This window comes from Nocardioides bruguierae (assembly GCF_023554635.1).
Classification (GTDB): domain Bacteria; phylum Actinomycetota; class Actinomycetes; order Propionibacteriales; family Nocardioidaceae; genus Nocardioides; species Nocardioides bruguierae.
This window is the reverse complement of the sequence record NZ_JAMJPH010000027.1, coordinates 1-89,041: the sequence shown is the minus strand read 5'-3', so window position 1 is coordinate 89,041 and position 89,041 is coordinate 1. Positions and strand designations below refer to the sequence as shown.

Annotated in this window: 82 protein-coding genes, 1 tRNA gene and 1 riboswitch; of the genes, 38 read left to right on the top strand and 45 right to left on the bottom strand. The window is 74.1% G+C overall.

The window, feature by feature from the left end; translation table 11 throughout:
• Positions 1-200 precede the first annotated feature (200 nt).
• The 3 genes from M8316_RS15545 to M8316_RS15535 are packed head-to-tail and all read right to left on the bottom strand — an operon-like array spanning position 201 to position 3,050.
• The gene (locus M8316_RS15545; RefSeq protein ID WP_250056029.1) at positions 201-1,268 is read right to left on the bottom strand and encodes a WD40 repeat domain-containing protein; all 1,068 of its coding nucleotides are present in this window, start codon (positions 1,266-1,268) and stop codon (positions 201-203) included.
• Between the two features lie 43 nt (positions 1,269-1,311).
• Positions 1,312-2,541: a hypothetical protein gene (locus tag M8316_RS15540; protein ID WP_250056028.1), complete on the bottom strand. Its 1,230-nt coding sequence runs from the start codon at positions 2,539-2,541 to the stop codon at positions 1,312-1,314.
• Entirely contained in the window at positions 2,538-3,050 is a 513-nt protein-coding gene (locus M8316_RS15535; protein ID WP_250056027.1) for a SigE family RNA polymerase sigma factor, read from the bottom strand. The genes M8316_RS15540 and M8316_RS15535 overlap by 4 nt, the downstream gene beginning before the upstream one ends.
• 207 nt (positions 3,051-3,257) lie before the next feature.
• Between M8316_RS15535 and M8316_RS15530 the strand changes: the two genes are divergently transcribed.
• Positions 3,258-3,635 (top strand): Crp/Fnr family transcriptional regulator, encoded by a 378-nt coding sequence (locus M8316_RS15530; RefSeq protein ID WP_250056026.1) that lies wholly within the window; start codon positions 3,258-3,260, stop codon positions 3,633-3,635.
• Positions 3,622-4,812, top strand: a complete 1,191-nt coding sequence (locus M8316_RS15525) for an adenylate/guanylate cyclase domain-containing protein (RefSeq protein WP_250056025.1) — start codon at positions 3,622-3,624, stop codon at positions 4,810-4,812. The genes M8316_RS15530 and M8316_RS15525 overlap by 14 nt, the downstream gene beginning before the upstream one ends.
• A gap of 95 nt (positions 4,813-4,907) precedes the next feature.
• Here M8316_RS15525 and M8316_RS15520 read toward each other — a convergent pair whose 3' ends face one another.
• The 3 genes from M8316_RS15520 to M8316_RS15510 form a co-directional block, all read right to left on the bottom strand.
• The gene (locus tag M8316_RS15520) at positions 4,908-5,876 is read right to left on the bottom strand and encodes a DUF5926 family protein (RefSeq protein ID WP_250056024.1); all 969 of its coding nucleotides are present in this window, start codon (positions 5,874-5,876) and stop codon (positions 4,908-4,910) included.
• A gap of 51 nt (positions 5,877-5,927) precedes the next feature.
• On the bottom strand, positions 5,928-6,716 hold the full coding sequence (locus M8316_RS15515) for a glycerophosphodiester phosphodiesterase (protein WP_250056022.1): 789 nt from the start codon (positions 6,714-6,716) through the stop codon (positions 5,928-5,930).
• Between the two features lie 61 nt (positions 6,717-6,777).
• Positions 6,778-8,025, bottom strand: a complete 1,248-nt coding sequence (locus M8316_RS15510; RefSeq protein ID WP_250056020.1) for an ATP-binding protein — start codon at positions 8,023-8,025, stop codon at positions 6,778-6,780.
• Positions 8,026-8,288: 263 nt separating this feature from the next.
• On the opposite strand from M8316_RS15510, the gene hpxO reads away from it, so the two are divergent.
• Positions 8,289-9,446 (top strand): FAD-dependent urate hydroxylase HpxO, encoded by a 1,158-nt coding sequence (gene hpxO, locus M8316_RS15505; protein WP_250056018.1) that lies wholly within the window; start codon positions 8,289-8,291, stop codon positions 9,444-9,446.
• Positions 9,447-9,511: 65 nt separating this feature from the next.
• On the opposite strand, the gene M8316_RS15500 is transcribed toward hpxO, so the two are convergent.
• Both M8316_RS15500 and M8316_RS15495 read right to left on the bottom strand, forming a co-directional pair.
• A complete protein-coding gene (locus M8316_RS15500) occupies positions 9,512-10,189 on the bottom strand; it encodes a helix-turn-helix domain-containing protein (RefSeq protein ID WP_250056016.1) in 678 nt (225 codons plus the stop codon).
• Positions 10,186-11,694 carry an APC family permease gene (locus tag M8316_RS15495; protein ID WP_250056014.1) on the bottom strand — a complete coding sequence of 503 codons (1,509 nt, stop codon included), beginning with the start codon at positions 11,692-11,694 and terminating at the stop codon, positions 10,186-10,188. Before M8316_RS15495 ends, M8316_RS15500 begins: the two co-directional genes overlap by 4 nt.
• 250 nt (positions 11,695-11,944) lie before the next feature.
• On the opposite strand from M8316_RS15495, the gene M8316_RS15490 reads away from it, so the two are divergent.
• The 5 genes from M8316_RS15490 to M8316_RS15470 all read left to right on the top strand — a co-directional run bounded on the left by M8316_RS15490 (position 11,945) and on the right by M8316_RS15470 (position 17,316).
• Positions 11,945-13,432: an APC family permease gene (locus tag M8316_RS15490; protein WP_250056012.1), complete on the top strand. Its 1,488-nt coding sequence runs from the start codon at positions 11,945-11,947 to the stop codon at positions 13,430-13,432.
• Positions 13,429-15,387 carry a primary-amine oxidase gene (locus M8316_RS15485; protein WP_250056010.1) on the top strand — a complete coding sequence of 653 codons (1,959 nt, stop codon included), beginning with the start codon at positions 13,429-13,431 and terminating at the stop codon, positions 15,385-15,387. Before M8316_RS15490 ends, M8316_RS15485 begins: the two co-directional genes overlap by 4 nt.
• Positions 15,384-15,842, top strand: coding sequence for a hypothetical protein (locus M8316_RS15480; RefSeq protein ID WP_250056008.1), 459 nt, complete (start codon positions 15,384-15,386; stop codon positions 15,840-15,842). The genes M8316_RS15485 and M8316_RS15480 overlap by 4 nt, the downstream gene beginning before the upstream one ends.
• Positions 15,843-16,032: 190 nt before the next feature.
• Positions 16,033-16,899: an Fpg/Nei family DNA glycosylase gene (locus tag M8316_RS15475; RefSeq protein ID WP_250056006.1), complete on the top strand. Its 867-nt coding sequence runs from the start codon at positions 16,033-16,035 to the stop codon at positions 16,897-16,899.
• Between the two features lie 87 nt (positions 16,900-16,986).
• Positions 16,987-17,316, top strand: coding sequence for a rhodanese-like domain-containing protein (locus tag M8316_RS15470; RefSeq protein ID WP_250056004.1), 330 nt, complete (start codon positions 16,987-16,989; stop codon positions 17,314-17,316).
• A 33-nt stretch (positions 17,317-17,349) separates the two neighbouring features.
• Here the strand turns inward: M8316_RS15470 and M8316_RS15465 are convergent, their stop codons facing one another.
• Both M8316_RS15465 and aat read right to left on the bottom strand, forming a co-directional pair.
• Positions 17,350-17,739: a hypothetical protein gene (locus M8316_RS15465; protein WP_250056003.1), complete on the bottom strand. Its 390-nt coding sequence runs from the start codon at positions 17,737-17,739 to the stop codon at positions 17,350-17,352.
• A gap of 57 nt (positions 17,740-17,796) precedes the next feature.
• Positions 17,797-18,480, bottom strand: coding sequence for a leucyl/phenylalanyl-tRNA--protein transferase (gene aat / locus M8316_RS15460; RefSeq protein ID WP_250056001.1), 684 nt, complete (start codon positions 18,478-18,480; stop codon positions 17,797-17,799).
• A 65-nt stretch (positions 18,481-18,545) separates the two neighbouring features.
• Between aat and M8316_RS15455 the strand changes: the two genes are divergently transcribed.
• Positions 18,546-19,238 carry an EcsC family protein gene (locus M8316_RS15455; RefSeq protein ID WP_250055999.1) on the top strand — a complete coding sequence of 231 codons (693 nt, stop codon included), beginning with the start codon at positions 18,546-18,548 and terminating at the stop codon, positions 19,236-19,238.
• A 22-nt stretch (positions 19,239-19,260) separates the two neighbouring features.
• On the opposite strand, the gene M8316_RS15450 is transcribed toward M8316_RS15455, so the two are convergent.
• The 7 genes from M8316_RS15450 to M8316_RS15420 all read right to left on the bottom strand — a co-directional run bounded on the left by M8316_RS15450 (position 19,261) and on the right by M8316_RS15420 (position 28,929).
• Positions 19,261-20,469, bottom strand: a complete 1,209-nt coding sequence (locus M8316_RS15450) for a hypothetical protein (protein ID WP_250055997.1) — start codon at positions 20,467-20,469, stop codon at positions 19,261-19,263.
• Positions 20,466-21,710: a hypothetical protein gene (locus tag M8316_RS15445; protein WP_250055995.1), complete on the bottom strand. Its 1,245-nt coding sequence runs from the start codon at positions 21,708-21,710 to the stop codon at positions 20,466-20,468. Before M8316_RS15445 ends, M8316_RS15450 begins: the two co-directional genes overlap by 4 nt.
• On the bottom strand, positions 21,707-22,819 hold the full coding sequence (locus M8316_RS15440; RefSeq protein WP_250055993.1) for a hypothetical protein: 1,113 nt from the start codon (positions 22,817-22,819) through the stop codon (positions 21,707-21,709). The genes M8316_RS15445 and M8316_RS15440 overlap by 4 nt, the downstream gene beginning before the upstream one ends.
• 46 nt (positions 22,820-22,865) lie before the next feature.
• Complete coding sequence (locus tag M8316_RS15435; RefSeq protein ID WP_250055991.1) at positions 22,866-23,861, bottom strand: hydroxymethylglutaryl-CoA lyase; 996 nt, start codon at positions 23,859-23,861, stop codon at positions 22,866-22,868.
• On the bottom strand, positions 23,858-25,978 hold the full coding sequence (locus M8316_RS15430; protein ID WP_250055989.1) for an ATP-binding protein: 2,121 nt from the start codon (positions 25,976-25,978) through the stop codon (positions 23,858-23,860). The genes M8316_RS15435 and M8316_RS15430 overlap by 4 nt, the downstream gene beginning before the upstream one ends.
• 5 nt (positions 25,979-25,983) lie before the next feature.
• Positions 25,984-27,573 carry an acyl-CoA carboxylase subunit beta gene (locus M8316_RS15425; protein WP_250056042.1) on the bottom strand — a complete coding sequence of 530 codons (1,590 nt, stop codon included), beginning with the start codon at positions 27,571-27,573 and terminating at the stop codon, positions 25,984-25,986.
• A 90-nt stretch (positions 27,574-27,663) separates the two neighbouring features.
• Positions 27,664-28,929 (bottom strand): glycosyl hydrolase, encoded by a 1,266-nt coding sequence (locus tag M8316_RS15420; protein WP_250055987.1) that lies wholly within the window; start codon positions 28,927-28,929, stop codon positions 27,664-27,666.
• A gap of 169 nt (positions 28,930-29,098) precedes the next feature.
• Between M8316_RS15420 and M8316_RS15415 the strand changes: the two genes are divergently transcribed.
• Positions 29,099-29,674: a TetR/AcrR family transcriptional regulator gene (locus M8316_RS15415; RefSeq protein WP_250055985.1), complete on the top strand. Its 576-nt coding sequence runs from the start codon at positions 29,099-29,101 to the stop codon at positions 29,672-29,674.
• Positions 29,675-29,771: 97 nt separating this feature from the next.
• Positions 29,772-31,079, top strand: a complete 1,308-nt coding sequence (locus M8316_RS15410) for an HNH endonuclease signature motif containing protein (RefSeq protein WP_250055983.1) — start codon at positions 29,772-29,774, stop codon at positions 31,077-31,079.
• Positions 31,080-31,121: 42 nt separating this feature from the next.
• Here M8316_RS15410 and M8316_RS21190 read toward each other — a convergent pair whose 3' ends face one another.
• Together M8316_RS21190 and M8316_RS15400 are read right to left on the bottom strand one after the other, a co-directional pair.
• On the bottom strand, positions 31,122-31,850 hold the full coding sequence (locus tag M8316_RS21190; protein WP_250055981.1) for an SWIM zinc finger family protein: 729 nt from the start codon (positions 31,848-31,850) through the stop codon (positions 31,122-31,124).
• A 14-nt stretch (positions 31,851-31,864) separates the two neighbouring features.
• Complete coding sequence (locus tag M8316_RS15400) at positions 31,865-34,936, bottom strand: DEAD/DEAH box helicase (protein WP_250055979.1); 3,072 nt, start codon at positions 34,934-34,936, stop codon at positions 31,865-31,867.
• A gap of 81 nt (positions 34,937-35,017) precedes the next feature.
• Here M8316_RS15400 and M8316_RS15395 point away from each other — a divergent pair, with 81 nt between their 5' ends.
• Positions 35,018-35,503: a glutathione peroxidase gene (locus tag M8316_RS15395; RefSeq protein WP_250055977.1), complete on the top strand. Its 486-nt coding sequence runs from the start codon at positions 35,018-35,020 to the stop codon at positions 35,501-35,503.
• Positions 35,504-35,613: 110 nt separating this feature from the next.
• Complete coding sequence (locus M8316_RS15390; RefSeq protein WP_250055975.1) at positions 35,614-38,298, top strand: SdrD B-like domain-containing protein; 2,685 nt, start codon at positions 35,614-35,616, stop codon at positions 38,296-38,298.
• A 28-nt stretch (positions 38,299-38,326) separates the two neighbouring features.
• Here M8316_RS15390 and M8316_RS15385 read toward each other — a convergent pair whose 3' ends face one another.
• On the bottom strand, positions 38,327-40,399 hold the full coding sequence (locus M8316_RS15385; RefSeq protein ID WP_250056039.1) for a RecQ family ATP-dependent DNA helicase: 2,073 nt from the start codon (positions 40,397-40,399) through the stop codon (positions 38,327-38,329).
• 402 nt (positions 40,400-40,801) lie between these two features.
• On the opposite strand from M8316_RS15385, the gene M8316_RS15380 reads away from it, so the two are divergent.
• Positions 40,802-41,206 (top strand): hypothetical protein, encoded by a 405-nt coding sequence (locus tag M8316_RS15380; RefSeq protein ID WP_250055973.1) that lies wholly within the window; start codon positions 40,802-40,804, stop codon positions 41,204-41,206.
• A 33-nt stretch (positions 41,207-41,239) separates the two neighbouring features.
• On the opposite strand, the gene M8316_RS15375 is transcribed toward M8316_RS15380, so the two are convergent.
• The 5 genes from M8316_RS15375 to M8316_RS15355 all read right to left on the bottom strand — a co-directional run bounded on the left by M8316_RS15375 (position 41,240) and on the right by M8316_RS15355 (position 46,982).
• The gene (locus tag M8316_RS15375; protein WP_250055971.1) at positions 41,240-42,469 is read right to left on the bottom strand and encodes a sensor histidine kinase; all 1,230 of its coding nucleotides are present in this window, start codon (positions 42,467-42,469) and stop codon (positions 41,240-41,242) included.
• Entirely contained in the window at positions 42,466-43,164 is a 699-nt protein-coding gene (locus M8316_RS15370; RefSeq protein WP_250055969.1) for a response regulator transcription factor, read from the bottom strand. Before M8316_RS15370 ends, M8316_RS15375 begins: the two co-directional genes overlap by 4 nt.
• Before the next feature lie 267 nt (positions 43,165-43,431).
• A complete protein-coding gene (locus tag M8316_RS15365; RefSeq protein ID WP_250056036.1) occupies positions 43,432-44,286 on the bottom strand; it encodes a 2-phosphosulfolactate phosphatase in 855 nt (284 codons plus the stop codon).
• A gap of 5 nt (positions 44,287-44,291) precedes the next feature.
• Positions 44,292-46,247, bottom strand: a complete 1,956-nt coding sequence (locus M8316_RS15360) for a M13 family metallopeptidase (RefSeq protein ID WP_308196038.1) — start codon at positions 46,245-46,247, stop codon at positions 44,292-44,294.
• Between the two features lie 360 nt (positions 46,248-46,607).
• On the bottom strand, positions 46,608-46,982 hold the full coding sequence (locus M8316_RS15355; protein WP_250055967.1) for a hypothetical protein: 375 nt from the start codon (positions 46,980-46,982) through the stop codon (positions 46,608-46,610).
• Between the two features lie 54 nt (positions 46,983-47,036).
• Here M8316_RS15355 and M8316_RS15350 point away from each other — a divergent pair, with 54 nt between their 5' ends.
• Positions 47,037-47,447, top strand: coding sequence for a thiol-disulfide oxidoreductase DCC family protein (locus M8316_RS15350; protein ID WP_250055965.1), 411 nt, complete (start codon positions 47,037-47,039; stop codon positions 47,445-47,447).
• A 67-nt stretch (positions 47,448-47,514) separates the two neighbouring features.
• Here M8316_RS15350 and M8316_RS15345 read toward each other — a convergent pair whose 3' ends face one another.
• Positions 47,515-48,834: a M15 family metallopeptidase gene (locus tag M8316_RS15345; protein ID WP_250055962.1), complete on the bottom strand. Its 1,320-nt coding sequence runs from the start codon at positions 48,832-48,834 to the stop codon at positions 47,515-47,517.
• 98 nt (positions 48,835-48,932) lie between these two features.
• On the opposite strand from M8316_RS15345, the gene M8316_RS15340 reads away from it, so the two are divergent.
• Positions 48,933-49,790, top strand: coding sequence for a GTP-binding protein LepA (locus M8316_RS15340; RefSeq protein ID WP_250055960.1), 858 nt, complete (start codon positions 48,933-48,935; stop codon positions 49,788-49,790).
• 23 nt (positions 49,791-49,813) lie between these two features.
• On the opposite strand, the gene M8316_RS15335 is transcribed toward M8316_RS15340, so the two are convergent.
• A complete protein-coding gene (locus tag M8316_RS15335; protein WP_250055958.1) occupies positions 49,814-50,197 on the bottom strand; it encodes a hypothetical protein in 384 nt (127 codons plus the stop codon).
• Between the two features lie 103 nt (positions 50,198-50,300).
• Here M8316_RS15335 and ppgK point away from each other — a divergent pair, with 103 nt between their 5' ends.
• Positions 50,301-51,044 (top strand): polyphosphate--glucose phosphotransferase, encoded by a 744-nt coding sequence (gene ppgK / locus M8316_RS15330; RefSeq protein WP_250055956.1) that lies wholly within the window; start codon positions 50,301-50,303, stop codon positions 51,042-51,044.
• Between the two features lie 70 nt (positions 51,045-51,114).
• Here ppgK and M8316_RS15325 read toward each other — a convergent pair whose 3' ends face one another.
• The 5 genes from M8316_RS15325 to M8316_RS15305 all read right to left on the bottom strand — a co-directional run bounded on the left by M8316_RS15325 (position 51,115) and on the right by M8316_RS15305 (position 55,415).
• Positions 51,115-52,464, bottom strand: coding sequence for an NAD-dependent malic enzyme (locus M8316_RS15325; RefSeq protein ID WP_250056033.1), 1,350 nt, complete (start codon positions 52,462-52,464; stop codon positions 51,115-51,117).
• A gap of 143 nt (positions 52,465-52,607) precedes the next feature.
• A complete protein-coding gene (locus tag M8316_RS15320; protein WP_250055955.1) occupies positions 52,608-53,081 on the bottom strand; it encodes an SRPBCC family protein in 474 nt (157 codons plus the stop codon).
• On the bottom strand, positions 53,078-53,578 hold the full coding sequence (locus tag M8316_RS15315; protein ID WP_250055953.1) for a glutathione peroxidase: 501 nt from the start codon (positions 53,576-53,578) through the stop codon (positions 53,078-53,080). The genes M8316_RS15320 and M8316_RS15315 overlap by 4 nt, the downstream gene beginning before the upstream one ends.
• A gap of 47 nt (positions 53,579-53,625) precedes the next feature.
• Positions 53,626-54,315: a hypothetical protein gene (locus M8316_RS15310; protein WP_250055951.1), complete on the bottom strand. Its 690-nt coding sequence runs from the start codon at positions 54,313-54,315 to the stop codon at positions 53,626-53,628.
• 29 nt (positions 54,316-54,344) lie between these two features.
• Positions 54,345-55,415, bottom strand: a complete 1,071-nt coding sequence (locus M8316_RS15305) for an SDR family NAD(P)-dependent oxidoreductase (RefSeq protein ID WP_250055949.1) — start codon at positions 55,413-55,415, stop codon at positions 54,345-54,347.
• A 500-nt stretch (positions 55,416-55,915) separates the two neighbouring features.
• Here M8316_RS15305 and M8316_RS15300 point away from each other — a divergent pair, with 500 nt between their 5' ends.
• A complete protein-coding gene (locus tag M8316_RS15300) occupies positions 55,916-57,973 on the top strand; it encodes a glycoside hydrolase family 5 protein (RefSeq protein WP_250055947.1) in 2,058 nt (685 codons plus the stop codon).
• A 130-nt stretch (positions 57,974-58,103) separates the two neighbouring features.
• The gene (locus M8316_RS15295; protein WP_250055945.1) at positions 58,104-58,979 is read left to right on the top strand and encodes an LLM class flavin-dependent oxidoreductase; all 876 of its coding nucleotides are present in this window, start codon (positions 58,104-58,106) and stop codon (positions 58,977-58,979) included.
• A 33-nt stretch (positions 58,980-59,012) separates the two neighbouring features.
• On the opposite strand, the gene M8316_RS15290 is transcribed toward M8316_RS15295, so the two are convergent.
• Entirely contained in the window at positions 59,013-60,080 is a 1,068-nt protein-coding gene (locus M8316_RS15290) for a Gfo/Idh/MocA family protein (protein WP_250055944.1), read from the bottom strand.
• A gap of 171 nt (positions 60,081-60,251) precedes the next feature.
• Between M8316_RS15290 and M8316_RS15285 the strand changes: the two genes are divergently transcribed.
• The 4 genes from M8316_RS15285 (at position 60,252) to M8316_RS15270 (ending at position 62,640) form a co-directional block, all read left to right on the top strand.
• Entirely contained in the window at positions 60,252-60,668 is a 417-nt protein-coding gene (locus M8316_RS15285; protein WP_250055943.1) for a universal stress protein, read from the top strand.
• 122 nt (positions 60,669-60,790) lie between these two features.
• Positions 60,791-61,222: a universal stress protein gene (locus M8316_RS15280; RefSeq protein ID WP_250055942.1), complete on the top strand. Its 432-nt coding sequence runs from the start codon at positions 60,791-60,793 to the stop codon at positions 61,220-61,222.
• 192 nt (positions 61,223-61,414) lie between these two features.
• Complete coding sequence (locus tag M8316_RS15275; protein WP_250055941.1) at positions 61,415-61,948, top strand: hypothetical protein; 534 nt, start codon at positions 61,415-61,417, stop codon at positions 61,946-61,948.
• Complete coding sequence (locus M8316_RS15270) at positions 61,945-62,640, top strand: gamma-glutamylcyclotransferase family protein (protein ID WP_250055940.1); 696 nt, start codon at positions 61,945-61,947, stop codon at positions 62,638-62,640. The genes M8316_RS15275 and M8316_RS15270 overlap by 4 nt, the downstream gene beginning before the upstream one ends.
• Positions 62,641-62,649: 9 nt before the next feature.
• On the opposite strand, the gene M8316_RS15265 is transcribed toward M8316_RS15270, so the two are convergent.
• Together M8316_RS15265 and M8316_RS15260 are read right to left on the bottom strand one after the other, a co-directional pair.
• Complete coding sequence (locus M8316_RS15265) at positions 62,650-63,531, bottom strand: aldo/keto reductase (RefSeq protein ID WP_250055939.1); 882 nt, start codon at positions 63,529-63,531, stop codon at positions 62,650-62,652.
• A 69-nt stretch (positions 63,532-63,600) separates the two neighbouring features.
• The gene (locus tag M8316_RS15260; RefSeq protein WP_250055938.1) at positions 63,601-64,434 is read right to left on the bottom strand and encodes an alpha/beta fold hydrolase; all 834 of its coding nucleotides are present in this window, start codon (positions 64,432-64,434) and stop codon (positions 63,601-63,603) included.
• 115 nt (positions 64,435-64,549) lie between these two features.
• On the opposite strand from M8316_RS15260, the gene M8316_RS15255 reads away from it, so the two are divergent.
• A complete protein-coding gene (locus M8316_RS15255) occupies positions 64,550-64,822 on the top strand; it encodes a hypothetical protein (protein WP_250055936.1) in 273 nt (90 codons plus the stop codon).
• Positions 64,823-64,825: 3 nt separating this feature from the next.
• Here M8316_RS15255 and M8316_RS15250 read toward each other — a convergent pair whose 3' ends face one another.
• Positions 64,826-65,725, bottom strand: a complete 900-nt coding sequence (locus tag M8316_RS15250) for an NAD-dependent epimerase/dehydratase family protein (RefSeq protein ID WP_250055934.1) — start codon at positions 65,723-65,725, stop codon at positions 64,826-64,828.
• 98 nt (positions 65,726-65,823) lie between these two features.
• Here M8316_RS15250 and M8316_RS15245 point away from each other — a divergent pair, with 98 nt between their 5' ends.
• From M8316_RS15245 to M8316_RS15235, 3 genes are all read left to right on the top strand, one after another.
• A complete protein-coding gene (locus M8316_RS15245) occupies positions 65,824-66,378 on the top strand; it encodes a TetR/AcrR family transcriptional regulator (RefSeq protein ID WP_250055931.1) in 555 nt (184 codons plus the stop codon).
• 196 nt (positions 66,379-66,574) lie between these two features.
• Positions 66,575-67,165 carry a hypothetical protein gene (locus tag M8316_RS15240; RefSeq protein WP_250055930.1) on the top strand — a complete coding sequence of 197 codons (591 nt, stop codon included), beginning with the start codon at positions 66,575-66,577 and terminating at the stop codon, positions 67,163-67,165.
• A gap of 93 nt (positions 67,166-67,258) precedes the next feature.
• Positions 67,259-68,242, top strand: coding sequence for an NHL repeat-containing protein (locus tag M8316_RS15235; RefSeq protein WP_250055928.1), 984 nt, complete (start codon positions 67,259-67,261; stop codon positions 68,240-68,242).
• 224 nt (positions 68,243-68,466) lie between these two features.
• On the opposite strand, the gene M8316_RS15230 is transcribed toward M8316_RS15235, so the two are convergent.
• The 4 genes from M8316_RS15230 to M8316_RS15215 all read right to left on the bottom strand — a co-directional run bounded on the left by M8316_RS15230 (position 68,467) and on the right by M8316_RS15215 (position 72,178).
• The gene (locus M8316_RS15230) at positions 68,467-70,164 is read right to left on the bottom strand and encodes a ribonucleotide reductase barrel domain-containing protein (protein ID WP_250055926.1); all 1,698 of its coding nucleotides are present in this window, start codon (positions 70,162-70,164) and stop codon (positions 68,467-68,469) included.
• Positions 70,164-71,162, bottom strand: a complete 999-nt coding sequence (locus M8316_RS15225) for a ribonucleotide-diphosphate reductase subunit beta (RefSeq protein WP_250055925.1) — start codon at positions 71,160-71,162, stop codon at positions 70,164-70,166. The genes M8316_RS15230 and M8316_RS15225 overlap by 1 nt, the downstream gene beginning before the upstream one ends.
• Before the next feature lie 176 nt (positions 71,163-71,338).
• A riboswitch (cobalamin riboswitch) is annotated at positions 71,339-71,573 on the bottom strand.
• Positions 71,574-71,637: 64 nt separating this feature from the next.
• Positions 71,638-71,979 (bottom strand): immunity protein Imm33 domain-containing protein, encoded by a 342-nt coding sequence (locus M8316_RS15220; RefSeq protein WP_250055924.1) that lies wholly within the window; start codon positions 71,977-71,979, stop codon positions 71,638-71,640.
• Positions 71,980-72,094: 115 nt separating this feature from the next.
• Positions 72,095-72,178: transfer RNA gene (locus M8316_RS15215), tRNA-Leu, on the bottom strand.
• 344 nt (positions 72,179-72,522) lie between these two features.
• On the opposite strand from M8316_RS15215, the gene M8316_RS15210 reads away from it, so the two are divergent.
• From M8316_RS15210 to pknB, 7 genes are read left to right on the top strand one after another with little or no spacing between them, the layout of a single operon-like run.
• Positions 72,523-73,239 (top strand): FHA domain-containing protein, encoded by a 717-nt coding sequence (locus tag M8316_RS15210; protein WP_250055923.1) that lies wholly within the window; start codon positions 72,523-72,525, stop codon positions 73,237-73,239.
• Positions 73,232-73,708, top strand: coding sequence for an FHA domain-containing protein FhaB/FipA (locus M8316_RS15205; RefSeq protein WP_250055922.1), 477 nt, complete (start codon positions 73,232-73,234; stop codon positions 73,706-73,708). The genes M8316_RS15210 and M8316_RS15205 overlap by 8 nt, the downstream gene beginning before the upstream one ends.
• Positions 73,705-75,090: a PP2C family protein-serine/threonine phosphatase gene (locus tag M8316_RS15200; protein WP_250055921.1), complete on the top strand. Its 1,386-nt coding sequence runs from the start codon at positions 73,705-73,707 to the stop codon at positions 75,088-75,090. Before M8316_RS15205 ends, M8316_RS15200 begins: the two co-directional genes overlap by 4 nt.
• Positions 75,087-76,511, top strand: coding sequence for an FtsW/RodA/SpoVE family cell cycle protein (locus tag M8316_RS15195; RefSeq protein ID WP_250055920.1), 1,425 nt, complete (start codon positions 75,087-75,089; stop codon positions 76,509-76,511). The genes M8316_RS15200 and M8316_RS15195 overlap by 4 nt, the downstream gene beginning before the upstream one ends.
• Positions 76,508-78,007, top strand: a complete 1,500-nt coding sequence (locus M8316_RS15190; protein WP_250055919.1) for a peptidoglycan D,D-transpeptidase FtsI family protein — start codon at positions 76,508-76,510, stop codon at positions 78,005-78,007. The genes M8316_RS15195 and M8316_RS15190 overlap by 4 nt, the downstream gene beginning before the upstream one ends.
• Positions 78,004-79,719 carry a serine/threonine protein kinase gene (locus tag M8316_RS20775; RefSeq protein ID WP_308196037.1) on the top strand — a complete coding sequence of 572 codons (1,716 nt, stop codon included), beginning with the start codon at positions 78,004-78,006 and terminating at the stop codon, positions 79,717-79,719. The genes M8316_RS15190 and M8316_RS20775 overlap by 4 nt, the downstream gene beginning before the upstream one ends.
• Entirely contained in the window at positions 79,719-81,518 is a 1,800-nt protein-coding gene (pknB, locus tag M8316_RS15175; protein ID WP_250055918.1) for a Stk1 family PASTA domain-containing Ser/Thr kinase, read from the top strand. The genes M8316_RS20775 and pknB overlap by 1 nt, the downstream gene beginning before the upstream one ends.
• Positions 81,519-81,552: 34 nt before the next feature.
• Here the strand turns inward: pknB and M8316_RS15170 are convergent, their stop codons facing one another.
• On the bottom strand, positions 81,553-82,251 hold the full coding sequence (locus tag M8316_RS15170; RefSeq protein WP_250055916.1) for a DUF881 domain-containing protein: 699 nt from the start codon (positions 82,249-82,251) through the stop codon (positions 81,553-81,555).
• A gap of 135 nt (positions 82,252-82,386) precedes the next feature.
• Here M8316_RS15170 and M8316_RS15165 point away from each other — a divergent pair, with 135 nt between their 5' ends.
• Positions 82,387-82,821, top strand: a complete 435-nt coding sequence (locus M8316_RS15165; protein ID WP_250055914.1) for a cell division protein CrgA — start codon at positions 82,387-82,389, stop codon at positions 82,819-82,821.
• Positions 82,822-83,187: 366 nt separating this feature from the next.
• On the opposite strand, the gene M8316_RS15160 is transcribed toward M8316_RS15165, so the two are convergent.
• Positions 83,188-84,144 carry a rhomboid family intramembrane serine protease gene (locus tag M8316_RS15160; protein WP_250055913.1) on the bottom strand — a complete coding sequence of 319 codons (957 nt, stop codon included), beginning with the start codon at positions 84,142-84,144 and terminating at the stop codon, positions 83,188-83,190.
• 31 nt (positions 84,145-84,175) lie between these two features.
• Positions 84,176-84,688, bottom strand: coding sequence for a peptidylprolyl isomerase (locus tag M8316_RS15155; protein WP_250055912.1), 513 nt, complete (start codon positions 84,686-84,688; stop codon positions 84,176-84,178).
• A gap of 222 nt (positions 84,689-84,910) precedes the next feature.
• Here M8316_RS15155 and M8316_RS15150 point away from each other — a divergent pair, with 222 nt between their 5' ends.
• Entirely contained in the window at positions 84,911-85,771 is an 861-nt protein-coding gene (locus M8316_RS15150) for a DUF5324 family protein (protein ID WP_250055911.1), read from the top strand.
• Between the two features lie 103 nt (positions 85,772-85,874).
• On the opposite strand, the gene M8316_RS15145 is transcribed toward M8316_RS15150, so the two are convergent.
• Positions 85,875-86,264, bottom strand: coding sequence for a DUF3817 domain-containing protein (locus M8316_RS15145; protein WP_250055910.1), 390 nt, complete (start codon positions 86,262-86,264; stop codon positions 85,875-85,877).
• Positions 86,261-87,199, bottom strand: a complete 939-nt coding sequence (locus M8316_RS15140) for an SURF1 family protein (protein WP_250055909.1) — start codon at positions 87,197-87,199, stop codon at positions 86,261-86,263. Before M8316_RS15140 ends, M8316_RS15145 begins: the two co-directional genes overlap by 4 nt.
• A gap of 206 nt (positions 87,200-87,405) precedes the next feature.
• On the opposite strand from M8316_RS15140, the gene M8316_RS15135 reads away from it, so the two are divergent.
• Positions 87,406-87,951 carry a PAS domain-containing protein gene (locus M8316_RS15135; protein ID WP_250055908.1) on the top strand — a complete coding sequence of 182 codons (546 nt, stop codon included), beginning with the start codon at positions 87,406-87,408 and terminating at the stop codon, positions 87,949-87,951.
• A gap of 1 nt (position 87,952) precedes the next feature.
• Positions 87,953-88,909, top strand: a complete 957-nt coding sequence (locus M8316_RS15130; protein ID WP_250055907.1) for a methyl-accepting chemotaxis protein — start codon at positions 87,953-87,955, stop codon at positions 88,907-88,909.
• Positions 88,910-89,041 lie beyond the last annotated feature (132 nt).

Genomic DNA, 89,041 nt, shown 5'->3' with positions numbered 1-89,041 from the left:
CAGATCGCCGCCGAGCTCAACGCCCGTCCTCGCAAGACACTGAAGTGGCGCACCCCCGCGGAGGAACTCGACGCACTACTGTCGGGCGAGTCAGATCCACCTGTTGCGACGACAGGCTGAATCCACCCGGCGTGTCGGCTGCAGAACGTCACGGACTACCGGGGAGGCGCTACCGGGGAGGCGCAGTCGGGGAAGCGCGGTCACCAGGACGTCGTCGGGCCACCCGGCAGGACGACGCGGACGGCGGGCAGGGCAACGGGCACACAGCTGAGCGCGTCGAGGTCGCAGCGCTGGGCGCGCGGGCGTGCCGTGCCGGTGGCGTTGTCGGTGGCGACCAGCACCGTGGCCTCGTCGGGCAGGGCAGCGACCCGCCAGGCGGGCCCCGCGGGCAGGTCGAGCCGCGACCAGGCGCCTCCGTCGGCCGGCTGCACCTCGACCCGGCCGCCGCGGGCACGCAGCACGCGGCCGCCGTCCGGGCTGAAGGCGAGGAGACCGACCCCGGCGTCGACGGCCCGGGCGTCGGTGCCCTCGCCGGTCCCGGTCAGCCCGGCGAGGTGCAGCGCCCCGTCGCCGTCGGTCCAGGTCACGCCACCGGGCCAGGTGGGGTGCTGCAGCCCGGAGGTCGCCTCGGGACGCAGACGTAGCTGCTGCAGGGTGCCGTCGGGCAGCATCCGCAGGCTGGCTCCGCCCACGAACGAGACGAGGGCGGCCCCGTCGTCCGAGACGCCTGCCAGCGTCGCCGAGCCGCCGGCGTCGCAGCAGGTGATCCTGCTGGTGAGCGGGAGGCTGCGGGTGCGCTCGCCGCTGTCGAGGTCCTGCACGACGACCCGCACGGTCCGCCGCAGCGACCCGTCGGCCAGGGTGGTCTCGCGCACGGTGCGCAGCCACGCGGCGTGGCCGCCGCGCGGTGCGAGCCGTAGCCCCGCGCCCTCCTCGGGGCCGAGCCGCAACGCCTCCTCCTCCGGCCCGGTCAGCACCTGGACGCCCTCGTCGGAGCGCACGGCCAGCACCCCGTCCGCCCAGCTCAGCGCCGTGGGCCTGGGCATCGCGACGAGGTCGCCACTCCACACCAGGCCACGCTGGTCGACGGCGCCGCCGCGCCAGTAGGGCACGGACGGCGCCATGCCCGTCGCCGGTTCCTCCGCCCGGACCGGCGTGCTCCTGGGCTCGCTCCCGCGCAGCACCAGCACACCCGTCACCGCCGCGGCCAGCAGCAGGGCCAGCCCCACCACGACCACGGTCACCTGTCGTCCTCCGGTGTTCTCCATGCCCGTGGGACGACGGTCAGCGACGGAAGGTTGTGCCCGGCCGTCAGTCCGGCAGCTGCACCGTCGCCCGGGGGAAGTCCTCCTCGACCTCCTCGCAGACGCCGGTGGAGACGTCGCAGCGCTGCTCGGAGAAGATGCGGGTCTCTTCCCGCCACCAGTCCTTCACGTCCAGGACGAGGAGCTCGGACTCGCTCGCCCAGGCGACCGGCACCCAGTCGCCCCGTGCCTCGGGGAGCGTCGGTGCCGCGTCCTCACCGGTCCTCAGGTCGGAGACGAGCAGCCCCTCGTCGTCGTTGCTCCAGACCCGGGCGTACCAGCCACCCCCGGGCGACAGCGCGCCCCAGGGCAGGCTGGTCTGCGGCAGCACCATCGACCCGCCCACGGTGCCGTTCGGGCGCAGGGACGCCAGCGCGGCTGCTCCGTCCGTCTCGATCTCGACCAGCGGCTCGCCGAGGGAGACACCCGAGCGCCCCGTGACCGGGTCCCCGCCCGACGTCACCTCCTGGAGGCGCCCACCCGGGCGCCAGACCCGCAGCGGGGTGCCGGTGATGACGACGGTCCCGTCGTCCCACGCGGCCTGGACCCGCCCGCCGGAGATTCCTTCCCCGGGGTAGTCCAGCACCGCGGTGCGCTGGACCTCGCCGGTGTCCAGGTCCATCCGGGCCACCTGCACGGTCACGTCCTCGCCGGCGGTGGTGTCGTCGAACGCCAGCTGCTCGATCCAGGCCACGGTCCCGCCGTCGGGTGAGACCTCCACCCCGCTCACGTACAGCGGGGAGCCTGCGTCGTCGGTCGCCACGGGCAGCGGCTGCGGCTCGGAGCCGTCGCGGGTCCACACCGGCACCACGTCCGCGTTGCCGCCGTGGAGGACGACGGTGCTCCGCGCCCAGGTGAGCCCGAGGTAGGGGTCGTAGAGCCGCAGTTCCTGGCCGCCGACGTAGAGGCGGCCCTGCCACACGTAGGGCACGACGTCGCTGTGATCCGCGTCGTCGGTGGCGGAGTCGGCGTCGGTGGCGCCCTCGCTCGCGGTGGGTCCGGCTGCCGGCGGCACCGACCCGTCCCGGTCGGGCAGCGCGACCAGGGCCGCGACGGCCACCACGGCGGCCACCACGGCGGCCGCGGCGCCCAGCACGTAGCGGCCGCGCCGGCTGGAGGCGTCCTGCCGTGCCTGTCGCACGATGCCGAGGGTGTCGACCCTCGGCTCGCCGACCTGCTCGGCCACACCGCCGAGCTCGGCCTCGAGGAGCCGCTCCAGGTCCGTCTCGGTGCTCATCGCTCCCCCTCCTGCTGCTCCAGGGCGCTGCGCAGGTTGCGCAGAGCCGCGCTCGACGTGGACTTCACGGTGCCGCGCGCCATGCCCAGCGCCTCGGCGATCTCGGCCTCGGTCAGCTGCCCGTAGAAGCGCAGGACGACGACGGCGCGCTGCCGCTCGGGCAGCGCCAGCACGGCGGGCCAGAGCGTGAGCCGGTCGTCCGCGCTCGTGCCCGTGGGCGCCGGCAGGTCCGGCGGCGACTCGACCAGTCGCTCCCGCCGGACGCCGGGCCTCCGGCGTCCCGAGAGGAACGCGTTCATCATGACCCGACGCGCGTACGCGTCCGGGCTGTCGGCCCGCGCCACCTTCCGCCACGCGCCCCACAGCTTCTCCAGCGTCGTCTGGACGAGGTCCTCGGCATCGCCGGCGTGCCCCGTGAGCAGGTACGCGGTGCGGTAGAGCGCAGCGGACCGAGCGGCCACCAGCTCCTCGAAGGAGCCGGGCCTCCCGTCGCTGCCCCTGTCTGTCATCAGTGCCTCCACGCCCTCCCTGACGCAGCTCCGACGCGAGCGGTTCAGTCATGCCCGGCCGGACGTCAGGATGTCCGGTCCCCCTCCCCCCTCCGGTGGCGTGACCCCGACGCCCTCGAGGCGTTGTGACGCTTGACACGTCAGCAGCGGACCCCGGAGGCTCAGCGCCGGGGGAGCTCGGAGCCCACCATCAGAGAGAGGACGGCGATGGCCGACTCGTTCTTCAGTGCCTTCTCGCCCCAGGAGATCGCCCAGATCAGCGCCCGCGGCACCAAGGTGAGCCTGCCCGCCGGGTGGGCGCCCATCTCCGAGCGCACCGGCGCGGACAAGGCGTACGTGATCCTCGAGGGCCAGGTCTCGGTCCGCTCGCACGGCGAGGAGGTCGCGGTGCTCGGGCCCGGCGACATCGTCGGGGAGGCCGCGATCATGAACCAGTCGCTGCGCACCGCGAGCATCGTGGCGCTCACCCGGCTCGAGCTCATCCACTTCACCCCGGAGGCCCTGCGCGGGCTGGCCGACGAGATGCCGTCCTTCGCCCAGGCGCTGGAGCACACGGCCCGGGAGCGGTTCGGTGGGCAGGCGTGAGCGGTCCGCCGCGCCCGAGACGGTCGCGGACGCCGCGGACCAGCACGGGGACGAGCACGCGGGCCAGGACCCGGGCCAGCACCCGGACCTGACCGACGAGCCGACCGTCGACCTCGTCCTGGCGCCGCCCGACGACCGCGCCGAGACCACCCGCGGGCTGGTCGCCGCGCTGGGCAACGTCGAGGAGCTGCTGCTGGGCGGGCCCCCGCACCTGACCCGCGTCGAGGTCGCGGCCCGCGCCGGCGTCCCCATGGACGTGGCGGAGTCGCTGTGGCGCTCCCTGGGGTTCGCCCACGCCGACGACGACCAGGTCGCCTTCACCGACGCCGACGTCACCGCCCTGCGGATCACCGCCGAGCTCGAGGCCCTCGGCGTGCTCGACCCCGGCAGCCGCACCGCGCTCGTGCGCACCTGGGGCCGCTCCTTCGCCCGGCTGGCCGAGTGGCAGACCTCCCTGCTCGCCCGCGTCGCGGTCAGCCAGATGGACGAGGTGCAGGGCGACCCGGCCCTGCTGCTCCAGGCCCTGGCCGACGAGGTGCTCCCCCGGGTCGAGCGGCTCCAGTCCTACGCCTGGCGCCGGCACCTGGCCGCGTCCGCCACCCGACGGCTGGCCTCCGGGGAGGAGGTGCCGGAGGACCCGGCCTCCGACCCGATCCTCAGCCTGGCCGTCTGCTTCTGCGACATCGTCGGCTTCACCAGCACCGCGCGCGGCCTGCGCGAGCCCGAGCTGGTCGACTTCATCGAGACCTTCGAGGACGCCTGCGCGGAGGCGGCCGTGGACCACGGCGGGCGCATCGTGAAGAGCATCGGGGACGAGGTGCTGCTGGTCGCCGACACCGTGGAGGAGGCCCTGCGGATCGCCTGCGACCTCACCGCCCGCGGCGAGGACGAGGACGACCCGTTCCCCCGCGTCCGCGTCGGCATCGCCTACGGCGAGGTCGTGGCCCGGCTCGGCGACGTGCTCGGCCCGGTGGTCAACGTGGCGGCCCGCCTGACCTCGATCGCCCGCCCCGGCGCGATCCTCGTGGACGACGGCGCGGCCGAGGTGCTCGCCGACGCCCCCGACGTCCGCCTGAAGCGGCTGCACCGCACGACCGTCAAGGGCTACCGCAAGCTCCAGCCGTGGCTGGTGCGACCGCCCGAGCCCCCGCCGCCGGCGGAGGAGTCTCCGGAATGAAGGCACCCGACCGCTGCTGACGGGGGACACAGCAACGGCCGGGTGCGGGGGTCACGCTACGGCTCCGGAGCGGTGCCGCCAAACCCCCTGGCGGGTCAGCGGATGGTGACCTGGCGGCCCGCGTAGCCGTCGCGGGCGGAGCGCTCCTCGGAGGTGAGCTCGCGACCGCCCTCCAGCTCGGCGAGCACGGCGGTGAGCTTCTTCTCGAACGCCTCCGCCGGCTCCTCCAGCGCCTCGGCGCCGGTGCCGAGCGGGAGGTCCCAGACGGGGGTGAGCAGGCCGTGGGCACGGAACATGCCGACGAACCGGGCGCCCTCGACGAGCACGTCGTCACCGGTGCGGTGCAGGATCGCCAGCGCGGAGAGGAGCACGTCCTCGGCCTCGGGGCGGGTCCAGCGCAGGAACTCGCGGTCGCCCATGTGCGTCCAGTAGGCGCTGGTCACGCCGGTGAGGCGGGCGGTCGGGGCCGCGGCGCCGTTGGCCTGGTCGAGGGCGGCCGCGAGGGCGTCGCGGTCCTCGGCGGCGGCGTCGGCGATCCAGTAGTCGAAGCCGTCGTGCACGGTGACGGTGAGCGCGGTGTCGGTGACCATGTCCTGCAGGCGCGGGGCGTCGAGGCCCGGCGCGGAGGTGAGGCCGACGATGCCGCTCTCGCCGGCCTCGGCCTTGGCGATCGCTGCGGTGAGCACGGCGCCCAGGTCGCGCGACGGGTCGCCGTAGGCGTGCTGGACCTGCAGGCCGAGCCAGATGTCGCCGTTCTCGCGGACCAGCGCGGGGGCCGCTCCGGGGAGCAGCGTGCAGAGCAGGACCTCGCGGTCGCCGGCGTCCGTGACCGTCAGCGGCGCGGTGCCGGCGGGCACCAGCTCGCGCAGCGCGACGACGTCGGTCTCCGAGGCCATGCCCTCGAACGGACGGGAGACGAAGACCGGGGCGGGGCCACCGGCGGCGCCGTGGCAGGCCTTGTAGCGACGGCCCGAGCCGCACGGGCAGGGCTGCCGGGGGCTGATGCCGTCGGAGGAGCCGGCGGCGGGGGCTGCGACGCGGTTCTTGCGGGACTTCTTCGCCATGGGCGCGAACCTACCGCGAGCCCCGGCCGGGAGCCGCCTCCGCGGGCGCCGCTACTCCGGCAGGGCGTCCACGAGGCTGCGCAGGTGGGCGGGACGGTCGGAGATGACGGCGGTGACCCCGAGGTCGAGGCAGAGCCGGAGGTCCTCCTCGGTGTTGACCGTCCACACGTGCAGCTCGTGGCGGCCGTCGCCCAGCCGCTTCGCCAGCCGGGGGTGCTCGCGCAGCAGCTCGATGCCGGGGCCGAGGATGCGGTCGCCCGGCACCACCTGGCGCAGCATCGGCCACATGGCCTGGCGCTCGATCAGCTGCACCAGCGGCAGCCCGGGCGCCATCCGCTCGACCCGCTGGAGCGCGGTGTAGCTGAACGACATGACCCGGACGGGGCTGTCGGGGCCGTCCCACCCGAACTCGCGCAGCAGCTCGACGACCTTCTTCTCCACCAGGCCGCCGTAGCGGGTGGGGTGCTTGGTCTCGATCGCGAGCCGCACGGGGCGGTCCTGCGCCGCCACGACCTCGAGCAGGCGCCGCAGGGTCAGCACCCGGCCGCGCTCGGGGTCCAGGTCGGGGCGCTCGTCGTCCATCTCGGCCCACGGGTGCTTCCAGGACGCGAAGTCCAGCTCGGAGAGCGTGGCCAGGTCCATCGTGGAGACGACGCCGCGGAACCCGGTGGTGCGGCGGGTGCTGCGGTCGTGGACGCAGACCAGGTGCAGGTCCGCGGTCAGGCGGACGTCGCACTCCAGGCCGTCCGCGCCCTGGGCGAGCGCCGCCTCGTAGGCCCCGAGCGTGTGCTCGGCGTGGTCGTGGCTCGCACCTCGATGGGCCAGCACCTGCGGACGCATGCCGGCCATTGTGTCGTGCCGGTCGGGGACGCCGGGGCAGGACCCGCCCCGGGAGCCCAGGTCAGTCCTGGCCGCGCAGGTACCGGCCGAAGTGCGGCACCGTGAAGGAGATGCGGCCCCGCTCGCCGGAGTAGATCAGCCCCTTCTTCATCAGGGCGTCGCGCGCCGGCGAGAGCGACTGGGGCTTCTTGCCCAGCACGGCCGCCACGTCGGACGTGGCCACGGACTCGACCGTCTCCACGGCCGGTCGGGCACCGGTGTCGGGCTGGTCGCTCGCCGGCTCGGCCAGCGGAGCCAGCTGCGCCGCCGCGTCCGCCATGGCGCGCAGGTAGTCCCGCTCGGCGGGCGTCGCCCGCTCGTAGCGGGAGCCGAAGAACCCGACCGCGAGCTCGGCCTCGGCCTCGGGGGCGGCGACCTCGACGTCCTCGGCGGTGATGGGGCTGCGCGGGGCGAGGTCCCACACCGTCTTGCCGTAGGCCTGGATGAAGTAGGGGTAGCCGCCGGTGGCGCGGTACATCGCGGCCAGGCCGTCGGGGGTGAACTCGGCGTCCTCCTCGGCGGCCGGCGCGGCGAGCGCACGGTTGGCGGCCTCGGTGGTGAGCCGGTCGATGCGTGCGTAGCGGAAGAGCCGCTCGGAGTAGGACTTGGACGCGCTCAGCACGGCCGGGAGGTGCGGGAGCCCGGCCCCCACGACGATGACGGGCAGGCCCTGCTGACCGATCTCGTGGACGGCGGCGCACAGGGCCGAGACGTCGGCCGGGCCGAGGTCCTGCATCTCGTCGATGAACACGGCCACGCCCTTGCCCACGTCGGCGGCCAGGCCACCGACGTCGGTGAGCAGCTCGACGAGGTCGATCTCGATGTCGCCGGAGTCGGCCCGCCCGCGTGCGGCCGGCACCTCGATCCCGGGGCTCCACCGGTCGCGCAGCTTCGCGTCCGCGCCCGCCTCGCGCTCGACGAAGGCGCGCAGCACGCCGAGCACCTGGTCGGACTCCTCCGCCGACGGGTGCCCCAGCTCGCGCACCGCCTGGTGCAGGGCGCCGGCGAGCGGCCGTCGCAGCGTCTGGTCGGGCCGGGCCTCGAGCTTGCCGGTCCCCCACCCGCGGCGCACCGCCGCTCCGCGCAGGGCGTTGAGCAGCACCGTCTTGCCCACGCCCCGCAGGCCGGTGAGCACCATCGACCGCTCGGGCCGGCCCCGCGCCACCCGCTCGAGCACCACGTCGAACGTGCTCAGCTCGGTGTCGCGCCCCGCCAGCTCGGGCGGGCGCTGGCCGGCGCCGGGGGCGTAGGGGTTGCGAATCGGGTCCACGATGGGACCGTATCCGGCTCTCTAGGCGATCCGGCAGATTTCACTAGCGGGTCTGATCGAGCTCTCGTCCGGCAGGAGCCCGACAGAACGGGGCCCCCAGTCGCCGCGCCGGCGGGGGCCTTCCCGCATTGGTCGAACGTTCGACGAACCTGACGGCCCTTGATCGATCGTTCGACGATCCCCGGCCCGGGCCCTCCCACGCCGAATCAGCCTGAAACTGCCGTTTCACATTGCCGCAACACGAGTTCCCTACGGTCGTCGTCATGAAGATCCTCGTCGTCGGCGCCGGCATCGGCGGAACCTCGATCGCGCTCGGGCTGCAGCGGCACGGCATTGAGGTGGAGATCGTCGAGCAGGTCCGGGAGAACAAGCCCGTCGGTGCCGCCATCTCGCTGTGGTCCAACGGCATCAAGTGCCTCAACTACCTCGGCGTCGGCGAGCAGGTCGCCGCGCTCGGCGGGCGGATGGACCACCTCTCCTACGCCGACGCCCTCACCGGCGAGACGCTCTGCGACTTCCCGCTCGCGCCCGTCCACGAGGGCACGGGCCAGCGGTCCTACCCCGTCGCGCGCGCCGACCTCCAGGCGATGCTGATGGAGGCCGTGGGCGTCGAGAACATCCGTTTCGGCGCGAAGGTCGTCGACATCACCCAGGACGACGACGGCGTCACCGCGACCTTCGCCGACGGCTCCACCACCACCGCGGACCTGCTGATCGCCGCCGACGGAGCCCGCTCCCGCACCCGCGCCCACGTGCTGGGCCACGACGTCGAGCGCAGCTACACCGGCTACACCAACGTCAACGGGCTGGTGCCGGCCGACCCGGCCATCACCGGCACCACCCACTGGACCACCTGGGTCGGGGAGAACCGCCGCTGCGCCGTCATGCCCGTGGCCGGCGACCGCTTCTACTTCTGGTTCGACCACGTCACCCCCGCCGGCGCCGACGTGCCGCGCGAGAAGGTCGTCGACGAGCTGCGCTCGGTGTTCGGCCACTGGGCGCCGCCGGTGCAGAAGCTCATCGACGCCATCGAGCCCGGCACCGCCAACCGCGTGGAGATCTGGGACCTCGACCCCATCCACACCTGGGTCCGTGGACGCGTCGCCCTGCTCGGCGACGCCGCGCACTCCACCGCCCCCGACATCGGCCAGGGCGGCTGCTCCGCGCTGGAGGACTCGGTCGTGCTCTCCGGCCTCCTCGCCGCCCACCGCGACGACCCGCTCGCCGCGCTCACCCGGTACCAGGCCGCCCGCACCGAGCGCGCCGCCGAGCTGGTGCTGAAGGCCCGCAAGCGCTCCGCCGTCACCCACGGGCACGACCCCGAGGCCACCCAGGCCTGGTACCGCGAGCTCGCCACCGAGGACGGCACCGGCGTGATGGCCGGGATCGTCGGCAACATCGTGGGCGGACCCTTCGCCTGACGGCCCCCGGTGGTCGAGGTGCGAGGAGCGCCGGCGACGAGCCTCGAGACCGCCGGCGCACGGTCTCAGCGCAGGAGCGGGTCCAGCCCCTGGACGAGCGGCAGCAGGTCCTCGACGGCCGCGACGGCCACGTCGACGCCCCCGGGCGCGCCGACGAGCCAGACCGCGGCGTGCACGTGACCGGTCTCGTCGGTGACGGCCACGGCGAGGGAGGCGCAGCCGGGCGCCACGTCCTCGCGGCGGTGGACGTAGGCGGCGCCGCCGGCGCGCAGCTCGCCGAGCGCGCAGGAGTCGAGCACCTGGTTCAGCTGGGCCTCGCCCACGGGCGGCGGGAAGTCCTGGTCGACGTCGCGGAACCGCACCAGCTCGCCGTGGTAGGTCACCAGGTGGATGCCGACCCGCACCCGCAGCCGCAGGCCGGCGAGCACGTCCCGGGCGGCCTTCACCAGCACGGGTGACTCACCGGCGCCCGCCGCGTCCACGAAGACCCCCATCCGCACCCCCAGCGCGAAGCCCTGGAGCCCGGGCAGCCGCACGAGGTACTCCTCGGCGACCAGGATGTTCACCAGCCGGTAGACGGTGGCCGGGGCCATGCCGAGGCGCTGGGCGATCTGCTTGGCGGTGACCCCGTCGCCCTCGACGGCCACGGCCTCCAGCACCCGCAGCGCGCTCTGGACGGCCCGGGGCTGGCGTCCGCCGATGATGCCGCCGTCCCCCGCGGGCGGCCCGGCCGGGGCGTTCACGGGCGGGTCCCCGGAGAACGATGAGCACCAGGAGCACCGGGAGAACGGCGAGCACCGGGGGCGTCGGGCCGCAGGACGTCGGCGCGGGTCGGCTCGTCGTAGAGGCCCAGCGCGAGCCCCCGGCGACGGGCGCGCCGACGCCACAGCGCCAGCGCGGCCCCCACGACCAGCCCGTAGGCCACGAACCCGCCGACGGCCCAGGCGCCGCCGGTCGCCGCGCCCCACAGCACGATCACGACCAGGACGCCGGCCACCACCCGTGGCACCACGGCACCGAGCCGGGTGCGCTCCTCCAGCCGACCCAGCAGCGCGGGCGCGGCGAGGCAGACCAGCACGTAGCCGAGCAGGTAGCCGAACGCCGACATGGTCATCACCAGCACGAACAGAGCCGGCACGGAGAACCCGACGAGCAGCAGCACCGCCGGCACGACGGCGAGGTGCGCGCCGACCAGCACGATCGCCGCGGACGGGGTGCCGCTGGCGGCGCTCACCCGCCCCAGCACCGGCGGCAGCAGCCCCTCGCGGGCCATGGTGAACACGATCCGGGCCAGGGCGGTCACCGAGCCCAGCGCGCAGGCCACCCAGGAGGCGGTGATGCCGAGGTTGAGCAGCAGCTCCAGGGCGGGGGCGCCGTCGCCGCCGGCCAGGCTCCACGCCAGCCGGTCGGAGGTGCCGCCGGCCGCGAGGTCAGCACCGAAGAGCAGGCTCGCGACGACGTAGAGGCTCGCCGCCACCAGTGGGGTCCACCGCACCGCCCGGGGCACCGTCACCATCGGCTGGCGCGACTCGCTGGCCAGGGTCGTCGAGGACTCGAACCCCACGAACGCCATGGTCGCCAGCAGCAGCGCCACGCCCCACTGGCCGGGGGCCAGCGCGGTGGTGAGGCCGGCGGAGATGGACAGGTCGGAGGCCGCCACGACCACCAGCACCACGAGGACGACGGTGATCGCGACCGTCTCGGTCACCAGCACCGCGCGCGCCGAGGCCCGCACGCCGCGCACCAGCAGCACGACCACGCCCACGGCCGCCAGCACCGCGGCCACCGCGCTCAGCCCCGGTCCGGGGTCGCCCAGGGGTCCGGGTGGTGACCCGAGCAGCCGCGCGCCGTCGTCCAGGGCGGCGAGGCCGAACTGGCCCGCCCCCAGCACCCCCACGCACGCGGCGCCGCCGTAGCCGATCGCCATGGCCGCGCCGGCCACGACGCCCGGGCCCGGCCCGAGGCCGCGCACGGTGAAGCCGTAGAGCCCGCTGACGCCGACCATCCGCCCGGCGAACACGTTGACCGCCGCACCGACGCCCGTCATCAGCACAGCGACGAGCGCGAAGACGAGCGCGCTCCACGCCCCCGCCACGGGGTGGACGACGGCGGGCACGGTCACCATCACCGCCGACGGCGCCACCGCCGCGACCGACTGGGCGAGCACCTCGGGGAAGGCCATGGTCCGCCGCGCCAGCCCGCTGACCGGCGAGCGGCGCAGCAGGGGCGAGGGGGACGGAGCCGGCATGGCGGGCAACCTAGTCGGCCCGACGACGCCCCCCGGCAACACACGTGTGAACGCGCCGCGTCGCCGAATGAGAATCCGCAGGGCCCCCGAGCGAGACGGCCCCGCAACACGATTCCCGACTGAGGTCGCAGGCCTTTCACGCCGACGAGACACAGCCGCAAGGCGGGCTCACCAGGCTGGTGCCGACCGCCGGACGGGCAGCGCAGCCCGGGCCCGGCACCGCACCCGCTCTGACTGCGAGGAGGTCCTCGTGACCACCAGCCCCACCGGAACCGGAGGCCGTCTCACCGGCTCCCTCGGGCCCGGCGCCATCGTCTTCATGGTCGTGGCCGCCGCCGCGCCGCTGACCGTCGTCGCCGGCACCGTGCCGATCGGCATCGCCGCCGGCAACGGCGCGAGCTTCCCGGCGACCTACGTCGTCTGCACGCTCGTGCTGCTGCTCTTCGCGGTCGGCTTCACGGCCATGACCAAGCACGTCCGCTCGGGCGGTGCGTTCTCCACCTACATCGCGCGCGGCCTGGGCCGCCCCGCCGGCGTCGGCGCCGCCCTCCTGGCGGTCGTCTCCTACGCCACGATCCAGCTGGCCGTGTACGGCTTCATCGGCGCGGCCACCGGCGCCCTGGTCACCGGCCACGGCGGCCCGGACCTGCCCTGGCCCGTGTGGTCGCTGCTCGTCCTCGCCGTCGTGGGCGTGCTCGGCTACCGGCACATCGACCTCTCCGGCAAGGTCCTCGGCGTCCTGCTGGTCGCCGAGGTGGCCGTCGTCCTGGTGATGGACGTCGTCATCGTCGCCCGCGGCGGCGGCAGCAGCGAGGGCCTGGCGACGGCGGCGTTCAGCCCGACCTCCTTCACCACCGGGGCCCCCGGCATCGCGCTGATCTTCGCCGTGGCCGGCTACATCGGCTTCGAGGCCACCGCGATCTTCCGCGACGAGGCCCGCGACCCCGACCGCACCGTGCCCCGTGCCACCTACGCCGCGCTGCTGGTCATCGGCGTCTTCTACGCGTTCTCCGCGTGGGCGCTCGTCTCGTGGTGGGGGGACGCCGGCGCCGTGGCCCGTGCGGCCGCGGACCCCGGCACGATGGTCAGCGAGACCGCCACGCTGGTGCTCGGCTCCGCCGTCGGCGACGTCGTCGAGGTGCTGCTGGTGACCAGCGTCTTCGCCGCGATCCTCTCCTTCCACAACGTGCTCTCGCGCTACCTGTTCACGCTCGGCGACCCCGACTCGGAGGTGGCCGTGCTGCCCGCCGGGCTCGCCCGCGCCCACAGCAAGCACGCCTCCCCGCACGTCGCCTCGGTCGCCACCACGGTGATCGGCCTCGTCCTGCTCGCCGGGTGCGCCGTCGCCGGCCTCGACCCGGTCAACGAGATCTTCACCTGGTTCGCCGGCATGGCCGTCGTGGGCCTGCTCGCCCTCATGCTGCTGACCTCGCTGGCCGCGCTGGTCTTCTTCAGCCGCCACCGCGGCCTGGCGCCCGCCTGGTCCGGCCTGGTCGCCCCCACGCTCGCCGTCGTCGGCCTCGGCGTCCTCGTCGTCATGACCCTCGACAACCTCACGCTGCTGGTCGGTGGGTCCTCCACCGTCGCGGCCGTCTTCGAGGTCGTCCTCGCCGGGTCGTTCCTCGTCGGCGCCGTCGTCGCCGGCCTGCCGCCCGTCACCAGCGCCGTCTCCAGCGCCGTCACCAGCACCACCGCACCGCTCGCCACCGACCCGCTCACCCAGGGAGAGTCCGCATGACCGCCACCGCCCACTCCAGCACCGCGTCCACCACGGCTCCGAGCACGGAGCACCCGCTCTCCATGCTGAGCGCGGCCGAGATCGCCGCGACGAAGGCGATCGTCGAGGCCGCCGGCCTGCTCGGCGAGCAGGTCCGCTTCGGCTACATCGGCCTCGATGAGGCCCCCAAGGCCGAGCTGCTCGCCTGGCAGCCCGGCCAGCCGTTCACCCGGTGCGCGACCGCCGTCCTCGTGGACCGCGCGACCGGCGGCGTCACCACCGCCACCGTCGACGTGACCGCGGGCGTGGTCGTCTCCACCCGCGTGGTCGACACCGCGGCCGAGGGCCACGGGCCGATCCTCGACGAGGAGTTCGAGGACATCGAGGCCATCCTGCTCACCTCCGACGCGTGGCTGGCCGCCCTGGGCAAGCGCGGCATCGACCCGATGATGGTCCGCGCCGTGCCGCTCTCGCCCGGCAACTTCGGGTACGAGGACGAGGTGGGCCGCCGCATGTGTCGCGTGCTGGCCTTCCTCCAGCTCGACGACGCCGACCTGCCCTGGGGCCACCCGATCGACGGCGTCTGCGCCTACGTCGACCTCACCAAGGGCGAGGTCTTCCACGTGGACGACAACAAGGTGATGGACGTGCCGACGGAGCGCGCCCAGTGGGACGCCGAGCCGCACGCCTCCCCGACGCGCACCGACCTCAAGCCCATCGAGATCACCCAGCCCGAGGGCCCCTCGTTCACGGTCACCGACAACCTGGTCGAGTGGGCGAACTGGCAGTTCCGGTTCACCTTCGACGCCCGCGAGGGCCTCGTGCTGCACCAGATCGGCTGGAAGGACGACTCGGCGCCCGGCGGCGTCCGGCCGATCATCAACCGCGCCTCCATCCCCGAGATGGTCGTGCCCTACGGCGACCCGCAGCCCTCGCGCTACTGGATCAACTACTTCGACCAGGGCGAGTACGTCTTCGGCCGCTACACCAACGCCCTCGAGCTGGGCTGCGACTGCCTCGGCGACATCACCTACGTCGACGCCGAGATCTCCGACGAGCAGGGCAACCCGCGCACCATGCGCAACGCCATCTGCATGCACGAGGAGGACTACGGCGTGCTGTGGAAGCACACCGACCTCTTCAACGGCATGGCCGAGACCCGCCGCAACCGGCGCATGGTGATCTCGTTCTTCGTCACCATCGGCAACTACGACTACGGCTTCTACTGGTACCTCTACCTCGACGGCACGATCGAGCTCGAGGCCAAGGCCACCGGCATCGTGTTCACCTCGGCCTTCACCGGCCCCGACGGGTTCGCCACCGAGATGGCCCCCGGCCTGGGCGCACCGTTCCACCAGCACCTGTTCTCCGCCCGCCTCGACATGGCGGTGGACGGCCACGTCAACGCCGTGGACGAGGTGGACGCCGTCCGCGTGCCCGTCGGCCCCGAGAACCCGCACGGCAACGCGTTCCGCCAGCAGCACACCCGGCTCAAGACGGAGCAGGACGCGATCCGCGACGCCGACAACCTCAAGTCGCGCACCTGGCTGATCACGAACCCGGAGAAGAACAACCGCCTGGGCCAGCCGGTCGGCTACGCGCTGCACCCCGAGGGCCAGCCCGCCCTGCTCGCGGACCCCTCCTCGGTCATCGCGCAGCGCGGCGCCTTCGCCACCCACCACCTGTGGGTCTCCGCGCACGAGGACGGCCAGCGCTGGCCCGCCGGCGAGATGGTCAACCAGTCCACGGGCAAGGACGGCCTGGACTCGTTCGTCGCCGGTGACCGCGACGTCGACGGCGCCGACCTGGTCGTGTGGCACACCTTCGGCCTCACCCACTTCCCGCGGCCCGAGGACTGGCCCGTCATGCCCGTCGACATGACCGGCTTCAAGCTCAAGCCCGTCGGGTTCTTCGACCGCAACCCCGCGCTCGACGTGCCCTCCGGCACCACCCCGCACTGCCAGGGCCGCGGATGAGCGCGCGCATGGTCCTCGTCGGCCGACTGGCCGTCGTCCTCGCGCTGACCAGCGTCACGCTGCACGTGGTCGCGACGTTCGACCTGCCGCTCGCCCTCGCGCTCGGCATGCTCGTCGCCGCGGCCGCCTGCCTGTCGTGCGTGCCCGCGCTGTGGCGGGGCGGGAGCGTGATGACCTGGTCGATGGCGGCGGGCGTGAACGTCGCCATGCTGGTGGTGCACGGGGTGGCGATGTCGTCGATGACCACCTCGTCGTCCTCGTCGTCGGGGATGGCCGGGATGGCTGACATGAGCGCCCACGACCACGCCGCGGCGCACGCCTCCGGCGCGGGCTGGGACCTCATGCACGTCGCCTCCGTCGTCGCCGGTGCCGAGGTGCTCCTGGCGCTCGGCGCGCTCGCGACCCTGGCCGTCGCCGCCCTGCGTCGCCGTCGGGAGGTCCTCGCCCCCGCCTGATCACCGCCGGTGGTCGAGGTGCGAAGCCGTCCACGGCTGAGCCACGAGACCCCCGCACCCGGCTTCGGCACTCGCCGTCGTCAGGTGCGGGGGGTCTCGTGGTTCCTCGCCAGGACTCGCCAGGGCTCGTCACACCTCGACCACCGCCGGTCGACCACCGCCGGTGGCGTGATCGGCCTAGAGTGAGCCCGTGCCCGAGCTGCCCGAGGTGGAGTCGCTGGCCCACGACCTGGGCCGGCGCCTGGACGGCCGCGCGATCGTGAAGGTCCACGTGCCGCAGTTCTCGGCGCTGAAGACCTTCGACCCACCCGTCTCCGCGCTCGAGGGCACGCTGGTGGACCGCGTGGGCCGGCACGGCAAGTTCCTCGACATCGAGGCCAGCGGCGTCCACCTGGTCCTGCACCTGGCGCGGGCCGGGTGGATCAGGTGGCGCGACGAGGTGCCGGCGCTGCCGCCCAAGCCGAGCACGAAGTCGACGCTGGCGGTGCGCCTCGTCCTGGATGACGGCTCCGGGCTCGACGTCACCGAGGCCGGCACCCGCAAGAGCCTGGCGCTGTACGTGGTGCGCGACGCCCAGGAGGTGCCCGGCGTGGCCAGCCTCGGCCCCGACCCGCTGACCGACGACTTCACCCGCGAGAAGCTGGGCGAGATCCTCGCTGCCGAGGGCCGCAAGCAGCTCAAGGGCGTGCTGCGGCACCAGGGCACCATCGCGGGCATCGGCAACGCCTACTCCGACGAGATCCTGCACGCGGCACGGATGAGCCCGTTCAAGCCCGCCGACAGCCTCACCGACGACGAGCTGACGACCCTCTACGACGCGCTGCGCGGCACGCTCGGCGAGGCCGTGGCGCGCTCCGCCGGCACCGCCGCGTCCGAGCTGAAGAGCGAGAAGAAGACCAACATGGCCGTGCACGGTCGTACCGGGCAGGCGTGCCCGGTGTGCGGTGACACGGTGCGCGAGGTGTCGTTCGCCGACTCCAGCCTCCAGTACTGCGCGACCTGCCAGACCGGAGGCAAGCCGCTGGCCGACCGCAGGATGTCCAGACTGCTGAAGTAGGTGGTGAGGGCAGGGGTGAGGCCTCGACCCCTACAGTGGCCACACCTGCCCGGTCGGGCAGCCCCCTCGAGCCCTGGAGCGCCCGCCATGATCCCCACCGTCAGCATCGACGGGGTCCCCGACCCGCTCCCCGAGGACCTGACCATCCTGGACGTGCGCGAGTACTCCGAGTGGGAGGCCGGGCACGCCCCGGGCGCCCTGCACATCCCCATGGGCGTGCTCCCGGTGCGCCTGCAGGACGTGCCGCAGGACCGGCTCCTCGTCGTCTGCAAGGTCGGCGGCCGGTCGGCCCAGGCGGCGATGTACCTCGTCCAGCAGGGCTACGACGTCATCAACCTCGCCGGCGGCATGGAGGACTGGGCCGCGGCCGGTCGTCCGCTCGTCTCCGAGAACGGCGACACCCCGGCCGTCGTCTGACGACGTGGCTGCCGGTCGAGCCACACGCCGGGCTCAGCCGTCGCTGCTGTCCTCCGCGCACGTGGTGGTGAGGTAGGACAGGAAGGCCGCGAGGTCGGTCGCCTCGTCGTCGTCCACCTCGTCGAGGGCGTCCAGCGCGTTGTCGGCGTCCCCGGACTCCAGCGCCCCCACGATCGCCTCGTAGCCGCGCCGCGCCTGCTTGCCCATCCCGGACGGCGTGCCCGTGTCGAGGATCTGGTCGGTGGCCTCGGTGTCGTCCGCGGCGTCGACGTCCAGCGAGGACCAGGCCGAGCAGAAGGCGCTCGTGCTGGCGTCCTCCGGGCCGGCGGTGTCCTCGGCGTCGCTGCCGCAGCCGGCCAGCAGCACGCCCACGAGCGCCAGCGGGGCGAGCACGGAGGCCAGGGAGCGGGTTCGACGACGCACCGCGCCACCGTAGCCAGGCGGGGGAAGCCTGCGGGACGTCGGCCCCGTCGACGGTCCTCAGCGCCCGTCGTCGAACGCCGCGGGCAGCGGCACGCTCAGGACGGCCGGCAGCCCGTCCAGGTAGTCGCCGCGCGGCACCTCGACGATCCCGAGGCTGCCGAGGTGGTCGGTGCGCCACTGCACGTCGATGAGCCGGTCCCCGGCGTGCTCGTCGCGCAGCAGGTCCACCAGCCCGACCAGCGCCACCTTGGAGGCGTCGGTGACGCGGTGGAACATCGACTCGCCCGCGAACAGCCCGCCGATCGCGACGCCGTAGAGCCCGCCGACCAGCTCACCGTCCTGCCAGGCCTCCACGGAGTGCGCCCAGCCCAGGTCGTGCAGGCAGGAGTAGGCCTCGACGATGTCGTCGTCGATCCAGCCGTGCGGGCGGTCGGGGTCACCGCAGGCGAGGACGACGTCGGTGAAGGCCGTGTCGACCCGGATCTCGAAGCCGCGCAACGAGCGGCGCAGCGAGCGGGAGACCCGCAGCCCCTCGAGCGTCAGCACGCCACGCTGGACCGGGCAGAACCAGTACATCGGGTCGCCGTGCGCACCCGAGGGCATCGGGAACAGGCCGCTGCTGTAGGCCCGCAGCAGGGTGCCGGGCTCCAGGTCGGCGCCGACGCCGACCAGGTCGTCGTCCGCGTCGAAGCGTCGCCGGTCCGGGAAGGACCAGGGCGTGGGGGGCGGCTGGACGGGCACCCCACGACCGTAGTCCCCAGGGGGGTGGGTGGTTGCCCACCCGGACGTTGGGCAGGATCGAGCACATGAGTCGCAGCCGCAGCCTCGTCGGAGCCGTGGGACGACGTGTGGCCCCCAAGGTCACCGGCGTGGCCCCGGGGCTCACCAGCACGTTCGTCCGGCAGGCCCTCGAGCGGGCCATCGCCGGCGTCGGGCCGCTGCCCAGCGCCGCCGCCGCGGCGAGCACGGCGCTGACCGAGCACGGCGGGGACGCGGAGAAGGCCGTCCGCAAGATCACCGAGGACCACACCCGCTACGCCGGGGCCCAGGGGTTCGTCACGAACATCGGCGGGCTCGTCACCAGCACCGTGCTCGTGCCGGCCAACATCTCCGGCCTGGCGCTCGTGCAGTCCCGGATGCTCGCGGTCATCGCCCACCTGCGCGGCTACGACCTGGAGGACCTGCGCACCCGCAACGCGATCCTGGCCCTCCTGCTCGGCGAGGACCGGGTGGACGACCTGGTCAGCGACCGGACCCTGCCCGCGCCGCCCATGGCGCTGGCCACCGCCCCCGCGCACGACCGGACCCTGCACGAGCAGCTGGGCACGCTGGTGGCCACCGAGCTCGTCGAGCGGATGGTCGGCAAGCGCGCCGCGGTCACGATCGGGCGCCGCGTCCCGTTCCTCGGCGGCGTCGTGGGCCTCGGCGCGGACGGCTACAGCACCTGGAAGGTCGGGCGGTACGCCGAGCGGGAGCTGCTCGTACGGCGCAAGGCCTAGCCAGCCAGGCGCAGCGGTCGGGTCAGGAGCGGCGCAGCACCCGGCGGTAGACGCGGTGCAGGCCGCGGCCGGCGCGGGAGCGACGCACGCCCCGCAGCGCCTTCTCCTTGGCCCGGCGCCAGCGGTGGGCCCGGTGCAGCTCGGCCCGCAGGTGCTCGATCTCGCCGTGCAGGCGCGCCTCGTGCTCACGCATGGCCACGCCCTCGACGAGCAGGGCGGTGATGGCGTCCACGGCCGCGTCGGCCACCTGCGACTCCCGCGGGGAGTCGGGGTCGGCCCAGCGGGTCGGCGGGGGCCCGGGGTGCAGGTCCGCGAGGTCACCGACGACGTCGTAGCCGCGGCGGCGCACCTCGTCCGACCACTGCTCGCTCACCTCGACCGCCCACGGGTGGACGTCGGGGGGCAGGGCCAGGCGCGGGCTGCCCGAGCGGGCGGAGAGGGTGCGGTGGGCGAGCAGCTCGCGCACGAGCGGGCGGTAGTCGGCCGGCGGCACGACGCCGGTGGCGGCGGTGTTGATCCGCCGCACCAGGGCCGCCTCGGGCACGCCGAGGGAGGCGTTGGCGCGGTCGGCCTCGAGGTCGAGCTCGATCCCGTCCAGGCCGAAGGCGCTGGAGAACCGCTGCCACAGCAGGTCGCGGTCGGCGCCCGAGGGCGGCACGGTGATCAGGTGCACCCGCTCGGGCGGCAGGTCGCCGACCCAGCGGTCGAGGATGGCGGGAATCTCCTGCGCGGCCCAGAACCAGCTGGAGACGCGGGTCGGCCGGGCGGGGTCGCGCAGGTCGGCCAGGAACTTCTCGTAGGTGAGGGTCGAGCGGTGCTTGACCGTCTCCTGCCACTCGGCGGGGACCTGGCGCACGAGGTCGCGCACGGAGATGAGGACGTGCACCTCGGCGCCGTCGGGGTCACCGGGGGCGTGGCCCAGGTCGGCCAGCGCCTGCGCGGCCTGCGTGCGGGTGGCGGTCGCGAGGATCTCGTGGCTGACGATCGAGGTGCCCTCGAAGGCGCGGACCTGGGCGGCCAGCTGCTCCCAGCGGCCCACCGCCTCGGTCTCCAGGCCGCCCCAGGGCAGGTCCATGAGGTCCAGCGCGGCCAGGAAGTGGGCGTCGAACCGGTCGGCGGGGTACAGCACGCCCGCCCGCTCCAGCGCCGGCCGCGAGCGCCACAGCACGTCCTGCAGGTAGGACGTGCCGGTCTTGGGGGTCCCGACGTGGAGGAGGACCTTCGCGCTCACCGGGTGCCCCCTGTCTCGTCGTCGTGCCTGTGCTGGTCGTGCCTGTGCTGGTCGTGCCCGGGTTCGTCCTGCTCGTGCGCCCGCTCGGTGCCGGTCAGCATCCGCAGCGCCAGGGAGAGGACCCCGACCTCGTCGGGCTCCGCGGCGTCGCGCCCGGCCAGGGAGCGCAGGTCCGCCACGAGCAGGCCGGGGTCGCCGTGCACAGGGTATCCGGCGTCCTCGAGGCCCCGACGCTGCCGTCTCGACTGCCGCTGGACCCATCGGTGCAGCTCCGCCGGCACCCCCAGGGCGGGGCCGGGCAGGCCGTCGACGCGCGCGAGGAACGGCCCGCGCATGAGGTGCCGGCCCCGGGCGCGGGGCACCCGCAGCGCCAGGGTCGCCGAGACCCGCCGGGCCAGCTCGACGGCGTCGGCGGGCACCCGCGGGGGCGGCGGGAGGTCGCGCACCCGCAGCAGGCCGGGCAGGAGCGCGGGGTCGAGGACGATGCGGACCGACTCCGGACCCAGGTCACCGGCGCGTCCCGGCCGCTGCGCGCGACGCTCGGCCCGCACGGCCGCCAGGCCGGCGGGGTCGGCGCCGCGGGGCAGGAGGTCGCGCTCGGGCAGCTGACGCACCCACGCCGGCCAGCCGGTGAGCCGGCCGCGGCCGGAGAAGGCCAGGGCGGTCCAGCTGTCGGTGAGCATCGTGGCGAGGTCGGCGCCCAGCACGACGAGGCCGGCGTCCGGGTGACCCAGGCGCACGCCGCGCGCGTGCACGCTGCGGCGCAGCAGGTCGGCGCGCCAGGGGTCGCCCGAGACGGCCGGACGACGGCGGGCGAACCGCCGCGCGGGCGGGCGCTGCGGCGCCTCCTGACCACGGCCGCCACCGGCGGCGACGAGGTCCTCGGCGAGCAGCGCGGAGGCGAGCCGGACGAGCTCGGGGCGGGGCAGCAGGGTCGGGTCGACCGGGGCGTAGCCCCAGCCGCGGTCGGGCACGACGCCGACGAGGTCCAGCTCGGGCCGCCCGCGGCCGGGCGGCGAGGTCGTGAGCACCCGCTCGACCAGCGCGTCCTGCGGGCGCGCCGCGGGGCCGGCGTCCGCCCGGAGCTGGAGGTTGAGGCGACGCAGCAGCTCCAGCTGCTGGGCGCCCGGGAGGGTGCGCGCGCTGGGCTCGGCCGCCCCGGCCCACGCGGGCCAGGTGGTCGTGCCGCCGTCGCGCAGGTGGGCGAGCCAGCCCCAGGCGCGGGCGGCCCCGTCCGTCACGAGCCGCCGAGGCGCTTGACCAGGCGGCCGGCCTTGGCGGTCGCGCTCTCGTGCGGGTCGGGGCGCTCGCTGGCGGAGAGCAGGGCCACGACCAGCGCGTCGAGCGAGGCCTCCAGGACGTCGGCGGGGTCGGCCTTGTCCGGGTTGGCCCACGCCTCCTGGGCGTCGACCCCCTCGGGCGCGGTGGGCCACACCGGCTTCAGCTCGTCCAGGTCGCCGATGACGTCGACGCCGGCGCCCTCCGCCCACTCGCGGGCCCGCTCGGCCATCTCCTCGACCCACTCGTAGTCGCGCGGGGGCACGGTGATCTTCTGCATGTTCTCGCGCTGGGCGAGGTGCTGGTGAGCGAGGGTCTGGCGCACGAGGCGGCGGTAGTCGTCGTCGAGCAGCTGCCCGCGCAGGCGGCGGTTGAGCTTGCGCAGCAGCGTGGTCTCCGCGGCGCCCATCGACTGGTTGGCGCGCTCGGACTCCTCCGGCCCGGCCGCCGGGTCGACGCCCACGGCGCGGCAGAACCGGTTCCACAGCTCGTCGCGCGGGGCGCCCTTCTGCGGCACCGTCACCAGGTGCACCCGCGAGGGCTCGAGGTTGGCGCCCCAGCGGTTGAGGACGTCGGGCAGCGACTGGACGCGCCAGAACCACATCTCCGACGGCGTCGTGCGGGTCTCGCGCAGCTTGGTGAGGTAGCGGTTGTAGGGCGTCTTGCCGCGGTGCTTGACGTGCTCCTGCCACTCCGCAGGGATCTGTCGGCCCAGGTCACGGGCGGTGTAGACGACGTGGACCTCCATGTCGGAGAGGTCCTTCATCGCCCGCTGCACCTGCTCGGCGGAGGCGCCGGCGAGGATCTCGTGGCTGATCAGGATGTCGTCGTCGCCGCGCAGCGTCCGCTTGACCAGGCCCTCCCACTCGCCACCGGCGCGCTCGAGCAGGCCGCCCCAGGGGCGCTGGATGAGGTCGAGGGCGGGCAGGAACATGTCGGAGCGCACCCCGATCGGGTACCGCACCCCCGCCTTCTGCAGGCTCTCCCGGTTCGTCAGCCACCGGTCCTGGAGGTAGGTGGTGCCGGTCTTCGGGGCTCCGATGTGCAGGAAGACGCGCCTGGTGCTGCTCACGCGCCCGATTCTGCCTCACCCGTCGAGGCGGGGCCCTCCCCCGGTGTCACCCGTCGCCACCCTCGCCCGGGGCCGCCAGGGCGCGGACGACGGCCGAGGGGCTGGGCCGCCCGAGGTGACCGGCCATCCAGGCGCTGGTCGCCACGAGCCGGTCGAGGTCCACGCCGTGCTCGATGCCGAGCCCGGTGAGCATCCAGACCAGGTCCTCGGTGGCGAGGTTGCCGGTGGCCGAGGCCGCGTACGGGCAGCCGCCCAGGCCGCCGGCGCTCGCGTCGAAGGTGGTGACGCCCGCACGCAGCCCGGCCAGCACGTTGGCCAGCCCCTGCCCGTAGGTGTCGTGGAAGTGCAGGGCGAGCCGCTCGGGCCCGACCCCGGCACGCTGGAAGGCACGCACCAGCGCGGACACGTGGCCCGGCGTGCCGACGCCGATGGTGTCGCCCAGGCTCAGCTCGTCGACGCCCAGCTCCAGCAGGCGCAGCCCCGCCGAGACCACCTGGTCGACCGGCACCGGGCCCTCCCACGGGTCGCCGAAGCACATCGACAGGTAGCCGCGCACCGCCACGCCGGCGTCCCGGGCCCGGCCGACCACGGGGGCGAACATGGCCCACTGCTCGGCCAGCCCGCGGTTGAGGTTGCGCCGGGCGAAGGTCTCGGTGGCGGAGCCGAAGACGGCCACGTGGCGCAGGCCGAGGGCCAGCGCGCGGTCGAGCCCCTTCTCGTTGGGCACCAGGACGGGGAGGCCGACCGCCTCCTCCTGGAGCTCGGCCAGCAGGTCGGTCATGAGGGCCTCGGCGTCCGCGAGCTGCGGCACCCAGCGCGGGTGGACGAAGCTGGTCGCCTCGACCACGGGCAGCCCGGCGTCCAGCAGGCGGCTGACGAACGCGGCCTTCACCGGTGTCGGCACCACGGTCGCCTCGTTCTGGAGGCCGTCGCGCGGGCCGACCTCCCAGATCCGCACCGCCCGGGGCAGTCCCGGCTCCCCGACCGGCATCGGCAGCGGCCGCGGCACCGGCTTCGGCACCGGCTTCTGCGCCGCCGTCACTGCACACCTGCTCTCCGAGCGGAGGCTCCCTGGTCACCGCCCTGGTCGCCGTCCACCTGCTCGTCTCGTTGTTCCACGTGGAACAACAGGCTTCCGCGTGACACCTGTGCACCGACCTCCTCGGTCACCGTGACCACGGTTCCCGGCCTCGGGGCCCGCAGCGAGACCTCCATCTTCATCGCCTCCAGCACGCCGAGCACGTCTCCTTCCGCCACCGTTTCTCCCGTGGAGACCAGGACCGCGGTGACGGTGCCCGGCATCGGTGCCGTGACCGCGCCGTCGCTCGCGGCGGCGGCCCCCGCCGCCCGGGCCGGAGCCTCGAGCACGACGCGCTGGCCGCGGTGGGAGGCCTCGGCGCGGGGAGGGCCGCCCGGCTGCGGGCCCGGCTGCACGTTCACGACCACCCGGTGCCGCGTCACGCCGGCGGCGTCCCCGACGTCCACGGTGACCACGTGGTCGGCTGCCTCCAGGACCCGCAGGACCAGGGCCTCGCCGTCCGGCCCGGTGACCGTGGCGCCGTGCGCGTCCGTGGCCGATCCCGAGGCCACGCCCAGGTCCACCAGGACGGGGCGGTCCAGCCGCACCCGCACCGGGGCCCGCGGCCCGGAGGACCGGAAGCCGTCGGCCGCCCAGGCCCCGCTGCCCGAGCCGCTGCCCGACCCCGCTCCTGCCCCACCGCCATGACCCAGCCAGGCAGCTACCCAGGCGGTGACGGCACGCGCGACCCCGGCGTCCGGGGGCGCCGGCAGCGGCTCACGGTCGAGCCAGGCGGTGTCGATCGCGGCCGCGGCGAACGCGTCGGTCGCCACCAGGGCGCGGAGGAACCCGGTGTTCGTGGTGAGGCCGAGCACGGCGGTGTCGTCGAGGGCCGCGAGCAGCCGGAGGCGGGCGCTCTCCCGGTCGGCGCCGGTCGCGACGACCTTGCCGAGCATCGGGTCGAACCCGGTGGAGACCGTGTCGCCGCTGCTCAGGGCGTGGTCGACCCGCACGTCGGGGCCCTGGGGCCAGCGCACCAGGGTGGCGGTGCCGGCCTGCGGCAGGAACCCGCCGAACGCGTCCTCGGCGTAGACCCGGGCCTCGATCGCGTGCCCGGTCACGGCGACGTCGTCCTGACTGAACCCGAGCGGCTCGCCGGCGGCGACCCGCAGCTGCAGGGCGACGAGGTCGGGGTGCTCTCCGCGCACGGTGGTGGTGGCCTCGGTGACCGGGTGCTCGACCTGGAGCCGGGTGTTCATCTCGAGGAAGAAGAACTCCCCCGTGTCGGCGTCGAGCAGCATCTCCACCGTGCCGGCGCCGGTGTAGCCGACCTGCTGAGCCAGGGCCCGGGCTGCGGCGGCGAGGCGGGCGCGGGCCGCGGGGTCCAGCGTGGGGGCGGGGGCCTCCTCCAGCACCTTCTGGTGGCGGCGCTGGGGGGAGCAGTCCCGCTCGCCCAGCGTCACGACGGTGCCGTGCTCGTCGCCCAGGACCTGCACCTCGACGTGCCGGCCGCGCTCGACGTAGCGCTCGACCAGCATGGTGTCGTCGCCGAACGCGGAGGCGGCCTCGCGGCGCGCGGCGGCCAGGGCCTCGGCGTACTGCTCGGGCGAGCGGACCACCCGCATCCCCTTGCCGCCACCACCGGCCGCGGCCTTGACCAGCACCGGGTAGGAGAAGGCGGCCGGGTCCTCGTCAGGACCCCAGGCCGGCACCACGGGGACGCCGGCCCGCTCCGCGATCGCGCGGGCGTGGTCCTTGCGGCCCATCGCGTCCATGACGTCGGCGCGGGGGCCGACCAGCCGCACGCCGGCGTCCGCGAGGGCGCGGGCGAGGGCCGGACGCTCGGAGAGGAAGCCGTAGCCGGGGTGCACCGCGTCGGCCCCGCAGGCCAGCGCCGCGGCGACCACGGCGTCGACGTCGAGGTAGGAGGGCACCTCGAGGGTCGCGTCGGCGGCACGGACGTGGTGCCCGCCGGCGGCGCCGGGCCGGGCGTCGGCGGGCGTGTGCAGCGCGACGGTGCGCAGGCCCAGGTCACGGGCGGTGCGCAGCACGCGCAGGGCGATCTCGCCGCGGTTGGCGACGAGGAGGGTGCGGATCGGGCGGGGCTGGTCTGCCTGGGGTGCCTGGGGGGTGTCGGTCATGGTGCTCACATCCGGAACAGCGGGGTGGACCGCGGGGCCAGCGGCGCGCGGCCGGCCACGGTGAGGGCGAGGCCGAGGACGCGGCGGGTGTCGGCGGGGTCGAGCACGCCGTCGTCCCAGAGCCGGGCCGTGGCGTACCAGGGCGAGCCCTGGGCCTCGTACTGCTCCCGGATGGGCGCCCTGAACGCGTCCTCGGCCTCGGGGCTCCAGGTCTCGCCCCGGGCCTCGAGGCCGTCGCGGCGCACGGTGGCCAGCACGGAGGCGGCCTGCTCGCCGCCCATGACCGAGATGCGGGAGTGCGGCCAGGTCCACAGGAAGCGCGGGTCGTAGGCGCGTCCGCACATGCCGTAGTTGCCGGCACCGAACGAGCCGCCGATCACCACCGTCAGCTTCGGGACGCGCGTGGTGCTGACCGCGCTGACCAGCTTGGCCCCGTCCTTGGCGATGCCGGCGTTCTCGTACTCGCGCCCGACCATGAACCCGGCGATGTTCTGGAGGAACAGCAGCGGGATGCCGCGGGCGTCGCACAGCTCCACGAAGTGGGCGCCCTTGAGCGCGGACTCGGAGAAGAGGATGCCGTTGTTGGCCAGGATGCCGACCGGGTGGCCGTGCAGGTGGGCGAAGGCGCAGACCAGCGTGTCGCCGTAGAGCGGCTTGAACTCGCTGAACCGGCTGCCGTCGACCAGCCGCCGCAGCACCTCGCGCACGTCGTAGGGGGTGCGCGGGTCGGCCGGGACGACGTCGACCAGCGTGGCGGGGTCGAGCAGCGGCTCCTCGACGGGTCGGACCTCCCACGGGGGCGGGGCCGGGGCGGGCAGCGTGTCGACGATGCCGCGGACGATCTCGAGGGCGTGGTCGTCGTCCTCGGCGAGGTGGTCGACGACCCCGGAGGTGCGGGCGTGCACCTCGCCGCCGCCCAGCTCCTCGGCGGTGACGACCTCGCCGGTGGCAGCCTTCACCAGGGGCGGGCCGCCCAGGAAGATCGTGCCCTGGTCGCGCACGATCACGGTCTCGTCGCTCATCGCCGGCACGTAGGCGCCGCCGGCGGTGCAGGAGCCCATGACGGCGCTGACCTGGGCGATCCCGGCGGCGGAGAGCCGGGCCTGGTGGAAGAAGATGCGGCCGAAGTGCTCGCGGTCGGGGAACACCTCGTCCTGCATCGGCAGGTAGGCGCCGCCGGAGTCGACGAGGTAGACGCAGGGCAGGTGGTTCTCCTCGGCCACGCGCTGGGCACGCAGGTGCTTCTTCACCGTCAGCGGGAAGTAGGTGCCGCCCTTGACGGTCGCGTCGTTGGCGACGACCACCACCTCGCGCCCGGCCACGCGGCCGATGCCGGCGACGACACCGGCGCTCGGGACGGCGTCGGGGCGGTCGAGCCCGGGCACGCCCTCGCCCGCACCGTCGCCCTCGTCGTACATGCCGGTGGCGGCCAGGGGCGCGATCTCCAGGAAGGGGCTGCCGGGGTCGAGCAGCCGGTCGACCCGCTCGCGGGCCAGCAGCTTGCCGCGGGCGGTGTGCCGCTCGCGGGAGCGCTCCGGCCCGCCCTGCCGGGCCAGCGCCAGGCGGGAGTGCAGCTCGGTCACCAGGGCCCGCATGTCGTCCACGTCACACAGGTTAGCGAGCGTTAACCGGCGGGGCCAGCGGGCCCGTGACCGGTGTCAGCAGGGGGCTGTCAGCAGGGTCCGTCAGTCGAAGCTGCACACCGCCGTGCAGGTGGTGAACCAGTCGAGCCCGCCGTCCAGCGAGGCGATCTGCTTGCGGCCGGTGCTGTCGTCGAACCAGAACAGCGCGTAGGCGGGCGCGTCCGCCTGGGCGGCCGCGGCGTTGCCGACGGAGACGGGGCTGAACCGGCCGTCGTAGTCGTGCCGGGGGCCGATCTCGGTGAACGCGGCCCGCAGCCCCGTGCCCGAGAGGGCGGAGTAGCCGGTGACCGGCACCGCGTCGACGGCCACCCCGTCGCTGCCGGTGCAGCGGCCGTCGCTGCCGGAGACGTCGCAGTAGGAGTCGATGCCCACGAGGTCGACGCGCGCGGGCAGCGCGGCGGTCACGCTCGACTCGTCGCCGACGGAGACCACGTTCGCCGAGTACGCCCAGGCCAGGTTGTGCACGCCGCGCTCCGCGGCCCGGTCCTGCATGGCCGCGTACAGCTGCGTCAGCGTCGAGGCGTCTGCCCCGCCCCACCAGAACCAGGTGCCGTTGGCCTCGTGCAGGGGTCGGAAGAGGACGGCGGCGCCGCGCTCGCCCAGGGCGGCGAACCGGTCGAGCACGCGGTCGTAGTCGGCCCAGAATGCCTGGCCGGCGGCGCTGCCGGTGTCCAGCAGCTCCGCGACCTGGCCCTGGCCGGTGGTGTCGTCGGAGGAGCCGCCCGTCCACGGGTTCGGGGCGTGCCAGGAGGCGGTGAGCAGCACGCCCTGGTCGGCGAGCGAGGCCAGGTCGCTCGTGCGGTCGGAGCCGTTGTCGAGGGCGTCGACCAGCTCGTCGGCGTCGAAGCCGACCAGGGCCGGCAGCGTGCCGAGGCGGTTCAGCGGTCGCGCCCAGCGGTCGTTGGAGATGTTCACCTGCTGCCCGAGGCCGGTCCGGCCGCTCGCCAGCCAGCCGTCCAGCGTGGCGAGGAGGCAGCCGACCGCCGGGTCCGCCGAGGTGTCGACCGGGGCGGGGTCGGGGGTCGTGGAGCAGGTCCCGCCGGTGCTGCTGGGCTGCGCGGACGGGCTCTCGGTCACGGGCTCCTCGCTCACGGTCACGGTGGCGGTGGCCGTCGGGGACGCGCCGGCGCTGCCGGCGTCCGTGCCCCCGGTGACCTGCTGCACCAGGTCGCCCACCTGGTCCTGCGCCTCGCTGACGGAGACCAGGCCCACCTCGGCACCCGCGTAGGCGATCACCATCGCCAGCACGGCGCCCGTCGTCGCGAGCAGCGCGGCGACGCGGCGGGAGTGACGGGTGGGGCGGGGCACGGGTCCATGGTCGGGCATCGGGCCAGGCGGTGGGTCCGCTTCGCGCGAGCCGGACGTCGGCGCACGCGTGCCTCCCCTCACCTGCTGCGCCCACCGATGCCGTCACCCGGTGCTGCGCGGGGGCGCGTCCCGCCCTGCTCGGCGCCGGGTGCTCGATACGGTGACCGGCGTGAGCCGGCGCGAGCAGATCCTCCAGACCGCCGCGCGGCTGTTCGCGGCCCGCGGCTTCCACGGGGTCTCCGTCTCCGAGATCGGCGCGGCCTGCGGCATCTCCGGGCCGGCCCTCTACAAGCACTTCGGCTCCAAGGACCTGCTGCTGGCGGAGATGCTCGAGCAGATCAGCGTCCGCCTCCGGGACGAGGCACGCCGCCGCGTCGCCGCCGCCGACTCGCCCGCCGCGGCCGTGACCGCGCTGGTGGAGCACCACGTGGCCTTCGCGCTGGAGCAGCCCGCGCTGATCGTCGTGCAGGACCGTGACTGGGCCAGCCTGCCCACCGACGCCCGCGAGCGTGTCCGCGGCCTCCAGCGGGAGTACGTGGCCACGTGGGCCGAGCAGCTGCGGCTGCTCGCCGCCTCCCGGGCCTCCACCTCGCCGGGCGGCGAGCCGCTCTCGGAGGACGAGGCACGGGCGACCGCGCACGTCGTCTTCGGGCTGGTGAACTCGACCCCGCACTCGGCGGTGCTGCCCGCGGACGAGATGCGCGTGCTGCTCACCCGCTCCGCGCTGCGCGTGCTGGGGCTCTGAGGCCGCTCGCCGTCCACAGGCCCGCGCCGTGGCGCCACCGTCCACAGGGACGCCGTCGACCCTGGCCGCGACCCGCCGCCCCTGGTGTCGTGGACCCATGACGAGCGAGGCGACGACGTGGTCGGCACCGGGTGAGCAGCACCCGGTGGCCCGCGTCCTCGCGCGCCTCGACACCGCGGTCGGCGAGGCGCTGGAGGTGCCGCTTCTGGGTCTGGACGAGGCGCGCGCGGCCGAGGCGCTCGCCGCCGTGACGGCGGTGGAGTCGCGGCTGGTCGCGCTGCGTGCGCGGCTGACCTCGCAGGCGGAGGCGGTCGGCGTCGGCGCGGGCACCGGCACCCGGGACGCGGGGGCCTGGCTGGCCCACCGGTCCCGGTTGTCGTCGGCCGAGGCCCGCCGTCGGTCGCGGTTCGCGCAGCGGCTCGTCCGCTGGCAGGCCGTGGCGGCGGCTCTGGCCGAGGGGGAGGTCAACGCCGAGCAGGCCCAGGCGATCACCACGGCCCTCGACGACCTCCCGGACTCGCTCGACCCCGTGCTCCTCGACCGCGCCGAGACCCACCTGCTCGCCGAGGCCCGCGACTTCGGGCCGCGAGAGCTGCGGGTCCTCGGGGAGAGGCTGCTCCACGTCGTCTCCCCCGAGGCGGCCGACGCCCACGACGCCCGGGTGCTCAGCGCGCAGGAGCGCGACGCCTGGGAACGTGCCGACCTGTGGATGAGCGACGACGGCCACGGGGCCACCTGGGGCCGGTTCCGCATCCCGACCGCCTCGGCCGCGGTGCTGCGCACCGCCCTCCACGCGCTGGCCGCGCCCGCGCGAGGAGCGGACCCGGAGGGTTCCGCCGACCCGAGCCCTCCCGGTCGGTCCCGGCCCTACCGCTTCCGCATGGGGCAGGCCTTCTGCGAGCTGCTCGACCGCATCCCGGTCGACGCCCTGCCCGACACCGGCGGCGCCAACGCCACGATCGTGGTCTCGATGACCCTCGACCAGCTGCGCGCCGAGCCGCGTGAGCGGGCAGGCGACCACGGGGCGGGCGCCGTCGCGTCCCTGGACACCGGCGACCGGCTCTCCGTGGCCGACGCACGACGGCGGGCCTGCGAGGCGGGTCTGGTGCCCGCGGTCCTGGGTGGCGCCGGACAGGTCCTCGACCTCGGCCGACGACGCCGGCTGTTCACCCGGTCGCAGCGGCTGGTGCTCCAGAGGCGTGACCGCGAGTGCACCGCGGACGGCTGCGACGCGCCCGCCGGCTTCTGCCACGCCCACCACGACGAGCCCTGGTCACGCGGAGGCCCGACCGACCTGGCCAACGCCCGACTGCTGTGCGGGCACCACCACCGGCGCATCCACGACCCGGCCTACCGGGCGGAGATCACCCCCGACAACCAGGTCCGGTTCCACCGGCGGACGTAGACCGACCGGCGTTCCTGGTGGGCCGCCTGGCCGCCTGGCCGGTCAGGGGAGCAGGTGTGCGGGCGGGTCGTCGTCCGGGTCGTGGTGCTCCTCGAGCCAGGCGAGGAACCGCTGCGCCCGCACGGCCGCGTCGACGGCGAGGTCGAGCTCCGGCTCCTCGCCGCTCCCCTCACCGGCCCCCTCACCGGCCCCCTCGAGGGAGCGCTGGGCGGCGTCGAGCACCGGCCGCGCCTCGCGCACCCGGGCCAGCAGCCGCGCCCGCGGCAGGCCGCGCAGGTGCCACAGGAGCAGCGGGTCCGCCTCGAGCAGCCAGCCGACCTGCACCAGCACCGCCAGGGCGTGCTCGCAGGGGTCCACCCAGTGCCGGCAGGTGCACTCGCAGACGAGCTCACCGCCGTAGGGCAGCAGCTCGACCCCGGCCTCCTCGGCGTGCTCGACCAGGTCGTGCGGGAGGTCGCCGGCGAGCAGGGCGGTGGCTCGGGCGGGCTCGGCCAGCACGACCTCGACGAGGGCGGTGGCGTCCGCCTCGTCCAGCAGCGGGACGCTCACCACGACAGTGGCCAGCGCCTCGTCGGTCCCGACCGCAGCAGTGACCCGGCCCGGCTCCAGCCGGAGCCCGCCCACGCGTCCGGTGCGGGCGTGCCGGCGGCCGGCGGTCAGGTCGGGCTCGCCGTAGGCGGCCTCCTCGGCGGCACGGTCCCAGGCGCGGGCCCACCACTGCCGCAGCCGCGGCGCCTGCCGGCGGGGCGGTGAGGCCGCGTGGACGATCACGTCGCCCGCCTGGCTCACCGCAGGCTCACCAGGTCGCGCAGCTCGTCGTTGCTGAGCTCGGTCAACGCGGCCTCGCCGCCTCCGAGCACCGCGTCGGCGAGGGCGCGCTTGCGGGTGAGGAGCTCGGCGACCTTCTCCTCGACGGTGCCGCGGGTGACCATCCGGTGCACCTGCACGGGCTTGGTTTGGCCGATCCGGTAGGCGCGATCGGTGGCCTGCTCCTCGACGGCGGGGTTCCACCAGCGGTCGACGTGGACGACGTGGTCGGCGCGGGTCAGGTTCAGTCCGGTGCCGCCGGCCTTGAGGCTGAGCAGGAAGACGGGCACGCGGTCGGGTCCGTCGTCCTGGAACCGGCGCACCATCGCCTCGCGCTCCCTCACGGGCGTCCCGCCGTGCAGGAACTGGTGCGGCACCCCGGCGCGGGCCAGGTGCCCCTCGATGATCCGCGCCATGGCCACGTACTGGGTGAAGACCAGCACGGCGCCGTCCTCGGCCAGCACGGTGCCGAGCAGCTCGTCGAGCAGCTCGATCTTGGGCGAGCGGCCGCTGCTGCGCGTGCCGGTGCGCCGCAGGAACTGCGCCGGGTGGTTGCAGATCTGCTTGCAGCCGGTGAGCAGCGCCAGCACGAGGCCGCGGCGGGAGTCCTCGTCCGCCGCCTCGATCCGCTCCATCGTCTCGCGCACGAACGACTCGTAGAGCACCGCCTGCTCGCGGCTGAGGGAGAGCAGGTGGTCGGTCTCGGTCTTGGGTGGCAGCTCGGGGGCGATGCCGGGGTCGGACTTGCGGCGCCGCAGCAGGAAGGGGCGGACGAGGTCGGCGAACTGCGCGGCCTTCGTCGGCTCCTCGCCGGTCTCGATCGGGGCGGCCCACACCCGCCGGAAGGCCTGGCGGCTGCCGAGCAGGCCGGGCACCAGCCAGTCCAGGATCGACCACAGCTCGGTGAGGTCGTTCTCCACCGGCGTGCCGGTCAGCGCCACGCGCGCCTGGGCGCCGAGCGTGCGGAGCCCCCGGGCCGTGGCCGAGCGGGCGTTCTTCACGTGCTGCGCCTCGTCGGCCACCACCAGGCCCCACGGCACGGACCCCAGGGCGCCCCCGGTGGTCGGCTGCTCGGCGCCCGCGCCGACCACGGGCTCCTCAGCCGACTCGGCCGCCGGTTCCGCACCCGCACCCGCCGGGCGTCGGCGGGACGGGACGGTGTCGGTGCGCATGGTCCCGTAGGTGGTGAGCACGAAGCCGGGGTCGGCACCGGAGTCGGCGGCGCCGGAGTCGGCGTCGGAGTCGGCGTCGGGGCCGGCCATGTCGAGCAGGGTCGGCTCGCCCGGCGCCAGGCCGTCGAGCGAGCGCTGCGCACCGTGGAACCGGCGCACCGGCACCCCGGGCGCGAACCGACGGATCTCGGCCTCCCAGTTGCCGAGCAGCGAGGTCGGGCAGACGACGAGGGTCGGCGCGGGTGCGGTGCCGGCGGCCCGGGCCTGCTCGGCACGGTGCAGGTGCAGCGCGATGAGGGTGATGGTCTTGCCGAGGCCCATGTCGTCGGCGAGGCAGGCCCCCAGCCCCATCCCGGTGAGGTGGGAGAGCCACGTGAGCCCGGCGCGCTGGTAGTCGCGGAGGGTGGCCTCCAGCCCGGCCGGCTCCGCGACCGGCGCGGCATCGCCGACGGCGGCCAGCCGCTCGCGCACCTTGAGCAGGCTCGCGCCCAGCACCACGGAGGGGCCGGCGCCCCACTCGTCGTGGCCGGCGGTGCCCGGAGGGCCGGGGTCGCGCGCCTCGGCCTCGAGCTGGGCGGCCACGCCGTCGAGCACCAGCCCGTCCAGCAGGGCGGCGCCACCGGTGAGCGCGGCCGCGATCGCCTCCGGCGGCCGCACGGTGCGCACGAGCCGCTTGCGGGCCTTGCGGGCCACGGACGGGTCGACGACGGTCCACGCGCCCCGCAGGCGGACGACGGGCGAGGCCGCCCGGGCCAGCTCCTCCATCTCCTCCTCGGTCAGCGGGTCCTCGCCGAGCGCGACCTGCCAGGAGAAGGCGAAGACGGCGTCGGGGGTGAGCAGGCCGGTCTGCAGCGGGGCGTCCTTGGCCTCGCGCGGCTGCTTCTTCTCGTCCAGCACCAGCGAGGTGGACAGGTCCCGCCCCAACGACCGCGGCCACAGCACGTCCACGCCGCGCCCCGCCAGGGCGGCCACGCCGCTCTCCAGCAGGTCGGCGAGCTCGTCGGCCTCGAGCAGGATCTCGTCGGGGACCCGCTGGTCCAGCAGGCGCTCCAGCACCGGCCAGGCCTCGGCCGCGCCACGCAGCGCAGCCGCCGCGTGCACCCGCGCCCGGTCACCGAAGCCGTGCTCGGTCGGGTCGTCGACCCAGAGCGCGGCCGCGTCCACGAGGTGCAGGGGCTCGCGCTCCTCGGCCACCTGCGGCACGACGCGCACCGACCCGGCGCTCAGGTCCTCCTCGTCGGCCTCCACGCGCAGCGACAGCGTCACCAGCGTGGGCAGGACGCCGGCGTGGCGGTGTCGCGCGATCCGGTCGGCCAGCCGGCGGCGGAACCGGTCCTCGGCGGGTGGATCGTCGAAGCCCTCGGGCAACGTCGGCTGCCCGGGCTCCGGTGGCTCGGTGAGCAGTCGGCGGCGCGGTCGCGCGGTCGCGGGGCGGGCCGCCCCCCGGGCGCCCTGGCCCGGACGCGGCGCTCCCCGGGGCATCGCGTCGACGACGGCGTCGAGCACGGCCCGGACGACCGTCTCCGCCTCGTCCTCGTCCAGGGCGTCGTGGGCGCGGGCGGCGGCGAGCATGCGGACGCGGTCCTCGTCCGCGTCCTCCAGCGTGCCGACCTGCCAGGACGGCGCCTGGCCCTCCTCCGCCGGAGCCGGCTCGAACGTGCCGGCGGCGACGAGCCGCATGCCGAGCAGCGCCGCCCCGGAGAGTAGCCGGGTCGAGGGGTCCAGGTCGGTGCGGCCGTGGGCCTTGGTGAGGATCGGCAGGGCCGCGCGCATCGGGAGCGCGACCGTGCGTCGCTCGTCGGTGAACTCCACGACTGACTCCCGCGGCGGTCTCGCCGCGTGGAACGTCGCGGTGCCGGTGACGGGGACGAAGCTCACCCGGGCGACGCTATCCGGCGCCCCCGACAGCGGCACCCCCGGCGCAACAGGGGTGTCGATCGGCGGGGCTAGGTTGGGCCCATGACGCTCCTCGACACCCCGATCGCCCGCCTCGACGGCACCCCCGCCACGCTCGGCGACCTGACCGGCGGCAAGCCGGCACTGCTCGTCAACGTGGCCTCCAAGTGCGGCCTGACCCCGCAGTACGCCGGCCTCGAGGCGCTCGCGGAGGAGTACGAGGGCCGCTTCACCGTGGTCGGCCTGCCGTGCAACCAGTTCGGCGGCCAGGAGCCGGGCTCCTCGGAGGAGATCGCCGAGTTCTGCTCCGCCACCTACGGCGTCTCGTTCCCCATGAGCGAGAAGATCGAGGTCAACGGCGACGGCCGGCACGCGCTCTACGAGACGCTCGTGACCACGCCCGACGAGGGCGGCAACGCCGGCGACGTGCAGTGGAACTTCGAGAAGTTCGTGATCTCCGCGGACGGCGGCGTGCTCGCCCGGTTCTCCCCGCGGGTCGAGCCCTCGGACGAGCGGCTGCGCGGCCTCATCGCCGACCAGGTGGGCTGAACCAGCGGCCCGTACCGCCGGGGCCGACCCCAGGGCCTTTGTCCGGACGGGTCCGTGAACATGGGTGCATTCCGCTCCGCGCACGGCCCTGACGGCTGTCCACTGACCGGGTGCTCACGACACCTGCCTCCACGTTCGCCCGCGTCGTCCGCCTCGTCCTCGCGGCGGGGCTCGCCCTGGCGCTGACCCTGGTCGCCGCGCCCGCCTCGGCCGCCTTCAGCAACCAGGCCGCCTGGTGCAACAGCGCGTGGGTCGACACGGCGGTCTGGCTCGGCGGCTGCCCCAGCGGGCACAGCCTGGCGTCCTTCGACGACCCGGACGTGATCGCCTACTACGGCGCCCGGGGGTTCGACCGGAACTTCATGATCTGGGCGCCGAGCAGGTCGTTCAGCTCGACCGACATCGGGGGCCGCGAGTTCGCCGGCTGCGCGGAGGGCGTCGCGCACTCGGGCGGCCTGTGCAACGGCGCTCTCGACTGGGCGACCGTGGCGGAGGCCTGGGGCGGCAGCACTCCGGTGAAGTACTGGGGCAGCAACCCCGACACGATGGCCTTCATCGCGCTGATCTGCGGCAACATGAGCCGCAACGGGGCCGCCGGGCCGATCCCCACCGTCTACGGCTACAAGTACGAGGACGTCAACGGCAACGGCCGGCGTGACACCGGCGAGGGCGCGCTGGCGGGCGTGACGATCAAGCTCTGGTTCAAGGGCGTCGTCGTGGCCACGACCACCACCAACGCGAACGGGCGCTACGGGTTCTCCCTCGACACCCGCACGGTGCTCTCCGGCAGCGTCAAGCGCCTCACGGCGGGCACCTACAAGGTCACCGAGGCCGTGCCGGCCGGGTACCGACAGACCTCCAGCAACCCGGCCTCGTTCTCCGTGCCCTACGGCGCCGCGAACACCGCCTTCCACGGTGGGGACTTCGGGAACCAGAAGGTCGTGGACGTCAGCATCGCCAAGTCGACCAGCACGCCCGTCACGGTCTCCGGCACGGACGCGACGTGGACTCTCGACGTCACCAACGAGGGCGACTGGCCCGTCACCGACGTGACCGTGACCGACGACGTGCCCGCCGAGTTCGCCGCGATCTCGTCGGTGCCCACCGGCTGCGAGGTGACCGGGCTGCGGCTGACCTGCCGCGTGGAGGAGATCGCTCCGGGTCGCGCGGTCTCGTTCCGCTTCACCTCCCGCCTGGGCTCGTCCACCCCGGCCGACCTCTCGCTGGTCAACGCCGCCTGCGTCGAGGTGGCCGAGGTGGACGTCGACGCCGGGGACGACTGCGACACCGCGACCGTGAGCTCACGCACCGAGGCCGACGTCGGCGTCGCCAAGACCTCCGACCTGGAGTACCTCCGCGGCGGCGACCAGGTGACGTGGACCCTGACCGTGACCAACGCCGGCCCCTCCTGGGCCCGCTCCACCGTGGTGACCGACGTCGTGCCCGACGCCTTCGTCGTCGACCGGGTCGACGACCGGTGCGAGGTCGTGGCCGACGGCCGGACGCTCACCTGCGCCGTCGGCGACCTCGCCGACGGGGAGTCCGTCGACCTCGCGGTCACCGCCACCGTGCTCGGGTCGGCCCCCGGGGCGAGCGGCACGGACACCCACGAGCACCAGATGACGGTGGTGAAGAAGGAGGCGTCCTGGGACCTCGACGCCGGGGAGAGCGACACCTTCACCGCCCGCTGCGACGGCAGCGACGACGTCCTCACCGACGTCAGCTGGGGCGTCTCGTCCGTCGACCAGGGCACCGGCACGCCGGCCTCCGTGCGCTCCACCGCCGTCACGACCGCCGGGAGCAGCGGCTCGGTGAGCCTGACGAACGACGCCACGGGCCGCGCCCAGGGGCACCTCTGGCTGGTCTGCGCGAGTGCCGCGCTCGGGTCCACCGACGGTCACACGCACCGGCTCGAGACCGCCCCGGCCGTCACCACCACCGCCGACCTGCAGCCGGGTCGGTCCTCGGTCGTCGTGGACATGCCTCCGAACCACCTGCCTGTGGCCCCCACCTGGGCGCTGCGCTCGGGCTCCGCACGGCAGGTGGCCTCCGAGCTGCTCGGCTCGGCCGTGGCCGGCTACTCCTGGCGCCTGACGTTCGAGGCGTCGGAGGAGTCCTCGGTGACGGTGGGCGCGACGCCGCTGCACCTGCGGACCACCAGCACGCAGGTCGACGGCGTCGAGCACGAGCACACGCTGCGCTGGACGCACCCGACCACGACGGTCAGCGCCGGCCCCGGGTGGACCGAGCAGCAGGTGACCTGCGGCATCGGGGAGAAGGGCATCACCCCGACGTGGACGTCCGACAGCGGCGTGGCCGGCCCCAGCCCCGAGCCGGTGACCCGCCGCTTCCGCGTCTGGAACGACAGCCCCGCCGCCGCGACCGCCGAGGTCGGGGTCGTCTGCCTGGCCGTCGGCCCGGCCGTGCTGCCGCTCGAGCTGGTCACCAACACCGCCACCGCCGCCACGGCGACCACCGACCCCGACCCCAGCGACGACGCCGGGGCACGCACCACGGTGGTCACCCTGGGTCTCGACCTGCCCCAGCCGGCGGGCGCGATCGCCGCGGCCCGTCAGGTCGGGCGGCGGGTCGTCGTCCGTGCCTCCTGCGCGGAGGCCTGCGAGGCCGACGTGGTGGTGCGGGTCGCGGGCTCCGCGAACCTCGTGCGGCACTTCTCCACGGACCAGGCGCGGACCAGGCGCCTGGTCGTGCGGGTCCCGCGCGGGACGCGGGCGCGGCAGGTCGTGCTCAAGGTCGACGGGGACGTGGTGCGGCGGGCGGTCTCGCGGTCCTGACCCCCCCCGGGCCCGGCCGAGAGGCTCGTCAGCCGGAGAGGCCCAACGTCAGCGGGTGCACCGAGACCGCGCCGGCACGCAGGATCGCCCGCGCGGCCAGCGTGGAGGACCAGCCGGTGTCGACCAGGTCGTCCACGAGCAGCACCTTGGTGCCCTGGAGCGCCCCGGGCTCGCGCTCGACCAGGTCGCACCGGCGACCCACGGCGGCCACGCGCTGGGCGGAGTTGGCCCGGCCGGCGCCCGGCGGCACGTCGGGGTCGACGACGGCCCAGCGGCCGAGCACCGGGAAGCCGGACTGCCGGGAGAGGCCCTCGGCCAGGTCGGTGACGAGGGTGGGGCGGGTGACCGACTGCGCCATCACGATCGTGTCGACGTCGGGCCGCCAGTCGCGCAGGACCTCGAGCACGGCCTGCACCAGCGGCACCGGCACCGGGCCGTCCTCGGCGCCCTCGCGGAACAGCGCCCGCAGCGCCTGGCCGTGGCCGAGGTCGGTCAGCCGGGCGACGGCGCGGCCCTCTGCGGCCTGCTCCTTCACCTTGCCGCGGAGGTCGATGCCGATGCGGTCGAGGCCGGTCGGCCACATCTTGCGCGGCGACAGCGGCACGCCCGGCCGGTCGAGCCGCTCGCGGGCCGAGGCTACGGCCTCCTCCGAGACGTCCGTGGACAGCCCGAAGCCACCGCAGTTGTCGCAGCGTCCGCAGTCCCGCGCCTCCGGGTCGTCCAGCTGCGCGCGCAGGTAGCGCATGCGGCACTGGTCGGTGCGCAGGTACTCCAGCATCGCCGCCTGCTCGCGCTCGCGGGCCTCGCGCACCCGGTCGTAGCGGGCGCGGTCGTAGACCCAGTCCTGCCCGGTGGACTCCCAGCCCCCTCGGACGCGGCGCACCGCCCCGTCCACGTCGAGGACCTTCAGCATCGTCTCGAGCCGCGTCCGGTTGAGCTCGACCCGCGTCTCCAGGGCCGCGGTGCTCATCGGGCGGCCCTCCTCGGCCAGCACCTCGAGCGTCTCGCGCACCTGCTCCTCGCGGGGGAAGGCGAGGGAGGCGAAGTAGGCCCAGATGTCGCGGTCCTCCGGCGCGGGCAGCAGGACGACGGTGGCCGACTCGCTCCGCGCGTCCAGCCCGCGGCCGGCACGACCGACCTGCTGGTAGTAGGCGACGGGCGAGCTGGGGGCGCCGAGGTTCACCACGAAGCCGAGGCTGGCGTCGAAGCCCATGCCCAGCGCGCTGGTGGCCACGAGCGCCTTGACCCGCCCGGCGGCCAGGTCGGCCTCGAGCGCCTGGCGCTCGGTGGCCTCGGTCTGGCCCGAGTAGGCGGCCACGTCGTGCCCGCGCGAGCGCAGGTAGTCGGCCACCTCCTGGGTCGCCGACACGGTCAGGCAGTAGACGATGCCGGAGCCGGGCTGCTCGTCGAGGTGGTCGGCCAGCCAGGCCAGCCGCTGGTCGGGGGTCTTCAGGTGCACGACCCCGAGCCGCAGCGACTCCCGGTCCAGGGAGCCGCGCAGCACCAGCACCTCGCCGGCACGCACCGAGCCGAGCTGCTGCTCCACGTCCGCGGTCACGCGCTCGTTGGCGGTGGCGGTGGTGGCGAGGACCGGGATGCCGTCGGGCAGGTCGCCCAGCAGGGTGCGGATGCGGCGGTAGTCGGGGCGGAAGTCGTGGCCCCAGTCGGAGATGCAGTGCGCCTCGTCCACCACCAGGAGGCCGCAGGTCGCGGCCAGGCGCGGGAGCACCTCGTCGCGGAAGCCCGGGTTGTTGAGCCGCTCGGGGCTGACCAGCAGGACGTCGACCTCGCCGCCGCGGATCTGCTCGTGGATCGGTTCCCAGTCCCCCGCGTTGGTGGAGTTGATCGTCACCGCTCGGATGCCGGCCCGCGTGGCCGCCTCGATCTGGTTGCGCATCAGCGCGAGCAGGGGGCTGACGATCACGGTCGGCCCGGCGCCCGCCTCGCGGCGCAGCAGCGTGGCCACGAAGTAGACCGCCGACTTGCCCCACCCGGTGCGCTGGACGACCAAGGCGCGGCGGTGGTCGACGGCGAGCGCCTCGATCGCCGTCCACTGGTCCTCGCGCAGGGTGGCCTCGTCCTTGCCGACGAGGGCGCGCAGGTGCTCCTCGGCGCGGGCGCGGACGGCCGCCCGCTCGGCATCGGGGTGCGCGGAGGCGGGCTCGGGCTGGGCGGAGTCGGGCTGGGCGGAGTCGGGCTGGGCGGAGTCGGGGACGGGAGCATCGGTGGGGACCACGCCCCGATGTCTACCAGCGCACGCCGACGCCGCGGCAGCCGCGGCACCGGGCCTGGGGACGAAGCCGCCGGGACGCGATCCTGTGGACGTCAGGTGGCCTTCACAGCCGACGCTTCGGTGCCCCTCAGCACCTCACCAGCCGGCAGGCGCACCGTCAGGGTCGTGACCGTCCAGCCGTTCTCCCTCCCTCGTCCGCGCTCGACGCGCCGGCTGGTCCACCGAGCCCGAACCTCGCTCACCCCCCTGCTGAGAAGCGGGACGTCCCGGGTGTCGAGGTCGGTGGCCACCGGGCTGGCGCAGCCCGCGGTGCGGCTGGCGGTCGCCCCCCTCGTCCTGGTGCCCTTCGTGCCCTGGCTGGCCGGCCTGCCCGGCCCCACGGCCCTGCTGGACGCCGGGTCCCTGCCCGTCTCCCTGTGGTGGGCCGCCGTCGCGGCCGCCGTGGTGGTCTCGGTGCAGGCGTTCGTCTCCGACCTGCTCGACCTGCGCGCCGACCGCACCCTGGCGGCCCCCGGCGCGACCGGCCGGATGGTCCGCATCGGTCTGCTCACCACGCCCTGGGGCTACCTGGGCGCGCGGGCGCACGCCACCGGCGAGATCGGGCCGGTGGTCCTGGCCAGCGTGGTCGCCCTGGGCGGCACGGTGCTCCTGGGCGCCGCCCTCATGCTGGCCTGAGTGCTGGCCCGACGCCCCAGGCGCGGTCAGGAGTCAGCGCGGCTCCGACGGCACCACGCCGCCGATGGAGGTGCCCTCGCCGGGCGCGCTGGCCACGCCCCACCGGCCGCCGATCGCGACGATGCGGGCCTCCATGCCGGCCAGCCCGCCACCGCTGCGGGTCGCCTCGTCCACGTGGAACCCGACGCCGTCGTCCCGGACGCGGAACGCCGGCCCCGCCTCGTCCCAGACCTCGATGCGGACCTCCGTGGCCCGGGCGTGCTTGGTGGCGTTCTGGAGCGCCTCGAGGACGCAGAAGTACACCGCGGCCTCGACGTTCTCGGGGTAGCGCGGCACGTCGCCGCCGTCGACGCCGCACGGCACCGGCACCTGGAGCGCCGCGGCCCGCAGCGCGGGCACGAGCCCGCGCTCGGTGAGGACGGCGGGGTAGATGCCGCGCGCCAGCTCCCGCAGCTCGCGCACGGCGGCGATGTTCTCCTCGACGGCCTCGTCCAGCGAGCGCAGCACGGCGTCGCAGTCGCCGGCCTCGACGAGCGTGCGCATGCCGCCCAGCCGCAGGCTGAGCCCCACCAGCCGCTGCTGGGCGCCGTCGTGCAGGTCGCGCTCGAGCGTGCGCCGGGCCGCGTCGGCGGCGCGCACCACCTGCTCGCGGGAGGCCCGCAGCTCGGCGGACTGCGCCTCCAGCCGCCGGTAGGTGTCGAGCACGACCCAGGCGATGACCCCGACCACCATCGGCGTGAAGACCACCAGCGAGACCACGGGCCCCACGGACGACGGGACCGGCGAGGCCGCCCGCCGCCACTCGCCCAGCCCGGAGACCACCGCGACCCCGGCGAGCACGACGGCCGTGGTCACCACCAGGAGCCGCCGGTCCAGGAGCGGCATGGTGACCATCAGCGGCACCAGCAGCGCCAGCACCGCCAGCGGCGCCAGGAACGGCGTCACCCAGACCGCGCCGAGGGAGAAGAGCAGGGTCGAGGCGAGCACCGAGGCGCCGGCGGCCCGACCCCCGTGGCGCTGCACCCACGGCGCGCTGCCGAGCAGCACCAGGAGCGCCAGCGACATGACCAGCAGGTCCTGGGCGATCGTCACGAACCGGGCGCCGGCCAGGTAGGCCACGGCCAGCGCCACGGTGGCGCTGGTCAGGGCGAACGCGTTGACCCACCAGTACTGGCGGGCGCGGGCCTCGGCCTCCGGCGACGCCACGGCGGGCAGCGGCGGGCGGACGCCGGATCGCCGGCGGACCGGGTCGAGCAGGCTCACCGGGGGCGACCCGGCGGTGCGGTCTCGCCGATCTCGCTGAGGTAGACGATCGCGGCGGCGACCCGACGGTGGGTCTGGGAGTCCTGCGGCAGCTCCAGCTTGTTGAGCACCGAGCTGACGTGCTTCTCCACGGCCCGGTCGGTCACCACCAGCTGCTCGGCGATGGCCTGGTTGGTGTAGCCGGTGGCCACGAGGCCCAGCACCTCCAGCTCGCGTGGGGTCAGTCGCGCCAGGGGCGAGTCGGGGCGCCGTCGTCCGGCCTCCACGAGCATCTCGACCACGGTCTCGTCGACCACCGAGCCGCCGCGCGCGACGGCGCGCAGGCTGTCGACGAGCTGGCGGGCCCGGCCGACCCGCTCCTTGAGCAGGTAGCCGCGGCCCTGGGAGCCCTCGGCGATGAGGTCCAGCGCGTACTGGGCGTCGGCGTACTGGGTGAGCACCAGGACGCCCAGGCCGGGGCGGGTGCGCCGCAGCTCGCGGGCGGCCCGGATGCCTTCGTCGCCGTGGTCGGGCGGCATCCGCACGTCGGTGAGCACCACGTCGGGGTCGTGCTCCTCCACGGCGCGCAGCAGGCCCGGGAGGTCGGTGGCCACGCCGACCACCTCGACGTCGGGGAAGCCCGAGAGCAGGGTCAGGACGCCGGCCCGGATGAGCTCCCCGTCCTCGGCCAGCACCACGCGCATCACGTCGTCCACGCCGCCGAGGGTAGGGCCCGGCAGGGCCGCGGCACTGGACTGGTCCAGAGGGTCGGGCCACCCGGAACGACGCGCGCGGCGCCCCGGGTGACAGGCGTCGGCAGATTCTTTGCCGCAGGAGTGGTGTCAGCACGACCGACGCCTGCGCGACCCCTCGGCCAGAGTGAGGGCCGAGCCTTGATCACACTCGTGCTCGGCGGCGGGCGTCTTGCGGGCGTCCGCCACAGCTCTTTTTCGGGGCTCCCCCGCGGGTTCGTGAGCCTGCCGTCAGCGGCGGCGGAACCGCCCGGTGGCCCGGTCCAGCACGGGGACGACGGCGTCGCGGTCGACCTGCGCGGCGAGGTCCACGTCGCGACCGAACCCGCGCGCCACCAGCTCCCCGCCGGAGGCACAGCCGTGCAGCAGCGCGGCGGCGTGGCCGGCGTGGTCGGCGCGACCGCCCAGCGCGACCCAGGTGGCGCGGGCCGAGAGAGCCTCCGGCGAGAACCGGCCGGTGCCCAGCTCGGCGGCCACGGCGGCCAGCACCGCGCCCGCGCCCCACAGGTCCTCCTCGGCGGGGCGCAGCGACCCGTCGGGCCACTGCTCGCCCGCGGCCACCAGCGTGACCTCGCGGCCGCCCAGGACCTCGGGCACCAGCGCGTCGGCCACGGCCCGCGCGGTGCGCAGGGACGCCGCCCAGACCTGCACGCCCGCCTCGGCGAGCCGGGTGGCGATCGTGGACCCGTTGGGGCTGGGCAGGAGCAGGCGGGCCGGGAGGTCGCCGGCGGCAGCGGCGTCGGCCACGGACGCCGGGGAGAGGCTGACCCCGCCGGCGGCCGACTCCGAGCGGCCCACGGCCGGCACCGCCTGGTGCTCGCGGGCCAGGTCGGCGGCGCGCTCGTCGCGCCACGGGCACGGCACGACCTCGGTGCCGCCCGCGACCGCGAGCCCCACCGAGGTGGTGAAGGACAGGACGTCGACGACCACCGCGAGGCCGTCGTCCCCGCCCTGCTGCCGGCCCTGCTCCTGCCGGCCCTGCTCCTGCCGGCCCCGGCGTGCGGTGCAGGCCAGCGCACCGGACAGCCCCCAGGCCAGGCGCACCTGCGAGGCCGCCTGGCCGTGGGCGTGCTGCACCGACGTCATCGTGCTCACCAGATCCGGACGCGGTCCTCCGGGTCCAGCCACAGCCCGTCGCCGGGCTGGGTGCCGAACACCTCGTGGAACTCGGCCAGGTTGCGCACGATGTTCGCGCGGAACTCCGGCGGGCTGTGCGGGTCGATGGTGAGGTACTGCTGCTCCTGCTCCGTGCGCCGCTTCGTGCGCCACACGTAGGCCCAGTTGGAGAACAGCGTGCGCCGCTCCTCGAGGCTCGCCTGCCCGCCCGAGGCGATCATGAACGCCCGGTGCGCGATGGTGAGGCCACCCAGGTCGCCGATGTTCTCGCCCACGGTGAGCGAGCCGTTGACGTGCTCGCCGGGCAGGTTGCGCGGCTCGAAGCCGTCGTACTGCGCGACCAGCTTCTTCGACTTCTCCTCGAAGGCGGCCTTGTCGTCGGCGGTCCACCAGTCGTTGAGGTTGCCGGCGCCGTCGTACTGGGCGCCCTGGTCGTCGAAGCCGTGACCGATCTCGTGGCCGATGACCGCGCCGATGCCGCCGTAGTTCTCCGCCATCAGCGCCTCGGGCGAGAAGAACGGCTTCTGCAGGATGCCGGCGGGGAAGCAGATCTCGTTGGTGCCCGGGTTGTAGTAGGCGTTGACGGTCTGCGGGAGCATGAACCACTCGTCGCGGTCGACCGGCGCGCCGATCTTGCCGAGCTGGCGGTCGGTCTCGAACGCCGAGGACGCGGCGGCGTTGCCGATCAGGTCGTCCTTGCGGACGCTGAGCCCCGAGTAGTCGCGGAACGTCTCCGGGTAGCCGATCTTCGGCCGGAAGGTCTCGAGCTTGGCGTAGGCCCGCTGCTTGGTCTCCTCCGTCATCCAGTCCAGCTCGGAGATGGACTGGCGGTAGGCGGCCAGCAGGTTCGCGACCAGGTCGTCCATGAGGGCCTTGGACGTCGGCGGGAAGTGCCGGGAGACGTACTCGCGGCCCACGGCCTCGCCCAGCGCCCGCTCGACCAGCGCGACGCCGCGCTTCCAGCGGGCCCGCAGCTCGGGCGTGCCCGAGAGGGTGCGGCCGTAGAAGTCGAAGTTCGTCTCGACCAGGTCGTCGGTCAGGTACGGCGCGGCGTGCCGGATGACGTGGCTGGCCAGCCAGGCCTGCCAGTCGGCCAGCGGGACCTCGGTCAGCACCGTCGAGAGGTGCTCGAAGAACGACGGCTGGCGCACGCACGCCTCGCCCATCACCTCGGCTGCCGTGCGGTGCGAGCCGGACAGGTTGGTCACGTAGACCTCCCAGTCGAACCCGGGGCACAGCGCCTTCACCTCGTCCAGGGAGCGCAGGTTGTAGGTCTTCTGGACGTCGCGGGTGGCCGCGCGCTCCCAGTGCCCGGCCGCGATGCGGGTGTCGACGGCGAGGACCGTGGCGGCCTTGCCGGCCGCGTCGGGCACGCCGCCCTGCTCGAGCAGGCGGGTCAGGTAGGCGACGTACTTCTCGCGGGTCTCGGCGAACTTGTCGTCGCGGTAGTAGGACTCGTCGGGCAGGCCGAGGCCGCCCTGGCCCAGGTGGAAGAGGTAGCGGTCGGAGTTGCGGTCGTCGGTGTCGATGTAGGAGCCGAAGAGGCCGTGGCCGCCGATCCGCTCGAACTCGCCCAGGAACGCGGCCAGGTCGCGGACGTCGCGCAGGCCGTCGACCGCCGCGAGCAGCGGCTGCACCGGCTCGAGGCCGCGTGCCGCGATCGCGTCGGTGTCCATGAAGGAGGCGAAGAGGTCGCCGATCTTGCGGGCCTCGTCACTCATCGTCGCCGGGTCCGCGGCGGCCAGGTCGGTGATGATCTCCCGGACCTGGGACTCGGCCGCGTCGGCCAGCTGCACGAAGGGGCCCCAGCTGGACCGGTCCGAGGGGATCTCCACCTCGTCCAGCCAGCGGCCGTTGACGTGGCCGAACAGGTCGTCGACCGGTCGGATGGCGAGGTCCATGCCCTCGCGGGCGTCGTCGAGGATGCTCACGCTTGCACAGTACCTATCGTCGCCTCCGGCGACATGTCGCCGGGCTTGTACCCCTGTTCTTCACTCCTCGACTCGGCCCGGGCGCTCGCTGCGCTCACGGCCCGCACGCTCGTCTCGTCCCTGCAGAACAGGCGTCGCCCGACGACGCTTCACGTGTCCGGAGTGCACGATCCCCAGAGGCACAGGGGATGTGCCTCTGGGGACTCGGTCTGCTGGGTCACATGACCCGTTCTCGGGCGCCCTTGATCTGCAGGGAGCATGACGAGGTGCGGGCCGTGAGCCTGCGAACGCCCGTGCCGAGTGCTGCGACCGAAGAGCAAGGGTTACGAGCCCGAGAACATGTCGCCGGAGGCGACCAGATCACACCGCGTCGTCCAGGGCGGCCCGCACGCTCATGACGACGGCCTCGGGGTCGAGGCCGTCGCGGGCGGCGAGCTCGGCGACGAGGCGGCGCACGACGAGCAGCATGCCGCCCATCAGCGGGGAGATGTCGAGCTCGAGCTCCTCGGTCTCCTCGTCCAGCAGCAGCTCGATGGCCTCGATCTCGAGGAGGTGGGAGAAGACGAGGTCCATGGTGTCGGCCTCGTCGCCACCGCCGACGCCGTCGGAGGCGACGACCCCGTCGAGGATGATGTGGCCGGCGCGGCGCACGCGCTCCTCGTCGCTCATCTCGGGCGCGTCGTGCCCGTGGTCACCGTGGTCGTGGTCGTGCCCGTGGTCCTCGTGGTGGCTCATGCGCCCATCCTGCCGGACCTGCCGCCGGCCGGGCCGCTGCGCGAGGATGACGGCGTGCCCACCCCCGCCCCCGTGCTCGTCTACGACGCCGACTGCGCCTTCTGCACCCGGTGCGCGCAGTGGCTGGCGGCGCGGGCGACGTGCCGGGTGGAGCCGTGGCAGTCGCTCGACCTGGCGGCCGTGGGGCTGACGCCCGAGCAGGTGCGGACGGCGGCGTGGTGGCTGCCCGGCGGCACAGGCACCGACACGGGCACCGACGCCGGCGCCCCGCGGGGCGGTGCGCGGGCGGTGGCCGCCTCCCTGCGGGCCTGCCGAGGCACGACCCTCTCCGCGGCCTACCGCGCCGCCGGCGTCCTGGTGGACCTCCCGCCGGTGCGGCCGCTCGCGGCGCTGGTCTACCGCTGGGTGGCGGCGAACCGGTACCGGCTGCCGGGCGGCACGGCCGCCTGCCGGCTGGAGGACTGAGCGCCCTCACCGGGCCTGGTCTCGCGACAGGACCTCGTCCTTCCTCGACCGACGGCCGGGCCGCTGCTCAGCCGGGGTTGACCACCCGGTTCATCTCGAAGTGCATGGGGTCTGTGAAGGCCCAGTCCCCACCCCACGTGAAGCCCCACTTCTCGAAGACGGCGACGACGGTGCGGTCCATCTCGCCGACCGTGCCGCGCTGGTTACCAGGCACGTTGAGGTCCAGCGCGAGGCCGAAGGAGTGGTTGGACAGCGACGTCGTGCCGGCGATGAACCGCGGGTAGTAGCAGCCGGCGTACTCGCCGGGGTGGATCTCGGAGGCCAGCCCCAGGTCGACGATCTCGGTCAGGGCTGCCCGCAGCTGGGGGAAGATCGCGTTGTTGCAGGTCACCGACCCGAGGATCGGCACGGTCTCGGTGCTGATGTGGGCCGCGACCCAGGCCGGGTCGGGGGCGATGCGTCCGCCGCCGAGCACGGTGTAGGTGAACCGGCCGACCGCCTCGCCGACGGTGCCGACGACGACGGCGGTCTGTGCGGCGCCGACGGGCAGGTCGGGGCCGAGGATCTCCACGGCGGCGTCCGACCCGGCGGCCCGGGTCACGGCGCGGCGCACCGACTGCGGGGAGGTGCGCGGCGCGACGGCCACGAGCAGCGCGTTGCCCCGGGTCATCTCGAGGTCGTCGACCCAGGCCTCGTTGACGACGGCGTCGACCCCGGCCACCTGCGGGGCGTACGCGCCGACGTGGACCCGCGGGCTGTCCGCGCGGTTGCCCAGCCGCAGCCAGCCCTCCTCGTCGGCGGGCAGCCGGCGGCGCAGGGAGGGGCGCACCGCGATCTCACCGCCGGCCACCCGGTTCCACACGACCTGGCTCTGCGCGGACGCGGCGGGGGTGAAGCGGCGGTAGCGGGCCGGGTCGACGGCCAGCAGGTCGAGCGTGCGGTCCTCGACGAGGGCCTGGGCCCGGGAGACCCGCTCGACCAGGCGGACGCCGGGCACCGCCCGCACCCGGGCCACGGCCACGGCGTCGAGCGGCTGGGAGGTGGTGACGAGGAGGTCCGCGGCGACGAGCGCGGCCTCCAGCGGCGCGGGTCGGTCCACGGCGTGCTCGGGGTCGGCCGCCCAGGCGCCCAGCGTCTCCCCGGGGCTCGTCGCGGCACCGGAGGAGCCGGACGAGCCGGACGAGGGTGAGGAGGGGGAGGCCGGTCCCGCGGTGGCCGCGGACGAGTCGTCGGCCGGCGCGCCGGCGCTGCCGTCGTCCGCGCCCCCGCAGGCGACCAGGACGGGGCCGGCGACCAGGCAGCCGACGAGGACCAGGCGCGCGAGCAGACCACCGGGGCGGGGGGCGCCGCGGCGGTGACGGCGGTGGGGGGAGCGCGCGTGGGCCATGGTGCTGACGATGGTAGGCGGCTCGGCGCACGAGTGTGGCCACCGTCACTCACCCCCGCGCATGACGCTCCTGAGGATCACCTGAATAGGCTGGGCCCGTGGCTCGCCCCCGTTCTGCCTCCGCCCGGCTCGTCGAGCACGTCCAGAAGCTGGGTGAGCAGCACCCGCCGATCGACCTCGCCAGCGTCGACTTCGCCGTGAAGGACCCGCGGCTGCTCAACGAGCGGTTCGGCCACGTCCTCGACTTCATGGCCCGCGTCGAGCTCGAGGTGGACCGCAACGTCCTCGAGCTGCTGACGCTGCTGCCGGACCCGCCCGAGGTCGACGTGTTCTTCTACCGCGACGTGTGGCAGCCGCAGGAGATCCAGCACGGCCGCATCCTCGACGAGCTCCAGGTGCGCCTGGGCCGCGACAACGCGGTGACCGACCTGGAGAACGTCGGGTTCAAGCTCAAGCTGCTCGGCGCGCTCTCCCACCTCGGCGCGTTCCAGGACGTCAGCCGGATGCTCTACTACCTGACCGGCATGGCCACGGAGCGCTCGGCGGTGCTGGCCTACAACATCCTCCACGACGGCATCGTGGAGATGGGCGAGGGCGCGATCGCGGAGACGGTCATCGTGCCGATCAAGCGGCAGGAGCCCGGTCACTACGCCTTCTACCAGCTCTCCGCCCGCAACCTGTGGGCCGAGCTGGCGCCGTGGCAGAAGTGGCTCGTGCGCAAGCTGCGGTCGTTCTCGTTCTCCCCCGTGGGCGTCAACAACCCCGAGCAGCTGGCCGACTTCGGCGACGTGATGGCCACCCTCGGCGTGAGCGAGGACGTGCAGTTCGTCGCCCAGATCGCCCGCGTGGAGACCGAGCTGCTGTGGGCGCGCGAGCACGGCCTGCCCGTGCCCGACTACATCGTGCAGGCGTTCGCCGGCGCGGTCACGGCCGCGCGGGAGCGCGCCGCGGCCTGAGGTCGCCCGTCAGACGTCGCCCGTCAGAGGTGCCGCGCCAGCCCGGGGTCGCGGGCGTCGCGCGCCGCCTGGGCGATCATCTCGGCGAACTTGTCGGCGCCGCCCGTGCAGCGGAACTGCACCAGGTGCCCCTCGGTGCGCACCCCGATCGTCTTCGTCACCAGCCCCGGGCCGATCTCGACACCGGTCACGTCGACGGTCTCGAGCTTGAGCATCCCCTTGCTCGTGGCCGCCCGGCTGGGGAGGAAGGTGAGGTGGAGGTGCGACAGCATCAGCCGCCCGTTGACCCAGGAGCCCGCCCACTGCTCCTGGAACGTGTTCAGCGCAGCGTCGGAGCCGCTGCCGCCGCGCCCGGTGCTCTCCACGAGCAGCGAGCCGACCTTCGAACCCATCGTGGCGTAGGACATGTCTCGCAGTGTCCTCGGCCAGGCTGTCAGAGGGGAAGGACAGTGCCGTGAGACGCGTCCGTCCGACTTGCCCGCCCACCGCACGGTCCCCGAGAGTGGCCGGATGACCAGCAGCCACGCGTTCGGCATCGACTTCGGCGGCACCGGCATCAAGGGCGCCCCCGTGGACCTCGAGTCCGGCGACTTCGCCGAGGAGCGGGTGCGGGTGAGGACCCCGCAGCCGGCCACGCCCCAGGCCGTCGCCGCGGTCTTCCGCGACCTCGTCGCGTCCTTCCCCGACAACGACGGCCCGATCGGCGTCACGGTGCCCGGCGTCGTTCGGCACGGCGTCGTCGGCTCCGCCGCCAACATCCACGACTCGTGGATCGGCACCGACGCCGACCGCCTCTTCTCCGAGGCCACGGGTCGCACGGTGCACGCCGTCAACGACGCGGACGCGGCGGGGCTGGCCGAGGTCCGCTGGGGCGCCGCGGCCGGACGCACCGGCCTGGTCATCGTGACGACCCTCGGCACCGGCATCGGCTCCGCCCTCGTGCAGGACGGCGTGCTGGTGCCGAACTCCGAGCTGGGCCACCTGGAGATCGACGGCGAGGACGCCGAGTCCCGGGCCTCCAACCGGGCCCGCGAGGCCGAGGACCTCTCCATGGAGAAGTGGGCCAAGCGCCTGACCCGGTACTACCGGACCCTGGAGATGCTGTTCTCCCCCGACCTGTTCGTGGTCGGCGGCGGCATCAGCAAGCGGCACGCGGAGTTCCTGCCGCTGCTCGACCTCGACACCGAGATCGTGCCCGCCCAGCTGCGCAACAAGGCCGGCGTCGTGGGCGCCGCGCTCTACGCGACGACCTGACGCCCAGCGGTGGTCGAGGTGCGACGAGCCCCGGCGAGGAGCCTCGAGACCGCCGCACCCGACGCCGGCCTCAGTCGCGCTCGCGGCCGCTGATCGCGTCCGCGACGGCCTCGGTGACCTCGGTGTTGAAGACGCTGGGGATGATGAAGCTGGCGTTGAGCTCGTGGTCGCCCACGGTCAGCGCGATGGCCTCGGCGGCCTTGAGCAGCATCTCGGTGGTGACGTCGGAGGCGCGGGCGTCGAGCAGGCCGCGGAAGACGCCCGGGAACGCCAGCACGTTGTTGATCTGGTTCGGGTAGTCCGAGCGGCCCGAGGCGACGACGGCGGCGTGGCGGCCGGCGACGGCCGGGTCGATCTCCGGGTCCGGGTTCGCCAGCGCGAAGACCACGGCATCGTCCGCCATGGTCGGGATCCACTCCTCCTTGAGGATGTTGGGGGCCGAGACGCCGATGAAGACGTCGGCGCCCTTGAGCGCGTCCTCCAGGGTGCCGCGGACGTTGCGCGGGTTGGTGCGCGTGGCCAGCTCGGCGTGGGAGCCGGTGAGGGTGTCGTCGTCCGAGGACAGGCAGCCGACCTTGTCGACCATCACGATGTCGGGCACGCCGGCGGCGAGCAGCAGGTTGCAGATCGCGGTGCCGGCGGCGCCGGCGCCGTTGAGGGCGATCCTGACCTCGCCGATCTCCTTGCCGACCACGCGCAGGGCGTTGGTGAGGGCGGCGAGGACGACGATGGCGGTGCCGTGCTGGTCGTCGTGGAAGACGGGGATGTCGAGGGACTCGCGCAGCCGCGCCTCGATCTCGAAGCAGCGGGGGGCGGCGATGTCCTCGAGGTTGATGCCGCCGAAGCCGGGGGCGATCATCTCGACGGCGCGGACGATCTCGTCGGTGTCCTGGGTGTCCAGGCAGATCGGCCAGGCGTCGATGTTGGCGAACCGCTTGAACAGGGCCGCCTTGCCCTCCATCACCGGCAGCGCGGCGCCGGGGCCGATGTTGCCCAGGCCGAGCACGGCGGAGCCGTCGGTGACCACGGCGACGGAGTTGCCCTTGATGGTCAGCCGCGGGATGTCCTCGGGCTTCTCGGCCAGCGCCCGGGAGACCCGGCCGACGCCGGGGGTGTAGGCCATCGACAGGTCGTCGCGGTTGCGCAGCGGGACCTTGGAGGAGACCTCGATCTTGCCGCCGATGTGCAGCAGGAACGTGCGGTCGGAGACCCGGTAGACCTCGACGCCCTCGACGGTCTCGGCCACGCCGGGCAGGGACGCGGCGTGCTCGGCGTCGCCCGCGGAGCAGGTGACGTCGACCGTCAGCTTCTCGTGCGTCGACTCGGTGACGTCGATCGCGGTGACGATGCCGCCGGCGTGGCCGATGGCGGTGGCCACGGCCCCGATCACGCCCGGGTTCGCCGGGGTGTGGAGACGCATGGTGATCGAGTAGGAGGACGCGGTGGCTGCGGAGGTCGGCACCGGGTCACATTCCACCTGCCGCCCGGTTACGGGCAAGTCCGTCGGGACCGCAACGACCGCAAGTGACGCACCGCACAGTCGTGGATCGTTCCAGGCGGGGCTCAGACCTCCTGGGCGTCCAGCCGGCGCAGCAGGTTCTCGGAGAACCGGTCGCCCATCTGGTTGATCACCTGCTTCATGGTGGTGCGCACCACCGGGCCGGAGAGCTTCGGCAGCGGCAGGTCGAGGGTGATCTCGAGGCTGGTGGACAGCCGGGTGCCGCCGTCCGCCTCGGCCAGGTCGTACCAGCCCTCGACCGACGAGCGCTCCGTCGTGCCCTCCGGCGGGTCGTGGCGGAACTCGATGCGGCTGGGCTCGTCGTAGGTCATCGCCTCGGTGAAGGCGGGCGAGACGTTCATGCCGGCCACCTCCAGCCCGGCCAGCTGCCAGCGCCAGTGGTCGCCGTCGGCGGTGATCCGCGAGACGAAGGGGGTCAGCTCGGCGACGGCGTCGGGGTCGCTGAGCACGGCCCAGACCTCGGCGCGGGTGGCGGTGATGACGGCGGTGGCCTCGGTGGAGGCGGAGAAGCGGGTCACGGGGTACCTCCGGCGGGGGCGGCGAGCGCGGCCTCCACGTCGGCGCGGATGCTCTCGGGGGTCGTCTTCGGGGAGTAGCGGCGCAGCACCGCACCGTCGCGGCCGACGAGGAACTTGGTGAAGTTCCAGTTGATCCGGCCGCCGAGCAGCCCCTTCTTCTCGCCCTTGAGCCAGTCGAAGACCGGGTGGGTCTCGGGGCCATTGACGTCGATCTTGGCGAACAGCGGGAAGGAGACGCCGAAGTTCCGCTCGCAGAAGGACGCGATCTCGCCCTCGTCGCCGGGCTCCTGGTGGGCGAACTGGTCGCACGGGAAGCCGAGCACGGTGAACCCGCGTGACGCGAAGTCGTCGTAGAGCCCCTGGAGGCCCTGGTACTGCGGCGTGAACCCGCACTGGGAGGCGGTGTTGACCACGAGCACGACCTGGCCGGCGTACTCGGAGAGGTCGACGTCGGCGCCGTCGATGCCGCGGGCGGAGAAGGAGCTGAGACTCGTCATGCCTGCCAGCATGACGGGCGGGGGTGCACGGGCGTCTCCCCCAGGCGTCAGCCCACCATCGTCCCGACGACGCTCACGGTGTCGCCCACGGACGGGGCGAGCGGGCCGAGGTCCTCGCCGCTGACCCGGACGCGGCGGTCCGCCACGTCCAGCCAGACCCGGCCGTCGCCGACCTCCGCGACCACCCCGCGCACCCGGTAGCGCTGCCCGCCGAGCCGCTCGAGCACCGGCTCCCCGTCGTCGACGGCGAGCGCGTCGTCGCTGACCATCCGCAGCTCGGGGCGCCTGCGGCGGCGCAGCAGCACGGCCAGGCCGAGGGCCACGAGCACGATGACGTCGAGCACGAGCACCCCGCCCAGCGGCAGCTTCTGCCCGGCCACGGCGAAGGTGGTGGGGTCCTCGGCGTCCCAGCGCACCTCGGCGGTGCCCTCGTCGCTCACCTGCTGCCAGGTCTCGTCGTCGACGGCCACCTGGAAGGTGCGGTCGTCGTCGCTGAGCCCCCGGCCGCTCGCCTGGTCACCGGCCTCGTCACCGGCCTGGGCCACCAGCGCCTCGACCACCGCGTCGGGCAGCCGCACCGCGACCTGCTCCCCGTCGTCCGCGGCGGTGGCGGCGACCTGCTCGCGCTCCCCGTCGGAGGCGAGCCGGTGCTGCGTCCACCAGGTCGCGGCCAGCGGGGCCTGGAGGAGGACCAGCACGAGGACGAGCACGATCGTGCGGAGGCTGCGGCGACGCATGGCGCCCAGTATCGGGGGTCGGGGCACGCTCACCCCAGGTCCGGGCCTCCGGAGGCCTCGGCGACCAGCGCCAGGAACCGCTGCCGGGCCTCCGCGTCCCCCTGCCGGCGTGCCCGCGTGCGCGGCACCTGGTGGACGGGGCGGGGCGCTCTGTCGTGGAAGAACGTGCCCCGGGCGGTCGAGGGGCGGGTGGCCACGAACCAGACCGCGGTGTCGGCGCCCTCGGCGGCGTCGCGCAGCAGCGGTCGCAGCAGCCGGTCGAACCCCGGCAGCGCGTCGGTGAGCCCGGGGGTCGCCACCCACCCGGGGTGCATCGAGGCGACCAGCACGCCGGTGCCCCGGGTGCGCCGGGCCCAGGCGTCGGCGAGCACGACCTGCATCCGCTTGGTGCGCGCGTAGGCACGGACCCCGTCGTAGGGCAGGTCCTCGGGGCGGCGGTGCTCGAGGTCGTCGACGGAGTCGGCGTGCAGGCCCGCGGTGTACATGCCGCCCGAGCTCATCCACAGCACGCTGCCCCGCCCCGTCCGCAGGGCCGGGAGGAGGAGGGCGGTCATCAGGTGCGGGCCGAGCACGTGCACCGCGAGACCCTGCTCGTGGCCCTGGGGGCTCTCCTGCCGCTCGGTGGTGAGGACGCCGGCGTTGTGCACCAGGCCGTGCAGCGCGTCGACCCGGCCGAGCAGGTCCGCGCACCAGGCCGCCACGGCGTCGAGGTCGCCGACGTCGCAGACCTCCTCCACCACCTGCGCGCCCTGCGCCCGCAGGTCGGCGGCCTCCGCGGCCACCTTGGCCGGGTCGCGCCCGAGCAGGTGGACGACGGCGCCCAGCCCCGCCAGCCCGACGGCCGTGGCCCGGCCGATGCCGGAGGTGGCCCCGGTGACGACGACGTGCCGACCGGCCAGGCTGCCGGGCTCGGGGTCGCGGCGGGCCGGGTCGAGCCGCCAGCCCGCACGGCGCAGCCGGGGGCCGGTGGCCGCGTACCCGGGCAGGACCGCGCGGTCGGCGGCCACGTCCAGCGCGCGGGTGGCGGCGCGCGCCAGGCCCAGTGACCGACCCAGCGCCACTCCCCGTGCCGTGCGGGAGGCCGGTGCTCGTGTGCTCACGACCCGACCGTAGCCGGGCGCCGCGGCGACGATCCGAGCAGGTCAGGACACCTGTGGACAGAGTGGACACCCGCGTGGGACCAAGGTCCCGAAAACGACACCAGGATGCGGAAGTCGCACGTGCCGGCGTGCAGGCTGGCGCACCGTGGACGACGACGAAGCCGTCGCCGACGCTCGATGCCGATCCATCGTCGCCGCCCGCATCGCCCATGCGAGTCCTTCTCGGGAGACGCCATGCAGACACGACCCCGTACCGGGGCGCGCCAGCCCGCCAGTCGCGCCCCGGGCACCGGTCCCCCGACCGCACCGGTCACGCCACGCCCGTTCGACACCGCCGCCTGAGGCGGGTCCGGGCCTCCACGGCGCTCGTCCGTGCCTCCTGTGCCGCCCCCAGCGCCACGTTCGGGGCCAGGACGTCGTCCCCACCCCACCCCTGCTCAGCCCCTGCTCACTCCCCTGCCCACCCCCGCTGCTCGACCCCTACCTCTCGGAGATCCCCCATGTCGCCCGTCCCCGCCGGCCGCCTGCGCGCCGCCGTCGTGGCCCTGGCCCCCGTCACCGCGCTGCTCCTCGGCGCCGTGCTCCCCGCCTCGGCCGCACTCCCCCAGACCCCGACCAGCACCAGCACGAGCACCAGCACCAGCACCAGCACCACCCTCGCCGGCGCGACCCCCGAGGGTCCGCCCGAGCCCGAGGTCCGCGGCGAGCGCCTCGTCGACGCCCGCACCGGCAGCACGCTGCACGTGGCCGGCCTCAACCGCCCCGGCACCGAGTACGCCTGCGTGCAGGGCTGGGGCTTCTTCGACGGCCCCACCGACGCCGCCGCGATCCAGTCGATGCTCGCCTGGGGCGTCAACACCGTGCGACTGCCCCTCAACGAGACCTGCTGGCTCGGCATCAACGGCGTCGACCCGCGCTGGAGCGGGGAGAGCTACCGCGCGGCCGTGGAGGGCTTCGTCGCGCGGCTGCACGACGCCGGCCTGGCCGTCGTCCTCGACCTGCACTGGAGCCACCACGGCAGCACCCGCGCCACCGCGCAGGAGCCCGCGCCCAACGCCGACCACAGCATCGACTTCTGGAGCAGCGTCGCCACCCGCTTCGCCGACGACCCGAGCGTGATGTTCGAGCTGTTCAACGAGCCGCACGACATCTCGTGGACCTGCTGGCGCGACGGCTGCACCACCGCCGAGGGCTGGCGCGCCGCCGGCATGCAGGAGCTGGTGGACGCGGTGCGCTCGGTCGGCGCCACCCAGCCGCTGATCGTCACCGGGCTGCTGTGGGGCGGCGACCTCGAGCGCTGGTCGCAGTTCCGGCCCACCGACCCGCAGGGCCAGGTGGTGGCCGGCTGGCACGTCTACAACTTCTCCGGCTGCAGCACCGCCTCCTGCTGGGACGCGACGGCCGCACCGGTGGCCGAGGAGGTGCCGGTGCTGCTCACCGAGGTCGGCCAGGACGGGTGCGGTCGCGACTTCCTCGACCGCATCCTCCCGTGGGCCGACGAGCACGGCATCGGCTACCTCGCGTGGTCGTGGAGCACGGCCGACTGCTCGAGCATGCCGGCGCTCATCTCCGACTGGCAGGGCACCCCGACCGCCTACGGCGCCGGCTACCGCGAGCACCTCCAGACCCGGACGCTGCCCGACGACGACGCCGGCGCCCCGGCCACGGAGCCCGGCGGCACGCCCGTGCCCGTCGACCCGACCGCCCTGCAGACCTTCGAGTCCGGCACCCACGGCTGGAAGGCCCGCTGGGGCTCGATCGGCGTCTCCTCCTGGGCCGGCACCGCGCGCAGCGGCACCGGTGCCCTCGCCCTCGACCTCAGCGGTGCCGGCTGGCCGGCGGCCGGGTTCGGCGTCGGCTCCCAGGGGCTGAGCGGCCAGGTGCGGGGCGGGTCCGAGGTGACGATGCGCGTGTGGGCCCCCGACCGCGGCGACGGCACCGCGCCGGTCAGCGTCTCCCCGATGACTTTCGACCCCTCGTGGCGGGCCTGGGTCGGCGGCGCCGTGACGCTCCAGGCAGGCGCGTGGACCACCGTGCGGTTCACCGTGCCCGACGCCGGGGCGATCATCGCCGGCCTGCAGGTGAACAACGGCGGCGGCTGGACCGGCCGGATCTACGTCGACGACGTGGACGCGGTCGCCCCGCGCCTCACCTTCGACGCCGGCACCGAGGGCTTCTCCACCCGGTGGGGCTCGGCCACGGTGGGCCGCCGCACGACCGACACGTGGGCGGGCGCCGGGGCGCTGACGGTGCGGCCCGGCACCGGCTACCCGGCGGTCGGCACGGCCTCGGTGACCGACCTGGACCCCGGCGACGACGTCGTCCTGCACGTGCACGTGCCCGCCGGCACCGGCACGGCCGCGCCCCGGGTGCAGCCGATGTGGTTCGACGGCACCTGGGCCGCCGGCACCGGGCCGAGCACGCGCCTGGAGGACGGCTGGAACACGGTGCGGTTCACGGTGCCCGCCTCGCTGGACCGCGTCCGCATCGTCGGCCTGCAGGTCAACAACGGTGGCGGCTGGAGCGGCACCCTCGGGGTCGACCAGGTCTCCTGGTGAGCGGCGCCTGACCCCGCCGGCCCGGCCGGGACGTCATACCTCTGAGGGACACTGCGTCCGCTCCGCATGACGTCCCGGCTTCGGGGCGTCCCGGCTTCGGGGCGCACGCGGCCGCCACTACCGTGGCCGCGTGCGCTTCGGAGTGACCCTGCTGACCGACCTGTCCTGGGCCGAGTCCCGACCCCGCTGGGTCGCGGCGGAGGAGATGGGCCTCGACCACGCCTGGACCTACGACCACCTGACGTGGGGCTCGCTGCCGGAGTCGCCGTGGCGCGACGCGCTCACCACCCTGGCGGCAGCCGCGGCGCTGACCAGCCGGATCGGGCTCGGCACCGCGGTCACCGCGCCGAACTTCCGGCACCCGCTGCCGCTGTACCGGGAGGTCCAGGCGCTCGACGAGATCTCGGGCGGCCGCTTCCTGCTCGGCCTCGGCGTCGGGGGCGACCTCGACTCGGCCAAGCTGGGCCTGCCCGACATGAGCGCCAAGGAGCGCGTCGACCGCTTCCAGGAGTTCACCGACCTGCTGCGGCGCCTGCGCTCCGAGGACCACGTGGACGCGGCGGGCACCTGGTTCAGCACCGTCGACGCACGCACCGCGCCGACGCCGTCCACGCCGTTCGTGGTCTCCGGCAACGGGCCGCGCTCGATCCGCTACGCGGCGCGGGTGGGCGACGGCTGGATGACGACGGGCCGGCCGGCCGACGACCTCGACGGCTGGTTCGCGCAGCTGGCGGAGATGACCGCGACGCTGGACGAGGCGCTGGAGAAGGCCGGCCGCGACCGCGCGTCGTTCCCGCGGTACCTGCTGATGGACGCGCCCGCCAGGTTCAGCCACGGGCTGTTCGCGCTCTCCAGCACCGACCTGTTCGAGGAGATGACCGGCCGCGCCGCCGCCCTCGGCTTCACCGACCTCATCACCCACTGGCCCCGCACCGGCGAGCCCTACGCGGGCGAGGACGCCGACCTCGAGCGGGTCGTGGCCGACGTCCTGCCGCGCTGGCGCTGAGCATCTTCGTACCGGCGCTGAGCCCTTCCTCGCCTACTGCTCGACGGCGACCAGGCGCTTCTCGGCCGCCGAGACCCGGGCCGCGTCGAGGATGGCGAGGACGTGGATCGCCTCCTCGACGGTGACCACCGGGGCACCGGTGCCGGCCACGGCCTGCGCGAACGCGGTGTACATGTCGTGGTAGCGGCCCTGGGCCGAGGGCACCCGCTCCTCGCCGTCGGCGGTGCGCAGCCAACCGGCGTTCTCGGGGCTGTCGTACCCCCAGCCCTCGGGGTCGGCGGCGGGCCGCTTGCCTGCGAAGACGTCCTGGGCCTGCACGTCGCGCGAGAGCGACTGGTAGCTGCCGGCCTCGCCGTAGGCGAGCAGCTCGCGCTGGGCCAGGTGGACGGTCTTGGTCGACTCCACCGTCGACATGGCGCCCGAGGCGTGGGTGAGCGTGAGGTGGAAGGACACGTCGGTGAGGCCACCGCCGCGGCCGACGTCGGGGATGTCGGCGTGGTCGAGGTGGCCGAGCACGTGGGTGACCGGGCCGAGCAGGCCGACGACCTGGTCGACGACGTGGCTGCCCAGGTCGCGCAGGAGGCCGCCGTTCTCGCCGCCCTCCACGCCGTGCGCCTCGTCCAGGTCGAAGCGGGAGTGGACGCGCCAGATCTGGCCGAGGCGCCCGGCCTCCATCACGCCGGCCAGGGTGCGGACGTCGGCGTCGGTGCGGCGGTTGTGGAACGGGGCGAGCACCACGCCGGCGTCCTGCGCTGCCTGCGCCACCTCGCGCGCCACCTCGGCGGTGGGCATGAACGGCTTGTCCATGAGCACGTGGACGCCGGCGGCGATCGCCTCGAGCGCGAGCTCGCGGTGCGTGGCCGGCGGGGTGGTGATGGTGACCGCCTCGACGACGCCCGCGGCGAGCATGTCGGTGAGGGAGTCGAAGACGGGGACGCCGGGGTAGTCCTCGGCCAGCTCCTTGCGGCGGGCCTCGGAGCGGGTGACGACGCCCGCGAGCTCGACGCCCTCGGCGGCCTCGACGAAGGGGGCGTGGAAGAAGCGCCCGCCGACGGAGTAACCGACGACACCCAGCTTCAGCGGTGTGATCTCAGTTGCCATGAGGCTGAACGTAGCCGTGCAGATGGCACGTGCCAACAGCCTCCGATCAGGCAATTCTCCCTCAGGATCGGCAGCCGTGTCGGGACCGATGACCCTCAGCCACGGCCCCGCTCGTGGGACCATGGACTCGGTCGGCCACCTCGTCCGGCCGGCGAGCGGAGGGCACCAGGCATGTACGACGTCGTCGTGGTCGGCGTGGACGGCAGCGAGACCGCCGCCGCGGCCGCGCGCCGGGCCGCACAGATCGCAGTGGCCCACGACTCGCGCCTGGAGATCGTCTCCGCCTACGACGCGGTGGAGGCCGGCGAGGCCGCGCACTTCGCGACCGAGGACGACGCCACGTCCGTCGCGGGTCGCCTGGCCGCGTCCCTGCGCGCGGCCACCCCCGGCCTGCGGGTCAGCGCCTCGCCGGTCGACGGCAAGCCGGGCGACGCGCTCGTGCAACGGGCCGCCGAGCTGGGCGCCGGGCTGATCGTCATCGGCAACAAGCGGGTCCAGGGCGTCGCCCGGGTCTTCGGCAGCGTGGCCACGTCGGTGATGGCGAAGGCCCCCTGCGACGTCTACGTCGTGCACACCCACGGGAAGTGAGCGACCCGCAGCACGTGCCACCGATGTGAGGTGGAACACTTGTCAGCAACACAGCACGGTCGTCGAGCAGGGGCTCGGCACCGCACGACCCCGGCGAAGTCCCGGGACCAGGAGGGAAGCAGATGAAGAACATCGTCGTCGGCGTGGACGCCAGCGCCACCGCCGAGACCGCCGCCCGCAAGGCCGCTGAGCTCGCCGTCGCCACCGGGGCCACGCTGCACGTGGTCTCCGCCTACGAGAAGTTCAAGACCGAGGTCGTCGAGGAGGGCCCGGAGAAGTTCGACCGGTCCACCGAGGACCTGGCCGCCGAGCACGCCGTCCACGTCATCTACAACCTCAAGCGCGACCTGCCGGCGCTCGTCGCCGAGCCCAGCGCCGTCGAGGGCAAGCCGGGCGAGGCGCTCGTGCAGCGTGCCCACGAGGTCGACGCCGAGCTGATCGTCATCGGCAACAAGCGCGTCCAGGGTCCGAGCCGCGTCTTCGGCTCCATCGCCACCGACGTCATGCACAAGGCTCCCTGCGACGTCTACGTCGCGCACACCGTCGAGCGCTGAGCCTGCTGCTCCCGGAGGTCGAGGAGAGCGAGGCCTGGCTGCTCCCGGAGGTCGGGGAAGGACGAAGTCCTGTCTCGAGACCACCGGGAGCAGCCCCGCCTCGGTGGTCGAGCAACGACGAGACCACCAGGCATCCGCTACGGTGACGAAGACCCCCATGGGGGATACGCCGACCCACCGACGGAGCCGACGATGACCCAGCCCGCCGCCCAGCCCGAGACGCCCACCGAGCCGACGCGGGTCTCCGAATCGTCGGCCTGGCAGGCCCTGCGCTGGTGGCCCGCCCGCCGGTGGGGCGTGGCCCTGCTGACGGCGCTCGTCGCGATCCTGGTCGTCGGCCTGCCCACCGACCTGATCCCGAACCCCGTCTTCGGCCGCGAGATCCCGCCGACCGCGTGGGCGTGGCCGGCCCTGCTGGTCTCCAGCGTGCTGGGCGGCCTGCTCGCCGCGACCTACGTCCGCTCCCCGCTCACGACCACCACGGACGACGGCGAGGACGCGGGCCCTGGCACCCGCCGCGGCTGGGTCGGCGGGCTGCTGACCTACTTCGCGGTCGGCTGCCCGGTCTGCAACAAGCTGGTGCTGCTGGCGCTGGGCTCGGCCGGTGCCGTCACCTGGTTCGAGCCGGTGCAGCCGGTCCTCCAGGTGCTGGCCGTCGGGCTGCTGGTCTGGGCCCTGCGCGCTCGGCTGCGCGGCGAGCTGGCCTGCGCCTCCCCGGCACGGTGAGCCCGCGCCCGGTGCGGCCCGGCGAGCACGCCTCGGCCTTCGCCCCCGATCCGTACCCGGGCGAGCGGCCGGCAGGCTCCTTCGTGGTGGACGACGGCGGCCTGCTGTGGCCGCTGGAGCGCACCGGTACCGACTGGGTCGTTGACCGCCCCGATCGCCCCGACCTCGCCACCTGGCTCGCCGCGGCCGGGGCGAGCCCGCTGGAGGAGCGGGTACCCCTGGTGGGCTACGGCTCCAACGCGTGCCCGGGCAAGGTGTTGCGCAACGCGACCCCGCTGCCCGCCGTGCACCTCGCCTGCACGCTGGAGGGCCTGGCCAGCGTGTGGTGCGACGGGCTGACCCACCGCGGGGACGTGCCCGTGACGCTCGTCGAGGCACCGGGGCACACCGAGGAGGCCGTTCTGATGCTCGTCGACGCGGCCGAGCTGGCGGTGCTGGACATCGTCGAGGGTCGCGCGGCGCGGGCCTACGACCTGGTGCGGCTCGAGGCCGGGAGCGTGTGCGTGGAGGGCCGCCCGGTCACCGACTGCCTCGCCTATGTCGGACGTGCGCCGCACCGGTGGCCGCTGCTGGTCGCCGGGCCCCGGGGGCGCGGCGGCGCCGCCGCCCTGGCGGGCGGCGGCGCCCGGGGGGGGGGCTCGACGACCAGCGTCGAGCCCGCCCCGCTGGGGCCCGTGGTGCCGCTCAGCTGACAGTCCCTCTCAGCTGAACTGGCCCTCGATGCGGGCGATCTCGTCGGTGCTCAGCGGCAGGCCCGCCGCCTGCGCGGAGTCGCTGATGGAGGCCGGCCGGGAGGCGCCGGGGATCGGGATGACGTGGTCGCCCAGGGAGAGCTCCCAGGCGAGGACGACCTGCTGCGGGCTGACGCCGCGCTCGGCGCCGATCTCGTGGAAGACCGGGTAGCTCAGGCCGACGTCCTTGCTGCCCTGGCCGGTGCCGCCGAGCGGGCTCCACGGCAGGAAGGCGACGCCGTGCTCGCCGCAGTGCTCCATCTCCTCGCGCGAGGAGCGGAAGTTCGGCGCGAACTGGTTCTGCACGCTGGCCAGGCCGCCCTCGCCGAGCACCTCGAGGGCGACGTCGATCTCCTCGATGTTGGCGTTGGAGATGCCGACGGCCTTGATCTTGCCCTCGTCCTGCAGGGCCTTGAAGGTCTCGACGACCTCGCCGTACACGCGCCAGCGGTCGGGACGGTGCCACTGGTAGAGGTCGATGACGTCGGTGCGCAGGTTTCGCAGGGACGCCTCGACCGCCGCGCGCAGGTGCTCGGGGGAGCCGTCACGACCCCACACCTCGCCGTCGGCGCGGGTGATGCCGCCCTTCGTGGCGACGGTGACGTGGCTGGTGTCGCCGTACGCGGCCAGCGCCTCGGCGACGAGCGCCTCGTTGTGGCCCATCGTGTCCCACGACGGGGCGTAGCAGTCGGCGGTGTCGATGAACGTGACGCCGGCGTCCAGCGCCGCGTGGATCGTGGCGATCGCCTGCTCCTTGTCGGGGCGGACGTTCGCGCCCATGGACAGCGGCATGGCGCCGAGGCCGATCGCGGAGACGGTGAAGGGGCCGAGCGTGCGGGTGGGGAGCGTCATGCCTCCACCCTGCCAGCCGGCACCGACGGCCCCACCACCTGCACGGTCCGTGGGCCGTGGGCGCCCGGCTCAGCCCAGCCAATCCAGCAGCGCCCGGTTCACCGCGCGCGGCTGCTCCATGTTCGTGGCGTGCCCGGCACCGTCGACGACGGCCGCGCGGGCACCGGCCGCGAGCGCGGCCGAGGCGGCCGCGTGGCTGCTCGGCCACAGCTCGCTCTCGGCGCCGGCCAGGAACAGCGCCGGCACCAGGTCCCGAGCGATCACGGGGCGCCAGTCGGCGCGGGCGTGGTCACCCAGGACGTCCAGGTCACCGCGTCCGAGGCCTGAGCCGCCGCCCGGGGTGCGACCCATCGCGCGCAGCATCCGAGCCACCCGCCGCGGACGGCGCCACAGCGGGGTGCCGTGCCCGGTCGGGGGCACCTCACCCGCGAAGAAGGTGTCCCGGTTGCTCTCGTCGTAGCCGTAGTAGCCGTGCGCCCAGTCGGGGCCGTTGAGCATCCGCGGCGTCTGGTCCACGGTCACCACGCGCCGCACCCGGCCCGCACCGTGCGCGTCCAGGTAGGCCCAGATCGTGTTGCCGCCCATCGACCCGCCGACCAGGTCGACCTCCTCCAGCCCGTAGGCCTCGAGCACGGTCTCCACGTCGGCCGCGCGTCGCGTCATCGTGGTGCCGGGCGGGTTCGGCGACGCGTCCCCGTGCCCCCGCAGGTCCACGGCCAGGACGCGGAACCCCACGCCGACCAGGGCGGGCACCTGGAACCGCCACGAGGACGCCGGCGCGCGGAAGCCCGGCAGCAGCACCACGGTGCGTGCCCCGACGGCTCCGTGGTCGGCGACCCGGAGCTCGGCGCCGTCGTCGGCGAGGAGGGTGATCCGGCTGGGGCTGCTGGCGGCGCTCGACACCTCCGCGACGCTAGCAAGGCGCCCGGGGCGCGACCCCGCCCGCGGGGAGGGCTGTGACCGACCAGTCGCCGCCACGTGCCGCCGTCGCAGCCCCACGCGCGGGAGGATCGGCACCGTGCACGCCCTGGCCTCCGACCTGAACCCGCTCCTCCCGCACGGCGTGGAGGTGGCCCTCCTCGTCGTCGTGGCGGTGCTGGTGATCCTCCCCCTCGCGCTGTGGGTGCTCTCGCTCGTCGACGCCGCCGGCCGCCCGTCCGCACTCTGGGCGGCGACCGGCCAGGCCAAGGGCATGTCGATCGCGCTCATGCTGGTCCTGGGCCTGGTCGGCGTCGCGTTCTACTGGTTCGTCACCCGCCCGCGCCTCGTGCTCGCGGCCCGCGGCCGGTAGCCCTCACGCGTCGTAGACCCCGGCGGCCACGTCCTCCAGCAGCGTCGGACCGGTCGGCTCCCAGCCCAGCAACTCGCGGGTGCGCTCGGCCGTGGTGCCGTGGTCGACCAGCTGGAGCATCCCGAAGAAGCCCAGCGGCTCGGGTCCGACCGAGACGGCCTCCAGCCCCAGCCGGGCGCCCAGCTCCTCGGCGAGCACCTTGACCGGCACCCCGGTCTCGGCGACCGCGTGCAGGACGGACGCCGGGGGCACCGACCCCGACGCCAGGCCCTCCACTGCGGCCACGAACACCCGACCGGCGTCCTCGACGTGCACGGCGCACCAGCGGTTGCTGCCCTCGCCGACGTACGTCGCGCGACCTGCCTCGCGGAAGATCCCGACCAGCGCCGGCACGAACCCGTGCCGGTCACCGTCTCCGTGCACCGAGCGGGGCAGCCGGACGACGGCGGGCCGCACCCCCCGCTGGGCGGTGGCGAAGAGGCTGACCTCGTTGCGCCCGCGGGCGCCGGTCGGGCCCTCGCTCGGCAGGGCGTCCTCCTCGGTGGTGTCGTGGCCGACGCCGAAGGGCGTGCCGGACGCGGCGACCACCGGCGTCCCGCTCCCCTCGAGCGCGGCCGTGAGAGCGGCCATCGCGACAGCCTCCCGCTCGGCGGCACCGTTGATGTCGTTCATGTCGGAGTGGTCGAAGGCCAGGTGGACGACGGCGTCGTGCTCGGCCGCGGCCCGAGCCAGCAGGTCGTGGTCGGCGAGGTCGCCGCGCAGGGCGGTGCCTCCCCGCTTCTCCACGACCGCGGCGGAGGCCTCGGAGCGGGCGAGGCCGGTGACCTCGTGCCCGCGGGCCACGAGCTGGGGGACGACGGCGGAGGCGATCCAGCCGGAGGCCCCGGTGACGAAGACGCGCATGATGAGTTCCTCTCGGTGATGTCATGGTCTGACATCACCGACCATAGCGCGGCATGTCAGAAACTGACATCACCACCTCCCGCGCCTAGGATGAGCGCATGGGTCGCTGGCAGCCGGGTGCGCGCGGACGCCTCGAGCGCGCCGCCCTGACCCTGAGCGCCGAGCAGGGGTACGAGGCCACGACGGTCGCCCAGATCGCGGCCGCCGCCGGCGTCACCGAGCGGACCTTCTACCGGCACTTCCCCGACAAGGTCGACGCGTTCTTCCCCGACAACACCGACCTGCTCGCCACGCTGGCCACCACGGCACGCGAGGCGCAGGACGCCGGCGCCCCACCGCGCGACGCCGCCATGACCGCGCTCCGCCTGTTCGCCGGCTACGTCGCCGAGGAGCCCGAGCGGCCGCTGCTCAGCGCCCGCGTCATCCCGACCGTGCCCGCGCTGGCCGGTCGCGACCTGCTGCGTCAGCAGCAGATGGTCGGCGCGATGGCCGAGGGACTGGTCGCCGGGGGCGCCGACCCCGTGACTGCCCGACTGGCCGGCGAGGCCGCGCTCAGTGCCTGGCGCACCGCGCTGACGATCTGGCGGGCCGACGCCACCCGGGCCCTCACCGACGTGGTGGACGAGGTCGCCTCCGCCGCGTCCGCGCTCTGAGGCCTGCACGTCCCGTCGCCGGACCGGAACAACGACCGACGTAGCAGGCGGTCGCCGCTGTCCGTGCAGGTCAGCGCCTCGCGCGTCGGGGAGGCAGCCCGTTGTTCCGGTCCTGCGACGGCGGCCCTGGTTGTATGCGGCCATGAGCACCCCGGAGCCAGGTCCCGAGTCAGCCGAGGCCTACCACGCACGCCTGATGGACCAGACGGACGCGGCGGGCCGGCTGCCGTTCACGGTCGACGAGGCGATGGTGGCGTGGGACATCTACCCCTACGAGCTCGACGGGCTGCGGATGAAGCCGCTGGCTCCCCTGGCCGACGCCGAGCCCGACCGCCAGGGTGAGGACCCGGCCACCTGCCGCTGCCGCGGCGAGGGCTTCACCGAGGGCCCGCTGGCCTGGAGCAACGAGCGGTGGCTGCTGAAGGTGCTGTCCGGCGGGCTGCCGTCCGAGCTGATGCTCCAGCCCCGCGCCCACCACGACCTGGCCGACCTCCCGTCAGACCTGGCCGCGGAGATGGGCGTGCTGATCGGGGCGGTGACCGCCGCGGCCGAGTCGCTGCCCTCGGTGCACCGCTGCCACCTGGCCCGGTACGGCGACGGTGGGGCGCACCTGCACCTGTTCTTCTGGGCCCGGCCTGCCCGGGTGCTCCAGCTGCGCGGGTCGACGCTGGTCGACTGGGCCGACCAGCTGCCCCCGCTGCCCGACGAGGTCCGCCGCGCCAACGCCGAGCACGTCGGCGCGCACCTGGTGGCCGCCGTCGGCGGGCAGGGTCCCAGCGGCGTCTGAGCCGCCTGCTCCCGCGCCGGGCGGGCCACCCCCTGGCACGTGCCACCCGGCGGCTACGGTGACGCCGCACAGCCCGGACGAGCAGGAGACGACATGACCGACACCGTGCACCTCGGCCACCTCGCGCTGACCTGGGACCAGGCGTTCCTCGCGTACCCGAGCACCCCGGGCTGGGCCCACCACGACGTCGCCGAGCTGCCCGACGGCCGCCTGGTCGCCGGCCACCCCGACGGCCGCTCGCTGCGCGTGTACCGCCCCGACGGCTCCCTGCTGCACGAGATGGACCTCGGCGCGGTCGAGACCCACGGCCTCACCGTCGACCCCGCCACCGCGGAGGTGTGGGTCGCCGACAACGGCCACAAGTACACCCCCGACCAGCCCGACTACGACGAGATCCGCATCCCCGGCCGCCTGCTCAAGGTCACCGCGGACGGCGAGCGGGTCGGTGAGCTCGTCCAGCCCGACACCGCCGCCTACGACCGTGCGACCTGGGCGCCCACCGCGATGCTGGCGCTGGACGACGGCGGCCTCTGGGTCTCCGACGGCTACGGCCTCTCGCTGCTGCACCGCTACGACGCCGACGGCACCTACCGGGAGACCGTCGACGGCTCCGACTCCGGCACCCCGTTCGACACCCCGCACGCGATCGTCACCCGCACCCACGCCCAGGGCGCGGCGCACGGCACCGAGATGCTGGTCGCCGACCGGGCGAACCACCGCATCGTCGTGCTCGACACCGCCGGTCGCACGCTGCGCACCTTCGGCGCGGAGCACCTCACCTCGCCCTCGGGCATCGCGGTGCTGCCCGACGGGACGCTCCTGGTCACCGACCTCTTCGGCGCACTGGTCGCGCTGACGTCGGAGGGCGACCTCGTCGGACGGCTCGGCGTGCCGACCCCGGAGGCCGAGCAGCGCGACGCCTGGCCGAACGAGCGTTGCGACGGCCTCACCGTCCGCCCGCCGCTGGAGCCCACGCGGCTCAACAGCCCGCACGGCATCCACGTCACGAGCACCGGCGGCGTGCTCGTGACCGAGTGGGTGATCGGCGGTCGGGTCGTGCGGCTCACGCCGGCCTGACCCGACCGCCTCACCGGTTCACGCAGAGGTCAGCACGGAGACTTCAGCACGGAGAGATCAGCCCTCGCACACCGTGCACTCGTCGCCGTTCTCGATCGCACACACCTGCGCGGGGGTCCAGTCGTCCCAGGTGTCGCCGTCGAACATCGTGTCCAGGGTCATCGTCGTGTCGTCCATGGGGGTTTCCTCTCGGGTGGGGGCGGGTGGTGCGGGGAAGAGCGGGGTCACGCCTGCGCGGTGCGCTTGCTCGCCTGCACACCGGCGCGGGAGCGCAGGTAGTACAGGCTCTTGATCCGCGGGTCGAGCAGCGCGATCTTGTGGATGCGGCTGATCTCGGCGGGCGTCGCGTCGGCGTCGAAGAAGAGGTTCAGCGACTGCGACTGGTCGATGAACTGCTGCCGCTCGGCCGCGCGCTCGAGCAGCACCTCCTGGTCGATCTCGTAGCCGGTGCGGAAGACGGCCTTCTCGTGGTCGTCGAGCCAGTCCACGTGGGCCACCGACCCGCCGTGGTCGACGATGTCGTCGATGTGGGCGGAGTCGTAGACGCCCCGCTCCTTCATCAGGGTCACGAGGTTGCCGTTCGCGCGCGGCATCTCGCCGGCGGCGGTGGTCTGGTTCCACACGTTGGCCACGTACGGCTCGATGCCCTGGCTGGTGCCACCGACGATGACGGCGGTGCTCATCGTCGGGGCGATCGCCATGACGTGGGAGTTGCGGCGGCCCACGCACCACTCCGGTACCCCGGCCACGGAGCCCATCCAGCGCGAGGCCGCGTCCGAGCGGTCGGAGAGGAACGCGAAGATCTCCAGGTTGAGCTTGGCCGCCTCGTCCGACTCGAACGGCACCCGCTGCTGCTGGAGGTAGTCGTGGTAGCCCATGACGCCCAGCCCCAGGCTGCGCGCCTTCTCGGTGTAGCGCACCGCGCGCTCGAGGCCGCGGATCGAGCGGGCCCGCCGCAGGAACGCCTCGGCCACGGCGTCGAGGAAGACGGTGGCGGTGAAGGGGACGTCGGTCTCCTTCCACTCGTCGTAGGCGGCGAGGTTCAGCGAGGAGAGGACGCAGGTGTAGGAGTGCTCCTCGTCGGAGTAGAGGGTGATCTCCGAGCAGAGGTTGGACGCCTTGTTCTCCAGGCCGTGGGCCTTGTACGACTCGGTCTGGGCCGCGTTGACCGTGTCGACCTTCCACAGGTAGCCCTTGCCGAGCACGACGCGGATCTTGAGCACCCGCTGGTAGCGCTCGAGGGCGTCCTTGTCGCCGGCGAGCATCCGGTCGATGAAGTCCTGGGTCACGATCCAGCCGACGTTCTTGTTGGCGGGCTCGCGGAAGATCAAGTCGGCCAGCTCGAAGAAGTCCGGGTGGTCGACGGGCAGGTAGCCGGCCCACGAGCCGCGGCGGGTGGCGCCCTGGCTGATCTGGTTCGTCATCTCGACGAAGTTGTTGAACACCGGCACCACGCCGTTGGCGTGCCCGTTGTCGGAGAAGCGCGCCCCGCGTGGCCGCACGTCGCCCAGGTAGGCGGAGGTGCCGAACCCGTGCTGGGAGAGGATCGCCGCCTCCTTGAGCGTGTCGTAGAACCCCCACACGGAGTCCTCGACGTAGGAGCCCTCGCACGAGACGGGCAGGCCGCGGTCGGTGCCGAGGTTGGCGAGCACGGGGGTGGAGGGCGAGAGCCAGCCGTTCCAGATGGCCTCGAGGAACGGCTCGGCCCAGGGGCGCCCGTCCTCGCGGGGGTACATCTCGTCGGCGAGGACGCCGGCGGTGTCGGCGATCGCCTCGTACCGCTCGCGCACGCTCTGCCCGGCGTGGGTGTACTTGGACCGGAACATCGCGTAGCCGGCCGTGGTCATGAACGCGGGCACGGTGCCCTCGGCCTGGAGCGCCTTGCGCTCGGCCGACAGGGTCTCCCAGGAGGTGGTCGCCATCAGAACACGAACTCCGTCTCGCCGATCGTGCGGTTGTACTCGTTGCCGGTGACCTGGAAGAAGTCGTGGAACTGGGTGCCGTTGATGCCGGGGTAGAACCACTCGGCCACGGGGTTGTCGTCGACGACGAACAGCGGCTCCATCCGCATGTTCTCCAGCGTGAGGTTCACCCGGGAGCGGACGAAGACCTCCAGGTCGGCCTGGTCGATGCCGTCGATCGGGCCGTGGGCGAAGAGCATCTCCACGATCCGCGCCTCGTGGGCGTAGACGTACTCCGCCACGCCCCGCACCCGGGCGAACAGGGCGTCGCGCTCGCGCTCGTACTCGGCCGCGGGCACCGTGTCGGCCCACTCGTCGAGCGTGGTGTTGAACAGCCAGGCACCGCCGGTGGCGTGCAGGTTCTCGTCACGCGCGGAGAAGTTGATGCCGCTGATGACGTTCTGCAGCAGGTTCTTGCCGCCGGACTGGAAGTGCTTGAGGAACGCGAAGCTGGAGTAGAGGACGCAGTTCTCCATCAGCGTGAAGACGCTGAGCGCGAAGAGGAGGTCCTCGTCGGCGATGGCCTCCCAGACGAACTCGATCCGCTCGGCGAGCACCGGGTCGTTCTTGTAGGAGTCGTAGAACTCCTCGGTGTCGATCATCAGCGTCTTGTTGAGCTTGGCGTAGAAGGGCGCGTGCATGTTGAGCTCGGCGAAGGAGAACGCGTTCGTCATCATCTGCACCTCGGGCCGCGGGAACGCGTGGAAGAGGCGGTCGCCCCACACCTCGCCGCCGAGGATCAGCTCGTAGATGGTGAACAGCTTCAGCGTCGTCCGCACCGCCGCCTGCTCGGCCGGGGTCATGGTCACGAGGAAGTCCTGCTTGTCGTTCTCGACCGGGATCTCCTCCGCGGTCCAGAAGATGCTGCGCTGCTTCTTCGCCAGCTCCTCGGCCATCGGGTAGTCGAAGACGTAGGCGGACTTCTCGGTCCGGATGCGCAGACCCGTGGTGTCGATCATGGGCGGTGCCCTCCTCCACCGGCCCCCTCGGCCGGCGCTGGATGTCGGATGTGTTCCGGTGCATCCGCTGCGGAGGAGGCGGTGAGGACGTCGGCAGCGCCGGCGGGTGGCGAAGAGCTGCCGAGCCGCGCAGTGCTGGTTCGATCCCCTGACCCTCCCTCGAGGTCGCGGACCCCACCTGGTGGTGGGCACTGGCAGGTCTTCGGACTCGTGGGCGCAGGAGCTCGCGCTCCTCCCTACTGTCCGTCGCTTCCCAGGACCGTGATCGGTGGTCCCAGTGCTTCCTGTCGTTCCAGGAGACGGAGGTCGTTCCCACTCACCGCTGCGGGGCAGTCCCGGAGTCGAACCGGGTTCCCTCTTGCGACGACGCCCCTGGATTGAGGCGTCGAACCAGCTGCAAGCACCACCATATACGCGAATCACAGCGATGTAACCATCTACATCTTGTGTCGCGTCACATCAGGCGGAACGCGCCTCAGGCCTCACCCGGGCGGGGGACGTAGCGCCCGGACGCGGCGTCGCGGACCCACTCCCCGCCCAGCGGTCCGTCGCGCAGCACCGCGGCCAGGGCCGGCCACCGGCGGGCCACCTCGGCCAGCGGGAGCACCGCGATGGCGAACGGGTCGTCGAGCTCGGCCGGCGTCTCGTCGCCCACGAGCAGCTGCCAGCCGGAGTCGTGGGGACCGAGCGGCTCGTCGCGCACCACGTAGCCCGGCCACTCGCCCTCGTGCACCCGCCGGCTCACCGAGACGCCGAGCGCGGCGCCGGTGCGGGGGCCGTTGCGGGGGCCCGTCTCGGCGCCGTCCTCCTCGTCCACGCCCCCGATGCTGCCACCGGCCGGGGCGCCGGGCCACGGGTCGCAGCCGTCCGGCGCGCAGGGGGAGAAATGACAGCAGGCCCCGGTCTGATCGACCGGGGCCTGCTGCTCACGGTGCGCGAGGGGGGAGTTGAACCCCCACGTCCTTTCGGACACACGGACCTGAACCGTGCGCGTCTGCCTATTCCGCCACTCGCGCGTGAACCGAGATGAACCATACGGCAGCCCTGCTCAGGCACCCAAACCGGCGCGACCCCGCCCTCCGTCGAGCGGCACCGAGCAGCGGGCTCGGCCCGGCCGGGGCCCGGAACCGACGGGGTGAGGGCAGCCTCGCGCGCACGAGGAATGGTCACCGCCGACGCGGCGAGGCTGCTGCACTCAGGCCGCTTCGTTACGATCGCCACGATCCGGGGACCGCCCCGACTGCCAGCCTGCCCACGTGCAGGCGGGGCCCAGCGCCCCGCGGCAGCGAGCACCAGCAGGCAGCACCAGCAGCCGACACGAGCAGCCCACGAGCAGCCAGGACGAGAACGGAGGAGACGCGTGAGCGGACTACAGCGCTTCGAACGTCGACTCGAGGAGGTCATCTCCGGCGCCTTCGCCCGCGCGTTCCGCTCGGCGGTGCAGCCCGTGGAGATCGCGGCCGCCCTCCAGCGCGAGTGCGACAACAACGCCCAGATCCTCTCCCGCCAGCGCCGCCTGGTGCCGAACAGCTTCGTCGTGGAGCTGGCCGCCAGCGACCTCGAGCGCCTGGCCCCCTACGACTCCGCGATGGCCGAGGACCTCACGCAGCAGGTCACCGAGCACGCGGAGCTGAACTCCTACTCCTTCCCCGGCCCGGTCACGATCGACTTCGAGCTCGCCGAGGACCTGACCACCGGTCGCTTCCGGGTGCGCTCGCGCGCCGAGGCGAAGGTGACCAGCCAGGCCACCCCGACGATGGTCGGACGCGCTCGGGCGCTGCTCGAGGTCAACGGCACCCAGCACCCGCTGACGACGCCCGGCCTGGTCGTCGGGCGCGGCAACGAGGCCGACGTCCGCATCAACGACCCGGGCGTCTCGCGCCGGCACGTGGAGTTCCGCGTCGAGCAGGGCCGGGCCGGCCTGCACATCGACGTGATCGACCTGGGCTCGACCAACGGCATGACCGTCAACGGCCAGAAGATGGGCCGCGCGGTGGCCGACGACGGCACCGAGGTGCGCGTCGGCAGCACCACCCTGCGCGTGCGCGTGGTCCACGAGGAGGACGCCGGTGTCTGAGCTGACCCTGCTGCTGATCCGCATCGGCTACCTGGCCGTGCTGTGGATCTTCGTGCTCTCCGCCATCTCGGTGGTGCGTTCCGACATGTTCGGCGCGCGCGTGCCCGAGCCCGACAAGGCCGGGGCCAAGGGGCGTGAGCGCAAGAAGAAGGCGAAGCCCCCGACGCAGCGCCGCGGCTCCCCGACCCACCTGATCGTGACCGCCGGCAGCAACGTCGGCGAGCGCGCCGAGCTGGCCGACGCCCCGCTGCTCATCGGCCGCGGCACGGACGCCGCCATCCGCCTGGACGACGACTACGTCTCCACCCGGCACGCCCGCGTGGCGGCCTCGGAGGACCAGTGGTTCGTCGAGGACCTCGGCTCCACCAACGGCACCTACATCGGCTCCGTGCGGATCACCCAGCCCACCACCATCACGCTCGGGACGCAGGTCAGGATCGGCAAGACCATCCTGGAGCTGCGCAAGTGAGCGACGCGCCCACCGGCTCCGACGCGCACACCCCCGGCGACGCCGGCGGGCGCACCGACCTGCGCCTGCACTGGTCGGCGATCTCGGACGTGGGGCGGGTCCGCAAGGACAACCAGGACTCCGGCTACGCCGGCCCGCACCTGCTCACCGTGTGCGACGGCGTCGGCGGCGCGGCGCGCGGTGACATCGCCTCGTCCACGGCCGTCAGCCAGCTGCGCCGCCTCGACTCCGACACCCCGCCCGACGTGGGCGGTCAGCAGCTGCTCACGCGCACGGCGGCGGGCATCCAGCAGGCCGCGGCCCGTATCGGCCGCGCGGTCGACGACGACCCGGAGATCTCCGGCACCTCGACGACGGCCACCGTCCTGCACGTCTCGGGCAACCTCGCCGCGGTCGGGCACGTGGGCGACAGCCGCGCCTACCTGCTGCGCGAGGGCCGGCTCTCCCAGATCACCCAGGACCACACCTTCGTCCAGACCCTCATCGACGAGGGCCGCATCACCGAGGACGAGGCGCGCGTGCACCCGCACCGCAACGTCATCCTGCGCGCCCTCGACGGCGTGCACGAGGCCGAGCCCGACCTGTTCCTCGTCGAGCTGGAGCCGGGCGACCGGCTCCTGGTCTGCTCCGACGGCGCCAGCGGCTACCTCGAGGACAGCCGGCTGGCCGACATCCTGCGCACCGGCACGCCGGACTTCGCCGCCGTCGAGCTGGTCCGCGCCAGCCTCGAGGCCGGCAGCAGCGACAACGTCACCTGCGTGGTGGCCGACGTCCTCACCCCCGAGCAGGCCGCCGAGCGCCCGGAGCTGGACGACCTCATGCCGATGCTGGTGGGCGCGGCCAGCGAGCTGCGCCGCCGCTCCACGCGCGGCGGCCTGGCCGGCGGCCTCGGCACGGGCCTCTTCCGCGGGCACCGCTCCGGCGACACCGGCGAGATCGAGCCGATCGACGCCCCGCTGCCCGACCTGCCCGCCGACGTCCACGCCTACCGCACCGACCCGCTCGACGCCGAGGCCGCGCGCTACGCCCCGCGTCCGCCACGCCGCCTGGGCTGGCTGCGCCGCATCCTGGCCGCCCTCGTCCTCGTGGGGGTCGTGTGGGTGGGGGTGGCCGCGCTCTACTCGTGGAGCCAGGAGCAGTACTACGTGGGCCAGGACGACGGGGTGGTGGTCATCTACCAGGGCATCAACGCCTCGCTGCCGGGCATCGCCCTCTCCCAGCCCTACGAGGAGACCAACGTGGAGGTCGACCGGCTCTCGGACTTCAACGCCGAGCGTGTCCGCGGCGGCCTGTCGGCCGACGACCTGACCGACGCGCGCACCATCGTGGAGAACCTGGCCGAGACCATGGGTCCGGGCGCGCCCGCCGAGGACGCCTCGTGAGCGCGACGACCAACGACCGCAGCGGCAGCGCGGCGGCCTTCGGCTTCGTGCACCGGCAGCGCCGGGGCGCGGAGCTGTTCCTGCTGCTGCTCGCGCTGGCCGTCGGCCTCGGCGCCTACGCCGCGGTCGGCATCGGCATGCAGGGCGAGATCCCCGCGGACATGCTGGGCTACGGCGGCTGGCTGGTCGCCCTGGTGCTCGGCTCGCACGTCGTCGTCCGCCTCGTGGCGCCCTACGCCGACCCGGTGCTGCTGCCGCTGGTGGCCGCCCTCAACGGCCTCGGCCTGGCGGTCATCCACCGCCTCGACCTCTCCTACGAGGCCGTCGACGCCACCGCCGGGTTCGCGGCCAAGCAGCTGACCTGGATGACCCTGGGCGTGGTGCTGTTCTGCCTCACGCTGGTGCTGCTGCGCGACCACCGCATCCTCGCCCGGTTCACCTACACCAGCGCCCTGGCGGCCGTCGTCCTGCTCCTGCTGCCGATGCTGCCCGTGCTCGGGCGCGAGGTGAACGGCGCCCGCATCTGGATCGCGGTCGGGCCGTTCAGCTTCCAGCCGGGCGAGGTGGCCAAGGTGCTGCTCGTCATCGCCTTCGCGGGCTACCTGGTGCTGCACAAGGACGCGCTGGCGCTGGCCGGGCGCCGGGTGCTGTTCCTGGACCTGCCGCGCGGCCGCGACTTCGGCCCCATCCTGGTGATGTGGGGGATCAGCATGATGATCCTCGTCGGCCAGCGTGACCTGGGCTCCAGCCTGCTGTTCTTCGGCTTGTTCCTGGCGATGCTCTACCTGGCCACCGAGCGCCCCGGCTGGCTCGTGGTGGGCGGCGGCATGTTCCTCACCGGCGCGGTGCTGGCGTTCCTGTTCGTCTCCCACGTCAAGACCCGCGTCGACGTCTGGCTCGACCCGTTCGCCTACTACGGCGAGGGCACCAACGACACGGGCTATCAGCCGGTCGAGGCGCAGTTCGGCATGGCCTGGGGCGGGCTGATCGGCCGCGGCTTCGGCGAGGGCGACCCGACCCGGGTGCCGTTCGCCTACTCCGACTTCATCATGTCCTCCATCGGCGAGGAGCTCGGCCTGACCGCGATGATCGCGGTGCTGCTGATCTACGGGCTCATCGTGGAGCGGGCGCTGCGGATCGCGCTGATCAGCCGCGACGGCTTCGGCAAGCTGCTGGCCGCCGGCCTCGGCTCCGTCTTCGCCCTCCAGGTCTTCGTGGTCGTCGGCGGCGTGACCGGCCTGATCCCGCTCACCGGCCTCACCACGCCCTTCCTCTCCTACGGCGGCTCCTCGCTCGTGGCCAACTGGGTGATCGTGGCCCTGCTGCTGCGGGTCTCCGACCAGGCCCGCCGCCCCCTGCCCGACCTGTCCGACGACGAGAACGAGGACGACGACGCCACCCAGGTGGTGCGCCTGCGATGAACAAGCCGATCCGCACCATCTCCGTCTTCGCCCTGGTCCTGTTCCTGGCGCTGCTGCTGAACGTGACCTACCTGCAGTACTGGCGCGCCGACAGCCTCGACTCCCGCGCCGACAACCGGCGCGCCGTGGACGCCGAGTTCTCCCAGCCCCGCGGCGCGATCCTCGTCGGCAACGACCCGATCGCCACCTCGGAGCCCTCCGACGACCGCTACGAGTACCAGCGGACCTACTCCGACTCGCCGCTCTACGCACCGCTGACGGGTTGGTACAACTACTTCAACGCCCAGTCGGGCACCTGCTCCTCCTGCCAGCAGTTCGTCGAGCAGACCCAGGACGACGTGCTCTCCGGCAGCGACGACCGCCTCTTCGTCACCCGCCTGGTCGACCTGCTCTCCAACCAGGAGTCGGTCGGCGGCAACGTGAAGCTCACGATCAACGCCCGCGCTCAGCAGGCCGCCTACGACGGGCTGCTGGACGTGGTCGGAGACGACGGCGAGGGCGCCGTGGTCGCGATCGAGCCGCGCACCGGCAAGATCCTGGCCATGGTCAGCCTCCCGTCGTTCAACGCGAACGCGCTGGCCGACCACGACCTGACGAAGGTGCAGCGCACGGCCGACCGGCTCCAGCAGGGGGGCGACTCCTCCCCGCTGGTCAACCGCGCGGTGCAGACGACGCTGCCCCCGGGCTCCACGTTCAAGCTGGTCACCGCCGCCGCCGCCATCGAGGACGGCCTCTACACCGAGGACGACGACGTGCCCGGCGGCGCGACCTACCAGCTGCCCCAGACCACCGGCGACACGGGCCTGATCGACAACGAGGGCCGCGACTGCGGCACCGACCTCATCCCGTTCACCCAGGCGCTGGAGAACTCCTGCAACACCACGTTCGCCCGGATGGCCGTGGAGCTGGGCGTCGACAAGCTGTCGGCGCAGGCCGAGGCGTTCGGGTTCAACCAGCAGTACTTCACCGACCTCTCGCCCCAGGCCACCTCCGTCTTCCCCGACGACGCCGACGAGCCGCAGACCGGCCAGAGCGGCATCGGCCAGTTCGAGGTGCGTGCCACGCCGCTGCAGATGGCGATGGTCGCGGCCGGCATCGCCAACGGCGGCGAGGTGATGAAGCCCTACCTGGTGGACGAGGTGCAGTCCCCCGACTTCGAGTCCATCGAGACCACGGACCCCGAGACCCTGTCGCAGGCGGTCAGCTCCGACACCGCTGACCAGCTCACCGACATGATGGTCTCGACCGTCGACAACGGCACCGCCAGCCCCGCCGCCATCACCGGCATCAGCGTGGCCGGCAAGACCGGTACCGCCCAGAGCGGCACCGACTCCTCGCCGTACGCGTGGTTCGTCTCCTTCGCCCCGGCGGAGAACCCGACCGTCGCCGTCGCGGTGATGATCCAGGACGCCCCCGGCCTGTCCCGCGGCGAGATCGCGGGCGGCCTGCTCGGCGGCCCCATCGCGAAGGCCGTCATGGAAGCGGTGATCAAGTGAGCAGCCAGCCCCCCGAGACCCCCGGCACCCCGGAGAACCCCGGGCAGCCCGAGCGCTTCGCCGACGGCGCCGGCCGCTACTCGCTGACCTCCCGCATCGCGACCGGCGGCATGGGCGAGGTCTGGCGCGGCACCGACACCACGCTGGGCCGCCCCGTCGCGGTGAAGCTGCTCAAGACCGAGTACGCCGACGACGCCACCTTCCGCAGCCGCTTCGAGACCGAGGCGCGCAACGCCGCCGTGCTGCACCACCCCGGCATCGCGGGCGTCTACGACTTCGGCGAGGCCCCGGCCACCGACGGCTCCGGCATCCCGCGCCCCTACCTCGTGATGGAGCTGGTCGACGGCCAGCCGCTCTCGGCGCTGCTGCGCTCGGGCGAGCCGATGGAGCCCGAGGTCGTCGCCGACCTCATGGCCCAGACCGCCGAGGCCCTCGCCGCCGCGCACGCGGCCGGCATCGTCCACCGCGACGTGAAGCCCGCCAACCTGCTCATCACCCCCGAGCGCAAGGTCAAGGTCACCGACTTCGGCATCGCCCGCGCCGCGGACGCGGTGGGCATCACCCAGACCGGCCAGGTGCTGGGGACGCCGCAGTACCTCTCGCCCGAGCAGGCCCGCGGGACGACGGCCACGCCGGCGTCCGACGTGTACGCGCTGGGCGTGGTGGCGTTCGAGTGCCTCGCCGGCGAGCGGCCGTTCGACGCCGGCTCCCCCGTGGCCACGGCGCTGGCGCACCTGAACCAGCCGGTGCCCGACCTGCCCGACTCCGTGCCGGCACCGCTGGCCGCCGTCGTCCAGCGGGCCCTGAGCAAGGACCCGGCAGACCGCTACCCCGAGGGCTCGGCCTTCGCGGCAGCCCTGCGCGACCCCCTGAACGACTCCCCGGCCGGCGCAGGCGCGCTCGGCGGTCCGTCCACCGCCGCCACGATGGTGGCCGGCGGGGCGGGCCTCGCCGCGGGCGCGGCGGCCGGTGCGGCGCTCGGGGCGGGCGCGGCAGCGGCCGACGAGCCCGGCACCCAGGTGTTCGGTGCCACCCCGGGCGACCCCACCGCCGGAGGCACCGACACCACCGGAGCCACCGACACCGCCGGCTCCCGCAAGGCCGAGCGCAAGCGCCCCTGGGCGCTGATCGCCGTGGCCGCCGTCCTGGCCATCGCCCTCCTGGCGGTGGGCGCGTTCGCGCTGCTCTCCGGCGGGGACGACGAGTCCGACACGGGGGCGAGCGCGGAGTCCACCTCGGCGAGCGCCAGCGCGTCCCGCACCCGCACCCGCAGCGCGAGCCCGTCCGAGGAGACCTCGGCCGCCGCCACGGTCAGCGTCGACGCCGACGACTACGTGGGCCGCGACGTCCAGGCCGTGCAGTCCGAGCTGGAGGACCTGGGCCTGCTGGTGCAGCTCGACCAGGTCGACAACGACGGCTCCGGCACCGAGGACCAGGTGACCTCGGTCGACCCGACCGGCACCCTGGAGGAGGGCGACAGCGTCACCGTGCAGTTCTACGGCCCGGCCCCGACGACGCAGGCGCCCACCGAGACCGAGACGGTGACCGAGACCCCCAGCGAGTCGGCGACGCCTACCGAGACCACCTCGAGCGCCCCGGCCAGCAGCCAGGCGGCGACGGACAGCACCTCGGGCGCGGCCGCCTCCACGTCGGCCTCCACCCAGACCAGCACGTCCGGCGCCACGGTCGGCGCCCAGGACGGAGGTTCGTGATGAACGACCAGCCCACGAGCAGGCCCCACATGGTCGGCGGTCGCTACGAGCTGAGCGAGCTGCTCGGCCGCGGCGGCATGGCCGAGGTGCGCAAGGGGATGGACACCCGGCTGGGTCGCGTCGTCGCCGTCAAGCGCCTGCGCACCGACCTCGCCTCGGACGCCACGTTCCAGGCCCGCTTCCGCCGCGAGGCGCAGTCCGCGGCGTCCCTGAACCACCCCACCATCGTCGCCGTCTACGACACCGGCGAGGAGATGGCCGCGGACGGCAGCGGCGTCTCCCAGCCCTACATCGTGATGGAGTACGTGGCCGGTCGGACGCTGCGCGACGTGCTGCGCGAGGGCCGCAAGATCCTGCCCGAGCGCGCTCTGGAGATCACCAGCGGCGTGCTGTCGGCGCTCGACTACAGCCACCGCGCGGGGATCATCCACCGCGACATCAAGCCCGGCAACGTCATGCTGACCCCGTCGGGCGACGTGAAGGTGATGGACTTCGGCATCGCCCGCGCCATCTCCGACGCCTCCTCGACGATGACCCAGACCGCGGCCGTCGTCGGCACCGCGCAGTACCTCTCCCCCGAGCAGGCGCGCGGCGAGAACGTCGACTCCCGCTCGGACGTCTACTCGGCCGGCTGCCTGCTCTACGAGCTCCTCACCGGTCGTCCGCCGTTCGTCGGCGACTCCCCGGTGGCCGTGGCCTACCAGCACGTGCGCGAGCAGGCCCAGCCCCCCTCGGACCACGACACCGACCTGCCGCCCGAGCTGGACGCGATCGTCATGCGCGCCCTGGCCAAGCGCGTGGAGGACCGCTACCAGTCCGCCGCCGCCATGCGCACCGACATCGAGCGCTACCTCGACGGCCGCCCCGTCACCACCACCGTCCCCGTGCCGCCCGTGCCGCCGACCGGCGGTGCCCACGCGGCGCCCCGCCCCGTCCCCGAGCCCGCCCCCACCCCGTCCCCCGAGGACGAGGAGGAGCGCCGTGGCCCCGTCGGCCTGTTGGTCACCATCGCGCTGCTGCTGGTGGCCCTCGTGGTCGCGGGCGTGGTGCTGTGGCCGCGCCTGTTCCCCGCCGCGGACCCCGGCGTCGCCGTGCCCGACGTGGTGGGCCAGAGCCAGGACGCCGCCACCGTGGCCCTCGTGGACGAGGGCCTCACCGTCGGCGACCCGGTCTACGAGAACAGCAACCGCGCCGAGGGCCGGGTCATCTCCCAGGACCCCGAGCCGGACACCTTCGTCTCCGAGGGCACCGTCGTGGTGCTGACCATCTCCATCGGCAAGGCCGAGGTGGCAGTCCCCGACGTCACCAACTACACCCGCAGCCAGGCGGAGGCGACCCTCGACACCGCCGGGCTCGAGGCGACGATCCGTCGGCAGGACTCCGACCAGCCCGTCGGCACCGTGATCGAGCAGCAGCCCGCTGCCGGCACCGAGGTGGAGGACGGCTCGTCGGTCACCCTCTACGTCTCCCGCGGCCCCAAGGCGGTGCCGGAGGTGACCGGCGACCAGCGGGACGTGGCGCGGCAGAAGATCCAGCAGCGTGGGTTCAACCCCGTGGTGCGCGAGGACCCTACCTCCACCGAGCCCGCCGGCACGGTCGTCGACCAGTTCCCCGCGGCCGGCACCAAGCTGGACCAGGACTCCGACGTCCTCATCGTCGTCTCGACCTACACCGAGCCGACCGAGTCGCCCACCGAGAGCCCCACCGACACCCCGTCGGAGTCGGGCACCCCGGCCCCCTCGGACTCGGCGACCGAGAGCCCCTCGGCGCTGCTGTCGCGGGCGGCCGGCCAGGGCTGAGGCCGGGCACGCCCGGCCGGCTCGGTCGACCCGGTCAGCCGATGACCTGCGCGTAGGAGAGGTCGAGCAGGCCGTCGTAGGCCGGCGCGGTGACGTCGTCCTCGACCGACATCTCCCACCCGACCTGGATGTCCTCCTGGGCCGACTGGGCGCGGTACAGGGCCAGGTAGGAGTCGCCGTCCACCGACGCCTGGAGCTGCACCGGGTCGCCGACGGCCTCGATCACGTAGGGCTGGGGGTAGGGCACCCCGTGCAGGGTGACGGAGTTGCCCTCGCACTTGATGCCGGTGGTGGAGATGATCCGCTGCCCCTGCACGGTCACGGCCTCCGCGCCACCGCGCCACATCGCGTTCACGACCGTCTGGATGTCCTGCTGGTGGACGATCAGGTAGTTGAGGGGCTCCTCGGTGTCGTCCGCGGTGAGCGGTGAGTCGGAGAGCACCACCCGCAGCCCGCTGCCCTCGTGGGCGACCAGGCCCGCGGGGTCCTCCAGCCGGCTCGCCTGGCGCTGCGCCCGCTTGACCGCGGAGTCGTCCACGGCGTCGGTGAGCGTGGAGACCTGGGCGTCGAGGTCGGCGGCACGCGAGCGCAGCTCCTCGTAGGAGTCGGCCTCGGCCTGCACCAGCGAGGCCAGGTCGGTGTAGCGGCCGGCCCGCAGGTCCGTGCCGTCGCTGTTGACGGCGCTGACGGCGAACAGGCCGCCGCACAGCAGCACCATGACGGGGGTGCCCACGCGCCACCAGCGGCTGTGCCGGGGCCTCACATGGGATCTGGGACTCACGGCGACTAAGGTAACGCGCGTCCGGGCGCGCGCCCGGTGAGACGTCCCCACGGTCGCAGCCGCGACCCCGCACCGAGGAGCACCCCCGTGAAGCTGAAGTCCCGCGACGGCCTGGAGCAGTCCGGCGGCCGCCTGCTGAGCGTCCGCTTCCTGGTCGCGATCGCCCTCGTCGTCGTCGGCATCGCCTGGATCGTCGCCTACTACTGGCGCGTGCGCCCCGACGGCAGCCCGGCGATCGTCGGCGACCTGGACCGCTGGAACTACGTCATCGGCTTCGGCCTGTTCTTCCTCGGCCTCGTGGTCTCCGCCCACCCCAGCACCCCGCTCGGCCGCGGCCGCGGCGTCGTGGTCGGCATGCTCTTCTGCTTCGTGGCCGGCCTGCTGTGGATCTGTGCGTTCTACGTGCTCGCCGCCGACCACCTGGGCTCCGTGCCGGTGATGAACGACCTGGCGCAGTCGAACCTGGTCGTCGGCATCGCGTTCATGGGCGTCGGCTTCGCCTTCGCCACGCGCTGGGAGTGAGCCTCCCCCACCTGCCCTGACCACTGACGCCCGTCACCGCACCGCGGTGGCGGGCGTCGGTGCATCTCGCGCAGGCTCCGGGTGCCGCTCATCCACAGGCGCGGGGGCGGATCCGGGGAGAGGTCGTCCACATCTGTGCACAACGGTGTGGAGAACTACAGCGGTGTAGTTCTCCACATGTTCTTTCACAGCTGTGGAGAACCGCGCGTCCTCTCCCCTGCTCACTACCCCTGATCGGCCCGGTCCACGCGGGCCTGAGGGTCTGAGGACGCCGGAGGGCCCCGCCGACGTGCGGCGGGGCCCTCGGGGAGACCGGTGTCCGACCGGTCGGCGGACGATCAGCGGGCGATCAGCGGGCGGGGGAGGTCAGGCGGCCAGGGCCCCCACACCGGCGGCGGCCAGGGCCACCACGCCGATGAGGACGAGACCCGCCCACTGGAGCGCGGGGCGCCGCGGGCCGCGGGGGGTGAAGACCAGGACGGCAGCGCAGGCGAGGCCGCCGACGAAGCCGCCGAGGTGCCCCTGCCAGGAGATGCTCCCGCTGCCCACGAACGTGATGACGAAGTTCAGCCCGATCCAGATGAGGATCTGCTGGTAGGCCAGACCCTGCTTCCAGGCCACGAGCAGCAGCGCGCCCATGAGGCCGAAGATCGCGCCGGAGGCGCCCAGGGTGGTCTGGTACGGGTTCGACAGCCACACCACGAGCGCGGAGCCGGCCAGGGCCGAGACCAGGTAGAGCGCGAGGAACCGGGCGCTGCCCAGCATCCGCTCGAGCTGGGGGCCCAGGATGTAGAGGGCGAACATGTTGAAGCCGATGTGCAGCAGCTGCACGTGCAGGAACGCCGAGGTGATCAGCTGCCACCAGGCGCCGTCGGCGAAGCCGGGGAGCCAGGTGCCGCCGGCGCGGTCGCAGACGCCCTGGGCGATGTCGTAGCCGGCCTGGCCGGCCTGGCACAGCCCCTGGGGCCGCAGGCCCAGCAGGTCGACCAGCCAGGACGAGCCGGAGCCGGTGGCCAGGACCAGCGCCCAGACGGCCACGTTGATGGCCAGCAGGACGAAGGAGACGCGGCCGGCCTTCGTCGGCACGAGCCCGCCGTAGGTGGAGCGGGCCTGGCGCTGCGTCCGGCGCCCCTCGAGCACGCACTCGGGGCACTGGAAGCCCACGGAGGCGGGGTTCATGCAGTCGGGGCAGATCGGCCGCTCGCAGCGCTGGCAGCGGATGTGCGACTCCCGGTCGGGGTGCCGGTAGCAGACCGGCACCCCGCCGGTGGAGCCGTCACGGGGGTCGTGCGGGGGCGCACCCTCGGGCGGGGTGGTGCTCATGCGTGCCTCGTCCGGGGTGCGCCGGGCGCGATCAGGCGCCGAGGATCTCGACGGACTCGATGACGACCGGCTCGACCGGGCGGTCGCCCGGGCCGGTCTTCGTGGTGCCGATGGCGTCCACGACGTCGCGGGAGGCCTGGTCGGCGACCTCGCCGAAGATGGTGTGCTTGCCGGTCAGCCACGTGGTGGGGGCGACCGTGATGAAGAACTGCGAGCCGTTGGTGCCGGGGCCGGCGTTCGCCATCGCGAGCAGGTAGGGCTTGGTGAAGGCGAGCTCGGGGTGGATCTCGTCCTTGAACTGGAAGCCCGGGCCACCGGTGCCGGTGCCGAGCGGGCAGCCGCCCTGGATCATGAAGCCGGAGATGACCCGGTGGAAGCCGAGGCCGTCGTAGAACGGGCCGGTGCGGCCGTTGGGGGTCGAGTACTCCTTGGTGCCGGTCGCCAGACCGGTGAAGTTCTCGACCGTCGCCGGGGCGTGGTTCGGGAACAGGGTGATGGTGATGTCGCCCTTGTTGGTCTTGAGGACGGCCTGGAGGTCAGCCATGAGGCGCCTTTCGCGGAACGGGACACTTCGGGGTGTACGACGGGGCGCCCCGTCGCGCTTCGATCTTTCCATGCGCCGCAACCTCTGCCGAGGTCGAGGGGCCCGCGGAGCCCCGCGGCACCCCCACGTCCGGGCAGAGCACGTCCAGGGGGGCGAGGTTCGAGACGAACCGTCGCGGGCATGGTTCGATGGACGAGAACCTGTGGAGAGGAAGTGACGCGGATGCGTCTGCGGAAGAAGAAGACCCTCGTGGAGCAGGCCGGCGACTACGTCAGCCAGGTCGTGGAGGAGGTGCGTCCGCAGGTCGAGGCCGCGATGGCCACCGCGCGCGACGAGGCCCGCTCCCTGTACGCCGAGGCCAACAAGCTGGCCGCGCCGTACCTGAGCGACGCCAAGGACAAGGCCACCCCGTACCTGACCGAGGCGCGGGACAAGGCCACGCCCTACCTGGTCGAGGCGCGCACCAAGGCCGGCCCGTACCTGCACGACGCCAAGGACAAGGCCACGCCGTACCTGGTCGAGGCCCGGGAGAAGGCCACGCCCTACCTGCTCGACGCCAAGGACCGCGCCGTGGTGCTCGGGCACGAGTACTACGACAAGGCCTCCGAGGCCGCGGCGCCCTACCTGGCCGACGCCAAGGAGAAGGCGGTCGCCTACGGCGCCACCGCGGCCGAGGCCGCGCAGGCCAAGGCCGTGGAGCTGGGCGACCTCGCCAACACCAAGGTCGCCGAGCTCAAGGGCGAGCAGCCGAAGAAGCGGCGCGGCAAGAAGGTGGTCGTCGCCCTGCTGCTCGCGGGTGCCGCCGGCGGTGCTGCGCTGGCCTGGAAGAAGCTCAACGGCTCGGACCAGGACGCCGGCTGGCAGTCGAGCCCGGCTCCGGTGCCCACCCCGGCGCCGGCCGCGCCGATGGCCCCCGCCGCCCCGGTGGCCGAGGAGTCCCCGGCCGAGGAGCCGGTGGAGGACCCGGCCGGTGCCTCGCCCGACGAGGCCGCCGCCGACGCCGCCGACACCCCGGTCGAGGCCACGACGCCGGACGAGCCCGCCGAGGTCGTCGAGATCACCGAGGGCGACGAGCAGAAGTGACCCCGGCCCGGTCGCACCGGGTCGCACGGGTCACTCAGCACGGCCGGCCCGCCCCGCTCACGCGGTGGCGGGCCGGCCGTTCGTGCGTGGTGGGGCCTGCGACTCAGGCGGTGGCGGTCTCGCGGGTCACCCGCGTGGCGCGGTGCTCGGCCCAGAAGGACAGCAGCGGCACCGTGCCGCACAGCAGCGTGACGATGGTGAACCCACCGCTCCAGCGGGCCTTGCGGGAGAGCCAGAAGGCGCACGCCAGGAAGATCATGTAGAGCCAGCCGTGCGCGACGCCCAGGTAGCGCGAGATGTCGGAGCCGAGCCGCCACCCGGCCCCGCCGGACCCGTCGACCCCGTCCAGACCCTTGGCCAGCCACGGCGCGTCGGAGACCAGGTAGCCGTAGTGCAGCGGCAGCCCCACGAGCACCAGGACGACGAGGAGCACCCCGACGATCCAGGCCATGGTGCGGTAGGCCGTGAGGGGGGTGCGCAGGTCGTCGTTCACGGCCCCGACGGTACCGGGGTGACCCCCGGACGGCCCTCCCGGGGAGCCTCGGGCCCCCCGTCGTCCTGGCCGTCGTCCTGGCCGTCGTCGTCCTCGTCCTGGCCGTCGTCGTCCTCGTCCTGGCCGTCGTCGTCCTCGTCCTGGCCGTCGTCGTCCTCGTCCTGGCCGTCGTCGTCCTCGTCCTGGCCCCGCCGATCGGCGGCGAGCATGTCCCGGGTCAGCCGGACCCAGACGATGATGGCGAACACCCCGAACGCGGGCCACTGGACGGCGTAGAGCAGGTTGCGCAGGCCGATGTCGCCGGAGACGTCGGGCAGCTGCGTGAGGTCGGCGGCGGCCAGGTCGGTGGTGCCGTCGTTCTCGGTGCCGGTCGCGTCGAGGTCGGCGACGACGTAGCCCGAGTAGAGGTCCTGGTCGACGTGCTGGATGAGGTCGGCGATGCGGACCTGGGGGACCACGTCGTCGGTGCGGTCCGGGTCGGTCGCGCCGGTGCCGTCGGTGGGCTGGAGCCAGCCGACCACGGTCGCGGTGCCCTGGGGGGCGGCCGGCGCCCCCTCCACCGTCGGGCTCCACCCGCGCACAACCTCCATCGCGGGCGCGTCGGCGTCGCCGTCGTCCGAGACCGCGAGGGGGGTGACGACCCAGTAGCCCGGCTCACCGTCGTGCTCGCGGCCCTCCACGTAGACGGTGCCCTCGGGCACCCAGGTGCCGGTGAGGGTGACGGGGCGGCCCACGTCGGGGGCGGGGAAGGCGTCGTCGGGGCCCATCACGTCGTCCAGGGGCACCACGGGTGCCTGGGTGAGGTCGCGGGCCGCGACGGTGCGCTCGTTCTGGAAGGCGCCCCACTGCCACCACGACAGCGCGAGCGTGGCCAGGACGACCACGGTTCCCAGCGCGTGCAGGCCCCAGAAGCGGGGAGCGAGCGCCGGTGCCACGCCCACCAGGGTACGGAGCGCGCCCAGGGGCGGCGAAAACCGATCAGGGCGCCGTCGCCGTGGCCGACGTGTCGGGGTCCCGGCCAGGGAGCCCTGCCGGCGCCAGGACGCACACGTTTGCGGGACCAAGGGCCCCAGTTGCCACCGCGGACCTCGCGGCTTCACGTTTTCCTCACCCCGGGCCGCCGAGGTCCGAAGGAGCATGCATGACCACCGCCACCCTGCTGTCCGGTCGCGAGGCGCGCCTCGGCACCGAGGAGCTCATCGTCTCCAAGACCGACCGTCAGGGTCGGCTCACCTACGTCAACGACACCTTCCTCAAGGTCAGCGGCTACACCGAGAAGTCGCTCATCGGCGAGCCCCACAACGTCGTCCGCCACCCCGCGATGCCGCGGGCCGTCTTCCGTCTCCTGTGGGACCGCCTGGAGGCGGGCCGTGAGGTCTTCGCCTACGTGGTGAACAAGACCGCGGACGGCGGCTACTACTGGGTCTTCGCGCACGTCACGCCCAGCTTCGGGCCGGGCGGCGTGATCGTCGGCTTCCACTCCAGCCGGCGTGCGCCCAGCCAGGCCGCGCTCGGCCGCGTCCGCCCCCTGTACGACCGGCTGCTGGCCGCCGAGGCCGGCGCCGGCGGCGCCCGCGCACAGGCCGAGGCGGGCTACTCCGCCCTCCAGGCCGAGCTCGAGGCCCAGGGCCTGAGCTACGACGAGCTGATCTGGCACATCACCGACCCCACCCTGACCGGAGCCTGACATGACCGCGATCGACCTGGTGCTGCGCCGTGAGCGCTCCGCCCCGTCCACCCCCGGACGCAACAGTGACTCCTGCCGGGCGGCGATGACGTTCGTCGCCGAGATCGACGAGGTCTGCCGTCGCGTCGGCGAGGGCGACCTCGAGGCTCGCGTGACCGGGCGCGGGTGCCAGGAGCCCGAGATGCAGGAGGCCCGCTGGGCCGTCAACCGCGTGCTGGACCTGTTCGACGCGTTCGTCCGCGAGGCCGGCGCCTCGCTGCTCGCCGCCACGGACCCCGGCAACCCCCGCCGGTTCCTGGAGCAGGGCATGCCCGGCTCGCTGCGCGAGGGCGCTCGCCAGATCAACGAGGGCGGCGACCTGATCCGCTCCACGGCCCAGGTCGTGGCCGCCGCCACCGCCGAGCGGATGGCGTTGGCGGACGGCTTCGAGCAGGCCGTCGTCGGCGTGACCAGCCGGGTGGCCGACGCGGCCTCGGGCCTCTCCGACGCGACCCGTCAGCTCACCGGCAACGCCCAGGGCGTGGCCGACCAGACCGAGGTGGCCCGCGAGACCATCGACTCCCTCAACCGTGCCGTGCAGGAGATCGAGTCCGTCGCCAAGCTGATCGACACGATCGCCAGCCAGACGCGCCTGCTCGCCCTCAACGCCACCATCGAGGCGGCCCGGGTCGGTGAGGCCGGCAAGGGCTTCGCCGTGGTCGCGGCCGAGGTCAAGGAGCTGGCCACGGAGACCTCGAAGGCGACCCAGCAGGTCACCGAGCAGGTCACCGAGATCCAGGGCCGCACCGCGCACGCCGTGGAGGTGATCGGCACCGTGATCGCGACCGTCTCCGACATGACCGGGATGGTCGACTCGATGTCGGGCGTGGTCGACGGCCACGACGGCATGACCAACAGCGCCCACGGCCTCCAGGGCGAGGTCCTGACGTTCCTCGAGCGCATCCGCAGCCAGGACTGAGCGCTCCCCGCACCGACGGCGGTGCGCCACGACCCGGCCGATGGGGGCCACGGGCGGGGGGGCCCCCCCCCCCCGGGGGCCCCCCCCCCCCCCCCGGGGCCCGCCCCCCCCCCCCCCCACACCCCCCCCCCC

Bases quoted from the DNA above. Each gene is read 5' to 3' on its own strand.
- M8316_RS15545 (WP_250056029.1), bottom strand. From the start codon at position 1,268: ATGGAGAACACCGGAGGACGACAGGTGACCGTGGTCGTGGTGGGGCTG.
- M8316_RS15540 (WP_250056028.1), bottom strand. From the start codon at position 2,541: ATGAGCACCGAGACGGACCTGGAGCGGCTCCTCGAGGCCGAGCTCGGC.
- M8316_RS15535 (WP_250056027.1), bottom strand. From the start codon at position 3,050: ATGACAGACAGGGGCAGCGACGGGAGGCCCGGCTCCTTCGAGGAGCTG.
- M8316_RS15530 (WP_250056026.1), top strand. From the start codon at position 3,258: ATGGCCGACTCGTTCTTCAGTGCCTTCTCGCCCCAGGAGATCGCCCAG.
- M8316_RS15520 (WP_250056024.1), bottom strand. From the start codon at position 5,876: ATGGCGAAGAAGTCCCGCAAGAACCGCGTCGCAGCCCCCGCCGCCGGC.
- M8316_RS15515 (WP_250056022.1), bottom strand. From the start codon at position 6,716: ATGCGTCCGCAGGTGCTGGCCCATCGAGGTGCGAGCCACGACCACGCC.
- hpxO (WP_250056018.1), top strand. From the start codon at position 8,289: ATGAAGATCCTCGTCGTCGGCGCCGGCATCGGCGGAACCTCGATCGCG.
- M8316_RS15495 (WP_250056014.1), bottom strand. From the start codon at position 11,694: ATGCCGGCTCCGTCCCCCTCGCCCCTGCTGCGCCGCTCGCCGGTCAGC.
- M8316_RS15485 (WP_250056010.1), top strand. From the start codon at position 13,429: ATGACCGCCACCGCCCACTCCAGCACCGCGTCCACCACGGCTCCGAGC.
- M8316_RS15480 (WP_250056008.1), top strand. From the start codon at position 15,384: ATGAGCGCGCGCATGGTCCTCGTCGGCCGACTGGCCGTCGTCCTCGCG.
- M8316_RS15470 (WP_250056004.1), top strand. From the start codon at position 16,987: ATGATCCCCACCGTCAGCATCGACGGGGTCCCCGACCCGCTCCCCGAG.
- M8316_RS15455 (WP_250055999.1), top strand. From the start codon at position 18,546: ATGAGTCGCAGCCGCAGCCTCGTCGGAGCCGTGGGACGACGTGTGGCC.
- M8316_RS15430 (WP_250055989.1), bottom strand. From the start codon at position 25,978: ATGACCGACACCCCCCAGGCACCCCAGGCAGACCAGCCCCGCCCGATC.
- M8316_RS15425 (WP_250056042.1), bottom strand. From the start codon at position 27,573: ATGCGGGCCCTGGTGACCGAGCTGCACTCCCGCCTGGCGCTGGCCCGG.
- M8316_RS15410 (WP_250055983.1), top strand. From the start codon at position 29,772: ATGACGAGCGAGGCGACGACGTGGTCGGCACCGGGTGAGCAGCACCCG.
- M8316_RS15395 (WP_250055977.1), top strand. From the start codon at position 35,018: ATGACGCTCCTCGACACCCCGATCGCCCGCCTCGACGGCACCCCCGCC.
- M8316_RS15365 (WP_250056036.1), bottom strand. From the start codon at position 44,286: ATGACGTCGGTGCAGCACGCCCACGGCCAGGCGGCCTCGCAGGTGCGC.
- M8316_RS15355 (WP_250055967.1), bottom strand. From the start codon at position 46,982: ATGAGCCACCACGAGGACCACGGGCACGACCACGACCACGGTGACCAC.
- M8316_RS15345 (WP_250055962.1), bottom strand. From the start codon at position 48,834: ATGGCCCACGCGCGCTCCCCCCACCGCCGTCACCGCCGCGGCGCCCCC.
- M8316_RS15335 (WP_250055958.1), bottom strand. From the start codon at position 50,197: ATGTCCTACGCCACGATGGGTTCGAAGGTCGGCTCGCTGCTCGTGGAG.
- ppgK (WP_250055956.1), top strand. From the start codon at position 50,301: ATGACCAGCAGCCACGCGTTCGGCATCGACTTCGGCGGCACCGGCATC.
- M8316_RS15325 (WP_250056033.1), bottom strand. From the start codon at position 52,464: ATGCGTCTCCACACCCCGGCGAACCCGGGCGTGATCGGGGCCGTGGCC.
- M8316_RS15315 (WP_250055953.1), bottom strand. From the start codon at position 53,578: ATGACGAGTCTCAGCTCCTTCTCCGCCCGCGGCATCGACGGCGCCGAC.
- M8316_RS15310 (WP_250055951.1), bottom strand. From the start codon at position 54,315: ATGCGTCGCCGCAGCCTCCGCACGATCGTGCTCGTCCTCGTGCTGGTC.
- M8316_RS15300 (WP_250055947.1), top strand. From the start codon at position 55,916: ATGTCGCCCGTCCCCGCCGGCCGCCTGCGCGCCGCCGTCGTGGCCCTG.
- M8316_RS15290 (WP_250055944.1), bottom strand. From the start codon at position 60,080: ATGGCAACTGAGATCACACCGCTGAAGCTGGGTGTCGTCGGTTACTCC.
- M8316_RS15285 (WP_250055943.1), top strand. From the start codon at position 60,252: ATGTACGACGTCGTCGTGGTCGGCGTGGACGGCAGCGAGACCGCCGCC.
- M8316_RS15280 (WP_250055942.1), top strand. From the start codon at position 60,791: ATGAAGAACATCGTCGTCGGCGTGGACGCCAGCGCCACCGCCGAGACC.
- M8316_RS15275 (WP_250055941.1), top strand. From the start codon at position 61,415: ATGACCCAGCCCGCCGCCCAGCCCGAGACGCCCACCGAGCCGACGCGG.
- M8316_RS15265 (WP_250055939.1), bottom strand. From the start codon at position 63,531: ATGACGCTCCCCACCCGCACGCTCGGCCCCTTCACCGTCTCCGCGATC.
- M8316_RS15250 (WP_250055934.1), bottom strand. From the start codon at position 65,725: ATGCGCGTCTTCGTCACCGGGGCCTCCGGCTGGATCGCCTCCGCCGTC.
- M8316_RS15245 (WP_250055931.1), top strand. From the start codon at position 65,824: ATGGGTCGCTGGCAGCCGGGTGCGCGCGGACGCCTCGAGCGCGCCGCC.
- M8316_RS15240 (WP_250055930.1), top strand. From the start codon at position 66,575: ATGGACCAGACGGACGCGGCGGGCCGGCTGCCGTTCACGGTCGACGAG.
- M8316_RS15235 (WP_250055928.1), top strand. From the start codon at position 67,259: ATGACCGACACCGTGCACCTCGGCCACCTCGCGCTGACCTGGGACCAG.
- M8316_RS15230 (WP_250055926.1), bottom strand. From the start codon at position 70,164: ATGGCGACCACCTCCTGGGAGACCCTGTCGGCCGAGCGCAAGGCGCTC.
- M8316_RS15225 (WP_250055925.1), bottom strand. From the start codon at position 71,162: ATGATCGACACCACGGGTCTGCGCATCCGGACCGAGAAGTCCGCCTAC.
- M8316_RS15190 (WP_250055919.1), top strand. From the start codon at position 76,508: ATGAACAAGCCGATCCGCACCATCTCCGTCTTCGCCCTGGTCCTGTTC.
- pknB (WP_250055918.1), top strand. From the start codon at position 79,719: ATGAACGACCAGCCCACGAGCAGGCCCCACATGGTCGGCGGTCGCTAC.
- M8316_RS15160 (WP_250055913.1), bottom strand. From the start codon at position 84,144: ATGAGCACCACCCCGCCCGAGGGTGCGCCCCCGCACGACCCCCGTGAC.
- M8316_RS15155 (WP_250055912.1), bottom strand. From the start codon at position 84,688: ATGGCTGACCTCCAGGCCGTCCTCAAGACCAACAAGGGCGACATCACC.
- M8316_RS15150 (WP_250055911.1), top strand. From the start codon at position 84,911: ATGCGTCTGCGGAAGAAGAAGACCCTCGTGGAGCAGGCCGGCGACTAC.
- M8316_RS15135 (WP_250055908.1), top strand. From the start codon at position 87,406: ATGACCACCGCCACCCTGCTGTCCGGTCGCGAGGCGCGCCTCGGCACC.
- M8316_RS15130 (WP_250055907.1), top strand. From the start codon at position 87,953: ATGACCGCGATCGACCTGGTGCTGCGCCGTGAGCGCTCCGCCCCGTCC.